Genomic DNA, 113,501 nt, shown 5'->3' with positions numbered 1-113,501 from the left:
TTGTCCAGGTCGTTGTCTCTGAAGTTTCCGTCCATCTTCGGACTCCTCGCTAGATTGGGCATTGGCCGAGCACTGTTCGTCCGTTGCGCATAAAAATTGGGGGGCCGGAAATCCGGCGGTCTCGATAGAGCATCCTCACTGCAATTTTACGCAGGGGAATAGGGCCAGTATCCGCCGCTCGGTATGTCCAGCTGGGGTTGAGATGCAAAATCGTGTAAAAATGAGACCTGTTCGTCTCAGCCGCAAGTAATTCTGATGATCGTGCCTTCGTCATCATGAAAAACGTTCAGCCTTTCGGGGCGATGATCCATTGTCATGGCCGCATGTTCACCCAGAACGCGCACCATTTCCGGGGTGGTGATTCCCTCCAGCGCCTCTTTCGGTTGGCCGATGAGGAACTCAAACGCCGCCGGGTCGCAGGTTTCACTGCCCTTCATCTCTGCACTCTCCTCGGTTTCACTGATACATGCGGTCGCCGTCATCAACGCCGCCAAAGCAATCCATTTCATCGCTAACTCCTTGCGATACCCGGGTCGAATCTGGGGGTCACGTCGCATTGGCGCAAGTTGTCGTCGTAACTTCTATTGAAAACCGGCGTGGTTTCGCCCACCCTCGCCGCAAATCAAATGGGAGGACCCGCGATGATGCGCACGAGAGCCGCCGTAGCCCTTGAGGCCGGCAAACCGCTTGAGATTATGGAAGTGAACCTCGAAGGCCCCAAGGCCGGTGAGGTTCTGATCGAGGTGAAAGCCACCGGCATTTGCCACACCGACGAATTCACCCGCTCGGGCGCCGACCCCGAGGGGCTGTTCCCGTCGATCCTGGGCCACGAGGGCGCAGGCATCGTCATGGAAGTGGGCGAAGGTGTCACCACGCTGAAACCCGGCGACCACGTGATCCCGCTCTACACGCCGGAATGTCGCGAATGTCATTCGTGCCTGTCGGGCAAGACCAACCTCTGCACCGCCATTCGCGGCACCCAGGGCCAGGGCCTGATGCCCGACGGCACCACGCGGTTTTCCATGCTCGATGGCACGCCGATCTTCCACTACATGGGCTGCTCGACCTTTGCCAATCACACGGTCCTGCCCGAGATCGCCCTGGCCAAGGTGCGCGATGACGCGCCGTTTGACAAAATCTGTTACATCGGCTGTGGCGTCACCACCGGCATCGGCGCGGTGATCAACACGGCGGGCGTTGAAATCGGGTCTTCCGCGGCGGTCTTTGGCCTCGGTGGTATTGGCCTCAACGTGATCCAGGGCCTGCGCATGGCGGGGGCGGACACCATCATCGGTGTCGACCTGAACGACGACAAGGCCGAGATGGCCAAAAAGTTTGGCATGACGCATTTCGTGAACCCCTCGAAACTGGGCGATCAATCGGTCACCGAGGCGATTGTCGAGATCACCAAGACTGAAAAAGACCAGTTCGGCGGCGTGGATTATTCGTTTGACGCCACCGGCAACGTGCAGGTCATGCGCGACGCGCTGGAGTGTTCGCACCGGGGCTGGGGTGTCTCGGTCATCATCGGCGTGGCACCCGCCGGGGCCGAGATTTCCACCCGTCCGTTCCAGCTGGTCACCGGCCGCGTCTGGAAAGGCACTGCCTTTGGTGGCGCCAAGGGGCGCACGGATGTGCCCAAGTTTGTTGACTGGTACATGGACGGCAAGATCGAGATCGACCCGATGATCACCCACAAGCTGACGCTGGACCAGATCAACGAAGGTTTTGACCTGATGCACGAAGGCAAATCGATCCGCGCCGTGGTCGAGTTCTGATCGACAACTCGGTTCTGACGATCCGCTTCAAGGGCGTGCCACTGGCGCGCCCTTTTTCTGTGGCGCAAGCCCCCCAATCCACCGCGTCGCTTTCTGCAAACACACTTCGTAATCCAACAAGTTAAAGCTCCCTCAAATCCGGCATCCTACTCCCAGGTTTCAGGAGACAGCGATGACCGATCTATCCCCGCAACGCCGCCGTGGCGGAGGTCGTGCCGCCCGCCGGGCCGAGCGAACCGCCCCCAACTTTGACATGCTTCCCGGGCTGGAAAACACCCTGCCGCTGACCGAGATCATGAATGGGTCTCAGGTCGAACGTATCGACGCCGCCTCGATGGATATTCTTGAGAATGTGGGCGTTCAGTTCCGTGATGACATCGCGCTCGGGGACTGGAAAAGGGCCGGGGCCAAGGTTGTGGGCGAGATGGTGTATCTCGACCGCCATCTGGTGCGCGATCTTATCTCGACCATCCCCGAGACCTTTACCTATCACGCGCGCGACCCGAATAAGAACGTGTCTCTGGGGGGGCGCAACGCGGTGTTCGTGCCGATGACCGGCGCGCCGTTTCTGCGCGATCTCGAAGACAAACGCCGCAATCCGATGCTGGACGATCTGGCGATGTTTCATAAACTCAGCCACATGATGCCGTCCTTGCATTCCTCGGCGCATCACATCGTTGAACCCTATGATCATCCGATCAGCCAGCGCCACCTGCGCATCACCTATTCCTCGATGAAGCACTCCGACAAGATGTTCATGGGCATGACCACCAGCCCCAAGAACGCCGAGGATGTGATGGACATGTGCGCCATTCTCTTTGGCGAGGAGTTTCTCGAAACCCACCCCGTGACGACCGGCAACTGTAACGGTAATTCCCCCTTGGTCTGGGACGAGACGATGCTCGGTGCCATGCGCGCCTTTTGCCGCCGCAACCAGCCGGTGTTGTGCTCGCCGTTCGTGCTGGGCGGCGCCAACACGCCCGCCTCAGTCCCCGCCGCCGTGGCCCAGCTGAACGCCGAGGCGCTCTCGGCGCTGGCCTACACCCAGGTGATCCGCCGTGGCGCGCCCGCGATCTACGGCCACTACCTGTCAACCGTCAGCATGAAGTCCGGCGCGCCCATGGCCGGCACACCCGAGATCAGTCAGATGAACTTCATGATAGGCCAGATGGCGCGGTTCTACGGCGTGCCGTGGCGCACCTCGAACACATTGGGCGGGGCCAAGACCTTTGATGCACAGGCGGGCTACGAAAGCGCCACGACTCTGTCGGCTGTCCTGCACGCCGGGGCCAACTATATCTGGCATTCCGCTGGTTGGAACGAGGCGGGGATGCATTGTTCCGTCGCCAAGTTCATCGTTGATTCTGAGCAATGCGCCATGGGCTATCGCATGGCCCAGGGGCTGAAATGGGACGACTTTGATCAGGCACTTTCGGCTGTCGGCGACATCGGTCCGGGCGGTCATTACCTCGGTCACCCCCATACGCAGGACAACTTTCAAGAGGCCTTTTTCATGCCCGAGTTGTTCGACAACAATTCGATCGAGCAATGGGTTGCCGAAGGCTCGGTTGAGATCACCGAGCGTGCGCTCAATCACGCCAAACACCTGCTGAGCGAATATCAGGAACCCAAACTCGACGAGGCCAAAAACGAAGAGCTTCTGGATTACATCGCCCGCCGCGAACGCGAAATCCCCGCCGCTGACGAGTTGAACCAGACCTACTGACTTCTTTTGGCCAAAAATATCCCGGGGAGTCCCCATTGGCCTGCCAATGGGGGCGGGGCAGCGCCCCAAAAACACGCTGCATTTCACGAAACATCAGGCTCTATTCCAGCCCAACACGCCTTTCTTTCCAGCGCAGCACGGCGTTTGCGCCGATCTGTTGAAACGGCTGGGGCGGCAGGCGTCTGGGCGGGTCCTGTGCCTCGAAAAAAGCGGCAATCTCCGAAGGCACACCCAGACACCGCTCCGCCGCCGCGATCCCGGTCAGCGTGCCGCGCGCGATGCCCAGCCCGTTCTGCACACAGCCCGAAAACACGCCATCTGCCACTTCGCGCGCCACGCTCACACCGTTCAGCGTCAGGCAGAGATGACCGGCCCAGGTGTGGTCCATCCTGATGCCCCTGAGCATGGGGTAACGGGCCTCGAACTTCTTCTGCATCACCCGCGAGGCCCGTGCCATGTCCTGATCCGACGCGCGCATGTTCGGGCGCAACGCGGCGCAACTGCGGGTCACAATCCGGTTGCCGCCCAACGGCCCGTCGATCCGGCGCATGGTGGTGCCCATCGGGTCCGCTGGTGTCACGCCCCAACGCGGGTGCCCTCCAACATCGGCCACGTGTTCCGCACTCAGCTCCGGGGTCATGACGGCAAACAGGAACACCTGCATGAGCCGACCCTGTTCAAAGCCAAAACTCTCCAGATGGCCATTCACCGTCAGGATGATCCGCCCACAGGACACCGTGCCGTGCGCGGTTTCAACCTGCCATCCTGCGCCCTGCTGGACAAAACCGGTCACCGCACTTTCTTCGCAGATCGTCACGCCACTGCGGCGCAATCCGTCTGCCAACCCGCGCACGTAGCCCGCGGGCTGCACCATCACTGTGCCCGGTGTGAACAGGCCAGACCGATAGAACGCCGATCCGGTCACCTCACGCATGGCCTGTGCGTCCAGCATCTCATAGGGCTCACCCAGCGCCTCAAGATGGCGCGCCAGGCTTTGGTTCTGCCCATCCGCCGCTGCGCCACCCGCACCGTTGATCTTGCCGACCTTTTCAAAGAATTCCGGCGTGATGCCATAATCCGCGACCGCCTCAGTCCCAAAAGCCTGCGCTTGCCGGTTCAGCGCCATCATGCGCCGGTCATCCCCTGCGCCTGCGTAATCCTCGCTGGTCAGCTCATGCGGAATGTCGATCATGAACCCCGAGTTGCGCCCCGCCGCGCCCTCTGCGATGCGCCCTGCCTCCAGCACGAAGATATCCAGCCCGGTGTCGATCTGTTTCAATCGACGGGCCGCCGACAGCCCGGCAAAGCCTGCGCCAATCACCACCACATCCGCTGTGTGGTCCCCAGTCAGAGGGGTCGGCACAGGGGCTGGACCAAGGATCGCGTTCCATGCGGCCCGACCCTGATGTTGCGGCAGATGTCGGGCGCGGTGCGTGGTCAATCCACCGCCTCGTCATCATCATCAGCAAGGTCGATCCAGATGGTTTTCAATTGCGTGTACTGGTCATGGGCATGCACCCCATTGTCACGCCCACCAAAACCCGATTGCTTGAAGCCGCCAAAGGGCGTCGAGATGTCCCCTTCACCAAAGCTGTTCACCGTCACGGTGCCCGCGCGCAAGCGGCGCGCGCCACGAATGGCGCGTTTGGCGTTGGCGGTGAAGATCGAGGCACAGAGGCCGTAGTCCGTGTCATTGGCCATGTTGATCGCCTCGTCAAAGCCGCTCACTTCGATCACGCTCAACACCGGGCCAAAGATCTCTTCGCGCGCCAAGGCATGATCATTTCCGGGGACTTCCACGACCGTTGCCTCTACAAAACCATCCTTGGCCTTGCCGCCGATCACTACGTTTCCCGCCTGCTCCAGATAGCCGCAAACCTTGCTGAAATGCGCCTCGGACACCAGCGCCCCCAGCCGGGTTTCCGGGTCCAGCGGGTCGCCGACATTCCATTGCTCCGCATGGTGACGGATACGTTCCAGCAGCTCGGCCTTGACGTCCTTGTGCACGATCAGCCGCGACGAGGCGGAACAGTTTTCGCCCATGTTCCAGAACGCCCCGTTCACCACATGTGCCGCCACCCGGTCGAGGTTTTCGGCGTCATCCATCACAACGGCGGGGTTCTTGCCGCCCATTTCCAACACCACCTCTTTGGCGTTGCTTTCGGCGGCGTAAGACAGGAACCGTTTGCCGGTGACGGTTGATCCGGTGAAGGACACCATGTCGATGTCCATGTGCCGCCCGATGGGTTCCCCCACCTCGGCCCCACCACCGGGCACCACGTTCAACACGCCGCGCGGCAGGCCCGCCTCAACGGCAAGCTCTGCAATGCGCAGTGCCGTCAACGATGTCTCTGCAGCGGGCTTCACCACCACCGAGCAACCCGCCGCCAGCGCCGGTCCAATCTTCCACGCAAGCATCAACAGCGGAAAATTCCACGGCAGGACCAGCCCCACAACGCCAATCGGTTCACGTACCACCAGGGCGATGTGATCGTCCGATGCCGGGGCCACCTGATCGTAGATCTTGTCGATCGCCTCGGCGTGCCATTTCAGGCAATGAATGGTCTCGGGGATGTCCACGGTTTCGCAGTCATAGATGGTCTTGCCACTATCAAGGCTCTCCATCACCGCAAGGTCCCGCGCGTTGCGGGTGATCAGCTTGCACAACCGGATCAGCACGTCCTTGCGCGCGCTCGGGTGCATGCGCGACCAGCGGCCATCGTCAAACGCCTCGCGCGCCTTTTCCACCGCGAAATCCACGTCTGCCGCGCCACAGGCGGCGACCTCGGCCAACTCTTCACCCGTTGCCGGGTTCCTCGTCACGAACGTCTCACCCGAGATCGCAGGCCGATAGGTCCCGTCGATGAAAGCTGACGTGGGGAGGGCCAGATCGGCGGCGATGGCCTCGTATTCCTGTTTGGTCAATAGGTCCATGTCTCAGCCCTCCGCCTCAATACCGGCAATTGTTGTTTTCAGCACCCGCACCACTTGTTCCAGCGCGCGTTTGTCGTCTTTGTTCAGACCTTTCAGCGGCGCGCGCACATCCTCGGCCGGGATGCCGTTCAGCGTGACGCCATACTTGATGGTCTGGATGAACTTGCCGCCCTGTTCCAGCACCCGCATCAGCGGCATCATCGCCGACATGATGCGGCGACCCTTGGCAAAGTTCCCTTCGACCACACAGGCGTTGTAAAGCGCGATATGCTCTTTCGGCAGAAAGTTCGACCCGCCGCAAACCCAGAACGGCGCGCCCCAGGCGAAGAATTCCAGCGCCTGATCGTCCATGCCACAGCCCATCTGGATATGGCTGTAATCCCGCGCCAACAGATGCACGCGGTTGATGTCGCCCGAGCTTTCCTTGATGCCGCAAAAGTTGCGGCTGCGGCCCACGCGGTCGAGGAATTCCTCCCCCATCATGGTGCCGGTGCGGTGGGGATAGTTGTACAGCATGATCGGCAGGCCCGCGGCCTTGTCGATGGCCAGCGCGTTCAACGCGTTCTCACGATCTGTGGGCACTGAATAGGGCGGCGAGGCCAGCAGGATCGCCTCGGCCCCCATGCCGCGCGCGGCCACGGCCAGCGCAATCGATTCCTCGGTCAGCATGGCGCCGGTGCCGACAACCAAAGGCACACGCCCCTTGGTCTGCATCTTGGTGAACTGCGCAATCTCAACCCGTTCAGCGACGGTCTGGGCATAGTTCTCGCCGGTGGAACCGCCCGAGATCAACCCGTGCACGCCAGCACCAATCAGATAGTCGATCACATCCGCCAGCGCGTCCCAATTGACGCTGCCATCCGGCATGTAGGGGGTCACAACGGGCGTATAGATCCCGTCAAATCGAAAGATGGGTGTCATGCGGTCAACTTCTCTGAAAACTGCCCAAGCTGGGCGTCGAGCCCCTCTGGCATTACGAAACTCTCAATCTGGCTGCGCGACAGCTGCCAGTGGTCCATGGCAAGCCGTCCGGCGGTCCCGGCATCCCGCGCCTCGATTGCGGCAATAATGGCGTCGTGATGGTGGCTCGCGGTGCCAAGGTTGTCGCTCATCTCCGGGCTTTGGGGCCGGTAAAAGGTCATCCCGATACGGGCATGATCAATCAGCAGGCGCTGCATCGAAGGCAAGAGATAGAGGTTGCCCGACATCTCGCCGGTGATCTCGTGAAAGCGGTAGTTCGCCAGCGAGCGTTCCGCCACGGTGCCGCCTTTCAAGGCTGCCACAAAGCGCGCCTGAACGTCCTTCAGCGCTTCGATCTGGGACACCGTCGCGTTCAATGCCGCCAATTGCAGCACCGCGCCATAAATCATCGGCGCCGCCTGAAAAAAGGCCCGCAACGTGGTGTGGGACAGGTCCGAAACCCGCACCCCCCGGTTGGCACGATGGCTCAGGTACCCTTCCCCCGCCAGGTCGCGAAACACCTCGCGCAAGGGGGTGCGCGACAGTTCGAACCGTTCGCTCAATCGCACCTCGTCCAGATCAGATCCCGGCATCAGCTCAAGCGTCAGGATCGCCTTGCGCAGATGATCGGCCAGCCGTTCTTTGCGATCTTTTGTGGAATCGGTCATGCGCGCTCCTGTTGGGTCTTGCGCTATGAGGTGCCATGAATACAATGTGTATACAATGAAAAACCCGACCTGAGTCGCACAAAGACCGACATGCCCCAGCACACCTGTTTCCTGCTTGTAGAAGACTTCACGCACATCGCCTTTGGCTGTGCGATTGACCCGCTGCGTATTGCCAATCTGGTGAGTGGCAAAGACCTCTACACCTGGTCGCTGGCGTCCATGGACGGCACCCGCGCCACCTGTTCCAACGGCTCGGTGACGCTGGTCGATCATGCTGTTTCGAACCTGCCTGATTGCGATCAGCTCTTTGTGCTGTCGGGCATCAACATGCGCGATCACATTACGCCCGCGCTGCTCAACGCCCTGCGCAGGGCCAAGCGCCACGGCATGCAGATCGGGGCGCTGTGCTCGGGCGCCTGGGTGCTGGCCGAAGGCGGGCTTTTGGACGGCATGCAGGCGGCGATCCACTGGGACTATCACGACAGCTTTATGGAGGAATTTCCGGGCGTGAACCTCGTGCGCAATGTCTTTGTGGCGGATGAGAAACACATGACGGCTTCGGGGGGGACAGCCACGGCTGACCTCATGCTGCACCTGATCGAACGCGACCACGGTGCGGACCTTGCCATCGCCGTGGCAGATCAGATGGTCTATAACGCCGTGCGCGAGTCGACGGCAGAACAAAAGGTCTCGCTGCAATCGCGCAGCGGCATGCGCAATCCCCATCTGGTCAAGGCGATCACCCGCATGCAGGAAACCATCGAGGCCCCGCTGAGCGGCGGTGAGATTGCCGAAGAAATCGGCATCTCTACCCGGCAATTGGAACGGCTGTTTGGGCGTTACCTCAACACCTCTCCCAAAAAGTACTTCATGGACCTGCGCCTTGAACGGGCGCGGCACCTGCTGGTGCAAACCGATAACGCGGTCATAGACGTGGCGCTGGCCTGCGGCTTCGAAAGCGCCGGACACTTCAGCCGCGTCTATCGGGCGACTTTTGGTGTGACCCCGACGAACCAGCGCCGCACGCTGGGCTGATATCTCTGATGCCACAAAAAACCGCCCCACGCGATCAGGCGTGGGGCGGTTTCTGTCATTCAGGTCTCAGCCTCAGTGCGAGTACTTCTTGTTGATCTCACCGCTTTTGAGCCGCGCGAGATAGCTGGTCATCTCACGTTTGACGATAGGCGCCAGGAAGTAGAGGCCCAGGATGTTCGGCACACAGATCAGGAAGACCAGCGCATCCGAAATGTCCAGAATGGGCCCCAGCTGCACCATGCAGCCCAGTGCAACAAAGGCACAGAACATCAACTTGTAGATGGTCTGTCCCATCTGGCCTTCACCAAACAGATACGTCCAGCCTTTGAGCCCATAGTAGGACCACGAGATCATGGTCGAAAAGGCGAACAGCAGGGCACCAAAGGCCAGCGGAATCGGGAACCATCCAATCTGACGCTCAAACGCCGCCGACGTCATGGCCACGCCTGTTGCATCCCCGGCAAAGTTCGGGTCAGCCACCTGGCTTGTGCCAATCACCAGCGCGGTGATGGTACAGATCACGATGGTATCGATGAACGGTTCCAGCAGCGACACGTAGCCTTCGGTCACAGGTTCCGGGGTCCGAACCGCCGCGTGTGCAATCGACGCCGAGCCAATGCCCGCTTCGTTCGAGAACACAGCGCGTTGGAAGCCGATGATCAATGCGCCGATGACACCACCCTGAACGCCAGCGCCAGTAAAGGCACCGTGGAAGATGTTGCCAATGGCTGCCGGGATCGACGTAAAGTTCATCAGGATCACCACAATGGCGAAGAAACAGTAGAACACGGCCATGAAGGGCACGATCTTTTCCGTCACGCGGGCGATGGATTTGATGCCGCCAACGATGACCATAAAGACCACCGCGGCCAGGATAAGTCCTATCAACCAGCCCAGACCGTCCAGCGCCCCGCCAGCCACGGTGTTAAGCTGCACATAGGCCTGGTTCGACTGGAACATATTGCCGATGCCAAGCGCGCCGACAAAGATGCCAATGGCGTAGAATGTGCCCATGAACTTGCCAAAGCCGCTCATGCCGCGCTCTTCAAAGCCCTTTTTCATATAGTACATTGGGCCGCCCGAGACGGATCCGTCCGGGTTCTCCTGGCGGTACTTCACGCCCAGCGTACATTCGACGAACTTCGTCGACATGCCGAGGAACCCGGCGACGATCAGCCAAAAGGTGGCGCCTGCACCTCCAATGGTCACCGCAACCGCGACACCACCGATATTACCAATACCAACCGTGCCCGACACGGCTGTGGCCAGCGCCTGAAAGTGTGACACCTCGCCGGGGCTGTCCGGGTCAGCATAATCGCCGCGCACCAGTTCGATGGCGTGTTTGAAACCGCGGATGCTGACAAAGCCCATGTAGAACGTGAAGAATACCGCACCGATCACCAGCCACAGCACCACCAATGGCAACTGGGCACCAAAGACCGGGATCTTGAAAAACACAAATGCGCCGACCGCACTGGCTATGGGGGCGGTGGCGGCGTTGATGGTCTCGTCAAAACCCGCATAGGCGGGCAAAGCGAGGAACGTCATGGCAAGGAATGCCGTCATAAATCTGAACATAATTGTCCCCGTTTTATGTTTGTTTTTGGGTTGTGTCGTTCTCAGGGAACAACGACGACCGGAACCGGTGAAGTCTGGATCAGGCTCCCCGCGACGCTGCCGAACAACAGGGCTTTCAAGCCTGATTGCCCCCGGCGACCAATCACGATCTGCGCCACGCCGTGTTTTTCAGCCAGGCGAACCAGCGTTTCGGCGGGCGGCCCATGAGTCACCACGGTTTCACAGTCCACACCTGCTTCGGTCAGCGTATTCGCCGCCGGCTGCACAATGGTTTCCGTCGCGCGCGAGATTTCCTGCTCGCGGCGTTTGTGTCGTTCGGCGTTTTCTTCGGGAGTGTTGAACGAGTATTGCGACCACTCAATCACATAGGCGACGATCAGTTTCGCACCGCCCAGCTTGGCCCGTTCCATGGCGTATTGCAGCGCGCGCTCACCACCGGAGCTGCCGTCAATCGCCAGTAACACGGAATTTGACATGGGTCTTCCTTTCGCAAGTTTCCGCCAGTTTTGGCACCCCAAGCCTAGGGGATTTTTTTTGATTGCGAGAAACTTCCTGACGTGGCGGCAGCCCGATCCGCTGGATTCAAGCGGAAAAGCTCTCACAGGAACATACGAAACCGTACTGAAATCTGATCCGGAGTATTGGAGAAACTGCATAAAAAGCAGGCAAATGATCCGAGTGAGGCAAATTGCCTGACAATTTGCAACCTAAGGTATAGTTTGGTCATAAAAAATGATTTGTTTGGACTTACGGAAAGTCCGTGTTTTCAGCCACATATTCTAAAATTTGACTGTGTTTTGTCGTTTTGCGCTAACTAAATGTCGATTTTGAACTTCTTTTTAGTCCGCCCGAAATCACGAATTGACAAAACGTGCCGATACGCCCTGCCACACCAACGACCCATCTCGGAGGGCTGTGCGTCTTGTGGCCGCCACGACCCGGCCCCCGTTCCACAACGACGCTCCCACCTCGGACGGTCCAATGCGGCTCTGCGCAGTTCGGGCGCGGACACCCCGGATGGCTGACTGCGCACCTGTGACGTCTTGCAGCTATACATTCTCGACCGTTTACTCTAAACGCGGCCTCTACCGCCCATAAATGACACGAACGCCGCTCTGATTGGCATGTCATTTCGCGTTGCCGCGTGGGCAAAACCTCTGAGACGAAAAGACACCGCTGTGAAACAAGCTCTCCGTGACGCCCTGGATGCCCGTGGATATGAAACCCTGACGCCCGTACAAGAGGCTGTGCTGAATCCCGACTATCAGGGTGCAGACCTTCTGGTGTCGGCGCAGACCGGCTCGGGTAAAACCGTCGGCTTTGGCCTGTCGATTGCGCCCACCCTGCTGGGCGAGGACGAGGCCTTTGATGCGGCTGCTGCTCCGCTGGCTCTGGTCATTGCCCCTACCCGCGAGCTGGCGCTTCAGGTGAAACGTGAACTGGCGTGGCTCTATGCCAAGGCTGGCGCGCATCTGGCGTCCTGCGTGGGGGGCATGGATATGCGCGATGAACGTCGTGCGCTGGCCCGCGGCGCCCACATCGTTGTCGCCACACCAGGTCGCCTGCGCGATCACATCACGCGCGGGTCCATCGACCTCACCCAGCTGCGCGCCGTGGTGCTGGACGAAGCCGACGAGATGCTCGACCTTGGCTTTCGCGAAGACCTCGAGTTCATTCTCGGAGAAGCCCCCGAAGAGCGTCAGACGCTTCTGTTCTCGGCCACCGTGCCCAAAAGCATCACCCATCTGGCCAAGAACTATCAACGTGACGCCATCCGTGTCATCACCAAGTCGGAAGAGGGCCAGCACGCCGACATCGAATACCGCGCCATGCTGGTGGCTGATCGCGACGTGGAAAACGCCGTCATCAACACGCTGCGTTTCTACGAGGCCCCGAATGCCATCGTGTTCGGCAACACCCGCGCCACGGTCAATCGCCTGACCACGCGCCTGTCGAACCGTGGCTTTCAGGTGGTGGCGCTGTCGGGCGAGCTGTCTCAGGCAGAACGCACCCACGCCCTGCAAGCCATGCGCGACGGGCGGGCTCAGGTCTGTGTGGCCACCGACGTGGCAGCACGCGGTATCGACCTGCCCAACCTGGATCTCGTTGTGCACGCGGAACTGCCGAACAACCACGAAACCCTGCTGCACCGCTCGGGCCGCACAGGCCGCGCCGGGCGCAAGGGCGTCAGCGCGCTGATCGTGACCCGCAAATCCCGCAGCAAAGCCGAGCGCACCCTGCGCTTTGCCAAGCTCACCGCAGAATGGTCGGGTGCCCCCTCGGCGGATGACGTCAAAGCGCGCGACGAAGAGCGTATGCTGGCCGATCCGGTCTGGACCGATGCAACCCCGGAAACCGACCAGCCCACCGTGCAGAAGCTGACCGAAAGCTTCTCACCCGAGCAGCTTGCCGCGGCCTATCTGCACCTCTACCGCTCGTCACACACCGCCCCCGAAGAGCTTTTGGACACTGAAACTGTCACGCAGCCCAAGCCCCGCAAGGATTTTGGGCCAAGCGTCTGGTTCTCGATCTCTGGTGGACGTGCCGCCAACGCCGAACCCCGCCGCCTGTTGCCGATGCTGTGCAAGGCTGGCGACCTGACCAAGGACGACATCGGCGCGATCCGCATTCAGCAGACCCAGTCATACGTGCAGATTCTTGAGACCAGCGTGGCGCGGTTCCTCGCCAGCGTCGGCGAGAACATGACCGTCGAAGACGGCGCGGTCGTCACGCAATTGGCCGAGGCGCCGGTTCTGGACAGCAAGCCCCAGGGTGGCTTCAAAAAAGGTGGCAAACCCCCGCATCGCGGCAAGGGCCGCGACAGGGATGACACCGGGTACAAGCCAAAGCCCGCCAAGCCCCGCTCGTCCGCGCCGATCGACTGGAACGACGATCCCGCTCCTCGGGTGAAAAAGCCGAAACCATCGGACAGGCCCGCTGGAAAACCCGCAGACAAACCGGGTGACAAGAAGCCGTGGAAAAAACCTGAACCCGACCGCAAAGCCGATGGCGGACATGGCCCGGCCAAGCGGCGCACGGAAACTGGCAAACCTGGCGGCAAACCCAAGGGCCCGCCGCCCCCCAAGGGCAAATCCAACAGTAAAAAGAATAAGGCCCGCGCCGCCGCCAAGGCGCAGACCAAAAAGACCGAGAAACGCGGCGGTCGTAAAGCCTGATCCAAGAAGACATCGCGTGGTGGCTCAGGCGTTCTGCCCGAGCCACCACGTGTCTAGCGCGCCGATGCCCTTGATCTCAATGCTTCCGCGTGGCTCAAATGTGTAACCCTCTTTCAACGCTTTGCGCGCGGCATCCGTGACCTGAATGCGCCCCGCCTGCCCGTGGCTTTCCATCCGGCTGGCGGTGTTCACCGTGTCGCCCCAGACATCGTAGAACAGTTTCTGGTGCCCGATCACACCGGCCACGACGGGGCCGGCGTGGATACCAATGCGGATTTCGACCCTATCCCCGATCTCGTCGGAAAACGCGCGCATCGCGTCAAGCATGTCAAATGCCATCGCGGCGACCCGATGTACCGGCTGGTCCACCGGCTGCGGCAGGCCCGCGGCAACCATGTAAGCGTCGCCAATGGTTTTGATTTTCTCCAACCTGTGTTTCTCGGCCAATGTGTCAAAGGTCGAAAAGATGCGGTTGAGAAACCCAACCAGCTCTTCAGGTGTCATTTTGGCCGAGCGCGGCGTGAACCCGACGATATCAGCAAAAAGAATGGCGGTATGGTCGAGGGAGTCGGCGATGGTCTTGCCAGGGGCGTCCTTGAGGCGGTTTGCGATTTCGGTGGGGAGGAGATTGTAGAGCAGGGTCTCGGAGAGGGCGTGTTCTGCTTCAAGGGCCGTTTCGGCGGTTTCCACCTGCCGAACGGCAAAATACAGCGCAAGAAGCCCGGTGCCGATTACAGCCAGTACGGTCGATTGATAGACATAACGCTGCAATTCGGGCGTAACATCTGACAGGGCAGGTTCTGGAAACAAGATTGGCAGCGCCAATGCAAGACCGAGATAAGGACCAGCGATCACAGCTAGAACTGGCAAGTTGCGTGTGCCCAGAACCATCAGGGCCAATATTGCTCCGTTAAAGCACCCAAGATTCAATCCTGCATCTGCTCCAAACAAATAGCTCATTATGGTGAACGGCACGCCACCAAACAGCAGCATGGCAAAGCAACCAAGAACAACATTGTGCCGGAACAACGCAGGCTGAATCAGGAAGGGAAAGCCGCTCAGAAAACAGACAATGACAGCGGGCCATAAGTTGGGCGCGTCAACGGTGAGATAATAGGCGGCATAGCTCCAAAATGCGACGACGATAATCGGGGAGATAACGGCCATCAACAGAACGGCCCGTTTGTGGCGCGATGACAAGGTCGAGTCTTCCCGATAAGAATACCACCGCCATAGCCGTTTCACCCAATGCGGTTTGCGGTTGGTTTCGTTTTTGGGAGTGACAGGGTCGGGTGGCGCTTTGAAAAGTTCCATCTGACGAAGCGTAGCCGATCCATGGCTGTGCGGGAACTGTCAGATTCCGTAAGTCGCTTTGGGCAATTCAACCAAAGCTATTCAACCAAAGCCAGGGGGGCAAAAACGACAAACCCCCGAGGCAGGGCCACGGGGGTCGTCAATTCTTTTGGTGTCCAAAGCTGGACGGATGCTTATTTGAAGTCCGCGCAGTAGTTCCCGAAAACCGGTTCCCACTTTTCGGACTGCGCTTAGAGCATACCTTCGCGTTGGGCTTTCTTACGTGCCAGTTTACGGGCACGGCGGATCGCTTCAGCTTTCTCGCGCGCTTTTTTCTCGGACGGCTTCTCGAAATGTTGCTTGAGCTTCATTTCACGGAAGACACCTTCACGCTGCAGCTTTTTCTTCAGGGCACGAAGCGCCTGATCGACGTTGTTGTCGCGAACACTAACCTGCATGTGGTTTTCACCACCTTTCTAAGTTGAGTTGCAAGGATTTGCAGGAAGTGGCCCTATAGCAACTCCCTTTGGCTTTGTCTAGTATAGAGGGCAAGCTAAGGAGAGTCCCATGACCACGTCCGATCCCAAGGAAAAACTGCTGGATGCCGCGCTGACCCACGTCGTGTTTGACGGCTGGTCCGAGGCCACGTTCAAGGCGGCGATTGACGATTCGGGTGTCACTGAGGCGCTGGCGCATGCCTTATGTCCGCGTGGGGCCGTGGATCTGGCGGTGGCCTATCACAAGCGCGGGGATGCGGCGATGCTGGCGCGGTTTGCGGCCGAGGATGTGTCAGAGCTGCGCTATTCGCAAAAGGTGGCAGCGCTGGTGCGGTTTCGATTGGAAGCGGTGGACGACAAGGAAACCGTGCGCCGGGGAACGGCCCTGTTTGCCCTGCCGCACCATGCCGGCACCGGCGCCGAGCTGATCTGGGGCACGGTTGATGCGATCTGGAATGCGCTGGGCGACACCTCGGAAGACGTCAACTGGTACACCAAGCGCGCGACACTTTCAGGTGTCTATGGCTCGACCGTTCTGTTTTGGCTGGGCGATGACAGCGAAGGCTATCAGGCCACCTGGGATTTTCTGGACCGCCGGATCGAGAACGTGATGCAGTTCGAAAAGGTCAAGGCACAGGTCAAGGCCAGCCCCTTTGGCAAGCTGATGCAGGGGCCGATGTCGGCGCTGGAGCGGATCAGGAAGCCCGGCGCACGGGGCGATATGCCGGGCACCTGGCGCGGGTAGCTCTCCCGCCTTGGTCGCATCGCTGGCGCGATGGACCTGCGTTGGGCATGGCTCAGCAGAGCTGAGCCTCTTGAGGGGCCTTGCCCCTCTGGGCCGTTGGCCCATTCACCCCAGGATATTTTTGGCCAAAAGAAGACATCCGGTTTGCGCCTGCGGATGCCGGTGCTAAGTGTTGGCCAAGAAAGTTTAAGGAGAGCCCAATGACCCAGACCATGCGCGCGGTGGAAATTACGGAACATGGCGGACCGGATGTGTTGCAGATGACCGAACGCCCCATGCCGCAACCGGGCGCGGGTGAGGTGGTGATCAAGGTGGCTTATGCCGGGGTGAACCGCCCGGATGCCTTGCAGCGCGCCGGTGCCTATGCGCCGCCGCCGACCGCAAGCGATCTGCCGGGTCTGGAAGCGTCGGGGACAATCATTGCCGTGGGCCCCGGTGTCAGCGACTGGGCCGAGGGCGACGAGGTCTGTGCGTTGCTGCCCGGTGGCGGATACGCAGAGTATGTCCTGACCCCTGCCGCCCATTGTCTGCCGGTGCCCCGGGGCATGGGGCTGCAGGAAGCGGCCTGTCTGCCCGAGACGTTTTTCACCGTGTGGTCAAATGTCTTTACCCGCGGCGGTCTTCAGGCGGGCGAGCGGTTTCTTGTGCATGGTGGCTCGAGCGGGATCGGGACAACCGCGATCCAATTGGCCAATGTGTTTGGCGCGCGGGTCTTTGCCACGGCCGGGTCCGATGATAAATGTGCTGCCTGTCTGGAACTCGGGGCCGAGCGCGCGATCAATTATCGTGACGAGGATTTTGTTGAGGTGCTGCGCGCCGAAGGGGGCGCCAACCTGATCCTTGATATGGTCGGCGGCTCTTACATTCCGCGCAACATCAAGACGCTGGCCGATGACGGCCGTTTGGTGCAGATCGCGTTCCTGACCGGCCCCAAGGTCGAGTTGAACTTTGCCCAGATCATGACCCGGCGGCTGACGGTGACCGGATCGACCCTGCGGCCGCAGAGCGATCTGGCCAAGGCACGGATTGCTGCCCAGTTGCACGAAAGGGTCTGGCCGATGTTGGAGGCCGGTCGCGTGGCGCCGGTGATGGACAGCGAGTTCCCGCTGGAGATGGCATCAGCTGCGCACAGCCGGATGGAATCCAGCGGCCATATCGGCAAGATTGTCCTGAAAGTGGCGGGATAACCAATTTGTACAAACTGGTTATTTGGCCCGGAAACTTTGTACAAACTGGTTATTTCGGGTCCTAGCGTCTTTGTTCGTGCTCAAACCGCTGCCGCGCGATGGCTTCATTGCGCTCGGCCTTTTTGTAGTCTGACAGCGCGCGTTCCACATAGTCGAGGTGCTCCGTCACCGCAGCCCGCGCGGCCACTGCATCGCGCGCCTGAAGGCCGTTGTTGATGGCACGGTGTTGCTCCAGCAGATCGCTGCGGGTGGTGCGTTGTTTGAACATGATCGAGCGATTGTAGAACACGCCTTCGCGCAAGAGCTGGTACATCGAGCGCATCATATGCAGCATGACAACGTTATGACTCGCCTCAATGATGGCCAGGTGAAAATCCGCGTCGAGCCGGGCTTCGTCGGTTGGATTGCGCTTGGGGTGGGCCGCTTCCATTTTTTCAAAGACCGTCTGGATCACCTTGAGATCGGTGTCTGACGCAAAACGCGCGGCGCGTTCTGCCGCCAGCCCCTCCATGTCGCGGCGGAAGGAAATATAGTCGAACACTGCCTCGTCATGGCTGGAAAACAGCCGGATCAGGCTGTCGGAAAAGGCGTTACCCAACACATCTGCAACAAAAATCCCTGCGCCGGCTTTCGAGGAAAGCAGCCCGCGTTCCTGGAGTTCCGAGATGGCTTCGCGCAGGCTGGGGCGCGACACGCCCAGTCGATCGGACAGCTCCCGCTCGGAGGGCAGACGCTCACCAGGGCGCAAAATTCCTCGTAAAATCAACAGCTCAATCTGTTTGACGACAGAGGTGGAGAGTTTTTCGGTCTGGACCTTTTGGAAGGGCATTGGGGCCTCGCAAGAATTGGTCAGGTGATATGACCACAGTGGGCGGGCCGGAGCAAGGGGCGGTGCAAGTTCACGATTATTGTTACAATGGGTCAGGATTGTTGACTGATATTGCTTTAAAGGGCAGAAATGGCATATATTCTGACCTAAAGGGGCCAGCCATGAGTCTTGAAAAGATATTTGCCACGCGCACACAGCGCATGAAGGCTTCGGAAATCCGCGAGCTTTTGAAGCTCTTGGACCAGCCCGGTATTCTGTCCTTTGCCGGGGGCATTCCGGATCCGAATCTCTTTCCCTCAGACGACTTTGCCGCCGCGATGGCGGAGATCATGGACGAGGGTGGCGCGACTGCGTTGCAATACTCAGTAAGCGAAGGATATCAACCGTTGCGGGAGTGGATTGCCGGGCAGATGGCAAAGATAGGCGTGCCTTGCGGGCCTGAGAACATCCTGATCACCAGCGGGTCGCAGCAAGCTTTGGACTATCTCGGAAAACTGTTCCTGTCACCGGGGGACACGGCCCTGGTGAACTGGCCGACCTATATGGGGGCGCTGGGGGCGTTCAACCCTTATGAACCGCGGTATGACCAGTTGAGTATCAACGGCAATCGCGCGCCAGAGACCTATGCGACCGACGCGGAATCGGCGGGAGGGCGTGTGAAATTTGCTTATCTTTCCAGCGACTTCTCGAACCCAACCGGGGAGACGGTGGATCAACGGGGGCGCGACGCCTTGCTGGACATGGCGGAAGCGCTGGACTGTGCCGTGATCGAGGATGCAGCCTATCAGGCGCTGCGGTATGACGGTCAGGATGTGTCGCCAATCCTTGCACTGGAACTGGCGCGAAAGGGGAATCTTGAGGCCTGCCGGACGATCTATTGTGGCAGCTTTTCCAAGACGCTGTCACCCGGACTGCGGGTCGGTTGGGTGGTGGCCGCCAAGCCAGTGATCCAGCAATTGGTCTTGATGAAACAGGCCTCGGACCTGCATTCACCGACGTTGAACCAGATGGCGGTGCATCGGGTGGCTGAGCGGTGTTTTGGCGCACATGTGGATATGCTGCGAGCGGTCTATGGAGCGCGGCGCACGGCCATGCTGGAGGCTCTGACGCGGTATATGCCCAAGGGCGTGTCGTGGACCCGGCCCGAAGGGGGCATGTTCGTTTGGGTGACGTTGCCCAAAGGTATGGATGGGGCCGAGCTGCTGGCCTATGCATTGGAGACACACAAGCTGGCCTTTGTGCCGGGGCGCGCGTTTTTTGCCGATGGGTCAGGGGGGAATACGCTGCGCTTGAGCTTTTCCTGCGCCGATGAGGCGGAGATTGAGGACGGGATGCAGCGGTTGGGGGAGGCGATCCGCGCGCAAATGACCTGACCAATTTGGTCAAAGAAAAATCTGTGTCATGTCAGAGTTTTTCAAAAAAACGCCCCGAACGGATCGGGACGTCGGGTAGGTCGGACAAATTTGTCCGACCTACGAGGGGATTGATTTATTCCGCGGGAACTGCGCTGCTCTGACTGGGTTTGCCAAAGTGCTGGCGGTTGAGGCGCAGCACCAACGCGATCATGGCGAACTGTGAGATCAGTGCGATGGCGGTGATCGCCCAAAAGGCGGAGCCGAATTTGTCGATGATCCCCGCGCCAACAAGGCCTTTGTTCACGAAGAAGTGGAGCATAACCGAAAGCGCGACACCGGGGCAGACCAGCGCATAAGAGCCGGGCGAGGTTTTGGTGCTGAACACGAAGTCGGTGAAGTACCCCTGGCGGCGCAGAACCAGAAGCCCCAGCATCAGAAAGACGATCTGGATCGACAGCAGGCGGGCGAGGAAGACCATGGTTTCAGCACCTGATCCATGCACGTCAAAGGTGGTGTGCAACCCGTGGTTCTGGCGTAGGAACATGATGCCCAGCACGGTCATGATCGGGACGACGACCATCAGGGTTGGGCCGGCCTCTTTCGCGGTGCCGTGGTGCAGCATCGAGTTGAAGGCCGTGAAGATCGCGATCAGCGCATAGACGATGGCGGCGGTGCCGATAAAGGTCGAGAGCACAAGCGCAAGGCCAACGGTTGTGGTGTTTTGGCTCATCGCGGCGGGGGCGGAGAAGCCGACTGCAACCATCGAAAGCGCAAAGGCAGGCAGCATCTGTGCGAAAGAGTTGTTGGCGGTGACGTCAAAGATACCGCCCTGGCTGAGGATACGGCCAAGGAATTGCGCGAGGATGCGAAAGGCGAGTACCGCGATCAGGCCAAAGGCGACCAGTGCCAGGGGGAACAGGAATTCGATGATGCTCCAGAGGCCGGGCACAAAGACAAGTCCGACGATGAACATGGCGTTCACGGTCATGGCGAGTGCGAGCGGCATGGCCATGATGGTCGACTCGGCGTTGGAGTTGATAAGCGTCTGATAGCTTGCAGTTTTCTTGAAGGCGGAAAAGGCCGAGAGGTTCCAGATCAACGATTTGACGTTCAGGAAGGCCATGGCGGCAATGCCCAGGACCGCGACGACAATGGCGGCCTGCATCGGCGCTCCTCCGGTTTGGAAGGCGGCAGAGATGTCCTCGAATGTGGGCACGGGTTTTCCGGGATGCGGCACCCAGAACATCAGGTACATGAAGAACGTGACCGCAAGGCCACCGGCGCCAAGTGAGGCGAGGAAGTAAAGCGGCGAATAGCTGTCCGCCGGACGTGCTGCGGTATTGGACATGGTCTCTCTCCCTAAATATTCCAATTTCAATATGTATATAAACATTCGAAACTTGGAATATAAATGCGACATGCGCGCGCAGGGGGCGGAAAGGGTTTGTTAACCAAGGACGGGGCAGGGTTGCGGCATGAAACGGTTTGCCCTGATTGCGCTGGCGGCCCTTGCGGCGTGCAACGCTCCGTCGATGCATTTCGCCGGGATTGAAGCGGTGCGCGTGACCGTCATGGAAAGCACATTCGAACTGCGGCGCCGACAGGATCGCTGGGATCTGGTCGAGGCCATCCGAGTCAACGCAGAATATGCGCCACGTCTTAGCCAACAGTTAGGGCGCCGCGCGGAGATCGCGATTGAACGCACTTATGGCTGTCCGGTGGATGAAATCTGGGGGGATGCCACCAAGATGTTGGCGATTTTGAAGTGCGGTGAACCGGATGATCTGGCTCGGATCGGAACGGGGCCGAAGGTGCGGATTTGAGACTGAGACCGAAGGAATGGGTGCCATAGCGCCACCTCTGGCTGGGCAGAAAGCCCAAGCGCACAATTCTAGATTTGACGGCGTTCTCTCCGAGGGTGAGGCCGTATGTGAAGGTGCCTCGCCTCTTTCGGATTTCTCTGGCACTCTCTTGGCAAGCAAATCAGGCAAAGAAGAGTAGTTTCCATGAATCCGTCGCGTCGCAGCTTTGTTTTCGGGCTTTCGGCTCTGTCTCTTGCAGCCTGCCAAAGCTCGCTTGGTCCCAACTCAACATCGTCTGCAGCCAGCACACAGGGGCTGTCGGCGGATTTGCGCCCGACTCCAAACCGCGACTACGCGGCCTGGGTGGCCAGTTTCAAAGACCGCGCAAGGGCTCAGGGCATCACGGACACAACCCTGAACGCCGCGTTTCGTGACACTGGCTATTTGCCGGGCGTCATCACGCGGGATCGCAACCAGACCGAGTTCACCCGAACGCTGGAAGACTATCTGTCCATTGCCGCCTCGGATGAGCGTGTGTCCAAGGGACGCGCCAGATTTGCCCGGCATGGCAGCACGCTGAGCCGTCTGGAACAGAGCTATGGTGTGGACGCGGAAATCATCTGCGCCATTTGGGGGCTAGAGAGCTTCTACGGAGACCGCAAAGGCGACATTCCGGTGATCTCTGCCACGTCCACGCTGGCCTTTGACGGGCGTCGGGGGAGCTTTTACGAAAAGCAGCTGATCGCGGCGCTCAAGATCATACAAAACGGCGACGTCCCTGCGCAACGCATGACGGGCAGCTGGGCGGGCGCCATGGGGCACACGCAGTTTATCCCCACCAGCTATCTGGCCTTTGCGGTTGATTTCACCGGCGATGGTCGCCGGGATATCTGGTCTGATGACCCAACAGATGCGCTTGCCTCAACGGCTGCGTACTTGCAGAAGAATGGCTGGAGCCGCGGCACCAAATGGGGCAGAGAATTGCGCCCCGGTGAAACAGCATCGCGTGTTATTCAGCCACAGCCCGGCGGCCCGCGCTTTGCGGTGACCGGCAATTTCAACGCGATCAAACGCTACAACAACTCTGACAGCTACGCGATTGGCGTTGGCCATCTGGCGGACCGCATTGGGGGTGCGGGACCATTGCGGACACCGTTCCCCCCTGATCAATACGGGTTGACCAAGGACGACCGCATCGCTTTGCAGTCTCGGCTGACGGCACGTGGGTTTGATACGGGTGGAGCGGATGGCGTGCTGGGCCCCAAATCTCGCGGCGCAATTGCGGACTACCAGCGCAGCATCGGGGCTGAGCCGACCGGGGACCCGTCGCAGGCCTTGCTTGCATCGCTGGCATAAATCACCGGCTCAAGCCGCTTCAAACCAGTGCCCGGTCACCCCCGCCCGTGCGGTTCCATATAGTCCAACACCGGATTGATCGGCACGATGCGGTTGGGGTTCACGCTCTCGTGGCTGTAATGGTAGTGACGCACGATGTGGTCGAGGTTCACGGTGCCTGCGATGCCGGGCATCTGGTAGAGCTCGCGCGTATAGGCCCATAAGGCGGGGTAATCTACGATGCGGCGGCGGTTGCACTTGAAGTGCAGGTGATAGACCGGGTCAAAGCGGATCAGCGTGGTGAAGAGGCGCCAGTCGGCCTCGGTCAGCGTGTCACCCATCAGATAGCGGTTTTGCGAGAGCCGTTCTTCGAGCCAGTCGAGCGTGTCAAAGAGCGGATGCACGGCGGCGTCATAGGCCTCTTGGGTCGAGGCAAAGCCGGATTTGTAAACCCCGTTGTTCAGGGTGTGGTAGATGCGCTCGTTCACCTCTTCGATGTCATCGCGCATGTGGGTGGGCCAATAGTCGGCGGCGTTACCGGTGAGACCGTCAAAGGCCGAGTTGAACATTCGGATGATCTCGGAGCTTTCGTTTGAAACGATGGTCTCTTGCTGCTTGTCCCAGAGGATCGGCACGGTGACACGGCCAGAATAGCCGGGATCGGCGCGGGTATAGACCTGATAGGCGTATTGCAGGTTGTAGAGGGTATCTCCGGTGGCGCCACGGTCATCCGTTTCAAAGGTCCAGCCCTGGTCCAGCATGTCCGGGTGCACGGCTGAGACAGTGATGTGATCCTCCAACCCTTTGATTTCGCGAAAGATCAACGTGCGATGGGCCCAGGGACAGGCGTAGGAGACATAGAGGTGATAACGCCCGCTTTCTGCGGCAAAGCCTGCGCGGCCCGATGGTCCCGCGCTGCCGTCAGCGGTGATCCAGTTGCGGAACGCGGCCGCTGAGCGCACGAATTTGCCGCCCGAAGATTTGGTGTCGATCGGCTGTTCCGTCCATTTTCCGTCAACCAGATGGCCCATGGCGCGTGCTCCTTTGCGTGTCGCTTTGCAATTACCTAGGGCGAAAGTGGTGCGATGAAAACGCAACAGACTGCAAAGGAGTTGCGCGCTGACGCACAAAAAGCCGGGTGTCATGGAAGTGTTGCTTGACCGGATGCGGTGTCAGACCCACCTTTAACGTAAGGATGGAGTGCGACAGATGACAACCTATTTGCCAAAAGAGGTTCAGGCCGGGCTGGAAGCGGCCCAGAAGAAAAGCCTGAGGAAAAGCAACCGCTTGCGGGTGGTGGTCGAAAACCGCTCATTCAAGGTTCTGAAGTTCCGAGAGGATGGGTTCAGCCTGGATATCGAGGATGCGCCGCACCTGCGGGGGCTGGTGGATCTCTACGATGGTGGCAAGCACCTGTCGCAGTGTCTTGTGGTGGCCTCGGAGGAAGAAGGTCATCTGATGCACTATGAGTTCAAGTGGGCGACACCGGTAGCGGACCGGCCTCCGGTCGATTTCTATCGGGGTGGGAATGCGCCCGTAGCCCTGTTGAGCGACGAGCGGTAAGACCCCCGAGACAATGTCTTGTACGTTGCTGGCCCTGCCTTTGGCAGAGTGGTTAAGCGTGTCTGAACGGGACGGGCTCTGTTTGCGGGCCCGTCTTGGGCGAATCGGCCCATGAACACAGTGGTTAATGGCCAAAACCCACATCTGTACTGCGTCGGTATAACGTCGGTATTGCGTCGGTGTCGGTTTGGCAGCTTCGACAGGTTAACGGTGCGTGCGGTCGTGGTCGGGTTGGTAGGTCGGACAAATTTGTCCGACCTACGGGTGCCGCGCCTTAGGGGCGGATTTCCACGGGCGTACCGTTGGGGGTGATCTGCCAAAGCTCTTCGATCTCTGCGTTGGACACGGCCACGCAACCGGCGGTCCAATCGCCGGGCAGGGTGATCGCATCCGGCAGGCTGTTGGGCTGGCCGTGGATAAAGATGTCGCCGCCGGGGGATTTGCCAATGGCGCGTGCGTGGGCGGTGTCTTGGGCCTGCGGATAGTTGATGCCCAGTGACAGGTGATAGGCGCTGTCTGGGTTGCGGCGGTTGATGTTGAAATGGCCTTCGGGCGTCTTGCCGTCGCCTTCGATTTCCTTGTCGCCCATGGGGGTGAAGCCGAGGGCGATGTCGTATGTCCGCAGTGCTTTACCGTTGCGGTAAACGGTCAGGCGGCGGTCGGCTTTTTCGATCAGGATGTGGTCGATGCGTTCGGTCAGCGGGGCGAGGGGCGGCGGTTGGTAGGCCGGACGCAGCAGCAGGATATACACACCTGCGAGGATCACGAAAACTGTGAGAAAACGGCTGAGACGAGACATTTGGATACCAGCACCTTACTGCGCGTGGTTTAGGCGACTGGGTGCGGCTTGCAAAGGTCAGGCCCCACAAGGGCCGGCTATGGGCGGTGTTTTGCCTTTAGGCGGCGGCGATCTGCGCCAGATATGCCTTGATAAGCCGTTCCAGCTTGGCCGCCCCGATGGGCGCGCTGGCCTTGGTGTGTTCGTGGCTGATGTGTTCGTTGCCTAGGCCTGCGGCCATGTTCGTCACAACCGAGACGGCGCAGCATTTCATGTCGAGGAACCGGCCCAGAATGACCTCGGGCACGGTGGACATGCCGACGGCATCTGCTCCGAGGGTCTTCAGCATGCGGATTTCGGCGGGGGTTTCGAAGTTGGGCCCCGAGTACCAGGCGTAGACGCCTTCGCGCAGGGGGATTTGGAGGGTTTGAGCCAAGCCAAGAAGTTGCTTCCGGATGTCCGGATCGTAGGCGTTGGTGAGGTTGACGAAGCGCCGATCCGTGGGCTCTCCGATCAGCGGGCTGAGGCCGGAATAGTTGATGTGATCGTTGAGCAGCATCAGGTTGCCGGGTGGGATTTCTGACAGGAACGACCCGCAGGCGTTGGTGGCAAAGAGCGTGTCGACGCCGAGGGCTGCGAGCGTTTCCAAAGGCACGCGCATCGCGTCCGCGCGGCCGTTTTCGTAGTAGTGCTCGCGCCCGCCGAGGATGGCGACGTTGACGCCCATAAGCTTGCCGATCACCAGTTTGGGATTGTGGCCCGACACACCCGCATGGGGGAACCCCGGAATGTCGCTGTAATCAATCGCTGTGCCATCGACGAGGTCGGCGAGGTGTCCGAGGCCCGAGCCGAGGATAAATCCCACCTTGGCGGTGGGGTTTTCCATACGGTTGCGTATGACGACGAGGGCCTCGGATGTGCTCATGTTACTGCAGGTCTGAAAACGCGTCGGCCAGACGGGCAGCGGCCTTTTCCACCAGTGCGCGCGGCGTGGCGATGTTGAAGCGCAGGAAGCTTTCACCCCCCGTTCCAAAGGTGGGTCCGTGGTTCACCGCGATGCGCGCGCCTTGCTCGACGCGGCGGGTGAACTCCTCGCGGATCATGCCGGTGCCGGAGAAATCGACCCACGAGAGGTAGGTGGCTTCGAGCGGCATGGATTTGAGGCCGGGGATGTTCGCGATGGCGTCGTCCAGAACCTTGCGGTTGCCGTCGAGGTAGTCGACAAGGCTGTCGACCCATGCGGCGCCCTCGGGGCTATAGGCGGCTTCGGCCATGAACAGACCGAAGGAGTTTGGTGACAGGCCGATGGCGGCCATGCGGGCGGCGAATTTGGCGCGCAGGGCCTCATCCGGAATGATGACATTGCCCGAGTGTGACCCGGCGATGTTGAAGGTCTTGGTGGTGGCGGTCATCATCACCAGACGGTCCATGATCGACGGGTCGATATTGGTCATCGGGATGTGGGTGTTGCCGGGGAAAACCAGATCGTGGTGGATTTCGTCCGAGACCAGGATCAGGTCATGACGTTTGGCGAAATCGGCAACGCCCTGCAGTTCGTCACGGCTCCAGACGCGGCCACCGGGGTTATGGGGTGAACACAGGATGACCATTTTCTCATTGCCGGTCATCCGGGCGTCGTAGGCGTCAAAGTCCATTTCGTAGCGGCCATCGTTGTTGACCAGTTGGCATTCGACGACCTGACGGCCTGCGGCCGAGATGACGCGGGCAAAGGCGTGGTAAACGGGCGTGAAGAGGACAACGCCGTCGCCGGGTTGCGTGTAGGCGTCGACGCACATGCCGGTGCCGTTGACCAGCCCATGAGTGGTGAAGATGGCCGAGGGATCGACAGTCCAGCCGTGGCGGTTTTCCATCCACCAGCAGATCGCCTCTTTATAGGGGGTCTCATCGCCGTAATAGCCGTAGATGCCGTGATCATGCATCCTGCCAATCGCATCCGCGACGCATTGCGGTGGGCGGAAGTCCATGTCGGCGACCCACATGGCGATGCCGTCATCCTGGGGCACGCCGTAGATCTTCTCCATCATGTCCCATTTCACAGAATGGGTGCCGTGCCGGTTGATGATCTCGTCAAAGCTCATGATGGGTTCCTTTGGCTCTTAAAACGCGCCGACGCTAACGGATTATACGCCATGTGCAAGGGGGGCGTTGCACTGCGGGCGGGGTTGTCCTAAATCACGGCCATGTTGAAGCCGATCCTGATCCATCCCGACCCCCGCCTTAAGAAAATCTGCGCGCCTGTTGCTGATCTGTCCGATGAGCTGCGCGCATTGGCGGCGGATATGCTGGAAACCATGTATGACGCGCCGGGCATTGGGCTGGCGGCACCTCAGGTGGGTGTGCTGGAGCGGCTGATTGTGATGGATTGCATCAAGGATGGCGAACCAGAGCCAACGATTATGTTCAACCCCGAGGTGTTGGCCTCGTCCGATGACCTGAGCACCTATGAAGAGGGGTGTCTGTCGATCCCCGAGCAGTTTGCCGATGTGACCCGCCCTGCCGAGGTGCGCGTGGGCTGGATCGATGAGAATGGCAATCCGCAGGAAAAAGATTTTGACGGGCTGTGGGCGACCTGTGTGCAGCACGAGATTGACCACCTGAATGGCAAGCTGTTCATTGATTATCTCGGGCCGATGAAGCGCCAGATGATGACCCGCCGCTCGGCCAAGATGAAACGCGAGCGTGCGCGCGGATGAGCGTGCTGCCGATCCTGCGCTGGCCGGATGCGCGATTGGCAACAGTTTGTGATCCGGTGGAGGATCCGGGTGCGGTAAAGACGCTGGCCGAGGCCATGCTGGAAACCATGTACGCGGCACCAGGGCGCGGGCTGGCGGCACCTCAGGTGGGTGTGTTGGCGCGGATGTTCGTGATGGATGTGACCTGGAAAGAGGGGCCTGCGACTCCGGTGGTCTGTATCAATCCCGAGATTGTGGCGGTGTCTGATGAACGCGTGTCGGGCGAAGAGGCCTGTTTGTCGATCCCCGGTGTCAGTGCTGAGGTTGAGCGGCATGCAGCGGTCACCTTGCGGTGGCAGGATGTTGAGGCGGTTTGGCATGAGGCCAAGCTAACGGGTTTCGCGGCGATCTGTTCACAGCATGAATACGACCATCTGGACGGGCTGGTGATCTTCGACCGGCTTGAGGGTGAGGCCCGCGCGACGTTGGAAACGGAATACGAGGCAGTGTCATGACGGTTCGCAAATGTATCCCCTGGCCGGACAAGCGGTTGCGCACGGCGGCAGAAGACGTGGATGAGCTGACCGACGCGGATCGTCAGGTCTGGGAAGATCTGATCGACACGATGGAGGCGATGCCCGGTGTCGGTATGGGGGCCAACCAGATTGGCGTGTTGCGGCGGTTGGTCGTGGTCGACGCCAGCGAGGAACGCGGCAAGGTCGTGCGGATGGCCAATCCCGAAATCCTGCATGCATCGATACAATTGCGAGAGCATGACGAGGCCAGCCCGAACCTGCCCGGCGTGTCGGCGGTGATAGAACGGCCGCGCGCGGTGACAGTGCGCTACATGAATGAGGACGGCATCTACACGCGTAAGGATTTTGTCGGGCTCTGGGCGACCAGCGTTCAACATCAGATCGACCATATCAACGGCAAGATGTACTTTGACCACCTGAGCCGCACCAAGCGCGACATGTTGATCAAGCGGGCGAGGAAACGGACATGAGAGTGATCTTCATGGGCACGCCCGAGTTCTCGGTGCCGGTTCTGGACGCCTTGGTTGAGGCCGGGCATGAGATTGCTGCTGTTTACTGTCAGCCGCCGCGACCTGCGGGGCGGGGCAAAAAGGATCGCCCGACTCCGGTGCATGCAAGGGCCGAGGCACTGGGGTTTGCGGTGCGGCATCCGGTGTCTTTGAAAGGCGCGGACGAACAAGAGGCCTTTGCTGCGTTGGAGGCTGATGTGGCGGTGGTGGTGGCCTATGGGTTGATCCTGCCGCAGGCGGTGCTGGATGCGCCGGCCAAAGGATGCCTGAACATCCACGCGAGCCTGTTGCCGCGCTGGCGTGGGGCGGCGCCGATCCATCGGGCGATCATGGCAGGCGATGCCGAGACAGGCGTTTGCATCATGCAGATGGAGGCCGGGCTGGACACCGGGCCGGTGCTGTTGCGGTCGAAGACGCCCATTCGGGCGGAAGAGACCACGGCGGAATTGCATGACCGTCTGTCGGTGATTGGCTCGGAGGCCATTGTTGAGGCACTGGCGACGCTGGATGATTTGACGCCAGAGGTTCAGGCCGGAGCGGGTGTGACCTATGCCGAGAAGATCGACAAGGCCGAGGCACGGGTGGATTGGTCTGCTCCGGCGGTTGAGGTGGATCGCAAGATCCGCGGGTTGTCACCTTTCCCCGGTGCTTGGTGCGAGATTGAGGGGCAGCGGGTAAAGCTGTTGGCCTCACGTCTGGCCGAGGGGCAGGGCGCACCCGGCGAGGTGCTGGACGATGTGATGACCGTGGCCTGTGGAGAGGGCGCCGTGTCCTTGATCCGCTTGCAACGGGCGGGCAAGGGTGCGCAGGATGTGGACGTGTTCCTGCGCGGGTTTCCCATCTCCAGGGGCGCGCAGCTGTAACAGGGGGCGGTCATGTTCTTTAGCTTTTTTGGAACTGTGATCATTGCCGGGATCGTCGGCTATGCCTCTGAGCGGTCTAAGTTTACCCACAACGGTTATGTTCCGTCGATTATCATCTGCGTGGGTGGCGCGTTTCTGTTCTTTATGGTCAGCCGGATGTTCAACATCAGCTTTGGCAGCCCGGGGCTGAATGCGATTATCTCGTCGATTGGCGCACTGGTGATCGTGCCGACGCATTTTCGCAAGTAACGCCTAGCCTTTGAACGGTGCCATGCCTGCGCGCGCGAGCTCGTCAGCGCGTTCGTTTTCCGGGTGACCTGCGTGGCCCTTGACCCATTCCCATGTGACTTTGTGGCGGGCCTGCGCTGCGTCCAGACGTTGCCACAGCTCGACGTTCTTCAAACCCTTCTTGGTCCAGTTCTTGGCCTTCCAGCCGTGGATCCATTTGGTTATCCCGTCCATGACGTATTTGCTGTCGGTCACAACCGTGATGGTGCTGGGGCGCTCCAGCGTTTCAAGAGCTGTGATCGCCGCCATCAGCTCCATCCTGTTGTTCGTGGTATCGCTTGCGCCGCCGGACAGCTCACGCTCCTTGACGATCTCATCGCCGTTCTTGGCGCGCAACAGAACGCCCCAGCCGCCAGGGCCGGGGTTACCGGAGCAGGCTCCGTCGGTATAGGCGAAGAGGTCAGGCATGGGCGGTCATCAGGATGAAGGGATCAATGGTTCCGGCCAAGCCTTTGCCCTTTCCGGTCTGGCTCTGCAAGCGGTCAAATCCGGCATCTGTCAGGATGTCACGCAGCTCTTCTTCGGAGTAGAAGCTGTAAAAGCGACCCAAGTCGTCGCGCTTTTCTCCGGTGCCAAGTTTCAGGCCGAGAAACAGGCATCCGCCGTCGCGCAGGGCGCGTTTGCAGGCGGCGATGTAGCGGGGAAAGTCGGCGCGGGGCGCGTGCAGCAGTGAGAAGCTGGCCCAGATGCCGTCATAGGCGTTTTCCTCGGTCAGATCGTCAAATGTGCCGAGGTGCGCATCGACGCCCTTGGCGCGGGCAGCTTCGACAAACTCGGGCGTGGCGTCTATGGCGCGGGCGGTGAAGCCACGCTTCATGAGTTCGAGCGTATGGAGACCGGGACCGCTGCCCAGATCAAGGATATGCGCGCCGGGTTTCAGGCCAGCGGTGAACATATCGAGGGCGTCGATCTGTTCCTGTGCGACGGGCAGGTTGGCATAGTCTTTGGCCTTTTTGGCATAGACGCCGACGGTTACGCGGTCGCTCATGCGCGCTCCAATGCCAGCCGACCGGCGAGGGCGACAAAGATGGCGGCAAAGCCTCGGCTCAGCCAGCGCATGAACCGGGCGCTGCCAAGGAGGAGATCGCGGGCTTTGGCCGCGAAGAGGCCGTAGAGGACAAAGACGCCAAAGGTCATGGCCATGAAGATACTGCCGAGCAGGGCCATCTCGAATGTGGCGGTTGTCGGGTTGCCGGAGAGGAAGGGGGGCAAAAGCGCGAGGAAGAACACCGAGAGTTTCGGGTTCAGGATATTGATAAGCGCCGCGCGGCGGGCGATGACGACGCCGGATTGAGTTGTGCGTTCGGCGCTGACGGACAAGGCGCCACCGGATTTCAGGGCCTGCCAGGCGAGGTAGAGAAGGTACGCAACGCCTGCGAATTTCATGACGTTGAACAGGAGGGCCGAGGTGTGCATCACGGCGGCGAGGCCCAGCGTGGCGGCCAATAGTGCGGGCAAGATACCGATCGTGCACCCAAGCGCCGACCAGAGTGCTGCGTTGCGGCCCTGACCAAGCCCCATGGCGAGTGTAAAGATGACGCCCGTTCCGGGCGCGATGACCACCACGAGAGCGGTCAGAAGAAATTGCGCCGAGATCATGTCAGGTCTCCAGTTCAACATCGCGCAGGACGCGCGGGACTTTGAAATTCACGCGCTCGATGGCGGTCTCAACAGTCTCGACCGTGACGTCATAGCGTTCGCGAAAGGCGTCGATCACCTCGGTGACCAGCACTTCGGGGGCCGAAGCGCCTGCGGTAACGGCGAGGCCCCGGATACCTTCCAAGGATCGCCAATCGATGTCGCCTGCACGCTGCACTAGTTGCGCGTAGTCGCAGCCATTGTTGGCGCCGACTTCGACCAACCGGCGCGAGTTCGACGAGTTGGGGGCACCGACCACGAGCAATGCGTCAACGCGCGGCGCAACCTCTTTCACCGCTTCCTGACGATTGGTGGTGGCGTAACAGATGTCTTCCTTGTGCGGGCCGACGATGGCGGGGAAACGAGCCTGAAGCGCTGCGACAATCCCTATGGTGTCATCGACCGAAAGGGTGGTCTGGGTGACAAAGGCCAGCTTTTCCGGATCGCGCACGTTGATGGTGGCGACGTCGGCTTCGGTCTCGACCAGCAAAACTTCGCCTTCGGGCAATTGTCCCATGGTGCCAATGGTTTCCGGGTGACCTGCATGGCCAATCATGATGATCTGGAGACCGGCTGCCGAATGCCGTTCAGCCTCGATGTGCACCTTGGAAACCAAGGGGCAGGTGGCGTCGACATAGATCATCTCGCGGCGCTCGGCCTCGGCGGGGACGGATTTGGCGACACCATGGGCCGAGAAGATCACCGGGCGGTCGTCGGGGCAATCGCTGAGTTCCTCGACAAACACCGCACCCTTAGCCCGTAGGCTGTCGACGACAAACTTGTTATGCACGATTTCATGGCGGACATAGACCGGGGCGCCCCATTTTTGCAGTGCCATCTCGACGATCTTGATGGCTCGGTCAACGCCGGCGCAAAAACCGCGCGGGGCGGCAAGGTAAATGGTCAGGGGCGGCTTGGTCATGGCGGGTCCTCGAAACTTGCTCACAGAGGTAAGGCTTTGTCTGGGGCAGGGCAAGCGGGCATCGCCGATCAGGATTTCGTGAATTGCCTTCCCCCGGCTGGAAGCCGTTAGGTGTGGGGCAAGCAGAAGCGGAGGAGCACGTGAGGACAGTATGGGGGGCAGGCGCAGTGGCGGTCTGCGCAGGGCTTGGAGCTTGGGTGTTGCTACAACCGGCTGCGCCAGAGGGCATTCCCTATCAGGATGCGGCCAGTGTGTCGCGCGGGCAGGTCATCTATGCCGAGAACTGCGCGTCGTGCCATGGGGACAAGCTGCAAGGCGCTGAGAACTGGCGGCAGCCGGATACGGACGGACGTATGCCCGCGCCGCCGCATGATGAGACCGGCCACACATGGCACCACCCTGATGAGCAGTTGTTCCGTCTCACCAAACTGGGGCCAGCAGCGATTGTCGGTGGCGGTTACGAAAGCAACATGCCCGGGTATGCAGAGGTTCTGAGCGACCAGGAGATCTGGGATGTCCTGGCCTATATCAAGAGTAGCTGGCCCAAGCGGATCGTCGAAATTCACAATCAACGCAACGGGTAGCACCCAAAAGAAAACCGGGACGCTTGGCCCCGGTTCGATTTACTTGGCGGTGTATTCCGCTTCGCGGTCACGTTCCGGCATCGGATCGCGCGGTGGGCGACCAATCACGTCGCGCAGCCCGTCGAGCTCGATAAAGTTGTCCGCCTGGCGGCGCAACTCGTCCGAGATCATCGGCGGTTGGCTGCGGATGGTCGAAACCACCGAGACACGCACGCCCTGTCGTTGCAGGCTTTCTACCAGCGGCCGGAAGTCCCCATCTCCCGAAAACAGCACGATATGGTCCACATGTGGTGCCAGCTCCATCGCGTTGACCGCCAGCTCGATATCCATGTTTCCCTTGACCTTGCGGCGGCCCTGGGAGTCTGTGTACTCCTTGGCCGGCTTGGTCACCATGGTAAAGCCGTTGTAGTGCAGCCAGTCCACGAGTGGACGGATTGGAGAATATTCGTCATTCTCCAGAAGCGCCGTGTAGTAAAAAGCTCGCAAAAGCTTGCCGCGGCGCATGAATTCCTGCCGCAGAAGCTTGTAATCGATGTCGAATCCCAGCGACTTGGCCGCGGCGTACAGATTCGAGCCATCGATGAACAGCGCGAGCCGTTCGTCCTTGTAAAACATCAAATGTCCTTTCAGATATCGACGCGCCCTAAAATTCCGTGAGTGTTTTAAATGCGGGCACATCCAAGCATATAAGGTAAGGAATTTGGCTTTTGCCGCAAGGCTTACTGGGGCGTAAATTCACGCCAAAAACAGACATGTGAGAAAATATGAGTAAAATCTGGCACTTGGCACTTGGTGGGAATCTGTCGTCACATGCGGGTGGCCCTGGCCTGACGCTAAAAAGCGCCTTATTGACGCTAAATAGCGACAAAACTTCTGTCAGCAAAGTGAGTCGTTTTTTTCGGACTCCTTGTTTTCCGGCAGGTGCAGGTCCTGACTATGTGAATGCTGCAGCAGAGGTTGAAAGCGATCTGTCCGCCCCGGAACTTTTGGCGCGCCTGCACGAGGTTGAGGCGTCTTTTGGTCGTGAACGGCAGAGTCGCTGGGCCGGGCGCACGCTGGACATCGATCTTATTTCAGGGGGGGCTTTGGTGCTGCCGGATCTGGCAACCTACAGGTCCTGGCGTGACCTGCCGCTGGAGTCTCAGATGCGCCAAGCGCCGGATCAGCTGATTCTGCCGCACCCGCGTCTGCAGGACCGCGCCTTTGTGTTGGTGCCTCTGAACGACATCGCGCCGGACTGGATTCACCCGGTTTCGGGCCTCAGTGTGGCCCAAATGCTTGCGGCACTGCCGGAAAGCGAACGCAAGGCTGTTGTCGAGATGTGATTTCGGCTTGTCTTCAAGGAAAAACACGCCTAAATACGCACTTTCTGAACCCATCCTGACAGAATGGAGTGCCCGATGGCCCGCGTCACAGTTGAAGATTGTGTAGACAAGGTTCCCAACCGCTTTGAGCTGGTGATGCTCGCGTCGCACCGTGCGCGTGAGATTTCGGCAGGTGCTCCGATCACTGTTGAGCGTGACAACGACAAGAACCCCGTTGTCAGCCTGCGCGAGATTGCGGATGAAACCCAGACCGCCGACGAGCTGCGCGAGCGGCTGATCGAGTCGAACCAGACCCAGATCGAAGTCGACGAGCCGGAAGAAGATCGCATGGCGCTGCTCATGGGTGCCGAATCGGACGCCCCAGCAGAAGACGATCTGTCCGAAGAAAAACTGCTGCGCGCCCTGATGGAAGCGCAAGGCCAGGGCTGAGACCCTCGGGGAAAACAGGTGGGCGCAGATGTATCCTGCTGACGATCTTGTCGAGCTGATCCGCGCCTACAATCCCAAATCCAATTCAGATTTGATTCGTCGCGCCTATGACTTTGGGCGCGACATGCATGACGGTCAGTTCCGTCACTCCGGTGAACCCTACTTTACCCACCCGATCGAAGTGTCGCAGATCCTGGCTGAGCAGCATCTGGATGACGCCACGATCATCACGGCCCTGCTGCACGACACGATTGAGGATACCAAGGCTTCGTATTCCGCGGTTGAAGAGATGTTCGGCAACGAGGTCGCGATGCTGGTGGACGGTGTCACCAAGCTGACGAACCTGCAGCTCAGCTCGACCGAAACCAAGCAGGCCGAGAACTTTCGCAAGCTGTTCATGGCGATGTCCAAGGATCTGCGGGTGATTCTGGTAAAGCTGGCCGACCGCCTTCACAACATGCGTACGATCCGCGCCATGCGACCCGAAAAGCAGCAGGTCAAAGCGCGCGAGACCATGGATATCTACGCCCCCCTTGCTGGCCGCATGGGGATGCAGTGGATGCGCGACGAGCTGGAAGATCTGGCCTTTAAGGTGCTGAACCCCGAGGGCCGGGCCAGTATCATGCGGCGGTTCATCACGCTGCAAAAAGAAACCGGCGACGTGATTGGCCGCATCACCGACGACATGCGCTACGAGCTGGAAAAGGCGGAGATCGACGCCAAGGTGGTGGGACGCGCCAAGAAGCCCTATTCGATCTGGCGCAAGATGCAGGAAAAGGAACAGGGCTTTAGCCGCCTCTCTGACATCTACGGATTCCGTATCATCACCGCCAATGAAAACGACTGTTACCGGGTTCTTGGTGCGATCCATCAGCGTTGGCGTGCCGTGCCAGGGCGATTCAAGGACTACATCAGTCAACCAAAGACCAACGGTTATCGCTCGATCCACACCACGGTGTCGGGGCGCGATGGCAAACGGGTTGAGGTGCAGATCCGCACCCAGCAGATGCATGATGTGGCCGAAACCGGCGTGGCCGCGCATTGGTCCTACAAGGATGGTGTGCGCGGGGAAAACCCCTTTGCGGTGGACCCGGTGAAATGGATCAGTTCGCTGACCGAGCAGTTCAACGCCGAGGATGACCACGACGAGTTTCTCGAGGCGGTCAAGCTCGAGATGTATTCGGACCAGGTGTTCTGCTTTACGCCCAAGGGGGACGTCGTGAAGCTGCCGCGCGGGGCGACGCCGCTGGATTTTGCCTATGCCATCCATACGCGCATCGGCAACGCCTGTGTCGGGGCCAAGGTGGACCATCTGCGCGTTCCCCTGTGGACCCGCATCAAGAACGGCCAGTCGGTTGAGATCATCACCGCCGAAGGGCAGATGCCCCAGGCCACATGGCTCGATATTGCGACCACCGGCAAGGCAAAGTCCGCCATTCGCCGCGCCTTGCGCGAGGTGGACCGCGACCGGTTTATCCGTCTGGGACGGGAACTGGCGCGCGCGGGGTTTGAAAACCTGGGGAAAAAGGCCACTGACCGGGTTTTGGACCTTGCCGCGACGCAGTTGCGGCTCAAGGACCGCAATGAGCTTTTGGCGCGCATGGGCAGTGCCGAGTTGACCGCGCATGAGGTTGTCCAGGCGGTCTATCCTGACCTGGCCCCGGACGTGAGCGAGGGCATCGCTTCGGAGCGCGCGGTGATTGGCCTTTCGCCCGAGCAACGCTTTCAACGGGCACCCTGTTGTGAACCCCTGCCAGGTGAGCGCATTATCGGTATCACCTATCGCGGTGAAGGCGTGGTGGTGCACGCCATCGATTGCGATGCACTCAGCAATTACGAAGATCAGCCCGAGCGCTGGATCGATTTGCACTGGCAGGCGGGGCAGCACCAATCTATCTATGGGGTAACGCTGGAGTTAACCATTGGCAACGATGCGGGCGTCCTGGGACGTATTTGCACATTGATTGGCGAGCATAAGGCCAATATCTCGGACCTAGAATTCGTGGACAGGAAACCGGACTTTTACCGGCTGCACATCAATGCCGAACTACGAGACGCCGAGCATCTGCATTCTCTGATGCTGGCGTTGCAGGCTGAGAGTGACGTGGCGCAGGTGGAAAGACTTCGGGATCCGTCAAAAGCCAGGCAATCGGCCAAACCGCAACCGTGAGGACCCGCAGACGTGGTATTCAAACGTCGGGATAAAAAGAGCTTTCTGCAGGCCGTTGCAGATGGAATCTATCCCAAGGGCGGTTGGACCCGGGCGTTTCATTATGTGCGCCATAGGCTGCGGCGCCTGCCGGGCACGCCGGAATTCATCGCGCGTGGTGTCTGGGCGGGTGTTTTCACGACCTTCACTCCGTTTTATGGACTGCATTTTGTCATTGCGGCCATCATTGCCCGCACGATCAACGGCAACCTGCTGGCCGCGCTGCTCAGCACGTTCTTTGGCAATCCCTTGACCTATCTGCCCATCGGGGTGATTGCCCTGAAAACCGGGCATTTCCTTTTGGGGACAGAATTCGAAGAGGGCGCGCATCAATCGCTTGCCAGCAAGTTTGCCAATGCCGGTGCTGATCTTTGGCACAATCTGATCGCGCTTTTTACCGATGCGGATATGGACTGGCACGGGCTTTCAGTTTTCTACGACGAGGTGTTCTTTCCCTATCTTGTCGGGGGGGTGTTGCCGGGCATCGTTGCCGCAACGATTTGCTATTACCTCAGCGTGCCGGTGATCCGCGCCTATCAGAAACGTCGCGCGGCCCATATTCGCAAGAAAGTGGCCAAGGCCCGTGCCAAGGCGCGCAGCTTTGTAGCGCAGCACAAGGAAGACGGCAGGGACGCGTAGTTTCGGGTTTTCTTGGGGGATTTGGCGCTCTAGTGTCCAGCTCAGGATGAACAGGAGATCGTGATGTTGCGTCTTGGTGTGAATATTGACCATGTGGCCACTGTGCGGAATGCACGTGGTGGGGCCTATCCTGACCCGGTGCGTGCCGCGAAGATGGCGGAAGAGGCCGGGGCAGATGGCATTACGGCCCATCTTCGTGAAGATCGCCGTCACATCATGGACGCCGACATCGATGCGTTGATGGACGCGCTGACCGTGCCTTTGAACTTTGAGATGGCCGCAACGGACGAGATGCTAATGATCGCCTTGCGTCACAAGCCGCACGCGGTCTGCATCGTGCCGGAAAAGCGCGAAGAACGCACCACCGAAGGCGGGCTGGAAGTGTCGCGCGAGGAAAACAAGCTGGCGCATTTCATCGCGCCGCTGCGCGATGTGGGATGCCGGGTGTCCATCTTTATCGCCGCGGATCAGCGGCAGATCGAGGCGGCTAACCGGATTGGTGCCGAGGTGATCGAGTTGCACACCGGCGCCTATTGCGATTTCCACGCCGAGGGCCGGTTTGACGAGCGCGACGCCGAGCTTGCGCGCCTGCGTGAGATGGCGAGTTTTGCCCATTCGCTGGGGTTGGAGGTACATGCAGGACACGGACTGACCTATGACACCGTGCAGCCGATTGCGGCCTTGCCCGAGGTGATGGAGCTGAACATTGGTCACTTCCTGATTGGCGAGGCGATCTTTGCCGGTCTCGACCCGGCGATCCGCGAAATGCGCCGCCTGATGGACGAGGCACGGGCGTGATTACGCCAGAGTTCATGGCCATCTGGTTTGCCTGGATGCTGGCGGGCGGCTCGCCTGGTCCGGCCACGATGGGCATAGCCGGTACGGCGATGAGCGCGGGGCGCCCTTCGGCGTTGGCGTTTTCGCTGGGTATTCTGGCCGGGTCGGCCAGTTGGGGCATCGCGGCGGCGCTGGGTCTGTCGGCAATCATGCTGGCCAATGCCTGGGTGTTCGAGACCATTCGCTACGCGGGTGCGGCCTATTTGGGATGGCTGGCGCTCAAGGCGCTGAAACGGGCGCTGTCATCTGACGGAAACGGCACCATGGGTATCCCGCACCGGGGCAGTTATGGGCGGTTGTTTATCAAAGGGGCCTTGATCCACCTGACCAACCCCAAGGCGATCCTGAGCTGGGGCTCGATTTACGCGATCATTGCGCCGCCGACAGCGACCCCGGCCACCTTGTTCACCTACTTTGCGCTGCTCTATGCCGGTTCGATCATGATCTTTATCGGCTATGCGTTCCTGTTTTCATCCGCAAGAATGGTGCGCACCTATCAACGGGCACAGCGCTGGTTTGACTTTGGCTTTGCCGGGTTCTTCGGCTTTGCCAGCTTCAAGATCCTGACCGCGAGGTTGCAATGAAGCGCGTGACATACCCTTTGGTGGCGGGTTTGATGCTGGCGGCGTCGCAAGGTCTGGCGCAGCAGGTGTTGCCCTGTGAATGGCAGGCGCGGGCAGACGCCATTGTGGAACCCTGGGAAGAGAACACGCGCACCTTTGCCAAAGGCGATGTCCGCCTGGCGTTGTTGGACACGATTGAACCTGCGGCTGGTGCCTATCACATCCTTGTTGTGTCTCCGCCTTTCGGAGAGTTGGGCGACCGTCAGTGCCGCACCGTGTCGATCAGTGAAGGCGTTGGATTTTCAGGCGTGGATTTCTCCGGCTTGCAGGCGACCTATGATCCGTCTGTTGGGCTGGTCTTTAGTGTGAATGTCCGCCGGTTCGATCCTGATAGCTCGGATTTCTTCCCGGCGGTTCTGGTGTTCTCTGTGAACCAGGCAACCGGCCATATCGGGGTGATGCTGAAATGATCCTCGGCATCGGCACGGACCTTGCAAACATCGACCGGATCGCGGGCACGCTGGACCGGTTCGGAGATCGCTTTCGCAATCGCGTGTTTACCGAGATCGAACAGGCCAAGGCCGAGCGGCGGCGCGACACCGTTGGCACTTATGCCAAACGCTGGGCTGCGAAAGAGGCGTGCTCCAAGGCGCTGGGCACAGGATTGGCGATGGGCATCAGCTGGAAAGACATGGCCGTCAGCAATCTGCGATCCGGACAGCCGACGATGCAGGTGACGGGCTGGGCGGCGGAACGCCTGCAAGAGATGACACCAGCAGGCCATGAGGCCATCATCCATGTCACTTTGACGGATGACCACCCCTGGGCACAGGCCTTTGTCGTGATCGAAGCGCGGCCTCTTGCCGACGCCGAGTCGTCGCTTGACTCCTGACCGGCACCACCGCATGTAACCCGCATCCAAATAACCCCGAAGAGGCCGAGCACATGGCGACCGAAGCCAAGAAACAAAACGGTTTTGTTGAAACCATCAAAACCATTGTCTACGCGCTGTTGATTGCCGGTGTGTTCCGCACCCTGTTCTTTCAGCCTTTTTGGATCCCGTCTGGGTCGATGAAGGATACGCTGCTGATCGGGGATTTCCTCTTCGTCAACAAGATGACCTATGGCTATTCCTATGCCTCCTGCCCGTCGATCCGCATGCCGCGTTTTGGTATTGATATCGACGCCGAGGATATCTGCGGGTTCCTCAAGGGCGACAATGACCGGATCTGGGGGGGTGAGCCGGACCGCGGCGATGTGGTGGTGTTCCGTCATCCGGTGACGGGGCTGGATTACATCAAGCGGCTTATTGCGCTGCCGGGGGAAACCGTTCAGATGAAGGCGGGCGTGCTGCATATCGACGGCAAGCCGGTAAAGCTGGAGGATGACGGGGTCTTTGAAGAGGTTGCCGGACCGCAGGGACCACAGCGCCTGAGCCCGCGCTGTGAAAACGGCCCTGTCGGCATTGGCGGCTCTTGCGTCAAGTCGCGCCAGATCGAGACACTGCCGGGCGGTGTGAGCCACGGCATCCTGAATATCGGGCCGCAGCGGTCGGACAACACCGGTGTCTTCACCGTGCCGGCGGGGCATTACTTTTTCATGGGTGACAACCGCGACAACTCGGTCGACAGCCGGGTGCCGCGTGCGGCGCGCGGGGTAGGCTTTGTGCCGTACGAAAACCTGATCGGTCGCGCGGATCGCATCATGTTCTCGTCCGCAGGCCGGTCGATGTTCTTTTTCTGGACGTGGCGCGGGGATCGCTTCTTTAAGGCGGTGAATTGAAGGTATCAGCCGAACTGAAGGCGCTGCAGGCGCGGATTGGGCACACGTTCTCCCGGCCCGAGCTGTTGCTGCGCGCGGTGACGCATTCGTCGATGTCGTCGCCCACACGGGACGACAACCAGCGGCTGGAGTTTCTGGGCGACCGTGTTCTCGGGTTGGTCATGGCCGAAGCCCTTTTGGCGCAGGACCGCAAGGCCACCGAGGGCCAGCTGGCGCCGCGCTTCAATGCCCTGGTCCGCAAAGAGGCCTGCGCCGACGTGGCCCGCCAGATTGACCTGGGCGATGCGCTGAAACTGGGGCGCTCCGAGATGATGTCGGGTGGCCGTCGCAAGCAGGCGCTGCTGGGCGATGCCATGGAGGCGGTGATTGCCGCCGTCTATCTCGATGCGGGATTTGACGTGGCCAAAGAGATGGTCGTGCGTCTTTGGGGTGACCGCGTGCATCAGGTCGAGGCCGATGCGCGTGATCCAAAAACCTCGTTGCAGGAATGGGCACAGGCACGGGGGCAAAAGCCGCCGAGCTATGATGTGATGTCTCGCAGTGGCCCGGATCACGCGCCGGTCTTTACCGTGGCGGCCCGGCTTGAAAGCGGCGAGGCGGCTGAAGCCACTGACAATTCCAAACGCAAGGCCGAGCAGGCCGCTGCCAAAGCGCTCTTGGCGCGGCTCGAAGGCTGATCCCCTGATGTCCGACAATCTGCGTGGCAGTCTGGCGATGGTTCTGGCCATGGCGGCCTTTGCGATCGAGGATGCGTTCTTTAAATCCGCAACCGCCGCGATGCCGGTGAGTGTGGCAGTGACACTGTTCGGCGCGATCGGCTTGGCGGTGTTTGTCGCGCTGTCCGTCAAGGCAGGCGAAGCGGTCTTTCACCCGGCGATCCTGACAGGCCCGATGTTTCTGCGATCGGCATTCGAGCTGGGCGGCCGGTTGTTCTTTGCGCTGGCATTGGCGTTCACGCCACTGTCTTCGACCTCGGCCATCCTGCAATCCGCGCCGCTTGTTGTCACGCTTGGCGCTGTTCTGTTCCTTGGCGCACGGGTCGGGCCGCGACGCTGGATCGCCATGTCGGTTGGATTTCTGGGCGTCCTGCTGATCCTGCGCCCAACGCCTGCAAGCTTTGAGGCCACTTCGATCTTTGCCGTCCTGGCCACGCTGGGATTTGCCGGACGTGACCTTGCCACCAGTATCAGCCCCAAGACCATGTCCGGGCGGCAGCTGGGCACGCTGGGGTTCATGGTGTTGGTCCTGGCGGGGCTTGTATTGATGCCCTTTTACGGCACACCCACTCAGTTTCCCGGCTGGCAGCCGATGGGCGCAGTGGCTGTCGCAGCGCTTGTTGGGGTCGTCGCCTACAATGCGCTGACCGTCGCCATGCGCACCGGTGACATTGCTGTTGTCACGCCGTTTCGATACTCGCGCCTGTTGTTCGCGCTGGGATTTGCCGTGGTGTGGTTTGACGAGCGCCCCGACTGGCTGACGCTTGCCGGGGCTGTGCTGATCGTGGCGAGCGGGCTTTATGCCCTGATGCGCTCGGGCGGCAAAATCCCGTCTGGTCCAAAGGCGGAAACTCCTGTAGAGCAAGCGCTTGCAGAGCCAAAGGATACCCAATGACCAGCCGCGCCGGATTTGTTGCCCTGATCGGAGAGCCAAACGCAGGAAAATCGACCCTGACCAATCGCATGGTGGGGGCCAAGGTGTCCATCGTGACACACAAGGTGCAAACCACCCGCGCGCGCATTCGCGGCGTGGCGCTGGAAGGTGACAGTCAGATCGTCTTTGTCGACACGCCGGGCCTGTTCCGACCGCGGCGCCGGCTGGACCGCGCCATGGTGGCGGCGGCCTGGGGCGGGGCAGCGGATGCCGACATCATCGTGTTGCTGGTCGAAGCCCACCGTGGCGTGACCGAGGGCGTTGAGCGTATCCTTGAAGGGCTGGAAGACATCGGCAAGGGCCGCAAGATTGCCCTGGCGATCAACAAGATCGACAAGGTGAAATCCGAAGTGCTCTTGGGCCTGTCGAAAAAACTCAATGACGCCTTTCCGTTTGTGGAAACCTTTATGATTTCGGCGGAAAAGGGGCACGGAGCGGATCACCTCAAGCAGTGGTTGGCGGACGAGCTGCCCGAAGGTCCGTGGCTCTACCCCGAAGACCAGATTGCCGACCTGCCGATGCGCATGATCGCGGCTGAGATGACCCGCGAAAAGCTGACCCTGCGCCTGCATCAGGAGCTGCCTTATCAGCTGACCGTGGAAACCGAAAACTGGGAAGAGCGCAAAGACGGCTCGGCCCGCATCGACCAGCTGGTCTATGTTATGCGCGACGGGCACAAGGGCATCGTTCTGGGCAACAAGGGCGAGACGATCAAGGCCGTGTCCAAGGCGGCGCGTGAGGAACTCGAAGAATTCCTGGGGCGCCGTGTGCACCTGTTTATCCAGATCAAGGTGCGTCCCAACTGGCTGGAAGAAAAAGAGCGCTACTCGGAAATGGGGCTCGACTTTCGCGACGGAAACAAATGATCCGGCTCACGGCAAAGTTCTGGGTGCAGGCCTATATGGCGCGCCTCGAGCTTGCCGGAATTCCGGCCTATGTGGTGGCCCATGGCGACGACACAGCCGGTGCGGTGTTGGTAAAGCTCGCCACGCTGGACGGCCAAGCCATTGCTTTTCAACGCAGTTTTGACCTAATGAGCGGCGAACGCACATGGGTGACACTGGCCGAGGGCGCCGAACCGGACGTTGACGCTGCACTGGCCAAGCAACGCAGCTTTGATCCCGACCTTTGGGTCATCGAAGTCGAGGATCGCCAGGGCCGCCACCTTCTGGATGAACCCGGGCTGTCTGACTGACCCCCGGCTTCGAATTGCCAGAAATACTCCCGCCGGAGGCATCCATGTTTTCCGCAGGTGCAGCCCTTGGCAATGACGAGAAACCCTCTAGTCTCTGCGCCATGGATTGGCGAGATCAGGGCATTGTGCTCAGCACACGAAAACATGGGGAAACCTCTGTGATTCTTGAGGTTTTCACGCCTGAGCACGGCCGTCATGCGGGCGTTGTCCGTGGCGGGATCAGTCGCAAGATGACGCCGATCCTGCAGCCTGGGGGGCAAGTGGACGTGACCTGGCGTGCGCGGCTCGAAGAGCACATTGGCAGCTTTGCCGTTGAACCCGTGCGCAGCCGCGCGCTGGCGCTGTCGGACCGGTTCGCCCTGGCCGGACTCAACGCGGTGACCGCGCTCTTGGGATTTGCCCTGCCAGAAAGAGAAGCCCATCCCGCGCTCTACCAACGTAGCGAGCAACTGCTTGATTTACTTGGGCAAAATGAAATCTGGCCCCTGGCGTACCTGCGCTGGGAACTGGCGTTGTTGGAAGAGTTGGGGTTCGGTCTGGACCTGACGTCCTGTGCCGTGACGGGCGGACAGGACGGGTTGATCTATGTCTCGCCGCGCAGTGGTCGGGCGGTGTCGGAGGCCGGGGCAGGTGACTGGGCGGATCGTCTTTTGCCCTTGCCGCCCTGCCTGAAGGGACAGGGCGAAGCCCCTGATGATGAGGTGTTTTTAGCTTTGAAAACAACGGGATACTTCATGGAAAACCGGCTGGCGCCCGCCTTGGGGAACAGAGCTTTGCCAGAGGCACGGGGGCGGTGGATTGATCTGTTCAGCCGTCGTCTGACCCGGCCTTGAACAGCATCTCGCGCCCGGCGTCGTTGCTCAGCAACATGACATCCCCGGATACCTCGGCCTGGGTCATCTCGATCAGGGCGTTGAAGAACGCTGTCTCTTGTTCAAGATCAGGGCAAGCCATGCGTGTGCTGCCAATCGCCTCAAAGCCGATCCATGGGTAAGGCATTGTTTGTGAATTAAAATACGTGTTGCACGGCGCCTTGCCCGTGACTTTGCCATCCTCGCCAAACGTCAATGTTGCGCGCGCGCCATAGGGGGCGCCGTCCAGCTCGGTCAGGTGCCAGGTTTTGCCGCCGTCGTAGCCTGCCACGGTTTCATCCTTTTTACAGGCCACGAGCGTGAGCGCTGCGATCAGGGAAAATACCAAGAATCTCATGACGTTAAGCATAGAGCGCCAGAACAAGATCGACCAGAGTGCCAAGCGCTTCGTCGTTTTCCTGCCCGTCGTGGCCGGACAATTCGGCCATGCCGAGGTTGGCGGCGTAGATGATGCGGGACAGTTCCGGGTTGGACAGGCCCAGCTCATCCAGCAGGCGATTGAGCTCGTCCATGCGCAGGGAATCGACGCGTTTTACCGCTTCGGAGACCTTGGTGTTGCCACGCGCCCAGGCGCGAATGGCGGGTTCCAGGGCCTGCTTGCTGTCAGAGTCTTCTTCTTTTTCAACAACTTGAGCGACATGGCGCAGGCGTTGCACCGGCGTATTGTCAACCGTCAACGCGTTTTGGAAACGGCTGCGGCTGTCCTCTTCCCAGCGGGTCAGCATGGCCTGGTGAAAGGCGGGGACGTCTTTGAAGTGCCAGTAGAAAGACCCTTTGGTGGTCTTCAGGCCACGCGCCAGCGCCTCGGCCTTCAGGGCCGAAGGTCCTTGCGCGATCAGCGCATCAAAGCCGGCTTCGATCCAGCTGTCAGGAGAGAGGCGAGTCGTGGTCATGCCCAAGAGTTAGGGCCGACATCGATTCCAATCAAGCGCCGCGATGCCGCAGCGCAGCGAAAACCTTAAAAAGTGGTGAATTGACCATGTTGTACAACATTTTTTTGGCAGTTTGCCCAAGTTGTACAACATTTTTGCGGTATCCAGATACCGCGCCGGTTAACGAAGCCTTACCAGTTTGCCGTGCGGGTCACCACGTCGGTTCCGGTAGGCGAGAGGCTATCGCCCGCCATGCCCTTGAGTGCACCGGCGAAGGTTTTGAAATAGTCCTGCGCCTGGACATGGGCGAGGGTTTCGGCGCTGTCCCAACGGCCCCAGTGGATACGGGTGGTGCCATTGTCGGCGACGGCGACCTGATAGGTGAAGGTGCCGGGAATCCCGTCATCGGAATCGAGGGCGGAAATGAACGCGTCGATCACGGCGCGCCATGGCGCGTCCTGACCAGAGTACTCATAGGTGATCGTGATACTGCGCATGGGGGACCTTTCTGTTTAACACACTGTTTAACGTATTGGTTAAATATAGGGGGAGGTTTTGAAAATACAAAAGGGAAACGCGCAGGCCTGCGGGCTAGGTGATCCATGCCGGGCTCTAGAGAGCGGCCTGCCCGGACCTACCCCAAAAAGCGGCGTGATACACATCAAAGACCTGAACCAACAGTTGTGATAGAATCGCCGCTATTACCTTTCGCTTTTTACGTGTGGAGAATTCTGATGAAGACAGTTGTTTCTGGGATAGGCATGTTACTTCTGTGCACTGCTGGGGTCATGGCCCAGGAAAACAGTGCCCTCGGCACCGATTTTGCGGTGTCTTCCGAGAATCTGCCCCCAACTAAAGGCGAGTACTCTCCCTTTGTTGGGCAGGACTTTCCAAACCGGGTGTTTTGGGGCGATAGCCATCTTCACACGTCTTACTCTTGGGATGCGGGGCTTGTTGGAGCCCGGCTAGACCCGTCGGATGCCTACCGCTTTGCACGTGGCGAAGAGGTGACCGCCAGTTTCGGAGTGCGCGCCCGGCTTGTCAGGCCATTGGATTGGCTGGTCGTTGCGGACCATGCCGAAAGTCTTGGGGTCGCACAGATGATTGAACGCGCTGACCCGCGGCTGCTCGGGACCGAGGTTGGGCGCAGAACCTATGAGCTTTTTGAGAAAGGGGACATTTACGGGGCGTTCGAGAACTGGGGGCTCAATGTCATCGTGCTTGGTCAGGATCCTTTGGATGACCCTGAAATCAGCCGCCCAATTTGGGAAGAGATCACGGCCTACGCAGATGCGTACAATGATCCCGGGGCCTTTACTGCTTTTATCGGCTACGAATGGTCCTCTGCGCCTGCAGGGAACAATTTGCACCGGGTTGTCGTCTATCGGGATGGTGCCGAAAAAGCCAACCGGTACCTGCCTTTCCGCGCGTCGGATTCAGCGGATCCAGAGGACCTGTGGTCCTGGATGGAAACCTACGAGACCGAAACCGGCGGGCGCATGTTGGCCATTCCACACAACGGGAACATATCCAATGGCGTGATGTTCTCGGTCGAGACCCTGTCCGGTGAGCCCATGGATGCGGACTATGCCGAGCGCCGATCGCGGTACGAACCGCTTTACGAAGTCACCCAGATGAAGGGCGACGGCGAGGCGCATCCGCTGCTGTCTCCGGACGATGACTTTGCCGATTATGGAACCTGGGATGGTGGCAACTGGAACGGCGAAGCCAAGACCCCCGAGATGCTGCCCAACGAATACGCAAGAAGTGCTTTGAAACTGGGCCTGCAATTGGAACAGGATCTTGGTGTGAACCCGTTTAATTTCGGCCTGGTGGGGGCCACGGACAGTCACACAGGGCTGGCGACCAGTCGGGAAGACAACAACTTTGGCAAAGTGGCGCTGATGGAGCCTTCGGACAACCGCTTTGACGACCAGATCGTTCCTGATCCGCAGGATACGGGCACCGGGACATACGAGTTTGAAACGCTCGCCTCTGGCCTGCAGGGTGTCTGGGCCCGCGAAAACACGCGCAAGGGCATTTTCGACGCCATGCGTCAAAAAGAGACTTACGCGACAACCGGGAGCAGGATCACGGTACGGGTTTTCGCCGGTTGGGATTTTGAGGCTGATGACGTGCTGCGTCCGGATTTTGCGCAGAACGGCTATGCAAGAGGCGTTCCCATGGGGGGCGATATGCGGGCCCATTCCGAGGGTGCAGCGCCGCGTCTGATGATCCGCGCGTTGCGTGATCCGGATGGGGCCAATCTCGACCGTATTCAAGTTGTCAAAGGGTGGCTCGATGCAGCGGGTGAATTGCAGGAGGTTGTTGTCGATGTTGCCTGCTCGGATGACCGGAAAATCGTTGAGCAGCGTTGCGACGGACCTGTTGGGAACACTGTCGACATAGCCAGCGCCAAATACACCAATGACATTGGGGACGTTCAATTTATGGCGCATTGGGAGGATCCCGACTTTGATCCTGCCGAGCGGGCCTTCTACTATGTGCGTGTTCTGGAGATCCCGACACCCCGGTGGACGACATATGACGCCGCATTCTTTGGGGTCGAGCTGCCCGAGGGAGTGCCAGCCACGCAGCAGGATCGCGCGTATACCTCGCCAATCTGGTATTCCCCAAGGGGATAGAGCCGCGGGTTTCGTCCCCAAAAACCACAAACCCCGACACGCGGTGCGCATCGGGGTTTGTGTGTGGGTAGGTCGGACAGATTGTCCGACCTACGAGCGTCGTGTTAGCCCAGCAGGCGGCGTGCGATCACTTGCGCCTGAATTTCGGCGGCGCCTTCAAAGATGTTGAGGATACGCGCGTCACACAGGATACGGCTGATCTGATACTCGAGCGCAAAGCCGTTGCCGCCGTGGATCTGCAGGGCGTTGTCGGCGCTGGCCCAGGCGATGCGGGCGCCGAGCAGCTTGGCCATACCGGCCTCGAGGTCGCAGCGGTGGCCGTTGTCTTTTTCCCATGCGCTGAAATAGGTCAGCTGGCGGGCGACCATGATCTCGACCGCCATCATGGCGAGCTTGCCCGAGACGCGGGGGAAGTTGACGAGGGATTTGCCGAACTGTTTGCGGTCCTCGGCGTATTGCATGCCGACCTCAAGCGCGTTCTGCGCCACGCCGATGGCGCGGGCGGCGGTTTGGATGCGGGCCGCCTCAAAGGTTTTCATCAGCTGTTTGAAGCCCTGACCTTCGACGCCGCCCAAGAGGTTCTCGCCTTTGACCTTGAAGCCGTCAAAGCCCAGTTCGAATTCCTTCATGCCGCGATAGCCAAGCACTTCGATTTCGCCGCCGGTCATGCCCTCGGTGGGGAAGGGGTTTTCATCGTCGCCGGGGGTTTTCTCGGCCAGGAACATCGACAGGCCACGGTGGTCGGTCGAGTCCGGGTTGGTGCGCGCCAGCAGGGTCATCACATGGGTGCGGGCGGCGTGGGTGATCCAGGTCTTGTTGCCGGTCACTTCCCAGTCGCCATCGGCGTTTTTCACCGCGCGAGTGCGCAGAGAGCCGAGGTCGGAACCGGTGTTGGGTTCGGTGAACACGGCGGTCGGCAGGATTTCGGCGCTGGCGATCTTGGGCAGCCAGTGGGCTTTCTGCTCCTCGGTGCCGCCGCCTTCGATCAGTTCGGCGGCGATTTCCGAGCGGGTGCCCAGAGACCCGACGCCGATATAGCCACGCGACAGTTCTTCGGAGACAACGACCATGGAAGCCTTGGACAGGCCAAGCCCGCCGTATTCCTCGGGGATGGTCAGGCCAAAGACGCCCATTTCGCCAAGCTCTTCGAGGATCTCCATCGGGATGTAGTCATCCTTGAGGTGCCATTCATGGGCGTTGGGCACGACACGTTCGTCGGCATAGCGGCGGAACTGCTCGCGGATCATCTCGAGCTCTTCATCCAGACCGGTGGTGCCGAATGTGGCGTGGCCGGCGTTGTCCTGCATCAGTTCCACAAGGCGGGTGCGGGCGGCCTGGGTGTTGCCCGACTGTGAGAGCGTCATGACAGCCGGTTCCATCAGGCCGCGCATGTCGTCCTGTGACAGGCCGAGGTCCTGCAGGCGCATCATTTCGTTCTGGGACATCGGAATGCCGCCGTAGACCTGCCAGAGGTATTCGCCGAACGCGATCTGGTGGATCAGTTGCTCCATCTCGCCGAACTGACCATTGTCATTGAGGCGGGTGGCCCAGTTTTGCATCTGGCGCAGGGCTTCGACGTAGGTGGCGAGCCATGACAGGCCGTGGGCGGCCATCTGGTTCTGTTCCAGCTTGGTGCCGGAGACGCGGCCGTCTTCGCTGACCATGTCGCGCACGGATTGGGTGGCTTTTTCCAAAAGCGTTTCGAGCGGGCCGACGGCTGCGCCGGTCAGCGTCAGCAGGTCGGGGAGAAGAACGGTTTGTGTCATTGTCAGGTCCTGTCCGTCGTGGGCCATGAATCATACCTTGTGTTTGCTGCACTGTGACATAATTCTTTTGCACTTGCAGCGCAACAATAATGCGGGTGCAGAATATGATTTGTTCGTTTGTTGCGCGACGAAGCTTTGCCTCGCCTGCCGGAACCTCCTATCCATGAGGTATGGAGACGGTGTTTCAAATCATGAGTCCGGCGATGTTCGCTGTGGCCCTTTGCGTGGCGGTGCTGGCGGGAATCGTCAAGGGCACCGTGGGGTTCGGCATGCCGATGATCCTGATTTCGGGGCTGACGGCATTCTTGTCGCCAGAGCTGGCGCTGGCGGGGTTGATCGTGCCCACGGTTGTCACAAATGGCATGCAGGCGCTGCGTCAGGGGATTGGTGCGGCCTGGGGGTCGGTCAAACGGTTCCGGCTGTTTCTGGCGGCGGGGTTTTTCACCATGATCGCCTCGGCGCAATTGGTGCGGGTCTTGCCGCCGGATGTGTTCCTGTTGGTGATCGGGGTGCCGGTGGCGGGGTTTGCGTTGATCCAGCTGTTTGGCGTGGTGCTGCATCTGCCAAAGCCGACACCGCGGCTGGAGTTGGGGATCGGGGCCTTTGCCGGGGCGATTGGCGGTTTGTCTGGCATGTGGGGGCCGCCCACGGTGTTGTATCTGACGGCGCTGGGCACGGAAAAGACCGAACAGATGCGGGTGCAGGGGGTGATCTATGGCCTTGGGGCGGTGGCACTGCTGGGCGCGCATGTTGGATCGGGTGTCTTCAACGCTCAGACCGCGCCCTTTTCAGCGTTGCTGGTGGTGCCCGCAATTCTGGGAATGTGGATCGGTGGGCGGATTCAGGACCGGATTGACCAGAAGACCTTTAAACGCGCGACGCTGATTGTGCTGAGCATCGCCGCGCTGAACATCGTGCGCAGGGGGCTAATGGGTTAGCACCGACAGACACCCCTGAAGCGCGGCATCGTCCGCAGTGATCAAGGACACAGGCGGTTCAGTGGCCATATGCGGCAGGGCGGTGCGCAGGCTGTGCTGAAAGGGGGCAATGCCTTCGGGGGTGAGCACGGCGCGGGCAACGCCCCCGGCGAGATAGAGACCACCAAGTGGCAGGAACTGCACCGAGAGCGTGGCACAGAGCTGGCCAAGCCAACCGGCATAGGTGAGATCGGAGATGCCGGCCTCGCGGCACATGGCCAGGCCGCGCCCGCTGAACAGATGCTCGATGACGGTGGCCTCGCGCAAGCGCAAGCCGGTGTCTTCAATCGCTTTGTGTAGCGGTGCCGGCAGCGGTGCATGGCCGTATTCGCAGGCCCAGACAGCGGGTCCGGCATCGCGCTGCGGTTTGACCGCGCAGGCGTTCATGCCGGTGCCGACACCCACGGCAAGCAGTTGGCCGTTGTCGACGCCGTGGCCGGACGACAGGGGCAGCAGGTCACCCGGCGCCAGCGCGGGCAGGGCGCGGCCCATGGCCTCGAGATCGTTGAGCAGGCGCACCGGGGCAGCGAGGGTCTGTTGCAGGTGGTCGGCGTCGATCTGCCAATGCAGGTTGGTCAGGCGCGGGGCACGGCCTTTGACGGGCCCGGCAAAGGCAAAGGCGCAGGCCGCGAATGATCTGTGCCCTTGATCGGTCACATAGGTTTGTACCACGTCGTCAAAGCTGTCGAAATCTGCGTTGCGATAGCTTTGCACGGAATCTCGCAGAATGCCGGAGCCATCGCCAACGGCGATGCGGGTGTTGGTGCCCCCGGTATCTGTCAAAAGGAACATGCGCCTCTCCCTGACTTGTCGCGCAGAATCCCGCCACTTGGGCAGGCTTTAACATCGGATGGTCTTGCGCGTCTACATGTGTCACCTTGGACCATAAAGGTATTTAATGCGAGAGTCGAATTAAATGGTGCTGTGGATGTCCCGGCTAAGTGCTTCGGGTCTGTTGCTGGGGGCCTGCCTGTTTGCTGCCTCGCTGACCCCGTCGCTGGTGCCACGCGATTTCCTGTTTCAGGGGGTTTTGGGCGGTTTTGCCTTTGCGCTGGGCTACTGGATTGGCAAGATCGGACAGCTTCTGTGGCGGTTCCTGGAACTGCCGGTGCTGCCACCGCGCGTCTGGCGGGCGGTGCTGTGGGCGGCGGCAGGGCTGGCTGTTGGCACTGCGCTGGTGGCGCTGAGTCGGGCGGCAGAGTGGCAGAACTCGGTCCGGGTCAAGGTCGGGATGGAGGATGTCGCGACGGCGCATCCGATCTATGTGGCGGTGATCGCGCTGGTGACGGCTGCGGTGGTGCTGGGGCTGGTGCGCATGGTGATCCTGTTCGTGGTAAGCCTGTCGCGGCGGTTCTATGCCCGCGTGCCACGGCGGATTTCGGTGGGGCTGGGCGGATTGGTGGCGATTGCGCTGGTGGCGATGCTGGCGGACGGCTTGGTCACACGGGTCGGCATGGCGGCGCTGGACGACATGTTCCAGCTGCGCGACCTGATGATTGATCCCGAGACCGAGGCCCCGCACGAGGCCCACCGCGCCGGTAGCGCCGAGTCGCTGGTGACCTGGGAGGAACTGGGGGCAGCGGGGCGGGATTTCGTCAATGATGCGCAGACCGTTGAGCATATCGCAGGCTGGACCGGCGCGGGTGCCAAGGCGCCGCTGAGGGTCTATGTCGGGCTGAACTCGGCCCCGACGGTGGCAGACCGGGCGCGGCTGGCGTTGGACGAGTTGATCCGCGTGGGCGGCTTTGAGCGCAGGGTGCTGGTGATTGCCACGCCAACCGGCACCGGCTGGATGGACGAGGCGGCCTTTGACACGCTGGAAGTGTTGCATGGCGGCGATGTGGCGACTGTGGCAATGCAGTATTCCTATCTGTCGAGTTACGTGTCGATGATGGTCGAGCCGGGCATCAGCTCGGAGTCGGCGCGTGCCTTGTTCACGGCGGTCTATGACCATTGGCGCAGCCTGCCGGAACAGACGCGGCCGCGGCTGTATCTGTTTGGCCTGAGTCTCGGGTCTTTTGGGTCAGAACGGGCAACGCGGCTGTATGAGATGCTGACGGATCCGATCCAGGGCGCGCTTTGGGTGGGGCCGCCGTTTCTGAACTCGGTGCACAGCGATATCACGCGGCGGCGCAATCCGGGCAGCCCGGCGTGGCGGCCGGAATATGGGGATGGCGCCTTTGTGCGGTTCAAGAACCAGTACAACGCGGTGGCCGAGGACCCGCGCCCCTGGGGGCCGATCCGGATCGTGTACCTGCAGTACGCCTCGGACCCGGTGGTGTTCTTTGATCCGGCGGCGTTTTTTCGGCGTCCCGACTGGCTGACCCCGCGCGGGCCGGATGTGTCTGAGCAGCTGCACTGGGTGCCGGGGGTGACGTTCCTGCAGCTCTTGGTCGACATGGCCAATTCGCTGGTGACGCCCATGGGGCATGGCCATGAATACGCCCATCGCGACTATATCGACGCCTGGGTGGCGGTGACCGAGCCCGAGGGGTGGGACCCCGAAGATCTGATACGGTTTAAAAAGTCGTTCCCGTTGGTTAGATAGGATCGGACGGTGTGGCAGGGAATGGCCAGGACATCGGGCGAAGGGTCGTGAACATGGACGGGCAAAACTATCTCAGGTCAATCGCGATCAGCATGGCGCTGTTGGCCACCATTTCCATCGGCTGGGTGCTGGCGATTGCCGAGGCGCTGCTGGTGCCGGTGGTGCTGGGGGCGCTGTTGGCGTTCCTGATGGATGGGATCTCGCGCCAGATGGGGCGCTTGCCCTTTAACGGCGCCGTGGTGCCGGTGTGGTTGCGGCTGACGATGACGGGTCTTGTGCTGTTCGTCGTGCTGCTGATCGGGGTGGGGTTCTTTGCCCGCAACCTCGAGGCCGTGGTGCGGGCGCTGCCGCAATATGTCGAGACGTTTTCGGCGATTGTCACGGATGTGGCGCGGCAATTCGACGTCGAGGTCGAGCTGACCTGGTATTCGGTGAACAAGATCCTGTCGGATTCGGTCGATCTGCAGGGGGTCATTCGCTATTCGCTGAATTCGCTGAGTTATTCGGCGGGGTACATGGTGCTGGTCTTTATCTATGCGATCCTGTTCCTGTTCGAAAAGGCAACGGTGGATCGCAAGGTTGCAGCGCTGGTGCCAAACCCCGAAAAGCGGCGCGAAGCCTGGGAGGCGATCAACGAGATCATCGCGCAGATCGGCACCTATTTCACCACCAAGACCATGGTGAACGCGGTGCTGGGGGGCATTTGCTATGCCATCTTCCTGTTTTACGGGTTGGAGTTTGCGGCGTTCTTTGCCGTGCTGACAGCGATTTTCAACTATATCCCCTATGTCGGCAGCTGGGTGGCCATGGCTTTGCCGATGCTGTTTGCGGTTGGCCAGTTCGGCCTCAGCTATGACGTGTTGATGATTGCGCTGTTGCTGGGGGCGGCGCAGATGGGGGTTGGATACTTTTGGGAGCCACGCCTGATGGGGCGCACCCTGAACATCAGCCCGGTGGTCGTCATGTTCTCGTTGGCGGTGTGGACGTCGATCTGGGGTTTGGTTGGCGCCATCCTGTCGGTGGTGCTGACCAGTGGCATCATGACGGTGATGGCGATGTTCCCGGCGACCCGGGCCATCGCAATCTTGCTGACCAACACCGGCGAGGCCCCGGCAACCAGGGTTGACGCGGACTAGTCCGTTTCGGGCGCGTCGTACCAGTCGAGCAGCGCCTTTGGAGTCGGGGCAACGCGGGTGGCGAGGCCGCCGGAGAAGGCCTCGAACCGCTGCGTGTTGAGGCCGTTTGTGCCCGCGATCACGGCTGCCCCCCGCTCGAGCGCGGTGGCGATGAGGTCGCGGAACCCGCCGCCCTCGGCCTCTTGCTTGCCGAATTTGTTCAGGATGAAGATGTCAAAGTCCTGCTCCATCTGGCGCGAGACATCGGCGACGGCCTGGGTCAGCGCCGCAGGGTCAAGGCGGCACCCGGTAGAGTCGCGGCCCAGTTGTTGCGAAATGCGGATGCGGTCTCCGTCGGGCAAGACCTGCACATCCATGTCGCAGCGATAGCCGCTGTCGCAATCGGTGTTGATCTGCACGATGCCACAGGTGCGCACACCCCGCGCGGCCAGCGTTTCGGCAAAGTCGGCAAGCAGGCGGTCGAGCGCGCCTTTGCCTTCGGTCATGGTGTAAGCGATCTTGGTCATGGCGATGGGCGGCGCTCAGCTGTCATGGTGTGATGGTTCGTGGCGGGGCAACAGGCGGCCCAGAAGAGCCACGAGAATGGCCGTGCTGACACCAAGGGTCAGGATGCCGCTGACCCCGGCAAAGGTGCCAAAGATGCGGGTGCCGGGGCCGAGTGTGAGGTCGCCGTAGCCCACGGTGGAATAGGTGACGAGCGCGAAATAGAGCGCGCTGTTGAGGTCGGCAATGACCCCCATGAGCATGAACGCCTTGGCCCAGATCCAGACCTGGACGGTGTGGGAAAAGGTGATCATACCAAAGGCGGCACCAACGATGGCGGAAATGCGCACAAAGCGCCCGCGATGGATGAGCATCTCGGAGAGGCGCGTCAGGTAGCTGGTGAACATCGCGATCGCCAGCACGTGGATGACGGCGCAGATGGTGAGGAATACCGATCCCCAGAACAATTGGCTGAGCAGTGTCACGAGCGGGCCTTAGGTGCTTGAATTGACCGCCAGTATTCTGCGGCACAGGAAGATTTGCAAGCAGGTGGTCGAGGTTGCTGCGTCACACACTTTTGGAAAGTATGAAAATCCAAGTAATTTACACAAAATCAATGGCTTGCAACGAGGTGAGTTTTCTGGCGGCACTTACTGCGGCTCTGGGAAATGGTGCGGCGTATGCTGAGACCGAGCTGACGGTTTACAGCGCCATCGAGGCCGAGGACCTTGCCTGCTATGTGGAGGTCTTTCCGGTGCGTCACCCGGATATCAAGATCAACTGGGTGCGCGGTTCCACCGGCGTTGTCTCGGCCAAGCTGCTGGCGATCCCGTCAGTGGCCAAGCCCGTGCCGCATGTTCCCTGAGGGCTGCAAGAGGCGCTATGACGGGAAATCTGAACCCAAGAGTTGAGGTTGGGCGAGGGGCGCTGCCCCTCTTGGCCCCCTGGGGGCCAATTCACCCCGGAGTACTTTTGGCGAAATGAAGGGGCGGGCGTTGGTCTGCCCCTTTGACGTTCACGCCTTGATGGTGCCGTCGGCGACCCATTGGTCGAAGATCGCCAGCACCGTATCGCAAAACTCGGCGTCGTTAATGTGGCAATCAAGCGGGTGGTGGTCGACGTTGGCGGGCATGGTATTGGCGATTTCGTCGATGAAGGCGGCGAGACCGTCTGCGTCATGCAAGGGCGCGCCGGGGCGATCCCATTCGTTACATCCACCCTTGGGCATGATGAAGGTTGTGGGGCCTTTGGCGGTGCTGAGTTTTTCCGAGTGGGTGCGAGCCACCTCGCGGCGTTCGTCGTTGTCGAGCACGACGGATTTCAGCAGGCGGTTGTGATCGTGGGCGGGTTTGTCGCCCATGCGCTCGGGGAGTGGTTTCCAGCCGACAAAGTCCACGAGATCATAGCAGGCGGGCGCGACGATCTGGGGTGTGGCGGTGGCGCCGGCGTTGGTGAGGCGGTCGGCGCCTGCGCTGAGGCCGCCCATCAGGTGGTTGCCGACCTCTTGCGTGGCGAAATCCATCACACAGGCAAAGGCGCCTTCGGCGGCCAGCGATTCGAAAGCCCGTCCGCCCATGCCGGTGGCGTGGAAGACGGCGACCTCAAAGCCGCGCTCTTCGAGGGCGGGTTTCAGGGTGACCATGTAGTGCAGGATGGTTTTGCCAAAGGAGGTCATGCCGATCAGCGGTTTGTCCTTGGCGGGTTTCTCGACGGCGCGGGCGGCGCCGAGGACAGCACCGGCGGCTTGCGAGAGCGAGGATTTACAGACTGAATTGAGGCCGTAGAGGCCCCCGGCCCAGAGGATCATCTGGATGTCGGCGGCGAGGCGTTCGGGGGGCAGCAGATGCGAGAAGCTGACCGTGGAGACCACGTATTTGGGCACACCCAGCGGCAGCGCCTGGCAGATATCGAGTGCCACATCGGTGCCCATGGTGCCGCCAAGCACGACAACGCCGTCGATCTTGCCCTCGCGGTAGAGGCGCAGGGCGAGCAGGGCGCCGCCGCGGGCCATGATCTGCATGGCGTGGTTTTCATCACCGCTGTCGATGGCTTCCTGGATCGAAGAGCCGCCCTCCTCCGCGACGGCGTGTTTGGAATAATCGGTGGGTTCCGAAGGGTCGCCGAGCACCGAGATATCCATCGACAGGACGTGGCCGCCCTGACCCTGGATGCAGTCGCGCATGTAGTTCAGCTCATCGTCCTTGGTGTCATAAGTGCCGATGACGAGGATGGTCTTGTCCTGGGTCATAGGGGTCTCCGGTTCAGGTAGGATTGGGCAAGTCGGGTGGCCCGTGCAATCATGCGTTTGGATCGGGTGGCGCCGCCGGGTTCGTGTCGGCGGGGGATGATCCAGCCCACGTAGGTCAGTGCGCGCAGCAAGAGGGCGAGGGAGAGTTCATCTTGTTCTATACGTCGGCGTATGGAGTAGCCATCAATGATAGCTGATGACAGCTCGGCAAAGTCCGGGCGCTCGACATAGCGCAAAAGGAAGGTGGCGAGTTCAAAGGCGCGGTAGCCGGTTGCGCTGTCGTCGAAGTCCAAAAGGCAAAGGTGATCCTCGTCCAGCAGCAGGTTCTCGGCAAGTATGTCGGCGTGAATGAGGCCGGTGTCTTCTGACACCAGCGCCATGTCGCGGCGCGCGGCGGTGCGAGCGTCTTGCAGCAGCGCAACCTCGTCGGGCGACAGGTCCGGATGATCCCAGAAAGGACCCCACAGCGGAGTGTCGCCAACCAGCGCCTCGCACGTCCAGTCGGGCCGGGTAAATGTGGGCGGGCGTTGCCATCGGTCCGTGAGGTCATGCAGGCGCGCCATCTCATGCCCCACGCGAAAGGTCATCGCATTTGCGTCTCCGGTGATCTCGGTGCCTTCGCCAATTGGCGTGCCGGACAACCACGGCAGAAGGCTGACATAGGTGTCACCGATCTTGGGCAGAGGATTGGCGGCGCAATCAGGTTCGGGGCGGGGGACATGCAGGTCGTGTCCTGCAAGATAATGGCACCAGTCCAGCTCCGAGAGCAGTTCGGCCTCGGTGCGATAGCCGGGACGGTGGAAACGCAGGGCGTAGGATTGCGGGCCATGGTTCACGCGGTAGACGTGGTTTTCCCGCTGGGCTGCGAGGGTGGCCGATGCACCCTCCATGCCCCAAAGGGACAGTGCTTGTTTGACGCGCTGTTCCATCACGGCTCCAGCGGGGTTTCGGTGAGGGCTTCGTCGAGCCGTTCCAGCATGTAATCGGCGTTTTCTTTCGAGAAAGGCAATGGTGGGCGGATTTTCAGGGCGTTGTAGTGGATGCCGAGGAAGTTCAGCAGAACACCCTTTTGGCGCATGGCATTGGCGATCTTCTTGGTAAAGGCGGTGGCGGGGGTTTTGGCGTCGTGGTCCAACACCATTTCGGCGCCAAAGAACAGGCCCGAGCCGCGCACATCACCGATGCAGGCGTGGGTTTGGGCCAGTTGGCGCAGGCCCTCGCGGGCATAGTCACCGACGTGCCGTGCGTTTTCCATCAGGCCTTCGTCTTGCACCACTTTGAGGGTCGCCAGGGCTGCAGCAGCTGACACAGGGTTGCCGCCGAAGGTGTTGAAATAGCGGAAATCCTTGCGAAAGGCGGTCATGGTGTCGAGGCTGGTGACCACGCCGCCGACCGGGTGGCCGTTGGCCATGGGTTTTCCCATGGTGATGACGTCTGGCAGAAAGCCCGCCTTTTGGTGGCCCCAGAAATTGGTGCCGAGGCGGCCGAAACCGGGTTGCACCTCGTCGGCGATGATAATGCCACCAGCCTTGCGCACGGCGTCGATGGCGGACTGCAGGAAGCCCTTTTCCAGCGTGGGAAAGCCTTCGTTGGCGAAATAGGGGCAGATGATGAGGGCTGAGAGGCCATGACCGCGCGAGGCGAGGTCTGCGATGGCCTGTTCCACGGCGGCGGCAAAGGCCTGCGCGTGGGCCACGCCGCTTTCTCCTCCCAAGGGGCGATAGCTGTCGGGGGCGGGGACATAGGCGACGTTATCCCAGCGGTTGGGCGGCGGGTTGGTGCAGCTGAGTTGTGACACGGCCATGGTGTTGCCGTGGTAGGTGTGATCGGTCGCGATGACGCCGGTGTTGCCGCTCACGGCTTGGGCCATGCGCAGGGCGATGTCGTTGGCTTCGGACCCCGTGCAGGTCATGATCGCGGTGTTGAGCGGCTCGGCAAAGGTGTCGGTCAGCGCTTCGACATAGTTCAGGATACCCTCATGCAAATAACGCGTGTGGGTGTTGAGTGTTCCGGCTTGTTGGCAGATCGCCTCGACCACTTTGGGGTGGCAGTGGCCGACGTGCGGCACGTTGTTGTAGCAGTCGAGATACTTGCGCCCGTCCGCGTCCCAGACCCAGACGCCGTCACCCTTTACCATATGGATCGGGTCCTCGTAGAAGGTCGAGACATTGGGGCCGAGCAGTTGTGCACGGCGGTCGATCAGGGTTTGCGTATCGGTCACAGCTTGATCCAGGCGGTTTTGAGATCGACGTATTTTTCCAGCGCGTGCAGGGATTTATCGTGGCCGTTGCCGGACTGTTTGACGCCGCCCAAGGGCACGGTGTTGTCCGGGCCGCCGTAGGTGTTGACGTGGATGACGCCTGAGCGGATGCCGCGGATCATCTTATGCGCGCGAGAGAGGTTCGAGGTCCAGACACCGCCCGCGAGGCCGTAGATCGAGTTGTTGGCCAGCGTGATGGCTTCTTCGTCGGACTTGAACGGCAAGACGCCAAGGACGGGGCCGAACACCTCGTCCTGCGCCAGACGGTCGGTGGGTTTCACGTCGGTGACGATGGTGGGTTCCATGTAGAAACCGCCGGTGTCTTCGAGGATGCGATTGCCACCGAGGTAGATGGTGTTGCCGTCGGCGCGGGCCGAGTCGACGAAGCCGAGGTTGCCCTGAAGTTGGGTGAGCGAGTTCACTGCGCCGACGTCATTGCCGAGGTCGAGCGGGTCGCCAACCTTGAGCGCGGCGGCGTATTTGGCGACTTGTGCGACGAAATCGTCGTGGATGGATTCCTCGACCAGAAGGCGCGAACCGGAGACGCAGACTTGGCCTGAGTTGCGGAAGATGCCCATGGCCGAGACTTTAGCCGCTTCGTCTAGGTTCGGCGCGTCAGCAAAGACAAGGTTGGGGGATTTACCGCCAAGCTCGAGGTAGCAGCGTTTCATGTTCGAGCGCGCGGAGTATTCCAAAAGGCGACGACCAACGCCGCCGGAGCCGGTAAAGACCAGTACGTCGACATCCATCGAGAGCGCGATGGCTTCCCCGACGACGGACCCCTGTCCCGTGACCACGTTCAGCACACCGTCGGGCAGGCCGGCCTCGGACGCCAATTCGGCCAGTTTCAGCAGGGAGAGAGACGCAGTTTCTGCGGGTTTCAGCACCACGGAGTTGCCCATGGCGAGGGCTGGCGCGAGTTTCCACGACCCGATCATCAGCGGGAAGTTCCACGGCACAATCGCGCCGACCACGCCGACGGGTTCCTTGTGGATCAACCCGAGGAAACCGGGGTCAGTTGGGGCAACCTCGCCATACACCTTGTCCAGCGCCTCGGCGTAGTAGCGGAAGGTGCCCGCGGCTGAGCCGCTTTCGGCCTTGATTGCCATGTTCAGCTCGGTGCCGTTGTCGCGCACACCAAGAACGGCGAGTTCAAGCGCGTGTTTCTCGATCAGGTCGGCGAGCTTGTGCAGCACTTTTTTGCGGCCCGCGGGCGCCATGCGGCTCCAGCGGCCATCGTCGAAGGCGGCGCGGGCCGAGGCAATGGCGCGCGTCGCATCCGCAGGGGTGGCACGCGGGATCGTGGTTAGCGTTTGCCCGTCGATCGGGGATTGTACTTCAAGTGTTTCTCCCGAACCTTGCGACCACGCTCCCTCAATAAATAATCCTTGCGGCGGGACAGGTGCATTCCGAAGTTCGTTGACGCGTGTTTGGTCGACCATTTGGCCTCCTTGAGTTCTTTGCGATCCAGCCAGACGCGGCGGAAGTGAATGATGAGCACACCGATGATCATGATAAACAGGATCACGGCGATGGGGCGCAGCGAGGTGTCGTCGCCGCGACCATCTTTGAAAAAATCGGGGAAGGTTTTGACGCGGGCCATACCAGCGCGCAGTTTGACTTCCATGATGCCGCCGAGGACCATGCCAAGGATGATCGGCACGGCGGGGATCGACAGGCGTTTCAGCACGAAGCCGAAGATGCCGAAGCAGGCGGCAATCAGGCAGTCGGTGAACGAGTTGCGTAAGCTGTAGACGCCGACAAAGGACAGGACGAGGATCGCCGCACCTAGGAACCGGTTGGGGATCTTGACCACTTTGATGAGCTGGTTGGTGGCGAACAGGAGAAAGACCAGCACCAAAATGTTCAGCAACAAAAGTGCAAGGTAAAGCGCGACGACAAAGTCCATGTCGTTCTGGAACAGCTGCGGACCGGGCACGACGTTGTGCACATAAAAGACCGAGAGCATCATGGCAGTCAGTGCCTCGCCCGGAATGCCGAGCGCCAGCAAGGGCACCATGGCGGCGGCGGGCACGGCGTTGTTGGCGGTTTCCGCCGCGATCAGGCCCTCGGAGGAGCCGTGGCCGAAATCCTGCGGACGTTTCGAGGTTTTCTGCGCGTAGGTGTAGCTGAGGAACTGGGCGGTGAATTCGCCGACGCCGGGGATCATGCCCATCAGGACGCCAAAGGTACCGGAGACCCCGGCCACACGCGGGTGGCGGGCCAGTTCGCGCAGACCCTGGAACAGGCCACCGCGCAGTTTGGTCATGCGGACTTTTTCGTCTTCGCCGGTGAGCAGGTAAAAGGCCTGTGAGAGGGCGAAGAGGCCAAGCACCACGACGATCAGGTTGACGCCGCCTGACAGCCAGCTTTGGTCAAAGGTGAAACGCTTGGTGTATTTCACTGGCTCAAGGCCGACAGTGTTGAGGAAGATGCCGAAACAGGCCAAGGCTGCTGCGATGAGTGCCTGACCCCGGTGGGCAACGACCACGAGCAACAGGCCCAGAAGAGCGGCGAGGAAAATTTCGCGACTGCCGAACATCGGGGCGATTTTGGCGAGGATGGGCGCGAACAGGATCAGGCAGATGACCGAGAAGATGCCGCCGAAAAACGACGCGGAATAGGCCAGTGACAGGGCGCGGCGGGCCTCGCCCCGGGTGGTCATCGGGTAGCCGTCATATGTGGTCAGCGCGTTGACGGCGGTGCCCGGCGTGTTGATCAGGATCGCGGGGATCGAGCCGCCGTACATGGATGAGCCGTAGATGCCCAAGAGAACGGTGAGGCCGACGATGGGGTCCATCGAAAAGGTGGCAGGCAACAGGATGGCGATGGCCACTGCGGGGCCGACGCCGGGAATGGCGCCGATCAGTACGCCGCCGACCGAGCCAGCCAAGAGCGCGAGAAGCACGTCCCAACGGGCGAGAATCTCGATGGATGAGAGGATCAGGTCCATTTCGGCGCCCTTCAGAAATTCAGGATAAAGAAACTGCGGAGCGCGCCCGGCAAGTATTCATAAAGCGCACCGCCGGGGATCTTCACGTCAAGGAAGGCCTTGAAAAACAGCACGACAGCGACGCCAAAGCCTACGGAAACCCACATCATGCGTTTGTTGTGGTAGCCCATGCGCCAGACCAGAAGGGGCATAAAGACCATGGTGACCGGCAGGTAGCCGATGATCGGCACGAGGATCACATAAAGAAGGAACCACAACACCCATTCGATGGCAAAGAACCACACCCGCCACTCGACCACATCGGCGCGCACAAATCTGCGCCGGGGGAGTTTCCAAAGGTGCAGGCCGCCGAAGATGACCATGCCGGTGATCGAGATCATCGGCCAAAAGCGGGGCTGGGCAAAGAACTTGGTGCGTTTCATCCACTTGGTCTGATCGCCGAGTTGCGAGAGCAAAAGCACGGCAGCCACAAGAAAGACGATGGCAAAAAGGATCTGGCCGCGTAGCGGGCCGGGGAAGCGTTTTTCTTCAAGCGAGCTCATGAGGGCCAGACTCCGGATACAGAACGGGCCGGGGGTATATGCACCTCCGGCCCGGATTTTGGGGTGCTGATTACTCGAGGATACCCGAGATCACTTCGCCGGTCGCCTTGTCTTTGGCGATGATCTCGGCCGAGGCCGCGGCATCCGCCCAGTAGACCTGAGCACCGGTTTCCTTGGCAATCGCCTGAGCACGGTCGCTCATCACGGTTTTCATGGCCACGGCGGCGATTTTCTCGCGAACGTCTGCCGGGGTGTCCTTGTGCACAAACAGACCGTTCCACAGCGCAATGTCGAGCGACGGGTCCAGCTCGCCAATCGTCGGGGCGTCCGGAGTCAGTGAAATGCGGTCACCGGTGATCGAGGCGAGAACCTTGACGCTGTCGAGGCAGGGCAGGATCAGCTGCAGGGTCGTGTTGATCACGTCCGCGTCACCCGAAGCCAGCGTGTTGCAGTCGAGCGCGTCAAACGCCGCGTCCGAGCCCCACTCGAAGCCGGCGTTCGCAGCATAGGCCAGCGTCACCTTGGTCGGGGTCAGAACCTGACCAAAGTGGCCCAGAGCAACGTCATTGGACTTGGCGTGCTCGGCCAGTTCCGCCATCGACGAATAGGGGGCGTCGCCCGAGGTGGCGATGACGAAAGGATATGTGAGGAAAATGCCGATGGGCTCGAACACTTCGTCAGCCAGCTCGTCAATGCCGATCTGGTGACCGATCACCGGCACTGCGGGCACGAAGGAACCGATGGTGTAGCCGTCCGCCGGTGCGGTGGCCACGTCAATGGCGCCAGGGAAGGGGCCACCGCCGCCACCGGGCTTGTTCACCACGGCTGCGGATACGCCATAAGCCGCCTGAAAGTCTTCGGCGATCATGCGGGTCAGAACGTCTTCGAGATCGCCCGGAGGCCACGGCACGATAAAGCTGACAGGTTTTTCCGGATACTCGGCCAGTGCGGCGCCGGACATCGCGGCCAAAGACAGGGCGAGCGTACTGCCCAGGATCATTTTCGATTTCATAATTTCTTTCTCCCTTAGAAACGGTCGGTTCATTAAATAAACCGAAGGTTCGAAAATAGATTGACAGGTTAAGTATATTTCTGTCAACACTTTTAACAGATGAGCGGTGAACCGATTGTCTGTTACGTCCAAATTTTTGATATCCAACCTGTGTAGGACCAATGGGAACCGTTACCAAAGCACTGTCATTGCTCAGTTATTTCTCGCGCTCGGCCCCTGAGATCGGGCTGAGTGAAATGACGCGGCTGTCAGGTCTGAACAAGGCGACGGTGTATCGCTTGATGACGGAATTGGCCGAGCAGGGATTCGTTGAACAGGTCGGAACCGGGCGGCAGTATCGGCTGGGTCCGATCTATCTGCGTCTTGCGGCGCTGCGCGAAGCGGCCGTTCCGACCCGTGAGGTGGCACAGAAAGTGCTGAAAGATCTGAGCGAGGCAACCGGCGAGACCGCCCATATGTCGGTATTGCAGGGGCAGGTTCTGTCGACCCTGGCCTATGTCTACAGCGTTCAGCATGGCACCCGTGTGACCATGGAAGATGCCCAGCAGATCAACTTTCACTCGACCAGTTCGGGGCAGGTGGTGCTGGCGTTTAACGGTGCGGACCTTGCTGATCGGGTGCTGTCAGAGCCGCTGGAAAAACGCACGCCACAAACCGAAACCAATCCCGACGTCATCCGACAGCAGGTGGCACAGGCGCGCCAACTTGGGCTTGCCGAGGTGGTCAGCGGGTTCGAGGAAGACGTGCATTCCCACGCTTGCCCGGTCTTTGACGCGCGCCAGTCCTGTTACGGCGCGGTGGCCGTGGCGGCGCCCGTGGCCCGCATGACGCCCGAGCTGCGCGGGATCATTCAACGCGAGGTCGCAGTGGCTTCGCTCCGCATGACGCGATTGCTCGGGGGGTTTGTCCCCGATGAATTCAAACAGAAATCCGAAGCTCTGCTGGCGACCCCGGCCGGAGCACAAAGTTGAAAGGCCCAAGACGATGAAAGACAGCAACTTCCTGAAAGAAAAAAACGCAAAATCCCTGTGGCATCCGATGGCGCATCCTGCGGATCATCTGGCCAACCCGCCGGTGATTGTAACCGGGGCGCAGGGCGTGCGGATTTCGGATGTGGACGGGCACGAGGTGGTCGACGGCGTCGGGGGTCTGTGGAACGTGAACCTTGGGTTTTCGTGTCAGCCGGTAAAGGATGCCATCGCCAAGCAGTTGGACGTGTTGCCCTACTACTCAATCTTCCGGGGCACCACCAATGACGCGATCATCGAGCTTTCGGAGGTGCTGCGGGAGTTCTATGCACCCGACGGGTTGAGCCGGGCGTTCTACACCTCGGGTGGATCGGATTCGGTGGAGTCCGCGCTGCGGCTGGCGCGGCAGTATCACAAGATCCGCGGCGAAGAAGGGCGGACCAAGTACCTGAGCCTGAAAAAGGGCTATCACGGCACGCACACGGGTGGCGCGTCGGTCAACGGCAATGCCAATTTCCGCACCATGTACGAGCCGCTGTTGCCGGGCTGTTTCCACATCCCCGCACCCTATACCTATCGCAACCCGTTCAATGAAACCGATCCGGAAAAGCTGGCGGGTCTGTGCCTTGAGGCGCTGGAGGCCGAGATCGCCTTTCAGGGGGCGAACACCATCGCGGCGATGATCATGGAGCCGATCCTTGGGGCCGGAGGTGTGATTCCGCCGCATGAGAGCTTTATGCCCGGCGTGCGGGAAATCTGTAGCAAAAACGGTATCTTGCTGATTGCTGACGAAGTTATCACGGCGTTCGGGCGCACCGGCAGCTGGACCGGATCGCGCCACTGGGGTGTGCAGCCCGACATGATGGCGACCGCCAAGGCGATCACCAATGGCTACTTCCCCTTTGGGGCCGTGATGATTGCCGACCACATGACCGAGACCTTTGAAAAGGATACCTCGGGCAAGGCGGCGATTGGTCATGGCTATACCTATTCCGGCCACCCGGTTGGCGCGGCAGCGGCGCTGGCCTGTGTCGCAGAAACCCTGCGGCTGAACGTCAAGGACAACGCCGCCGCGCGGGGTGCCGAGATGATGGCCGGGTTGCTGGCCTTGCAGGACAAGTACGAGCTGATTGGTGATGTGCGCGGCGGGCACGGGCTGATGAATGCCATTGAGCTGGTCAGTGATCGCGCGACCAAGGCGCCGATCGACAAGCAATCCATCGGCACCATTCATGAGGTCACCTATCAATCCGGCGCGATGGTGCGGGTCTCGGGCAATACCATCATCCTGTCTCCGCCGCTGGTTCTGACGAGTGACGATGTGCAGGTGATCCTGTCGTCGCTGGACGCCGGGTTTGCTGCGGTTTCGTAAAGGCAGCGTGCGGTGTGATTTGGCCGGTTCCGCGCGAATCGTGGGTTAAGGGCCAATAAAACAAGGCCGACCCGCGTTCGGTATAACGTCGGTATTACATCGGTATTGCGTCGGTGTCGTGCTGTCTGTTCAACACGCCCGCCCCGAGGTTAACGGGGCGGGCGTTGGTGTGTCTGGGGGTCGGTAAACAGGGCCTGAGCGGAACTTTGCCGTCGGGCCAGACCAGTCCGAGTGCCTGATCGGCGGCCAGAAAGGCCCGGACCGCCCTAAAAAACAAGGCCGTGCCGGGACGCGGGCCAGCCCATTAAAAGCATTGCGATTCCGGGCCCTTACGTCACCTTAATTGTTCTGGACCAAACATCTAAATACAATACATATTCAGGAATAAGAAACTTCCCAACTGTACCAGTTGGGTAAAAGGAAAGGACACACTTTGAAGAACAGTTTATTATTGGCAATGGGGCTGAGCCTTGTGGTTTCGGCGGCCGTGGCACAAGATATGGAACGACCAAACATCCTGGTCATCATGGCGGATGACGTGGGTTGGGCAAGCCTCGGGAGCTACCATGGCGGTGTCAAAAGCATTGAAACACCAAACCTGGATGCGCTGGCTGCGCAGGGCGCGCGGCTGACGGATTATTATGCCGAGCCCAGCTGCACCGCGGGCCGGTCCGCCTTTATGACCGGGCAGATGCCGATCCGGACCGGGATGCACACCGTTGGGCTGCCCGGCGATCCGGTTGGCCTGCACCCGGATGATCCGACGCTTCCGATGCTTTTGAAGTCCATGGGCTATACGACCGGCCAGTTTGGCAAGAACCACCTGGGGGACCTGAACCAGTTTCTGCCCACCGCAAAAGGTTTTGACGAGTATTGGGGCTGGCTTTATCACCTGAACGCCATGGAATACACGTCGGACCCGGATTGGCCCGATGATCCCGAGTTCGAGGCTGCCTTTGGTCCGCGCAACATCATCCACGCGTTTGCGACCGAAGAAGAGGACGAGACCGTCGATCCCCGTTGGGGCAAAGTGGGCAAGCAGCGCATTGTCGACGATGGTCCGGCCCCCCCGGAACGGCAGAAGACGCTCGACAATGAGGTCACAGCACACACCACGGATTTCATGTCGCGGGCCGTCGAGTCCGAGACGCCGTTCTTCGTTTGGATGGCACCGGCGCGGGCGCATGTGTGGACTCACCTCAGCCCTGAATACGAAGCGATGCTGGGCAATGGGCGCGGTCTTCAGGACGTGATCATGAAAGAGCTGGACGACAATGTCGGTAAGGTGCTGGCGCATCTTGATGCGCTGGGGGTGGCGGACAACACGATCGTTATGTTCACCTCGGACAATGGTCCCGAAACCATGACATGGCCTGACGGTGGCACCACGCCGTTTCACGGTGAAAAGGGCACGACCTGGGAGGGTGGCTTTCGGGTTCCCGCAATCATCCGCTGGCCGGGAAAGGTTGCCGAGGGGCAGGTGCTGAACGGTATTTTCAGCGGCATGGACTGGATGCCGACCTTTGTGGCAGCTGCGGGTGGCCCCGAGGATCTGCCAGCACAGCTGTTGGCAGGCTACGAAGGGTTCAAGGTGCACCTGGATGGGTACAACCAGTTGCCCTATCTGACCGGCGCGGCTGACAAGAGCAGCCGGAAAGAGCTGATCTATTACCAGGGCACGGACCTTCAGGCTGTGCGTTACAACGACTGGAAAGCGCATTTTGTTGTTCAGAACCACGGCTGGTCCGGCCCGAAAGAAGAGCTGACTGCGCCGCTTCTGTATAACCTGCGTCGCGATCCCTATGAGAAAGCGGCAGATGAAAGCGGCATGTATGTCCGTTGGATGGGCACCAAGATGTGGGCGTTTGGTCCTGCCGCGCGCCTAGTCCAGGGGCATCTGGCGACGTTCCAGGAGTTCCCGCCACGCGGCAAGGCGCTGACCAATCAGGCCCACGTGGAAGAGCAGGTGGCCTCGGAAGGCGGCGTGTCGCAATAGGGCGGATCGGGTAAGCTGGCGAGACGCCTTGCCCGTCGATAAAAAGACCAACGCCCGCCCCGGAGATCGGGCGGGCGTTGACGATTGGGGCACTCCGGGTAGGTCGGACAGATTGTCCGACCTACGGTGCCGGGGGCTGCCGCACGGAACAGAGCGGGCTGGGGTCGGGGGCAATTTGTCGCCGCTTTTTTGGTTGGAGCCGGGGCCCCTGATGCAGTAACCATCGCCGGGTGGCTCCTGTTGGGGCACACCAAGCAACAAGCGACTGGAGACAGGGCAGAATGACGATGTGTTTCAGACGCAGTTTTTTGGTGTTGGCAACGGTGGCCCTGGTCGCGGCATGCACCAATGTGACCACCTTATCGCGTGCAGACACGAACCCCCGCCAGCTCAAGCTGAACGATGTCAACGTGGACGCCAGTGGACTGGAGCTGGTGGCCGAGGGGCGCACCATCACAAAAACCCGCGCTGAGCTGGAACAGGACCTGGCTGACGCGATCAGGCGTATAGCCTCGGAGCGATCCGATCCGGACGGCGCCCCAGCAGATATCAACGTGACCGTCGACAAACTGTACCTCGTGCCGTTGGTTGAGCGGGCGGTGGCTGGAAACAGTTATGTGGAAAGCACGATCTCGGTCACCGATGCGGCAAGCGGCGCCATCATCGTCGCGCCGACAACCGTCAAAGGCAACGCGGACACGCTGCGGGCAATTGGCGCGTTGGGCGCTGTTGGCGCATTGCTGAATGCGGACGTTGAAACGGATTATCAGAATGCGATCAAGGGCTACGCGAAGTCTCTGATCGCGTCGTTGCAGGCTTCGGCGGCGAATTAGGCCACATTCGGTCGTCTGCCTGTCGCGGCTTCCACAACACAAAAAGCACACCCCAGTAGCCCGCGATGAGGGCGGTTTGCAGCCAATAGGGGGGTGGTGGATTGATCTTCGCTGTGGAGGTTGGTCAGGGTTGGCGACATGTTGACCGAGGACGGGCCAAGAACGGTCAGGGCAAGCACGATCAGCACCACTGGCACGGCGTCGCGTGATTTGGACTCGACATACCAGAGGCCGATATAGGCTATGGCGGCGAAAGAGATGATCTTGTCCTGATAGTCATGGAGCGGGGTGTTGTAGTAGACGAACAAAATCGGCCATTTGAGGCCAAAGAAATGGGCCAGGGCCATACAAGTGAAAAAGGCGCAACCTGCGAGAAGGGCGAGCCGGGTCAACAAAGAGCTCAAGCGCTTTTCCTATGAGTTGGGGTTGAGGAATGATGTGGACGAGGCCGTTTGGCACGCCGCTGGATTTTCGCTCAATGTTTTGGCTGGAACCGATTGCTCGACCTATGAAACTTTGTTTGGGCGGTTTTAGGTTTCTTGAACTTGTACCACACATTGTCATATTGGGCGAATGATAAAGGTACTCAGTAAAGCCCTATTCTTGGTATTGTTCTCGCTACCTCTATGGTCGCGGCTATTGCCAGAAGAGATGGTGAGCTCCCATGCGCCATGGCCAATGTTGATGATCTTCTACGGCCTTTTTGGATTTGCCGGATTGATCGCCTATGGCCGCAGAAAAAGTTTGGAGCGCAACAATGAGCCGGAGAAATAAACACAGGTTGTGGCAATGACTTCGCTTGGAGGTCAGGGCTGAGGGACGATCAGCACCAATCCGTCCAATGCATCGCTGGCTTCGATTTGGCAGGACAGGCGCGAGGCGTCGGTGCGCTCGGCTTCGGCAACATCCAGCATGGCGTCTTCGAAATCATCCGCGGTGCCGGTTTTGCCAACCCAGGGCGCATCGACATAGACGTGGCAGGTGGCGCAGCTGAGGCAGCCGCCGCATTCACCGATCACGCCGGGGACATTGTTGTCGACGGCGGCCTGCATCATGTTGGTACCATTGGCGATGTCCGCGGTGATTTCGCTGCCGTCGGCAAGTTTCCAGGTGGCTTTCATGGGGGGCTCCTTGGGTGTGAGGGGGCGGGCAAAACCTTCTAGAAGGTTTTGCTGGGTGCAGGATTTTCTAGAAAATCCTGTCTGCCGGTTTGGGAGGGATCAGACGAAGTAGACGTAGAAGTCGCGCAGGGCGTCGCCTTCGAGGTCCTTGGTTTTCTTGACCTCTTTTTCCTTCATGAAGATATGGTTGTCGACGAGCAGACGCCCGATGGAGTCGCCCAGAACCGTGTCGGCCTTGAGGTCGGCCACGGCGCCTTTGAGGTCCATGGCGCAGCTTTCCTTGGCGTCGTTCTTGTCAAACCCGTCACCGGTTTCAATCGGTTGCAGCGGGTAGTTGTTTTCGACACCAAGCAGCGAGGCGTTCAGGACAGCGGCGACGGCGGTGTAGGGGTTGGCGGTACCGTCGGCCATGCGATGTTCAAGCCGCGATTTTGGCCCGCCTTCGGAGCTGATACGGGTGGTCACGTTGCGGTGGTCGCCGCCCCAGTTTTTCCAGAACCCGCTCAAGGACCCCGGTTGCAGACGTTGGTAGCTGTTGGCGGTTGGCGCGATCAGACCAGCGAGACCCTTGTGGTGGTGCAGAAGGCCCGCGAGGCACCCTTTGGACAGGTCATTGATCGTGTCCGGGTGATTGCGTTCGCCGGAAGAGAGCGCGTTGCCGCCGGAGACATCCGAGAAGGAAAAGTTGATGTGCATGCCCGAGCCGCCGGCTTCGGCGATGGGTTTGGGCATGAAGGACAGAACAATGCCGTGTTCCAGCGCGATTTCCTTGGCCATCAGTCGGAACAGCACGATGTCATCAACGGCCTGCACGGCATTGTCAAAGGTCAGGGTGTATTCGAACTGGGGCGCGTCAAACTCGGCGGTGATCATGTCGAGGCGGAAACCCAGCTCGTCCGCTTTTTCCCAGATCGCATCGTTGAACCGCATGGGGTCGGTCATGGGGCCGGTGCCGTAGACCACCGCGCCCGGCGTGTCGTAGGGGCGCAGGTTGCCGTCGCTGTCCGCCTGCAGAGCAAAGGCTTCGAGTTCGATGCCAACCTTGGGCGTCAGGCCCTTGGCCTCCCACTTGGCCACGGCGCGTTTCAGGGTGCCACGGGGGCAGAGTTCCAGCGGGACACTTGCGTCGTCATAGAGGTCGCCCAGCACGATCTTGGTGTGGGGATCCCAGCTGTCGCGGATGTCGTCGTGTTTCCAGCGCAGCTCCATATCCGGCAGGCCCTGCATCATCATCGCACCGGGGGCGGGCAAGAGGTCTTTGTCGTAATGCACGCCAAAGGTGGAACGGCAAAAGCGGGTCTCACTGTCGGCCAGTTTTGAGCCGGGCAGGTATTTGCCCCGCATGATCGACAGGTGGTCACAGAATACGGCGCGCAGGCGGTCTCTCATCTCTGGTCTCCGTTATTGCAGTTGGACGCGGACGGGGAGTTCCTTGATCCCGCCGACAAAGTTGGAGCGCAGGAATTTGTGCTCACCGTTAGGTTCTATCTTTTTGAGCCGTTTGCATAGCTCCTGGAACAGGACACGCACTTCGAGGCGCGCGAGCCACATGCCAAGGCAGACGTGCGGCCCGGACTGGCCAAAGGACATGTGTTTGTTTGGAGACCGCATCAGATCGACCCGGAAGGGGTCGTCAAAAACGGCGTCGTCGCGGTTGGCTGAGGACCACCAGAACAGCGCCTTGTCGCCCTCTTTCATCTGACGCCCATGGGCTTCGAAATCTTGCGTGAGTGTGCGACGGAAGTAGAGTGCGGGCGTGGCCCAGCGGATGATTTCATCCGGCGCCAGTTCCCAAAGATCATCGCCGCCTTGCTGCATCTGGGTCAGGAGTTCCGGCTGATGCGCCATGGCCTGAATACCCGCTGCGATGGAATAGCGGGTGGTGTCGTTACCGGCGGCGACCAAAAGGCAGAAGAAGTTGCGGAACTCTTCTTCGGAGATCACGTTGTCCTCTTTGTCGGGTTGCAGGATCAGGTGCAGCACGCCGTCGGTGTCGCCGGTGGCGTTTTTGTGAGCCATCAGTTCCTTGGCATATTGGAACAGCTCGGCGCCTGCGGGCGAGTTGAAGGGCATCATGCGGAATTCATCGGTGGTCATCTTGTCGAGGACATGGTCGGTGAAATCCGGATCGGTGTTGGCAATCAGCGCGTCGCCTTTTTCGACCAGCCAGGGCAGGTCTTTTTCCGGGGTGCCGAGGATACGGCCCAGCATCAGCATGGGCAACTGGCGGGCGATGACTTTGGTGGCGTCAAACTCGGTTTCCGACAGCGCCACGTCGAGGATCTGGTTCGAGAGGTCGCGAAGGTCCTGTTCAAAGCCTGCCACCACGGGTTTCGAGAAGGCCTTGGCCACCTTGATACGGGTCAGCATATGCTCGGGCGGGTCGATTTCCTGAAAGGTGCGCCGCGCGAGGTATTCCTCGTAAGACTGATCTTCCATGCGGATGCCGCGAGCGGAGGAGAAGACCGCAAAGTTGCGGTTCATCTCGGTGATGTCCTGATGGCGGGTGATGGACCAGAAGCCTTCGCCCTGATCCCAGTCGGTCCAGCTGACCGGGTCTTCGTCGCGCAGGCGTTTGAAGGTGTTGTGCGGTGCTCCGGTCGCGAAAGTGTCGTGGCTGGTCAGATCGGCGTGGCCGTCGTCGGTGGGTGTCCAGACAGTCATTTGAGGCCGCCTCCCTTGCTGGCTTGTTTACTTGCTTTGTTATGTATATATATGGAAGTTATAAATATGCAAAACGAAAAATGCGCGGACGACTGTAATGAAACTTGCGATCCTGATGACCAACACGGATGAGAGCGATTTTGCCAATGCCCGGCCCAAGGACGGGGAGAAGTTCACGGTACTGGTGCAGGAGCAGCGGCCCGATTGGAACTGTGCGGTGTTTTCTGTGAAGGATGGGGAATTTCCCGTGGATGTTCAGGCCTTTGATGGCGTGATAATCACCGGCAGCCCGGCGTCGGTGCATGATGATGAGGCTTGGGTGAGTCGGCTGTTTGAGCTGATCCGCGAGATGGATGCGGCGGAGGTGCCGGTGTTTGGGGCCTGTTTCGGGCATCAGGCGATTGCCATGGCGCTGGGCGGGTCTGTCGGGCGCAACCCCGAAGGTTGGGTGCATGGGTTTGCCATGACCGATTCGGTCGGGGAGCTGCCGTTTGGAGATCGGCCCGCGCAGGTGGGGCTCTATGCCAGCCACATTGAGCAGGTGGCGGAGGTGCCCGAGGGGGCAGAGGTTGTGGCCTCGGGGCCGGGCTGTCCGGTCGGGGGTTATATGAAGGGGCGGCATATCTTTACGACGCAGTATCATCCGGAGATGACGGATGGGTTTATCGCGGACCTTGTGGAGTTTACGGCGGAATATGTGGGCGATGAAGTCACGGCAGAAGCACGGGAGTCGTTGAAGCACAGGGCTGACCGGGACGCGTTTGGGCGGCAGATTGTTGAGTTTTTTGAGTGGGCGCGGGAAGGCAAATCTTTCTAGAAAGATTTGCAGAGGGGAGAATTTTCTAGAAAATTCTCTTAACTGGGCTTGGGGAGGGGCTCTGCCCCTCTGGGCCGTTGGCCCATTCACCCCGGAGTGTTTTTGGCAAGATGAAGCAGGGGGACGCTTGCTTAGTCGTCGTACCCTGTCTCTAAGACGTGCGAGATAACTTCGGCCAGAAGCGCCCAGTCATTGTCCTTCATAATCAAGTGCGGCATGCCGAGGCCCCGTCTTACCGTTCTGAGCTGCCCGTTTTCCTTCCAGATTCTGATCCTATCGCCTGGCAGAAGTTCGTTTTCGGCATTTTTAGGATCAAAGAAGTCCACAATGCGTTGAGCGGTTTCCAGCTGCAGTCCAATGATGTGACTTTCGGCACCCCCAATCGCGAGGAGCAATGAGGTGTTCTGGCTGCGGCAACGGAAGATGGATAGTTTCGAATTCACTTGGTAGACAGTGGCGGGTTGATACCGCCACCAGACGAGTTTCGTGAACCAACCAACAGGCTTGGAATTTCCAGGCGCTGTTTCGTCAGATATCGTGAGTATGGGTTTTCCGGCAAGCGTGCGGGTGCCTTCAACTCAACACCGCCAGCAAATCCATTGCTGTTACTTGGTCGAACTGCACGTGGCGGGCCATGCGGTGTTCGGCGGCCTCGGCGTTGCGGGCGGTGATCAGCGTGGCGATCTCGCGGTGGTCTTTGGCGCTGTCGGCGATGGCACCGACGTATTGATAGCGGGCGCGGTAGTAGGCCATGAGTTTGCGGGCGTTGGTCTTGATCATCTCCAGGAGGAACGGGTTGCCTGCGGCGATGGCGATGATGCGGTGAAAGTCGAGGTTCAACTGGTAGTAGCCGTCGGGGTCGGCGTCGCCTTTGGTGGCGGCGTGGTGCTCGCAGGCCTGTACGATGCGTTCCAGTTCCTTGGCGTGATCGGCTGAAAGGCGGCGGGCGGCGAGGCCGGCGGCCTGACCTTCGAGTTTGGCGTGGACTTCGAGGATTGCCAGGAACTCTTCGAGCGTGGGTTTGAAGACCACGGCGCCCTTGCGTGGCTGGCGGGTAATGAGGCCTGCGGTTTCCAGTTGGATCATGGCTTCGCGCAGAGGTGTACGCGACACGCCGAGGCGCTGGGCCAGCGCGGTTTCGTCAATCCCGTCGCCGGGATTGAGCGTGCCGTTTTCGATGTCGCCGAGGATGGCGTCGATGATGGTATCGGTTTGGCCTGCCATGCGCTCTTTATCCGCCGCGGGGCGGGTTAGAGCAAGCCCTTGGCGTCGGTGGCAAGTTTGCGGATCGCCTTGGCGAAGATCACCGTGTCGATGCCGACGGCCACGAATGTTGCGCCCATGTTGAGGTATTTCTGCGCCGAGCCGAGGTCCTGCACGAGGATGCCTGCGGCCTTGTCGCTGGCGGCGATCTTTTTGATCGTGGCGGCGATGGCCTCTTGCACTTCGGGCGCGCCTGCGTTGCCGGGATAGCCCATGTCGGCAGAAAGGTCGGCGGGGCCGATGAAGACACCGTCAACACCATCGACGGTGAGGATATCGTCGAGATTTTCGAGGGCGGCGCGGCTTTCGGCCTGGACCAGCAGGCAGACCTGATCATTGGCGGTGGCGACATAGTCGGCGATCTTGCCGAAGTGCGAGGCGCGGCCACCGCTGGCGCCCATGCCGCGGATGCCTTGAGGCGGATAGCGCATGGCGCTGGCCATTTCGGTTGCGTGTTCGGCGGTGTCGACCATGGGCACCAGAATGGTTTGCGCGCCTGCATCCAGCACTTGTTTGAGGATCCAAGCCTCGCCAAAGGGGACGCGCACGACGGCATGGGACGGGGTGGGCTCCACCACCATCAAATGATCCCGCAAAGAGCGCAGATCGTTCGGGGCGTGTTCGCTGTCGATCACCAGCCAGTCGAAGCCGGCCGTGGTGATCAGCTCGGTCATTGAGGCCTCGGCCGAGGTGACCCAGAGGCCGATCTGGGGTTGTTTTTCGGCGAGGGCGGCCTTGAACGGGTTGTGTGGTGCGGGCATGGCTGTGTCTTTCCTATGGTGTCCGGCGCATGAAATCGCCGGACCATGCGTTTGCCAGAGGGTCAGGGGGCGATGATCGGCTGCGCCTTGAGGTCGCTGTCGCGGGTTTCGGCGCCTTCGAAGGTGGAGCCATGCTCGAACCAGCTGCGCGGGGCGGCGGCGCCCCAGAGGGTTTGGCGCTGCGGGTCCTTGAGGTTCCATTTGATCGGCTCAAGGTCGGGATCGACGGTTTGGTAATCCGAGCAGTAGATTTCGATCCGGTGGCCGTCGGGGTCGAGAACATAAAGGAAGAAGGCGTTAGAGATGCCGTGGCGGCCGGGGCCGCGTTCGATGTTGTCGACCCAGCCGGTGGTGGCCATCAGGTCGAGGAGGTCGATGATGTTCAAAGGCGTCGGCACCCAGAAGGCCGTGTGGTGCAGGCGGGGGCCGTGGCCATTGGTAAAGGCCACGTCATGCACGCCGCCCTTGCGGTGCATCCACGCCGCCCAGACGCGACCGGTCTCGGCGTCTTCGGTGTATTCGGTCGTGCGGAAGCCCATGTCGTTGTAAAAGGCGACGCTGGCGTCGACGTCTGCCGAGAACATGTTGAAATGGTCGATGCGCAGGGGTTTGACGCCGTTGTAGAGCCTGTATTCCTGATGAATCGGAGCGAGGCGGTCCATTTTTACGTAGAATTCCAGCGGTATGCCCCAGGGATCACGGGTGCGCAGGGTACGGCCCATATGGGGTTTCTCGACCCATTCAACGGGCAGGTCACGGGCGGCAAACCAGTCTGCGGCTTTGTCCAGATCAGGCTCGTCATAGAGTTTGAACCCAAGGACACCGACGTCGGCTTTGTCCGCTTTGACCAATGAAATGCAGTGGTGGCCGCGTTCTTCCATGGCGCGCAGGTAGATGTGGGTATCGTCTTCGTAAGTGACCTGAAGACCCAGCGTGTCGACGTAGAAAGCCCGGCTGCGGGCGAGGTCAGTCACGCGGTATTCCACATGGCTAAGCCGCACGATGTTGAAGTCAGGATACAGGTTCGGGGCAGGGACTGGCATGGTCGGCACTCCTCTGGTTCGCGCTGAATTTAGATAACATGTTAATCAAAATTTGTAACTAGTGCAAGGGGAATTGAAGACATTGGCCCGCCTGAACACGCGGTAGCGTTGGGACCTCGGTCTCGGTTGCTTTGGAGAATGTGCTTGCCGGAGGGGTCTTGGCAAAAACGTTTGGGAGCTTTGGCCTTCGCTAGGAGGCAGAGTCTGCCAAGAGGGACAAAACTGCCATAGGTCGATTGCAAATCTCTTTCCGATATGGCCTCAATGAAATCAGTAGCACTAGGTAAAATTTGTTCCCTTCCACCAACCGCAAAGGACGCGATGTACCTTTCGTCAATCAAAGACATGTACGCGAAACGCTACGCTTCAGAATTTGGCGAACCCAGAGGATGTTCGGAGCGTGATGTAAAGGCGTTGGAACAGGATTTAGGGCAGCGTCTTCCAGAAGCGTACCGCGAATACTTGCTTTGGATGGGCAATGATATGCATGGCCGATTGAAAGGAAGTGATTGGTTTATTAGCGATGTTCGGGAAAATACGGTAGCACTTCCTGAACTGCTCTCCGAAAATGATGTAACTACTGATAAACTCGACGACCTGTTTTGCTTTTTTATGCATCAAGGATACATGGCGGCGTGGTTTAACTTGTCCCAGACTGCTGACGACCCCGAATGCTTCTTTTTCTCTGAAGGAAATGATGCGGAGGAAATTGACGGGCCAAAGGTGTTTTCGGAGTTTCTGAAAGTAGAGCTAGGCCTGTAAGTTCCCAAGTTTCGTATCAGGCTTTGAAGTAGCTATTTTGGGCTCAAACCGGTCCTTGGGCGGTTCGTTTTCGTTTCGGCACGGGGCGATGCCTTGCGTCCCAAACCAAAAAAGGGCGGCCTCATCGAGACCGCCCTGTTCTTTTTGCTGTGTTCCGACCTTAGCCCAAGAGCTTCGCCTCGTGTGCTTTCAGCGTCAGGCGGGCTGCGGTGAAGCTGTCGAGGCCCTCGCGCTTTTGCAGCTCGGGGAACAGTTCGTAGATCTCTGCGCGCTGTTCGTCACCCATGCTACCCATCGAGTATTCGCCGGGCTGGAAGCTTTCGCTCCAGGTGCCGTTAGCCAGAACCACCTCGTGATTGTCACAGAGGAAGTGGACATACTCGACACCGCCGGTTTCGACCTGATGCACACCGGCCATATGGGTCAGGTGCTTGGCCGCCACCAGAACTTCGCTTTCCTCAAAGAGAAGTTGCGATTGCTGGCTGACCATCAGCATACGGTGGTTGGGCGAGACCATCATGTCGCGATCCGGCAGGTTCGGGCCCAGTGAGTCCTTGCGGATCATGACCGGACGCAGGTTCGGACGCTGCAGCAGGTTGCGGCCCGAGATCGGTTTGCTGCCCACCCAGCAGATGGTTTGCAGGCCGTTGTCACGGGTCACCACGCGGTCGCCCACTTTCAGCGATTCCACTGGCACTTCGCCCGATGGGGTCAGGATGCCTGTCCCCGGGGTGAAGCAGATGACGTTCTCGATCTGGGCAAAGGTGATCGTGCCGGACGGGTTGTTGAACTCGTCCAACAGCGTGATCGTGCCGCTTTCACTGGTGGTGCCGTTCCAGGTCGGGTCGGTTTCATCGTAGTCGACCGAGAACCAGCCACCCGGCGGGATCGAACTTTGCAGGTCGATGGTGTCATTGTCGACGCCACCTTCGCCACCGATGACGGTGTCGCCATCGCCGAGGCCCTGGAAGGTATCCTGATCGTCGCCACCAAAGGCCAGGTCGATGTCGCCGTCATCGCCACCAAGCTGGATGGTGTCGTCGCCGGTCCCACCAACAACCAGATCGCTGCCGTCGCCGCCATCAAGGAAGTCGCTGCCGGTGTCGCCGTAGAGACCGTCATTGCCGGTGCCGCCGGTGATCGAGTCATCCCCGTCGCCGCCGTCCAAAACATCCGAGTCGGCGCCGCCGTCGATGGTGTCGTTGTCGTCACCACCCGAGATCTGGTCGAAGCCGTCACCGCCTTGGAGGCTGTCGTTGCCGCCTTCGCCGCGGATGATGTCATTGTCTGCGCCGCCATCGACCTCATCGTCGCCTTCGCCGGCGATGATTTCGTCGTCGCCGCCCAGTCCGAGGATGGTGTCGTTGCCGTCAAGCGCGATCACCGTGTCGTCGCCCGCACCAACCGAGTCACCGTCACCGTCGACGTAGCTGCCGTCGATCAGCTCAGGACCATTGGTGCCGTCAACAACGCCCGGGCCGCTTGTGGGCTCAAAGACATCCGAACCGGAGGTTGCAACAACCGTTGGAACATCGTCACCAGAGCTCAGAGACTGCAGGAACTCTTCCGGGTTCGGCAGGTCTTCGACGTAGATGACGTTCTCGACATTCTCAAAGGTCGAGGTGCCGATGGGTGTCAGCGTGTTCAGATCGTAGTAGGTGATCGTGCCCGCTTCGGGATCCAGCGGATCATACTCGATGACGGCATTACCGTTGATGACCAGCGTGTCAAAGTCGTCGCCGCCTTCACCGCCGTCCACGTGGTCGCCCACGCCTACTTCGATGAACACGTCGCGATCGTCGCCACCGCTCATGTCATCAGCGCCGTCGCCACCAATGAGGCTGTCGCCACCGGAGCCGCCAACAAGGGTGTCTTCGCCTTCGCCACCAAAGAGGAGGTCAGCCGCACCGCCAGCGGTGTTGCCTTCGCCAGTGGTGCCGTCGCCGTAGATCTCGTCGTCACCTTCGCCGCCAGCTACAACGTCACTGCCGTCGCCGCCGATAACGCTGTCCGCGCCGTCGCCGCCGTAGACAAAGTCGGTGTCCGCGCCGCCGTCGACAGTGTCGCTTCCGTCGCCACCGCCGAGGATGTCACGACCCGCGTCACCGCTGATGTCATCTTCGCCTTCGCCACCAAGGATCAGGTCGGTGTCATCGCCACCGGACAGGGTATCGTCGCCGTGGTCACCAGAGATGATGTCCACGCCAGCGCCGCCATCGACGCTGTCGTCGTCGATGCCCGCATCGATCCAGTCGTCGCCGGTGCCACCCATAATGGTGTCATCGTCATCCTGGCCATAGATGGTGTCGTTACCGGCACCGCCGTCGATCAGGTCGCGCCCATTCTCGGGCTCGGGATCGGGGCCAAAGGTGTCGTTATCATCGCGTATGTTCAACGCGTCCGGGAAGATCGGATCGAGACCACCATAGATAAGGTCGTCGTCGTCGCCACCGTCGATGGTATCCGAGCCTTCGCCGCCCACGATGACGTCGGCACCTGCGCCGCCGTCGATGTCGTCGGCATCAACACCGCCGTCAATCACGTCGTCTCCGGTGCCACCAAGGATGGTGTCCGCATCATCGCCGGTCGAGATGGTGTCATTGCCCGCGCCGCCGTCGACAAAGTCGCGGTCGTCGTCGGGATCGCCGTCAGGCGCAACCGGCGGAACGGGGCCGTAGCCCGGGAAGCCGAGGTCGGGCAGCTGATCAGCGATATCGCCGGTGCCGGCTTCGATGATGTCATCGCCATCGCCACCTTCGATCGAGTCGGAGCCTTCACCGCCTTCGATGGTGTCGTCACCGCCCTGACCATAGATGTCGTCGTCACCGAGGCCGCCGATCAGCTCGTCACCTTCGGGATCATCCGGTACAGTTGTTGACAGGGTATCAAAGAACACATCGGTGATGTTGACGTGGCTGGTGTCACCGCCGTCATTGCTGTGAATGATCTGGATACTCGACACCGGGCCGGGAATTTCGACCAGGATCGAGTTTTCATCGGCGCTGTTTGACCCGGAATTGCCGGTTGCAGCTGCTGTGTCGTCCCCTGCCACACCGTCTTCGTCCGTAAGGATCAGGTCGGTGGGGTTGCTCGAGGTCAGTTCGACCTCGATGGGGTTGCCATCAACGTCAAATGCCAGGATCTGCACAACCGAGTCATGGTCGATGTCGTTCACACGGAAATCGACGTTGGCGACCGGGTCAGAGAATTCGAGCTGATAGGTGATGCTCTCACCGTCGTTGTTCAGCTGCGATTCCGCCGAGCTGTTCTCGTTGACGGTTTCACTGCCGCCATCGATGTCATCGACGTTCTGCGTGTCGGTCTCAAACTCGGTCTCAGCACCATTGTTCGAGATTTCCGAGTAGGTTACGACAACCGACCCTGTATCTTGCGAATAGAGTGGATCAATCGATTCACCGTCGGCGATACCGGTGCCGGTGGCAGTTCCGGTACCCGTACCTGTACCTGTACCCGTGCCGGTTCCCTTGGTGCCTTTAGTGCCTTTTGTCCCCTTGGTGCCTTTGGAGCCCTTGCTGCCGGACCCTGACGCCTTGCTGCCGGTACCAGTGCCTGTACCGGTCGCGGTGGCGCCAATTTCGCTCCAGTTGAAGCTTTCGCGACCTACGACGATGCCTTCTTCACCAAAGCCACCGTAGATCGTGTCGTCGCCTTCGCCGCCGTCGATCGTGTCGCTGCCGCCTTCACCAAAGATCAGGTCGTCGCCGTCATCGCCGAAGATGGAGTCATCGCCGCCGAGGGCATCTGTGCCCGACGGGGTCACATCAAAGGCGATATCGGTCACGTTGATGCCGGTATTATAGCCGCCTTCCTGTTCGTGCACGATTTCCCAGCTCGAAACCGGGCCGGGGATAGTGACCAGCAGCGAATGCTCGTCAGCCGAGTCGACTGTGTAGTTGTTGTCGATGCTGGTCGCGGTTTCATTGCCCGCAACGCCATCATTGTCCGACAGCGACACGCCAGAGCCGGGATCCGAGAGGACAACCTCGATCGGGTCTCCGTTTTCATCATAGGCGCGTACGACAACTTGACCATCGCCATCGAGGTCGTTGATGCGGAATTCGACGTTTTCAAGAGGGGTGTCAGATTCCCACTGGTAGGTGGCTGAGTTTGAATCGCCATTCAAGACGGACGAGAGAGAGGCGTTCTCGTCGACATCTGAATCCAGATCATCAGTGTTTTGGGTCGAGGTTTCGTACTCCGTGTCCACGCCTGCGCTTTCCGCCACAGTTGTGAAAGTAATGGAGGCGCTACCCGTGTTCTGAGTAAAGTTGCCCGCGTCATTGCCGTCGCCAAAGCCGGGACCGTCCGCCCATTGGAAGATCTCGCGCGTCGAAACGTCGACACCGCTGTCACCGTGAATGGTGTCATTGCCTTCGTCGCCGTGGATGGTGTCACCACCGCCCAGACCGTAGACCAGATCATCGCCTGTTGTAATGGAATCGCCGTCGCCGTCGGTATAACCGCTATCGATGGTATCGTCGTTCTCGGTGCCCTCGACAACACCAGGACCAGTAGGATCAGCCATAGTAACCTCTTCTCAAACACGCGTCGCCGCAAGCTGGAGGCACACATCAAACGGACCACTCCATTCGCTGCTCGCACTCCTGCCGGTTGCATCGCGTAGATGCATATAAATTTTTGGTTGGCCGCCCCGAGCCACATTTCGCCCCCCAGTCGGACGTGTCTCAAATATGCAAGATTCGGGCCGTTAACGAAACCAAAACATGCCGCAAATCGTGATATTTGGCAGTTTTTGATTAATTTTTATCAAGAGCAGCCCATGTTTTTGCGGGTGGGAAATGTGACATTGTTTCCGATATTGAACAAAACAAGAGCTCTAACATATTGGACTCACTGCATGAATCGGGGCGTCTTTGATGGTCTTGGGCAAAAATGCAGGCAAAAGTCGCTTTCAACCTGGCTTTGTGTTTCCGAATGAGAACCAATTGAAACTGCCCCAGCGTCACGCAACCGTGACACGCCTAACACAGGTCACCCATGGGGCGATCGGCGCGTTTTGGAAACAGTTCAGAGGGGAATCGGCGATTGTCCACCGCGGGTCGACAAAGTTGATTCGGACTCGCAGCGCGTGTGACTCACCTTGGCGTCGATTCTCTCACCGGGGCGTCATAAGTAAGGAGCAGGCGATCCCGGACCACCTCGGTCTCAAGGGTTTGGCCGTCCATCTGGAAGCGCTTCAGCATCGAGCGCCCGATGTTCACGAAATGCTCGTGCTCGAACAGGTCATCGGGGAAGGGTATGTCGCAATAGGTATTGCCGGACTTTTTGGTGCCGTCGATGCTGAGAGCAACATGGACGCCTCGGGACTTGGCGTCGGCAATGGCCTGCATGAGGTCTTCGAGCCGAAATCTCTGGGCGCCATAGAGGATGCTTTGGGAATGCGCATAAGGCGGGTCACAATAGATCAGATCGCCCGCGCCTGCGCGCGCGAAGGCCTCGAGATAGTCGAGGCGTTCAAAGCGGGTGCCCGCGATGCGCGGTTTCCACATCTCGACGCGGCGCGCGAATTTCTCGGGTTTGATCACCGGGTGACTGCCCATGGGCGTCGACATCAGCCCGTCTTTCTTGCGGAAGCGCACGACGCCGCCATAACAGGCGCGGCTGAGGAACAGGAGGTCGGCGCCGTTGGGCGCGGCATTGTAATCCGCCTTGATCTTCTCATAGCGCTCCAGGTGATCTCCGGCCTGAAACCAGTGCCAGCGGTCGCTGTACCATGATTTGAGCGTCTCCGGGTCTTCGGCGAGGCACAGCCAGATCTCCATCAGCGGCGCAAAAACATCCGAGGCCACCCCGCGCGATGGCGCCAGATTGGCAAGCACGCCGGCAGACCCGAGAAAGGGTTCAAAGTAAGTGCCGTAGCTCTTCGGGAAATGCGTGATGATCTGGTCGGCATAGCGCTGCTTGTTGCCCACCCACTTGATAAGTTGCGTCTTGAACGGGGTGATGGTGCCGGTTTCGCTGTCGCGCAGATCGTTCAGGTCTGAAAACAGCGAAGGTTGCATGGGTGTCTCGTTTTCCGGCAGGTCGGAACAACATCGCTGTCGATTGCCGGGGCTGCAAGGAAAAAGACTTGTTTGAAAGCGGGGGCTGGGCAAACTGAATAGGGAACAGGAAGGGAGACAGGAGATGCGCGAACGAATTGCGGGCCTTGCGGCGGCAGTGATGATGATGGTGGCTTCCGAAGGTCAGGCGTTGACCTTCAAGGAAGGTGGCGATGAGTCGATGAACTGCATGGCGACTTTCGAAGGCCAGTTCCAACCGGGAGATGCCGAAAGGATGAAAACCTTTCTCGGGGACTGGTGGGCGCGCAACAAAGAGACCTATCAATACAACATGCCACGCCTGAGCATCTGCCTGAACAGCCCCGGCGGTTCCTTGTCCGAGGCGGTCAAGATGGCGGATGCATTGGTAAAGACCTACTACTCCATGTCCAATCTTGGCACGGCCGTCCCCGCAGGCGCAGTGTGTGAAAGTGCCTGTGCGGTGTTCTTCATGGCGGGTGGCCGGGAAACCGAAAGCGACGTTGGCCGTTTGCCCGACCGCAAGCTTCATGTGAACGGGACGCTGGGATTCCACGCGCCTGCGATCGGATTGTCAGACCGGTCCTACAACAAGGACGAGGTCGACCGCGCCTTTAAGATCGCCATTCTGTCGATTGGCGAGGTTGCAAAGCGGATGGACATGCTACGTCTGCGCCACTCGATCCTGCGCACCATGCTCGAGACCCCGCCGGACAGTATGTATCGTGTAGAAACCATCGCGGATGCGGCCCATTGGAATATCGAAATCGTTGGCCTGCCGCTGATGCGGGACTTTGGCCCGGGCAATATCGAACAGGCCTGCAATCTCATGCACCGCAGTTATGAACCGGAGGATGGGATCACCGCCACGAACTTTTCCAGCCAATCTGGCCCGGAGCAGAGCAATGAGCACGACACGAGTTACTTTGGCCGCGAGGGTCAGTATTCGGCCTATGGGGCGACGCGAGAGTCATTCTTAAAGTACGAAACCGTGGACGGGCAGATCGACTTTACCACCGACAATGGCGAAGATCTGACCGAGATCGGTTGCTCGGGTTACGTGGAGATCAACTCTTTGGACATGGCCGCGGAAACCCTCAACTCGAACAATTGGTTCATGAGTATGCCCAATTACTGGATGTACCCGGGCGAAGCGAGTTTCAAGCAGCTGATGGCGGCGGCCGGAGGCGAGAGTGAGATGCCCGCACAGGCTGTCCTGCGCAGCGTGAATTGGTCCTATAGCGGGCGCTGTCGTGTGTTCAAAGGTGACACGAGGATTGACGATGAACCCTGCCTGATCGAAGGCAACAAGGTGCTGAACGCTAAGTTGCAGACCAAAGCGATCCTCAAATTCAACTGGCCTTCGGGGGGCGTGACGGTTTTGGAGGCAGGCGAAGAGGGGCAGTTGTTGAACGGAGCCAAAACCGGCAGCGTTTACCCCAATCCCGGAAATCTGGATTATGGCGAAAATGAATGCCTGAAGAGCAAGAAAACCGGCAATACGTTTTGCTATACTAAAGAGAAGTGAGGTGAAACTGGACGCTGTGCGCGTTGGTGCTATGTGCAAGCAGGGCTAAAAAACAGCGTTGCAAAGAAAGCCAACTTGGCAAGGGTGTAGAACCCGGACTGGTGACAGGGGGTAAACCTTTGGTAGTCTTGGATTGATTCGAAGGAGCGGACATGTCGATAAAAGGGATCATAGCCATTGCCTTGATAGGGGTTGCGACATCGGTGTCGGCGCAGTCGACGTTGTCTTTGGATGACTTCGATCTGAGCCCGACTGCCACGTCGCCAGGCACTTCGGCCAATACCAGCCTGGACCTTAACCCCGAAACCACGCCTGCCTCGGAAATGGAGGCGTGTCTGTTGGATCAGTCCAGTTGTGCAAACGCCGAATACAAAACCACCGACAGTATTTCACTGGATGACGTGGTGAACCTGGGAATCGTGGATCATGAGGAGGTCCAGCCGGAACCGGTCCTAAGCTCTTCGACGACGACCGGCAATGCAAACTCTAGCAGCGTCGCGGTCAGTCAACCAAAGCCACAGACGCAATCGCTGCCGACCATCGACATCGAAATCCTGTTTGATTCCGGCAAGGACGATGTGCGCTATGATCAAGAGACCAAACTGCGTGAGCTCGCGGGTATTCTGGCGTCAGACCAATTCAGTGATTATCGTTTCCTGTTCCTTGGGCACACGGACGCAAAGGGGAATGAGGATTTCAATTGGACGCTGTCGCAGCGTCGCGCTGAAAGCGTGGCACGGGTGGTCCGCATCTATACCGGCCTGCCATCTGAGCGGGTGCTGGCCTCGGGCATGGGGGAAAGCCGGTTGAAAGACCCGAACTTCCCGCTGGCAGGTATCAACCGACGTGTACAGCTGGTCCTGTTGCCGCGCTGAATATTACCATCTGGGATGGTTGGGTGCTGTTGACCCAAGGCCTCGGGGGGTAGCGGGCCACGAACAGTGTCTCTGTGCCTAGAAGATCCTCTCAGCTCACCGTTTCGATTGCGGCAGAGAAACCTACGCCTGTTCTGGACGAAGAGAATTTTCTAGAAAATTCTCGCTGGGGCAAATCCTTCTAGAAGGATTTGCGACGGGTGGTCAAAGAGGATGCGGTTCACTGTTTCCGGTAAGCATCAAACGGGTTGCGAACGGCCTGATCTGGCCCCAAGCCTCTCAGGGGCCAGCGGTGTTGCGGTGCGTGGGGTGCCGCTAATTGATCTCAAAAGAATTGAAGCGAAACTCTGCGGGCGAAAAATTGCGGGTCTCGTGCAGGCCGGAAAGGGTCCCCGCATTCACCTGCCCAAGAACCGCGCGCAGCGACGCGACAACATCTGCCTCTTCGGTCATGCCCTCGGGTTCACACATGAACCCCAGCTTGTTTTCACCCAAGGGGTCTTTTTCCTCGACCACCAGCCCATAGCGCGAGCCGGGTGAAATCTCGTAGCGCATCTGCCCATTGCTGAGGCTGGTAACCCGGAAAAAGTTGCGTGGGATTTGCGTAACCTTGCCTGTTGGGCCGAGGTTTACAAACAGCGGCTGGCAGGACGGCGGGACATCCGCCACGACCGAGATTTCCTCGCCCGCGGTGGCACGCGCGGGATAGACGGTCAGCAGCGTCGCCAGAAGTTCTTTTTCCTTGGTGCCGCCTTCGGTTTGACGGAAATAAAACTCGCGCTTCATCTGCGAAAGCTGTTGCGGACGTTGTTCGCCATAGGTCTCTTCCAACACATCCTTGGTGACGCGCTTCATCAACACCGAAACCTCGGTATTGGGTGTTTTGATGTGGCGGGCCAGGGCGCGGGCAAAGGGCGAATTGCTGCCAGCCCCGTCCGAGGCCACCGAGTTTGGCAGTGTGGCATAGGTGATCATCATGTCGCCTTCGGGGCGCACCACGGCGAAGCCGCGTTTCACCGACACGCTACGGCTGGCGCTCATCGAGCGTTTGATCATGCGTTCTGCCCAGGGGTTATTGCGACAGGCATCCAGAAAGATCAGGCTGATCGGGACCGGTTTCAGGATGTCGATAATAGTATTGAGCGAAATGGTTTCGCGTTCGATCGAGGCCTCGGATTGCAGCACGGCGTCGGTGGGCACGAGGTAGTTGATACCATCTTTTTGCAGCCCGTGTCCGGCAAAGTAGAGCGCAACCACGTCGGTGTCGTCATGCTGAGTTGCCAGCTTGTCCAGCGCCGCGCCAAGCTCGTCTTCGCCGGCATCAATCAGTATCTCGGTCTCGAACCCCATGGCACGGAAGGATTGCTCCATCAGCACCGCGTCGTTGTCGGCATTCGGCAGGACGCCCGCGGTGTCATACGCGGAATTGCCGATAATCAGGGCGAAACGTTTTTCAGCAAGCGCTGCGGTGGTCGACAACACAAGCGACAGAAACAACAGGGTCATTCGGGCAAGCATGGCGGTCCTCTGTTCAAGCGGCCCGTCTAGGTTCGCCAATGTGGCGGCGAAAATCAACCGCGACCATGACTGCACCGCTGAGTTTTCGCGAGGTCTGCAAAGATTTGCGGAGCGATCACATATCCGGGGAATGGCGCGGAGAATGGGAGATTGCCCTTTTGTACAGGGGGCGGGGGCTGAACGGCGATGGTGTCTTTTGGGGATCGCTGACGGGTCGGAGATTTGTCAAATACGACATCAAAACGCCGCGCATGGGTCAGACCCCGGGAAAGCGGACACGCAAATGTGGCCGGACAACAAAACGGAAAGCGTGTGTCATGAGCAACAAGGTCATTTTGGTCATCATGGATGGTAGCGGCTATGAGGCCGCGCTGTCGCAGTGTGGATATCTTGAGGGCGCGGTCGAGCTGGGTCAGGCGCGGCGGTGGAAGATGATTACGGCAACCCCGAGCCTGTCCGGTCCGATGTATGAGACCATTCACACCGGGCTATGGCCACATGAGCACGGCATTGTCTCGAACGAGGGCATGCGCGCCTCGTCCAGTGACAACATCTTTTCGGTGGCACGGGCCGCGGGCAAGACGACGGGGGCTGTGGCGCAGGAGTATTTCCACAAGCTTTATGTGGAACACCCCTGGGACCGGCTGCGCTCGGTTGAGCATAACGACCTGGGCAGCAACATCCAGCACGCGCGGTTCTATTCGATGGAGGGGTACGGGCCGATCAACGCCGTGGCGCCCGCCGAGATTGATCTGTGTGCACAGGTGACCCTCCTCGCCGAGGCGCACGCGCCGGACTATCTTTTGCTGCACAGCTGCTCGGCGGACACGCTGGGTCATACCTTTGGCGGCGACAGTGCTGAGTATCGCTATCAGGTCTGGATGATCGACAACGCGCTGTCGCGGGCGATCCCGACGTGGCGCGATCTGGGCTATGAGGTGATTGTGACGGCAGACCACGGGATGAATGCGGAAAAGCACCACGGCGGTATGGAGAAGATCATGCGCGAGGTGCCGTTCTACTACTTTGGTGAGGCCGAAGGTCTTCCGGAAGAGGGCGCAGAACTCAGCCAGCTTGGCATTGCGGCGACCGTGTTGAACCGGCTTGGGGTTGCTCCGGCACAAGGCATGCGGCCCGCATTGTTCTGAGGCTTGTTCGGACAGCCAGATGTGTCTGACTCGCTTGCCAACGGTTGCAAGCCGTTTCGAAACGGCTTGGGCAAGCGATTTCGAAATCGCTTGTCACGCAAATTCGTATTTGCGTTGTCCAAAGGGTTTCGAAACCCTTTTCCCCTAACTTTACGGGCGGGCTCAGTCCACGGTCAGGGAATAGCGATGAGGTGAAGTGCCGAACCGGTCGCGGAACCTTTTGGAAAAATGCGAAGTCGAGATAAATCCGCAGGCCGCGGCGACCTCGGTCACGGACATATTGGTTTCCGACATCAGTGCCCGGGCGCGATGCAGGCGCATTGTCATCAGGTGTTTGCGTGGGGAGGTAGACAGATACCGTTTGAACAACCGCTCCATCTGACGGCGCGAGATGTCAAAGCCATAGGCCACCTCGTCCAGGTTGAAGTCTTCGGCGATGTGCTCTTCGAGATAGTCGATGATCTGCACCAGTTTGGCGTTGCGCACACCGATGGCGGCGGCGGCGCTGGCCTTTTGCGGCTCTTCTTCGCTGCGCGGCGTGCGGTAGAGGCACATGTTGGCTACAGTGCCGGCAAGCTCGCGGCCAAAGCGTTCGTGGATATGCGTGACCATCATATCGGTGCCTGCAAAGCCCCCGGCACAAGTCCAGATGCGCTTGTCAAAGACAAAGACTTGTTCGGCGGGCTCAAGTTCCGGGTAAAGCTCACCAAAAGCGGGGATGTTTTCCCAGTGCAGCGTAAATGTTGATCCCCGCAGGATGCCCGCGCGGGCAAGTGTATAGGCCCCGGTGCAGACTCCCCCTACGGTTTGCCCTTTGCGCCAGAGCTGGCGGATAAGGTTGGAGATCCTGGACGACAGAGTTTGTTCAGGCAGCACCCCAGAGCAGACCAGCACCGTATCGTCGGACGGAATGTCGTCTAGGGTGCCATCCACGCCCAGCGGAACTCCGTTCGAACAGGTTACGGGCTGGCCGTCTTCTGAGACGCATTGCCAGCGGAACAGCTCTTTTCCGCTGACCTGATTGGCGACACGCAGAGGTTCGATGGCTGAGCTGAAGGCATTCATCGAGAGGTTTGGAAGCAGGATAAATGTAAAGCCCTGGGTCGCGTGGTCGCCTTTGACTTCGCAAAAGGCGACCCCACGCGGAACCCAGGAGCGGCTCATAATCCCAGAGCTTTGCGTTGCTCTTCGGCAAAGCCCTGTACGATGCGGTCTGCAACCAGGGCGAGGATTGCCATGGCAAAGCCCGCAGCAAGCCCGAGGCCGACATCCGCTGACCCGAGCGCGATGTAAATCGACTGCCCGAGTCCCGTGGTGCCGATCAGCGCGGCGATAACCAACATCGAGAAGGCGTAGAGGATCGTCTGGTTCACACCCAAGAGGATCGTGGGCACCGCATAGGGAATGCGCACCTCACGCATGATCTGGCTCCCGGTGGCGCCCGATGAAATCGCCGCTTCAATCATGTCGTCCGGCGTGTTGATCAGCCCGTGATGGGTGTAACGGATCATAGGCACGATGGCGTAGGCGCAGATCGCGAGAAAGGCCGAAAACTCACCAATCTGGAAGAACATCAGCACCGGGATCAGGAAGACGAACAGCGGGATCGTCTGCAGCATGTCGCAGATCGGGCGTACGACGCGCCAGGCCAGTGGGCTGACAGCGCACAAGAGGCCGACGGCGCCGCCAAGGATGGCACAAGCCAGCACCGAGACACCGGAGAGGTAGAGCGACAGGAGGGCGCGCTCCCACAGGCCCGAGATCAGGATGATTCCCATCAGCGAAGTGACCAGAACCGACAGGCGGATGCCACCCGAGACCCATCCCAAAAGGGCCGTGCCGATCATCACGAAAGGCCACGGCAGTTCGGCAATCCCGGTTTCCAGCGTGATCGCCAGCAGCAGCACGACCGCCCCGGCCACACCGCGCCCGCGCAGGGTCAGCAAAACAGCCAACACGGTCGCGCCACCCAGCAGGGCAAAGCTCATGTTCTGGGTCCAGGCAAAACCCCAGGTGAATGGCAGGACTGCGTTGTCAAAGCCAATGCGCAACGGCAGCATGATGTAGAACAGCACAGTGTTCTTGAACGTGTCCAACGTCGCGCCATTGGCGGCTGTGAACGCACCCAGACCGGCATCTACGCGGTCGGCCACACCGTCAAACCAGGCAAAGGCTGATGGCTCGGGCAGGTTGCCCCACATCAGCAAGGTAAAGGCGACCGCAATCGCCATGAGAATGCCGATGACCCGTACGTCATAGCGTTTGCGTTCCATTGCCAGTGCGCCACTCATACGGTCGATGACCATGGCGAAGACAACAATCACGAGACCGGCGAGAAAGGACTGACCAAACTGGGCCTTGCGCATGGTCAGCAGCACTTCCCAGCCGATGTCGTTGAAGCCGCCGATCACCGCCGCGATGATAACCATCGACAGCGCAGCCATCAGGCTTTGGTTGACGCCAACCATGATCTGCGTAGCGGCCGAGGGGATCTCGACAAGGAACAGCTGATGCATGCGGTTGCCGCCAGACATGACGGCGGCGTCCTTGATGTCGTCCTCGACGCGGTCCAGCCCCAAGAGCACGTTGCGCGCCATGGGCGGTGCGGCATAGATCGCCGAGGCGATCAGCCCTACCACGGGGCCAAAGCCAAACAGCACCAGAAGCGGTGTCAGATAGGCGAATGTCGGCACGGTCTGCATGATGTCCAGCAAGGCCTGTACCGGATGGCGAAACTTGGGCAGCTCGTAGGCGAGAATACCGATGGCCAGACCTGCAGCGAGGGCCAAAGGCACTGACACCGCCACCAGCGCGAGGGTGTTCATGCTTTCCACCCAATAACCCGAGGCCAACACGAAACTGAGACCAAACAGGCCAAGCGCGGCCATTCGGGTGCCGCCGAGATACCAGCCAATCGCGGTAACCACGGCAATCACAATGGGCCATGGGGTGGCGATCAACAACACGTTGGCCCATGTCATGGGATAGGCAAGCATCTCGGAAAACAGGCGGGCCGAGGGTTTCAGCCAGCTAAGGACCACGTCCATAAAGGCGCCTATCCACTCCGCGGCAGGAATGGTGAGGGCGGCAGGCCATTTCACCAGCCACGGCATGCTGGCGGCAAGCAGGATACAGACAAGCCCAACCAAGGCGCTGATCCAGCCCGCGCGCGCGCCGGGGCTGAGGGATAGTCCGGCCCCGTGACGGGGTTTGGTGTGGGATGAGGCTGCCAGGGTCATTGGTCAGTCTCGGCCTGAAGCGCAGCGGCCAGCTCATGCGGATGCACAAAGCCGACAACCTTGCCGTCATCGTCCTTGACCGGGACCGGTTCGTAGAGCGACATGCATTTTGCCAACGCCGTATCGATGGTCATGCCGGTCTTGAGGCCGGGATCATCGGGCATGTTCTCTGGCAGCGGGCTTTCGGTGTCCGTGACCGAGGCGACCTTGGCGTGGCGGCCCTTGGCGACGTCCTTGGAAAACTCGGCCACATAATCGTTCACCGGATGCAGCACGATCTCGGTCGGGGTGCCGATCTGCACGATCTCCCCGTCCTTCATGATCGCGATGCGATCCGCGAGTTTCAGTGCTTCGGTAATATCGTGGGTGATAAAGACGATGGATTTGCGCAGCGTCGCCTGAATGTTCAGGAATTCATCCTGCAACTGGCGGCGGATCAACGGGTCGAGCGCTGAGAAGGGTTCGTCGAGGAACCAGATGTCGGGGTTCACGGCCAGCGAGCGGGCGATGCCGACGCGCTGTTTCTGACCACCGGAGAGTTCACGCGGAAAGGCGCCTTCGCGGCCCTCAAGACCGACCAGTTTGATAACTTCGAGCGCGCGGGCAATGCGCGAGGCCTTGTCCTGGCCTTGCATCTTGAGCGGAAAGGCCACGTTCTCGGCGACGGTCATATGCGGGAACAGACCAAAGTGCTGGAATACCATGCCAAGCTTGTGGCGGCGCAGCTCGATCATGCGTTTCTTGGAGACTTTGAGGATGTCTTCGCCTTCGAGACTGATTTCGCCACCCGTGGCGTCAATCAGGCAGGAAATGGCGCGGATCATGGTGGATTTGCCCGAGCCGGACAGGCCCATAATGACAAAAAGCTCACCTTCGTGGACTTCAAAGTTGGCGTTCTGCACAGCCGGGATCAGGCCCCGGCTGCGCAATTCTTTAGCGGCTTCGCGGGAGTCGCCGCCGGATTTCTCCAACGCCTCTTTCAGGTTCTGTTCGGGGTTCTGGCCAAAGACTTGCCACACACCCTTACAGGTGATCGCTGCAGGAGCGTCAGAGAAATTCGACATGGGGACCCCTTAGTTTACCGCCGCGTCTACGACAGGTTTCCAGGCGCCTTCATTGGCGGCCATCCACTCGGACACGACGTCTTCGATGGCTTTGCCATCAACGTCGATGGCACCCATCATCGGTTGCTGCGCGTCGGTCGACAGCTGGTAGTTCACGAGGATTTCGTGAGCGGCGGGCCACTTGTCCTTGATGCCCGGCCAGCCGGCCTTGAAGATGCGGGCAGGCAGGAAATCACAGTCGCTGGTCGCGTTGGGGTTCGGCCCCCAGGATGCGTCCTCGTAGCAGGCGGCTTCACCGGCGGGCAGCTCCACGAACTTCATGTCATAGGCCGACATCGCCCAGTGGGGCTGCCAGAAGGTGATCAGAAGCGGCGATTTCTTCTCGGTCGAGGCGCGGATTTCGGTGATCAGAGCCCCTTCGGAGCCTGCAGGAACCGCTTTGTAAGGCAATTCAAGTGCGCCAAGACGGTCTGCGCCGGGAGTACCCCAGTCAGCCGGGTAATCGACCAGACGGCCCTGGGGAATGGTTTCAGCGGTGGCGAAGTTCATCGCACAATCGCGCAATGCTTCCCATGCGGGCAGGCCGGGGCAGAGTTCGGCGACGTGTGCGGGATAAGCGATGCCTTCTTTGGCGTCGAGGCCGAGATCGGACAGTTCTTCAACCTGGCCGGCGTCTTTCAACTGGTGGTACTGGTCCGAAACGTTGGATTCCCAGATCTCCATCGCGCCGTGGATTTCACCATCCGCGATGGCCTGCCACATGTTCATGTAGCCCGCGGTGACGTACTCCACCTTGTAGCCCGCAGCTACGAGCATTTCACCTGCGATTTGCGTGGCGACGTGCTGGCCGGTCCATTCGTTGACGGCGAGCTTGATGGGTTCGTCTACGGCACCAAGGTCGGCGGCCTGAACTGCAGAGGCGAGGGCCAGAACACTGACCCCGGTTGCTAGAAACTTCATTTTGTTCTCCCTGATTTTATTCGACGTTTAATTTATTGTACGGCGATTCAAATTATAGCAAGTTAAGATTTTTTGTTTTGCATGTTTTGGCCTGCATATTAACATTTCTCGCCATGGCCAGCTATTTGAACCCGTCCTTACACTTGCGTCTCATCGTGACGCCCAATTTCAACATGGCGGCAACGATGGGATTCGTCGATCCTTTTCGGGCGGCAAACTACCTTGAAGGGATCACGCTTTTCACGTGGGAGTTCGTGTCGGAAACCGGTGGCGAATGCCTGTCGAGCAATGGGGTTGGTATCGGGACCAAGTCGCTTTTGAGTGTGCGAGATGTGCCTGCGGATTTTCTGATCCTGTCTTCTAGCTGGACGCCAGAAGACTACGGGTCAGATGTTATCCAAACGGCCTTGCGTCATGCTGCGCGCAGGGGGGGCACGATCGGGGCCATTGATACCGGCGCCTTCGTGATGGCCAAGGCGGGTCTCTTGGCCGGACGCCGGGCCACCGTGCACTACGAACACATCGACGCCTTTCAGGAGCTGTATCCGGATGTTGAGGTCAGTGAGAACCTTTATGTGTTTGATGGCAACCGCATCAGCTGTTGTGGTGGCGCGGCCTCGGTTGATTTTGCGCTGCATATCATTCAAGGCATCCATGGCAGTGGGCTGGCCAATGCAGCCGCGCGCTACGTGTTTCATCCGAACCTGCGCGAGCGGGGCACGCCGCAGAACCCTCAGACACATGAGCCGCTGGGCAGTACAGTTCCCGAAGCGGTGCGTCGGGCGATCAAGGTGATGGAAGACAACCTTGAAGAGCCGATGCTCATCCCAGAGATCTGTCGTCTGGCCGAGGTTTCCCATCGCCAGTTGGACAGATTGTTTTCACAATATCTCAAGAAAACCCCAGCGCTCTACTATCGCGATATCCGACTGGACAGGGCGCGGGGACTGGTGACGCAGACCACGTTGTCGATGGGCGAGATCGCTGTTGCGTCGGGGTTCGCCAGTCAGGTTCATTTCAGCCGCGCCTACAAGGACCGTTTCGGATTGCCACCGATCAAGGACAGAATCGAAGGGCGTATCCCGTTCGAATTTCGCGCCTGGCCGATGCATAGAAAGCGCTCGAGTGACAGTTTTGGCGATTCAGGTTAAATCCAAGGCGCGTGGCGCTAAGACAGGCGGACGCTGGGGGCGCAATTCTGGGATTAGGGAGAAGGTCGATGACCACGCCCTTTCGGACAATCAGACGAGGACTGTTATGACTGAACTGCCTTCGGCCCAAGAATTTGAAGCTATCCACGCGGGCTATCACAAGAATGCCTCGCGCTCACTGTCCCTGCGCAAAGAGGCCTATGTCGAACAGAGCTGGCACAATGTCGATTTGAGCGCAATCATTGCCAGGACATGGCAGTGGGTCTGTCACATTGAAAAGGTACGTGACCCCGGATCGTACATGACCGTCGAGATTGCCGGCCATCCCATAGCGGTGGTGCGCGACAAAGAGGGAGACCTGCGCGCATTCTACAACGTGTGCAAACACCGCGCGCACGAGTTGCTGTCAGGTGAAGGCAACGCTACGCGCATCATGTGCCCCTATCACGCCTGGGTCTACAAGCTGGACGGCCATCTGGTACGGGCACCGCATACGGGGAACCTGGAGGGGTTCGAGCCGAAAGAGATATGTCTGGACCAGGTGCAAGTCGAAGAGTTCTGCGGTTTTGTCTATGTGAACCTCGACCCTGACGCACCGTCTCTGAGCGCGCAGACCGGCGATCTGGAAACCGAAATCCGCCATTGGGCACCGGACATTGAAAAGCTGACATTTGGCCATCGGCTGACCTATGACATCCGCTCAAACTGGAAAAACGTCGTAGACAATTTCCTCGAGTGTTACCATTGCCCGACAGCGCACAAGGATTTTTGCGACCTGGTCGACATGGACACCTACAAGGTGACCACCCATGGCATCTATTCCAGCCACATGGCGGATGCGGGCAATGCGCCGAACAGTGCCTATGACGTGTCTAATGCAACGGTGAAAACCCACGCGGTCTGGTGGCTGTGGCCCAATACCTGCCTGATGCGTTACCCGGGTCGGTCTTCGATGATCGTGCTGAACATCATTCCCGCCGGACCGGACCGGACGTTTGAAACTTATGACTTTTTTCTTGAGACACCCGAAGCCAACGAGGCCGAGCTGGACGCGATGCGCTATCTCGACGAGGTGTTGCAGGTTGAGGATATCAACATTTGCGAGAGCGTGCAGAAGGGTATGAACACCCCGGCGTTCCAACAGGGGCGCATTGTGAATGACCCGGATGGCTCTGGCATGAGCGAACATGCGGTGCATCATTTCCACGGGTTGGTGTTGGATGCTTACGAGACTGCGCGCCGGTGACAGGGCGCTTTATCATGAGGAACGCGACGAGATGACAGGAATGTTGCAGGGAAAGACCGCTTTGATCACCGGAGGTCGTGGAGGTATCGGCCGCGCGATAGCGGCGCGTTTCCTGCGCGAAGGCGCTGTGGTCTACGCCACGGACCTTTCCGAGAACGGATCCCTCGCCGAACATGACGATGATGGCAGCCGGTTCGTGAGGATGAATGTTGCTGACGAGGCCGAAGTGCGGTCCGCAATGGCCCGGGTTGAGGCCGAACGGGGCAAGCTGGACATTCTGGTCAACGCGGCGGGCATCGAGATCGAGAAGACCATCGAGGACACGACGCTGGAAGACTGGAACCAGAGTTTCGCGGTCAATGTCACGGGGACTTTTCTGACTTCGAAGTACGCTTTGCCGTTGCTGCGCAAGGCCGCAGCGGGCGGCAGTTCGGCGAGCCTCATCAACTTTGGCTCTTACGATGGGTTCATCGCGGACCCTGGTCTTGCCGCCTATTGTGCCACCAAGGGGGCTGTGCATGCGCTGACCCGTGCAATGGCCTGTGACCACGGACCAGAGGGCATTCGGGTGAACGCGATTTGCCCCGGCTACATCGACACACCGATGTTGCAGAGTTTTTTCTCCGGGGATGGCTCGGGCGCAGGTGGCAAGAGCATCGACCAGTTGCAACAGGCCGTGCGCGATGTGCACCCGATGCGCACCTACGGCACGCCCGAAGACATCGCCAATCTGGTGAACTGGCTTGCCTCTGACGAGGCACGCTATGCCAGTGGGCAGCTTTGGGTGCTGGATGGCGGGCTGTCGGCACAAGTGCAGCAGATGAAACTCTGAAGGAGGCGCGCCATGTCAAAACAGAAATCCGTCATTATCACTTGCGCGCCCACGGGCGGCATTCACACGCCGACAATGTCCGAGCACCTGCCCATTACCCCAAGTGAGATTGCCACTGCCAGTATCGAGGCGGCAGAGGCCGGGGCCTCGGTCATTCACCTGCATGCGCGCGATCCGGATACCGGCAAACCTGATCCGGACCCCGATCTGTTCATGGAGTTTCTGCCGCGCATCAAACAAGCCACCGATGCGGTGATGAATGTCTCGACGGGCGGGGGGCTTGGGATGAGCCGCGAAGAGCGCCTGCGCGCGGCGCTGCGGGCCAGTCCGGAAATGGCCAGCATGAACATGGGGTCGATGAACTTTGGCATCTTCCCGATGTTGGACAAGTATTCGAACTGGAAACATGACTGGGAGCCGGAGTTCCTGGGCATGACCCGCGACTTCATCTTTCGGAATACGTTTGCCGACATCGAATACGCATTGAAGGAGCTGGGTGAGGGGCACGGCACAAGGTTCGAATTTGAATGCTACGACCTTGGGCATCTCTACAATCTCGCCTGGATTCGCGATCAGGGATGGGTCACGGGCCCGATCTTTGTGCAGATGGTGTTCGGCATTCTGGGGGGCGTAGGGGCCGATCTCGACAACCTCATGCATATGCACACGATTGCGAACAAGCTGTTTGGCGATGAGTATGAATGGTCGGTGTTGGCAGCGGGACGCCACCAGATACCCTTTACGACGCAGAGTGCGCTGTTGGGGGGCAATGTTCGCGTAGGGCTGGAGGATAGCCTCTATATCGGGCCGGGTGAAAAAGCGGTGTCCAGTGCCCAGCAGGTCACCAAGATCCGCAACATCGTCGAGAACCTGGGCCTGAAAGTGGCCACCCCGGCCGAGGCGCGCGCGCGGCTTGGGTTAAAGGGTGGCGATCAGGTTGCATTCTGAGCGCATGGGAGCAAGCAGCATGGGCAAAGCTACAGCCATAGTGACCGGAGGCAGCCGGGGGATAGGGCGGGCCATCGTCGATCGGTTGCTCGATGAGGGGTTCAACGTTGTGACCTGCGGGCGCGGAATACGTCCCGCTGATCTGAATGCCGCGGTGCATTGGGTTCAGGCCGATGTTTCCCTGACCGGAGATGCCGCAACCCTCATCAAAGATGCCAATACAGTTTTTGGGCGTGTGTCGCTGTTGGTGAACAATGCTGGTGTGCAGGTCGAGAAATCCGTCGCAGACAGTGATGATGACGATTGGGATCTGGTGATGAACGTCAACTGCAAGGGCGTGTTCAACATGTGTCGCGTGGCGCTGGTGGACATGGCCGAGCATGGCGGCAACATCATCAACATCGGCTCGATATCGGGTATGGTGTCTGACCCGTCCATGGCGCTTTACAATGCGTCCAAGGCCTGGGTGCATGGGTTGACGCGGTCTATTGCGGTGGATCATGGCCCCAAGGTGCGCTGCAACGCGATCCGACCCGGTTGGATCATGACCGAGATGGCCGAAGAGGCCTTTGCACTGGCGCAGAACCCCAATGCCGCGATGGCAGATGCGTTGGCCCGCCATCCGATTGGGCGGTTTGGTGTTCCCGAAGATATTGCCAATGTGGTGGCGTGGTTGGCCTCAGATCAGTCGGCCTATGTAACGGGCGAGTGTTTCACTGTGGACGGCGGCATGACGGCAGCCTCTCCCCTCAATCCAGGATTGTTCTGATGGAATTTGCACACACGGCCTGTCTGGGTGGCGGGGTGATCGGGGCCAGTTGGGCCGCCTTGTTTCTGGCGTCCGGGCGTTCAGTGGCCCTGTTTGATCCGGCATCGGACATCGAGGTATCGGTGCGCAACTACATCGAAACCGCATGGCCAACGCTCACAGACTTGGGGCTGACCGAAAACGGCAACCCGGATGCGATCTGTTTTCTCAAGACTGCCGCCGAAGCGGTGGCAGGGGCCGCGTTCATTCAGGAAAATGTGCCGGAACGCCTGCCGATCAAACACGCGACCTTTGCCGAGATAGAACCGGTGCTGGACAGGGGCGCTATTGTCGCCAGCTCGGCCTCTGGCCTGATGTTGAGCCAGATGCAGGGGGGCTGGCAAGATCCGGCGCGTTTTGTGTTGGGCCATCCGTTCAATCCGCCGCACCTGATCCCGCTGGTCGAGGTGCTGGGCAATGACCAGACCGCTGAGGGTGTGGTTGATGAGGCGCAGCGATTCTATGAAGCAGTGGGCAAGGTCACAATCCGTCTTAACAAGGAAAAGAACGGGCACGTGGCCAATCGTTTGCAAGCGGCCATCTGGCGCGAGGCGATCAGTCTTGTGATCGAGGGCGTGGCGAGCGTGGAAGACGTCGACAAGGCGATCTGGGCCGGACCGGGTCTGCGCTGGGCGGCGATGGGGCCGACGATGTTGTTTCATCTTGGGGCGGGTGAAGGTGGCTTGCAGGCCTTTTGTGATCACTTCTCGGACACTTTCAACGGTTGGTGGGATGATCTGGGGCAGGTCTATCTGACCGAGGACGTGGCCAAGACGCTGATCCGAGGTGTGGAAGATGCCGCAGATGGGCAAAGCCCTGCAGAGCTGTCCGCGCGCAGAGATGCCCTGATCCTGGCGATGCAAAAGGCAACATCGAGCCTGCGAAAGACAGATTAGGGGTTTTCGCACAATTTGCTTGGATCACGCGCCTGCTGCGGTAAGTTGGGGGCAATCAGTTTATCGGAGCATTTTCCATGAAGACCTCGGCCATTTTCGTTTTTGTTGCCTTGACGCTTGCCGCTTGTGGCATTTCCGACCCGAAGCAGCCTAACGCGCAGCTGCAGGGGCTTCAGGATCAGTGCACGGCCGGTGACATGAACGCCTGCTCTGATCTCGCGCATGCGGTCAAAAGCCAGTAACCAAGGTCTCTACCCGCTGTCATTGAGGGCCAGTGCAGCAATCTGCATGGCGGAATGCACGCCCAGCTTGGCGTAGGCCCGTTTGCGCAAGGTGCGCACGGAGTTGTCAGAGATGCCCAGTGCCACGGATGTACCCGAGACGCTTACACCGGTAAGCAAGAGGTCACAGACTTCGGCCTCGCGGGGTGACAAACGCCCAAAGAGTCCCACGTCGCGCGCCCGCAGCGCCGTGACACGCGCATCGGCAGCAAAGTGAAACGCCTCGGATCCGACGATCCGGTGACGCAGACCAACCAGCTCGTGCACCAGTGGCAGAACCTTGATCAACCGCGACACCTCGTCTTCGCTGAACCAGCCGGATTTCTTGCCGCGTAGGTAAAACGACTGAAACCCGGCGTTTTCGGTGCGGGAAGACACGGTAATGCGTTCTATCACCTCGTCGCGTTCGTAGATTGGCGAAATGGCATCTGTTGGTCCGGGGCGCCAGCGTTCAATGGCCAGCTCGTTGATCGGGGCCTTGCGGATGCGGGTGATGATGTCCTGTTTCAGAGCCTCGTCCGCCAAGATCGTGCGGGCATTTCGGTTGAACCAATAGCCACTCATCTCGCCCCCCCAGAGCGACAGAACCGGCGCAGGGCGTGACATGTCCGGGACAAGGAAGGCGCCGAAATTGGCGATTGCGGCGGCGTCGCGGATGTAACGCAGAAGCATGTCACCAAATCCGGGCCGACCAACAGATGCAACCAGTGTTGCAACCGGATCGCGCGGCAGGGGGCGGAGGGGAAATGTGTCACTCATTAGGGTGACAGAATGCGGCAAGCCCTGTGCGATAGTCAAGGAGAGCAAAGCCAATCAAGATGAGCCACTCCATGTCCCGCATTTTCTCGACCAAGAACCGTCCCGTGCATCTGGGACCCTATCCGCTGGAGCGGTTGATGCGGGCAGGTAAGATGCCGGATCTGGCGCAGGTTCCGGTGTTTGAGCCGTTGAGCTTTCAGCGGCCAGAAGACCCAGAGAGCCTGGTGAACGCCATGGGCGAGTTTCAGGCGATGATGGACGCCATTCGCGACGGCTTTGTGAACAAGGCGATGGCAGTAATTCCCGCGGACCCGATGGAGCGGGCCAACCATTTGAAGGCGTTTGGTTACTTCAACGATGCTTCGATGGTCGGGACGGGCCCTCTGCCAGACTCTGCGCTGCTGGAAACCCCGGCGCGCAATCCCGATATCGACCGGCTGGCCCACGCGCTGAAGACGCGTCAGACCAAAACGTTGGCCAGCGGCATTGATGTCATCATGGCGGACCTCAAAGAAAGCATGGAGGCCCCGCCAACAACCATTGACGGCCACAAGCACGCGATTGTCTTTCTTTACGAGTTCACGCGCGATCCCAAACAGGATGAGCCGGGCAGCGACTGGATCATGGATGCGCAGGATCACCGGGCCTGCGTTCGCGCCACCGAGACCGCAGTGGTCATTGCCAACTATATCCGCCTTTTGGGCTTTGACGCGCGCGCGCATACGGCGACCTCGACCGATGTGGACCTGGGAAAACTGGCGGTGGCCTCGGGGCTGGCGGCGATAGAAGGCGGCCAGTTGGTCGCGCCCTGGCTTGGAACGCGTTTTGGGGTGGCGGCGATTACCACCGAAATGGATATCGCGCATGATGGGCCGCTGATGCCCCTGTCCACACAACCGCAGAACGCCATGGGTGGGCTAAGTTGGAAGTTGGGCATTGGCCACGTGAAGTCAGCGATGAACCGCGACCCCTATGCCAAACGCAACTATGTCGACGGCGCGCATCCCTTCGAACGGCTGAAACGGGTCGAAACACCCACCACCTACATCGACGAGGCCAACGTGGCCCGTGTGCCCAAGCGCGCAGACATGTTTGCTAGGGCGCAATTTGGTGACATGGGCAAGGCGCTGCAGGATGGAGCCAAGGGCGGCTACTATGCCCGCAAGGCGGCGCCAAGTTTTGCCCAGCGGCGCGCATTGGGGGCCTTTGTGCTGTTGCAGGATGGCGAGAGCGCAGAGGTGGACAAACCCTGCGACGCCGAGCGCAACGCGGCGAACATCAAGGCGGCGACCTATTTCCTTGGCGTGGATGCGGTGGGCCTCAGCCGGTGTCCTTCGTGGACATGGTACAGCCACGACGCCACGGGTGATCCCATTGATCCACCCCACGATCAGGCCGTGAGCATGATTGTCGATCAGGGCTATGAGACCATGGAGGGTGCCTCGGGCGACGACTGGATCAGCGTGGCACAGTCGATGCGCGCCTATCTGCGCTTCTCGCTGCTGGGCGGTATCATTGCACAGCAAATCCGTAACCTCGGCTACAAGGCCAAGGCGCATTCCGTGATGGATGGTGAAGTGTTGCAGCCGCCGTTGCTGTTGCTGTCCGGATTGGGCGAAGTCAGCCGGATTGGCGAAGTAATCCTGAACCCCTACCTGGGGCCGCGGTTGAAATCCGGCGTTGTTACCACGGACATGCCGATGGCGCATGACAAGCCGATCGATTTTGGTCTGCAGAACTTTTGCGAAAACTGCAACAAATGCGCGCGGGAATGTCCGTCGGGGGCGATCACAGCCGGACCAAAGCTGATGTTCAACGGCTATGAAATCTGGAAATCCGACAGCCAGAAATGCGCGACCTACCGGATCACCACCCAAGGCGGCGCCATGTGCGGGCGGTGCATGAAGACCTGTCCGTGGAATTTGGAAGGGCTGTTCAAAGAGGCACCGTTTCGGTGGGCCGCTTCGAACATTCCAGCCGCTGCCCCTGCACTGGCCAAGCTGGACGACATGGTTGGCAATGGCGGGCTAAATGACATCAAGAAATGGTGGTGGGATATCGAGTTGAACGAAGACGGAGCTTATCGCCCGTCCCAGCACGAATTGAACCGGCGTGACCTGCAAAAAGATCTGGACCTGAAGTACGAAGATCAGACGCTGGCGGTCTATCCGGCCCCCTTGGCGCCGCACCCATGGCCTTATCCCTTCCCGATGGATCGCGAGGCGGGCATTCAGGCTTATGAAGCTTTGATCACTGCGGATGAATACAAGAAGCGTGTGGCCCAGGGTGATCTGGGCGCGGTGCATCGCTACACGGTTCCGGATGCCGCGGACTCACCTGTGATCCGGGTGACGCTGAGCAAGGTCGAAGCGATGGCTGCCGATGTGACCAAGTACGAATTCACGACGATGGATGGCAGTGACCTGCCCGAATGGACCGCTGGCGCGCATCTGGATGTGCTGGTGTCGCCGGAATACCTGCGGCAGTATTCGATGTCGGGTGATCCTGCGGATCGCTCGAAATACCAGATCGGTGTATTGCGAGAGGATCAAGGGCGGGGTGGCTCGCTCCAGATGCACCGGATTTTTGATGAAGGCCGCAAGGTTTTCATCTCAAAGCCGATCAACCACTTTGAACTGGTCGAAGAGGCTACCAAGACCTTTCTGATGGGAGGCGGGATTGGCATCACCCCGATGATCGCCTTTGCCCATCGCTTGCATGCGCTGGGTGCGGATTTTGAGCTGCACTATTCGGCCAGCCGCAAGGACGGCGCCGGGTACCTAGATGATCTCGCCACGGTGCCCTGGGCCGACAAGCTTCACCTGCATTTTTCGGATCAGGGAACGCGGGCTGATCTCGACGTTGTTCTGGGCGGCTATCAGAAAGGCTGGCATGTCTATACCTGCGGACCGGATCGCTTCATGGAAGGTGTCATGGAGGCGGCTGAGCGGCAGGGTTTCCCGGAAGAGGCGCGGCATCTGGAGTATTTCAGCGTGCCGGAACAGCCAGAGTATGAGAATTTCGATTTCACCGTAAAGCTGGCAAAATCCGGCAAGGAATTCACCGTACCGGCAGACAAAGACCTATCAGAAGTGTTGACCGAGAATGGTTACCACATTGACGTGAAGTGCTCGGATGGGATTTGCGGCGTCTGCAAATGCGGTTTGCTCTCAGGTGAGGTCGAGCATCGTGATTTTGTGCTATCCAACAAGCAGCGCGAGACGGCGATTATCACATGTCAGAGCCGCGCCGCGGAAGAGGGCGGCCTGATCGAGATCGACTTGTAACCTCGCAACGTCACAAAAACCGGGACTGTGCGGGGGCCGGTTTTCCTGATTAGCTGTGGCGCAAGGAGGACCATCCATGTCGCATGTCGCGTACGAAAAAGACGGTCGCATCGGCCGCATCACACTCAACCGTCCCGAGGTGATGAACGCCATCTCACTGGAAATGCCGGGCCAGATTGCCGCCGCCGTAGCCGAGGCCGAGGCAGACCCCGATGTGCACGTCATGATCCTGTCAGGTGCGGGCAAGGCCTTTTGCTCGGGCTATGACCTGATGGCCTTTGCCGAGGCCGAAGGCGGCAATCCCGGCGTGCAGGAAATGCCCTGGGACCCCATGAAAGACTATCAGTTCATGTGGAAGAACACGCAGGATTTCATGTCGCTCTTTCGTGCGATGAAGCCGGTGGTTTGCAAGGTGCATGGCTTTGCCGTGGCGGGCGGGTCTGACATCGCGCTTTGTGCCGATCTGACGGTGATGGCTGAGGATGCTCAGATCGGCTATATGCCCGCCCGCGTCTGGGGGTCGCCGACCACGCAGATGTGGGTCTACCGGTTGGGCATGGAAAAAGCCAAACGTATGCTGTTGACCGGTGACAAGGTCTCAGGACGCGAAGCTGCGGACATGGGGTTGGTGCTTAAGGCCGTGCCGTCAGACGAGCTGGATGATGAGGTGGAGCGTCTCGCGTCTCGCATGGCGTCGGTCCCGATCAACCAGCTGGCGATGCAGAAGATGGTTATCAATCAAGCGGTTGAGGCTATGGGCCTGAATGAAACCCAGCGGCTGGCGACGATCTTTGACGGCATCACCCGGCATTCGCCTGAAGGCATGAACTTTAAGGATCGCTCCGAGGCCAAGGGCTGGAAACAGGCAGTGCAAGAGCGCGACGAAGGTACCTTTGACTGGACCCGGAACGAGGAAATTCCCAAGTCCAACCGCTAGACGTTCCGAGAACCGCGCTCTACCTTGTCGAGACGAGGAGAGAGGACAGCACATGCATATGAGCGATCAGCGCGAGATTGCCGCGCCTGTTACCGAAGTTTGGAATGCCCTTCTAAGCGCCGAGGTGCTGGGGCAATGTGTGCCGGGCGCCAAAGAGCTGACCGGCACGGTCGAAGACGGGTTCGATGCGGTGGTTGTGCAAAAGGTTGGCCCGGTCAAGGCGACGTTCAAGGGCCATGTAAACCTTTCCGACCTCGTCGAGCATCAAAGCCTAACGCTCTCGGGCGAAGGCAAAGGGGGTGCTGCAGGGTTTGCCAAGGGTGGCGCAGACGTCAAGTTGACTGCGACCGAAGGCGGCACCCTGCTGGAATATGAAGTGGATGCTAAAGTTGGCGGTAAACTTGCACAACTGGGCAGCCGCCTGATCGATGGGTTCGCCAAGAAGATGGCCGACCAGTTTTTTTCGAACCTGCAAGAGGCTCTGGAAGGCCCTGCAGAGGCCGAGGAGTCTTCGCCAGAAGACGAAGAGGCACCTGACGGAGAGAAGAAAGGTTGGATCAAGAAGCTGACCGGTGGTTGATCCTGCGTTGGCGCACACATACCTCTGTCCAAAAGCCGGTTTAATCCGGAGCGCCGACTGGTAATCTGAGGCGCGAACAGGAGGGGTAGAATGGCGGCAATCGTCGACATCCGTGATTTGCGGAAAACGTATGATGGCGGGTTCGAAGCGCTCAAGGGCGTGAACCTGTCTATTGAAGAAGGCGAGATCATCGCGCTTCTGGGGCCGAACGGTGCCGGCAAGACGACCTTGATTTCTACGATCTGCGGCATCACCAATGTCGGCACAGGGTCGATCACGGTTGGTGGGTTTGATGCGGTGCGCGACTATCGTCAGGCGCGGAACCTGATTGGGCTGGTGCCGCAAGAGATCAACCTGGAACCTTTTACCAAGGTGATCGATACGGTGAGGTTTTCGCGTGGATTGTTCGGCAAGCCCCGTGATGAGGCCTACGTTGAAAAGGTCCTGCGGCAATTGTCCCTCTGGGACAAACGCAATGCCCGCGCGATGGAATTGTCCGGCGGCATGAAGCGCCGTGTGCTGATCGCCAAGGCCCTGGTCCATGAACCGCGGATCCTGTTCCTGGACGAGCCGACTGCAGGTGTCGACGTAGAACTGCGCAAGGATATGTGGGACATCGTTTCCGAGCTGCAGGCGCAGGGCGTGACGATCATCCTGACCACTCACTACATCGAAGAAGCCGAGGCCATTGCCGACCGTGTCGGTGTCATCAACAAAGGTGAACTGCTGTTGGTTGAGGACAAGGCAACTCTGATGGCGCGGCTGGGGCAAAAGCACCTGCAGATCGAGCTGCAGGAACGTATCGAAGCTATCCCCGAGGCACTGAACCCGCATGGGTTAGAGCTGGCAACGGATGGCCAAAGCCTGCACTACAGTTATGACACGCGCGGCGAACGCACAGGTATCACGCAACTGTTGAACGACATTGCGGCCGCGGGCCTTGTCCTGCGTGACATTCGGACCCAAGAAAGCAGTCTGGAAGAAATCTTTGTCTCACTGGTCCGGGAGGATGCCGCATGAACTGGGCTGCCATCAGCGCCATCTACGTCACGGAAATGCATCGGTTTTTCCGCACGCTCGCACAAAGCTTCATCTCGCCGGTGATCTCCACATCGCTGTACTTCGTTGTCTTCGGCGCCGCAATTGGCAGCCGCATCCAAGAGGTCGAGGGCGTCAGCTATGGCGCGTTTATCGTGCCGGGGCTGGTCATGCTCTCGGTGATCACACAAGCAATCTCGAACGCCTCTTTCGGCATCTACTTTCCAAAGTTCCTCGGTACGACTTACGAGTTGTTGTCCGCCCCGCTGAGCTTTCTCGAGATCGTGCTGGGCTATGTCGGGGCAGCGGCCACCAAGGCCTTGTTTATCGGGGTGGTGATCCTGGCGACGGCATCGCTGTTTGTGGATCTGCAAATTCAGCACCCGGTGGCCATGGTGGCCTTTCTGGTGCTGACCTGTGTCAGCTTTGCGCTGATGGGGTTCATTATCGGCATCTGGGCAGGGAACTTTGAGCAGCTGCAATTGGTACCGCTCCTGATCATCACGCCCCTGATCTTTCTGGGCGGGTCGTTTTATTCGATCTCGATGCTGCCGCCGATCTGGCAGACAATCACCCTGTTCAATCCGGTGGTCTACCTGATCTCGGGGTTCCGCTGGGCCTTCTTTGGACTGGCGGATGTTCCGATTGGGATGAGCTTGGTTGCGATTGCTGGCTTTACCGCCCTGTGTTTGGCGGCAATCTGGTGGATTTTCCGCTCTGGCTGGCGCATTCGCAGCTGATGCGGCACTGGAAAATCACATGGGGCGAGGCTGGGTATTTCTGCCACGCCCCATCTTTCCTGAGGCTCTGACCTTGTCTGCACCCGTTCGCGATTTTAAATGCCATTCCATGAAACGCTGGATCCCTTTTCTGAAATCCACCCCAACTGTTGCCGTAGTGCGCCTCTCGGGTGCCATAGGTGCCAGTGGCCGTGGGGCGCTGAATGATCAGTCGCTTGCGCCGCTGATCGAAAAAGCCTTTGCCAAGGGCAAACCCGCCGCCGTCGCGTTGCAGATCAATTCTCCGGGTGGATCGCCGGTGCAATCTTCGCTGATCGGCGCGCGCATTCGCCGGCTGGCCGAGGAGAAAGAGGTTCCCGTCATCGCCTTTGTCGAGGATGTTGCAGCCTCTGGCGGCTATTGGCTGGCGACGGCAGCGGATGAAATCTATGCTGACCGCAATTCGATCCTGGGCTCTATCGGGGTGATTTATGCCAGCTTCGGCGCGCATGAGCTATTGTCAAGGCACGGTGTCGAGCGTCGCGTGCATACGGCGGGCAAGTCAAAGTCGATGCTGGACCCATTTCGTCCGGAAAAGACCGAGGACATTGATCGCCTGAAAGATTTGCTTGAGCAGACCCACGAGAATTTCATCGCCCATGTGAAAGAGCGTCGTGGTGCCAAGCTGGATGACTCGATTGATCTGTTCACCGGAGACATCTGGGTGGGCGAAAAGGCCGTCGAGCGGGGGCTGATTGATGGGATCGGCCATCTGGTGCCGGTCCTGAAGGAGAGATTTGGCAAAGACGTCAAGTTCCGCCGCTACGAAGCCCGTCGCCCGATCTGGCAACGCTTCGGGTCTTCCGTGGCCACCGACGCCCTGACCGCAATCGAGGAGCGTGCCGAGTTTGCACGTTTTGGCCTCTGACGTGATTTTCAAGATTGTCGCCCTTTTCCTCGCTTTCATGGCCGTGCTGGCTATGTTCGGCAAATTGACCTATCCGGGGAAAAAGCGGCTGCAATCTGCCAAGTGCCGAAAGTGTGGACGCTTCAAGATCGGCAAAGGGCCTTGTCCCTGCGAAAAGGGAAGAGGGTAACCTATGGAATGGCTTCTCGCGGGTTTAGGGCTGTTGATCCTGCTTCTGGCAGGCGACGCGCTGGTGCGTGGCGCGGTGAACCTGGCGCTGCGGCTGGGTATTCCGGCGTTGATCGTCAGCCTGACCATCGTCGCCTTTGGCACCTCGGCACCCGAGTTGTTGATCTCGATTCAAGCTGTTCTGAAGAATGTGCCGGGCATCGCCATCGGGAACGTGGTTGGCTCCAATACCGCTAACATCCTGTTGGTTCTGGGGTTTCCTGCCATGCTCGCGGTGCTGCACACCTCGGCCTGTGACTCGCGCAAATCCTATCGGCAGATGATCGTCGCCTCGGTGATCTTCATCGCCCTGGCGTTCCGTGGGGTTTTCGATTGGATCAGTGGTGTGATCCTCCTGACAATTCTTTTCTATATCTTAAGCCACGCGGTGCTGGACGCCAAAGCCCATCGCAAGAACGGTTGTAAAACCACAGACGACGAAGAACCAGAAGGCGCCGACCCGGACATGCCCTGGTGGAAGATCGTGATCTTTCTGGCGCTTGGTCTGATCGGGTTGCCGCTGGGGGCTGATCTCTTGATCGACAGCGCCGAGATTATTGCCCGCCGCTATGGGGTCAGTGAGTCCGTGATCGGATTGACGCTGGTGGCGCTGGGCACATCGCTGCCGGAGCTGGCCACCACCACTATGGCCGCCCTGCGCCGTCAGGCCGATGTCGCGATCGGCAATGTCATCGGGTCAAACATGTTTAACCTGTTGGCGATCATTGGCATTGCGTCGCTGGTGGGGCCTTTGCCCGTCGATCCCGAGTTCCTGGAGTTTGATCTGTGGGTGATGCTCGGTGCGTCGATCCTGCTCGTGCCATTTGTCTATTTCCGCAAGGATATCAACCGTGTCTGGGGCATCGCACTGACGGTTCTCTATGTCACTTACATCGTCTGCGTGCTCAGTTCCTGACCCGCTTATGAACACCAGCTCCTGCCAGATTTCGGCAGGAAAAGCTGACCCTGCGCTGCAAGTTTTGCACTCCTCTCGATTGCGTTACAAATACGTTACAAATTTCTTAATGATTTCAGTCGTTTGGATGTTCCCCATTATTATATCTTTTATTTTCAGTAACTTAAAGTTGTGCCTATTTTTTAGGCAAACCGGCGAAATGGCTTAAAAGTAACGAAAATTCCCAAGCGGCGGAAAGATATCTCCAGACTTATCCACAGGAATCGTGGACATGTTTTCTCTTGCGCCAGCGTCGTGAAGATTGCAGCGGAGGAGAAAGAATCATATCTCGTTAAAGGATGAATGAGTCTCCCGAAACAACGCCCGACGCACCCAGCGGTTTTGCCTGCATTCAGAGCTATCTGAAATCGCTGGACAGCTCGCCGGGTGTCTACCGGATGCTGGATGCCCAGGCGCGGGTGCTCTACGTCGGCAAGGCGCGGAATCTGAAGGCGCGCGTGTCGAACTATGCCCGCCCTGCGGGCCATTCCGGGCGCATCGCGCGCATGATCTCGGAAACCGCGTCGATGATGTTCCTCACGACAAAGACCGAGACCGAGGCGCTGTTGCTGGAGCAGAACCTCATCAAGCAGCTGAAGCCCAAGTACAATGTGCTTCTGCGCGACGATAAGAGTTTTCCAAATATCCTGGTCAGCGCCGAGCATACCTTTCCCCAGATCAAGAAACATCGGGGCGCCAAGAAAGAAAAGGGCAAGTATTATGGCCCCTTTGCCAGCGCCGGGGCCGTGAACCGGACACTGAGCCAATTGCAAAAAGTGTTCCTGCTGCGGAACTGTTCAGATGCGCAGCTGGAAAGCCGGACGCGGCCCTGCCTGCTCTATCAGATCAAGCGCTGTTCAGGTCCGTGTGTGGGTATGATCTCCGAAGGGGACTACGCCGAGAGCGTGCGCGACGCCGAGCGCTTTCTATCCGGTCGCTCTACGCAGATCCAAGAGACACTGGCCAAGCAGATGCAGGCGGCCTCGGACGCGATGGAGTTTGAGCGCGCCGCCTCGCTGCGCGACCGTATCCGCGCGTTGACACAGGTGCAGGCATCGCAGGGTATCAACCCACAGGGCGTAGCCGAGGCGGATGTGATCGCGTTGCATCTGGAGAACGGGCAGGCCTGTGTGCAGGTGTTCTTTATCCGCGCCAACCAGAACTGGGGCAACCGCGACTACTACCCACGCGTTGGCAACGAGATCGATGAAGCCGAGGTGCTCGAGGCCTTTATCGGTCAGTTCTACGACACCAAGGAGCCACCCCGGCAGCTGATCCTGTCGCACCCGATCGACAATGCCGATCTGATGTCCGAGGCACTGACCCAAAAACTGGGCCGCAAGGTCGAGATCGTCGTACCGCAACGGGGCGAAAAGGCCGAGCTGATCGCCGGGGCCGCCCGCAATGCCCGAGAGAGCCTTGCGCGCAAGATGAGTGAGACCGCAACACAGGCTAAGCTGCTCAAGGGACTGGCCGAGGCCTTTGAACTTGAGGCCCCCCCTCAACGGATCGAGGTCTATGACAACAGCCACATCCAGGGCGCGCATGCGGTGGGCGCGATGATTGTCGCCGGGCCCGAGGGTTTCCTGAAAAACAGCTATCGCAAGTTCAACATCAAAGGTGAGAGCCTGACACCGGGCGATGACTTTGGCATGATGAAAGAGGTGCTGACACGGCGTTTCAAGCGGCTCCTGAAAGAGGATCCCGACCGCGATCACGGGATGTGGCCGGACCTGCTTTTGATTGACGGGGGGGCCGGTCAGGTCTCGGCCGTGGCAGAGATCATGCGAGAACTGGGCGTTGAGGACATCGCCATGGTGGGTGTGGCCAAAGGCGTTGATCGCGACCACGGCAAGGAAGAGTTTCACCGCATCGGTGCGCGCCCCTTCGCGTTGCGGCGCAATGATCCGGTGCTCTATTTCGTGCAACGCATGCGGGACGAGGCGCACAGGTTTGCCATCGGAACCCACCGTGCGAAACGTTCCAAGGCCGTGGGCGCGACACCGCTGGATGATGTGCCGGGCGTCGGCGCCACGCGCAAGCGCGCGCTTCTGGCGCATTTCGGCTCAGCCAAGGCCGTGAGCCGAGCAAACCTCGCGGATCTCAAGGCCGTGGACGGAATATCGGGTGCGCTGGCTGAATCGATCTACGACTACTTCCACGAAAAGGGATAGGGGCACCTCGGCCAGCGATCTGCATGGTTTAGGCACCTGTTATCAGCCTCGGTCACGCGTGGACGAAGTGCAGCTTGTCAAAGGTCCGTCGCCACTCCGATACTTCCGGGGCAAGGGTGCCTGGGTCGTTGGCCCGCAACGCCGCCGCGATCAGCCGGGCCAGCTCTGGGGCGTGATCCTTGGTCATGCCCCAACGTACCATTTCCGGCGTCCCGATCCGCAGACCGTTCAGATCCCCCTCGACCTCAGCGATGGGCAGCCCAATGCCGCAGGCCAGGAACCCGGCTTTCCTAAGGGTTTTTGACGCGGCCTGACCGCCGCCATAGGCCGCGGCTTCGACCGCAAACTGGTGCGACTGGGTTGCGCCGTGGCGGGTTTGGAATACTGGGATGCCCTGGTCCATCAACGCCTCGGCCATGGCGCGCGACATCTCGATCATCTCTTTCGCGTAAGCCCTGCCAAAGTCGCGCCAATCCAGCATGGTCACCGCAAGGGCTGCGGATTTGGCCGCGTCAAAGTTGGCCGTCATGCCCGGAAAGGCAATTTTGTCGAGCCGTTCGGCGATCTCGTCGTCATTTGTGACGATCAGGCCTGATGGCGGTCCTCCAAGGCTTTTGTAGGTGCTCATCGTCATCAGATGTGCCCCTTCGTCCAGCGGGTTTTTCCAGGCCTTGCCCGCGATGATCCCGCATTGATGCGCGGCGTCAAACAGCACCTTTGCACCCACGCCATCGGCAATCTCGCGGATCTCGCGCACCGGGTGTTCGCATAGGTTCAGCGAGCCGCCTATGGTGATCATCTTTGGACGCACACGCTCTGCCAGGTCAGCCAGCGCAGCGAGATCGACAGAATAGCCGCCTTCATCCACCGGTGCAGGGTGGCTTGCCAACCCATATAACCCGGCGCAGCCATCTGCGTGGTGGGTCACATGCCCGCCCACCGTAGCGGGCGGCACGATGATCGCATTGCCGGGTGTCGTCAGGGCCATGAATGCATAAAGATTGCCGATTGCCCCGGAGGGGACCCGGATTTCCGCGTGGCGCGCGTTAAAGACTTCGGCTGAGAGTTCCGCAGCGATCACCTCGATCTCTTCAATCGCTTCCAACCCCATCTCGTATTTGTCGCCGGGATAGCCCAGCGAGGGGCGGCTGCCGAGACCACTGGACAGCATCGCCTCGGCGCGCGGGTTCATCACGTTGGTGGCGGGGTTCAGGTTGAAACAATCCCGTTCATGGATCTGACGGTTTTGGGCGACCAATTCGTCAAGCCGCGCATTCAGCGTTTTGCTATCCCGCGATGCAGTGTCCTGTGCGATGGCTTGGATGCGGTTTTCACAGTGGTCTGGCACCCAGTCACGTCTGGCAAGATTGGTCATGTTGGTCTCCATCAAATCGATGCGACCAATCAATCGAAATCGTCGCTTTTGCGCAAACCAGATTTCATGATATCTAGGCATAGAATTTCTGGGCCTTGCTCTATGTCAGTGAAACCTCCCCGTCCGCCATCCCCCCCGCTCACCGCCTTGCGCGCCTTTGAGGCTGCGGCG

113 protein-coding genes (2 of these 113 cut by a window edge) are annotated in these 113,501 nt (G+C 59.8%); 61 read left to right on the top strand and 52 right to left on the bottom strand.

The genetic code is table 11. The annotated features are described in order from the left end of the window. Both EK369_RS06455 and EK369_RS06450 read right to left on the bottom strand, forming a co-directional pair. Positions 1-35 carry the beginning of an aminotransferase family protein gene (locus tag EK369_RS06455; protein WP_127112876.1) on the bottom strand. The gene continues 1,369 nt to the left of window position 1, outside the view, so only the first 35 of its 1,404 coding nucleotides appear in the window; the start codon lies at positions 33-35; its stop codon lies off the left edge, out of view. Between the two features lie 201 nt (positions 36-236). Then, complete coding sequence (locus EK369_RS06450; RefSeq protein WP_206198046.1) at positions 237-509, bottom strand: I78 family peptidase inhibitor; 273 nt, start codon at positions 507-509, stop codon at positions 237-239. A gap of 135 nt (positions 510-644) precedes the next feature. Here EK369_RS06450 and EK369_RS06445 point away from each other — a divergent pair, with 135 nt between their 5' ends. Together EK369_RS06445 and EK369_RS06440 are read left to right on the top strand one after the other, a co-directional pair. Continuing rightward, on the top strand, positions 645-1,778 hold the full coding sequence (locus EK369_RS06445) for an S-(hydroxymethyl)glutathione dehydrogenase/class III alcohol dehydrogenase (RefSeq protein WP_127113275.1): 1,134 nt from the start codon (positions 645-647) through the stop codon (positions 1,776-1,778). A gap of 172 nt (positions 1,779-1,950) precedes the next feature. Continuing rightward, positions 1,951-3,504 (top strand): trimethylamine methyltransferase family protein, encoded by a 1,554-nt coding sequence (locus EK369_RS06440; protein ID WP_127112875.1) that lies wholly within the window; start codon positions 1,951-1,953, stop codon positions 3,502-3,504. 100 nt (positions 3,505-3,604) lie between these two features. On the opposite strand, the gene EK369_RS06435 is transcribed toward EK369_RS06440, so the two are convergent. Genes EK369_RS06435 through EK369_RS06420 form a run of 4 tightly spaced genes read right to left on the bottom strand, consistent with a single transcriptional unit; the run spans position 3,605 to position 8,066 of the window. After that, positions 3,605-4,945: an NAD(P)/FAD-dependent oxidoreductase gene (locus tag EK369_RS06435; RefSeq protein WP_127112874.1), complete on the bottom strand. Its 1,341-nt coding sequence runs from the start codon at positions 4,943-4,945 to the stop codon at positions 3,605-3,607. Continuing rightward, positions 4,942-6,438, bottom strand: a complete 1,497-nt coding sequence (locus EK369_RS06430) for an aldehyde dehydrogenase (protein WP_127112873.1) — start codon at positions 6,436-6,438, stop codon at positions 4,942-4,944. Before EK369_RS06430 ends, EK369_RS06435 begins: the two co-directional genes overlap by 4 nt. 3 nt (positions 6,439-6,441) lie before the next feature. Then, positions 6,442-7,359 carry a dihydrodipicolinate synthase family protein gene (locus EK369_RS06425; RefSeq protein ID WP_127112872.1) on the bottom strand — a complete coding sequence of 306 codons (918 nt, stop codon included), beginning with the start codon at positions 7,357-7,359 and terminating at the stop codon, positions 6,442-6,444. Further along, positions 7,356-8,066 carry a GntR family transcriptional regulator gene (locus EK369_RS06420; RefSeq protein WP_127112871.1) on the bottom strand — a complete coding sequence of 237 codons (711 nt, stop codon included), beginning with the start codon at positions 8,064-8,066 and terminating at the stop codon, positions 7,356-7,358. The genes EK369_RS06425 and EK369_RS06420 overlap by 4 nt, the downstream gene beginning before the upstream one ends. 90 nt (positions 8,067-8,156) lie before the next feature. On the opposite strand from EK369_RS06420, the gene EK369_RS06415 reads away from it, so the two are divergent. Continuing rightward, entirely contained in the window at positions 8,157-9,101 is a 945-nt protein-coding gene (locus EK369_RS06415) for a GlxA family transcriptional regulator (protein ID WP_127112870.1), read from the top strand. 72 nt (positions 9,102-9,173) lie between these two features. Here EK369_RS06415 and EK369_RS06410 read toward each other — a convergent pair whose 3' ends face one another. Continuing rightward, positions 9,174-10,679 carry an alanine/glycine:cation symporter family protein gene (locus tag EK369_RS06410; RefSeq protein ID WP_127112869.1) on the bottom strand — a complete coding sequence of 502 codons (1,506 nt, stop codon included), beginning with the start codon at positions 10,677-10,679 and terminating at the stop codon, positions 9,174-9,176. A 41-nt stretch (positions 10,680-10,720) separates the two neighbouring features. Then, positions 10,721-11,155, bottom strand: a complete 435-nt coding sequence (locus EK369_RS06405) for a universal stress protein (RefSeq protein WP_127112868.1) — start codon at positions 11,153-11,155, stop codon at positions 10,721-10,723. A 702-nt stretch (positions 11,156-11,857) separates the two neighbouring features. Here EK369_RS06405 and EK369_RS06400 point away from each other — a divergent pair. After that, entirely contained in the window at positions 11,858-13,855 is a 1,998-nt protein-coding gene (locus EK369_RS06400) for a DEAD/DEAH box helicase (protein WP_127112867.1), read from the top strand. Between the two features lie 24 nt (positions 13,856-13,879). Here the strand turns inward: EK369_RS06400 and EK369_RS06395 are convergent, their stop codons facing one another. Beyond that, positions 13,880-15,169 carry an adenylate/guanylate cyclase domain-containing protein gene (locus EK369_RS06395; protein ID WP_127112866.1) on the bottom strand — a complete coding sequence of 430 codons (1,290 nt, stop codon included), beginning with the start codon at positions 15,167-15,169 and terminating at the stop codon, positions 13,880-13,882. Positions 15,170-15,399: 230 nt separating this feature from the next. Continuing rightward, entirely contained in the window at positions 15,400-15,606 is a 207-nt protein-coding gene (gene rpsU, locus EK369_RS06390; protein ID WP_008207378.1) for a 30S ribosomal protein S21, read from the bottom strand. Positions 15,607-15,715: 109 nt separating this feature from the next. On the opposite strand from rpsU, the gene EK369_RS06385 reads away from it, so the two are divergent. Together EK369_RS06385 and EK369_RS06380 are read left to right on the top strand one after the other, a co-directional pair. Beyond that, a complete protein-coding gene (locus tag EK369_RS06385; RefSeq protein ID WP_127112865.1) occupies positions 15,716-16,390 on the top strand; it encodes a COQ9 family protein in 675 nt (224 codons plus the stop codon). 200 nt (positions 16,391-16,590) lie between these two features. Beyond that, positions 16,591-17,577 carry an NAD(P)H-quinone oxidoreductase gene (locus EK369_RS06380; RefSeq protein WP_127112864.1) on the top strand — a complete coding sequence of 329 codons (987 nt, stop codon included), beginning with the start codon at positions 16,591-16,593 and terminating at the stop codon, positions 17,575-17,577. A gap of 61 nt (positions 17,578-17,638) precedes the next feature. On the opposite strand, the gene EK369_RS06375 is transcribed toward EK369_RS06380, so the two are convergent. After that, complete coding sequence (locus EK369_RS06375) at positions 17,639-18,406, bottom strand: FadR/GntR family transcriptional regulator (protein WP_127112863.1); 768 nt, start codon at positions 18,404-18,406, stop codon at positions 17,639-17,641. A 161-nt stretch (positions 18,407-18,567) separates the two neighbouring features. Between EK369_RS06375 and EK369_RS06370 the strand changes: the two genes are divergently transcribed. Continuing rightward, entirely contained in the window at positions 18,568-19,779 is a 1,212-nt protein-coding gene (locus EK369_RS06370; protein WP_127112862.1) for an aminotransferase-like domain-containing protein, read from the top strand. A gap of 115 nt (positions 19,780-19,894) precedes the next feature. Here the strand turns inward: EK369_RS06370 and EK369_RS06365 are convergent, their stop codons facing one another. After that, complete coding sequence (locus EK369_RS06365; protein ID WP_127112861.1) at positions 19,895-21,109, bottom strand: TsoY family (seleno)protein; 1,215 nt, start codon at positions 21,107-21,109, stop codon at positions 19,895-19,897. Between the two features lie 127 nt (positions 21,110-21,236). Between EK369_RS06365 and EK369_RS06360 the strand changes: the two genes are divergently transcribed. Next, positions 21,237-21,584 carry a hypothetical protein gene (locus EK369_RS06360; protein WP_127112860.1) on the top strand — a complete coding sequence of 116 codons (348 nt, stop codon included), beginning with the start codon at positions 21,237-21,239 and terminating at the stop codon, positions 21,582-21,584. A gap of 183 nt (positions 21,585-21,767) precedes the next feature. Next, entirely contained in the window at positions 21,768-22,919 is a 1,152-nt protein-coding gene (locus tag EK369_RS06355; protein ID WP_127112859.1) for a lytic murein transglycosylase, read from the top strand. Positions 22,920-22,954: 35 nt separating this feature from the next. Here the strand turns inward: EK369_RS06355 and EK369_RS06350 are convergent, their stop codons facing one another. Then, entirely contained in the window at positions 22,955-23,929 is a 975-nt protein-coding gene (locus tag EK369_RS06350; RefSeq protein WP_127112858.1) for a glutathione S-transferase family protein, read from the bottom strand. A 178-nt stretch (positions 23,930-24,107) separates the two neighbouring features. On the opposite strand from EK369_RS06350, the gene EK369_RS06345 reads away from it, so the two are divergent. Then, entirely contained in the window at positions 24,108-24,461 is a 354-nt protein-coding gene (locus EK369_RS06345) for a hypothetical protein (RefSeq protein ID WP_127112857.1), read from the top strand. 274 nt (positions 24,462-24,735) lie between these two features. Here the strand turns inward: EK369_RS06345 and EK369_RS06340 are convergent, their stop codons facing one another. The 3 genes from EK369_RS06340 to EK369_RS06330 form a co-directional block, all read right to left on the bottom strand. Continuing rightward, a complete protein-coding gene (locus EK369_RS06340) occupies positions 24,736-25,260 on the bottom strand; it encodes a L,D-transpeptidase family protein (protein ID WP_127112856.1) in 525 nt (174 codons plus the stop codon). Between the two features lie 97 nt (positions 25,261-25,357). Next, a complete protein-coding gene (locus tag EK369_RS06335; RefSeq protein WP_127112855.1) occupies positions 25,358-26,164 on the bottom strand; it encodes a purine-nucleoside phosphorylase in 807 nt (268 codons plus the stop codon). A gap of 1 nt (position 26,165) precedes the next feature. Beyond that, positions 26,166-27,338: a MalY/PatB family protein gene (locus EK369_RS06330; RefSeq protein ID WP_127112854.1), complete on the bottom strand. Its 1,173-nt coding sequence runs from the start codon at positions 27,336-27,338 to the stop codon at positions 26,166-26,168. Positions 27,339-27,440: 102 nt separating this feature from the next. On the opposite strand from EK369_RS06330, the gene def (EK369_RS06325) reads away from it, so the two are divergent. The 5 genes from def (EK369_RS06325) to EK369_RS06305 are packed head-to-tail and all read left to right on the top strand — an operon-like array spanning position 27,441 to position 30,089. Further along, on the top strand, positions 27,441-27,953 hold the full coding sequence (gene def, locus EK369_RS06325) for a peptide deformylase (protein ID WP_127112853.1): 513 nt from the start codon (positions 27,441-27,443) through the stop codon (positions 27,951-27,953). Beyond that, positions 27,950-28,447 (top strand): peptide deformylase, encoded by a 498-nt coding sequence (def, locus tag EK369_RS06320; protein WP_127112852.1) that lies wholly within the window; start codon positions 27,950-27,952, stop codon positions 28,445-28,447. Before def (EK369_RS06325) ends, def (EK369_RS06320) begins: the two co-directional genes overlap by 4 nt. After that, entirely contained in the window at positions 28,444-28,938 is a 495-nt protein-coding gene (gene def, locus EK369_RS06315) for a peptide deformylase (RefSeq protein ID WP_127112851.1), read from the top strand. Before def (EK369_RS06320) ends, def (EK369_RS06315) begins: the two co-directional genes overlap by 4 nt. Next, on the top strand, positions 28,935-29,840 hold the full coding sequence (gene fmt, locus EK369_RS06310; RefSeq protein WP_127112850.1) for a methionyl-tRNA formyltransferase: 906 nt from the start codon (positions 28,935-28,937) through the stop codon (positions 29,838-29,840). Before def (EK369_RS06315) ends, fmt begins: the two co-directional genes overlap by 4 nt. Before the next feature lie 12 nt (positions 29,841-29,852). Beyond that, entirely contained in the window at positions 29,853-30,089 is a 237-nt protein-coding gene (locus EK369_RS06305) for a hypothetical protein (RefSeq protein ID WP_127112849.1), read from the top strand. Positions 30,090-30,092: 3 nt separating this feature from the next. Here EK369_RS06305 and rnhA read toward each other — a convergent pair whose 3' ends face one another. The 4 genes from rnhA to ispH are packed head-to-tail and all read right to left on the bottom strand — an operon-like array spanning position 30,093 to position 32,688. Then, positions 30,093-30,536, bottom strand: a complete 444-nt coding sequence (gene rnhA / locus EK369_RS06300; protein ID WP_127112848.1) for a ribonuclease HI — start codon at positions 30,534-30,536, stop codon at positions 30,093-30,095. Further along, a complete protein-coding gene (locus tag EK369_RS06295) occupies positions 30,529-31,116 on the bottom strand; it encodes a class I SAM-dependent DNA methyltransferase (RefSeq protein WP_127112847.1) in 588 nt (195 codons plus the stop codon). The genes rnhA and EK369_RS06295 overlap by 8 nt, the downstream gene beginning before the upstream one ends. Further along, complete coding sequence (locus EK369_RS06290) at positions 31,113-31,727, bottom strand: LysE family translocator (RefSeq protein ID WP_127112846.1); 615 nt, start codon at positions 31,725-31,727, stop codon at positions 31,113-31,115. Before EK369_RS06290 ends, EK369_RS06295 begins: the two co-directional genes overlap by 4 nt. Before the next feature lies 1 nt (position 31,728). Then, on the bottom strand, positions 31,729-32,688 hold the full coding sequence (gene ispH, locus EK369_RS06285; protein WP_127112845.1) for a 4-hydroxy-3-methylbut-2-enyl diphosphate reductase: 960 nt from the start codon (positions 32,686-32,688) through the stop codon (positions 31,729-31,731). A gap of 140 nt (positions 32,689-32,828) precedes the next feature. On the opposite strand from ispH, the gene EK369_RS06280 reads away from it, so the two are divergent. After that, entirely contained in the window at positions 32,829-33,272 is a 444-nt protein-coding gene (locus tag EK369_RS06280; protein ID WP_127112844.1) for a c-type cytochrome, read from the top strand. Between the two features lie 39 nt (positions 33,273-33,311). Here EK369_RS06280 and EK369_RS06275 read toward each other — a convergent pair whose 3' ends face one another. Further along, positions 33,312-33,887 (bottom strand): LabA-like NYN domain-containing protein, encoded by a 576-nt coding sequence (locus tag EK369_RS06275; RefSeq protein ID WP_127112843.1) that lies wholly within the window; start codon positions 33,885-33,887, stop codon positions 33,312-33,314. Between the two features lie 149 nt (positions 33,888-34,036). Between EK369_RS06275 and folK the strand changes: the two genes are divergently transcribed. The 14 genes from folK (at position 34,037) to recO (ending at position 44,734) form a co-directional block, all read left to right on the top strand. Continuing rightward, positions 34,037-34,597: a 2-amino-4-hydroxy-6-hydroxymethyldihydropteridine diphosphokinase gene (folK, locus tag EK369_RS06270; RefSeq protein WP_127112842.1), complete on the top strand. Its 561-nt coding sequence runs from the start codon at positions 34,037-34,039 to the stop codon at positions 34,595-34,597. Between the two features lie 75 nt (positions 34,598-34,672). Next, positions 34,673-35,026 carry a DNA-directed RNA polymerase subunit omega gene (gene rpoZ / locus EK369_RS06265; RefSeq protein ID WP_127112841.1) on the top strand — a complete coding sequence of 118 codons (354 nt, stop codon included), beginning with the start codon at positions 34,673-34,675 and terminating at the stop codon, positions 35,024-35,026. A gap of 28 nt (positions 35,027-35,054) precedes the next feature. Continuing rightward, positions 35,055-37,196, top strand: coding sequence for a RelA/SpoT family protein (locus EK369_RS06260; protein WP_127112840.1), 2,142 nt, complete (start codon positions 35,055-35,057; stop codon positions 37,194-37,196). A 12-nt stretch (positions 37,197-37,208) separates the two neighbouring features. Then, positions 37,209-37,874, top strand: a complete 666-nt coding sequence (locus tag EK369_RS06255) for a DUF2062 domain-containing protein (RefSeq protein WP_127112839.1) — start codon at positions 37,209-37,211, stop codon at positions 37,872-37,874. A 63-nt stretch (positions 37,875-37,937) separates the two neighbouring features. Continuing rightward, on the top strand, positions 37,938-38,672 hold the full coding sequence (locus EK369_RS06250; RefSeq protein WP_127112838.1) for a pyridoxine 5'-phosphate synthase: 735 nt from the start codon (positions 37,938-37,940) through the stop codon (positions 38,670-38,672). 14 nt (positions 38,673-38,686) lie between these two features. Continuing rightward, on the top strand, positions 38,687-39,295 hold the full coding sequence (locus EK369_RS06245; protein WP_306461206.1) for a LysE family translocator: 609 nt from the start codon (positions 38,687-38,689) through the stop codon (positions 39,293-39,295). Further along, a complete protein-coding gene (locus EK369_RS06240; RefSeq protein ID WP_127112836.1) occupies positions 39,292-39,744 on the top strand; it encodes a hypothetical protein in 453 nt (150 codons plus the stop codon). Before EK369_RS06245 ends, EK369_RS06240 begins: the two co-directional genes overlap by 4 nt. Further along, positions 39,741-40,166, top strand: coding sequence for a holo-ACP synthase (acpS, locus tag EK369_RS06235; protein WP_127112835.1), 426 nt, complete (start codon positions 39,741-39,743; stop codon positions 40,164-40,166). Before EK369_RS06240 ends, acpS begins: the two co-directional genes overlap by 4 nt. Positions 40,167-40,219: 53 nt before the next feature. Further along, the gene (gene lepB / locus EK369_RS06230) at positions 40,220-41,056 is read left to right on the top strand and encodes a signal peptidase I (RefSeq protein ID WP_127112834.1); all 837 of its coding nucleotides are present in this window, start codon (positions 40,220-40,222) and stop codon (positions 41,054-41,056) included. Continuing rightward, positions 41,053-41,733 carry a ribonuclease III gene (gene rnc / locus EK369_RS06225; protein ID WP_127112833.1) on the top strand — a complete coding sequence of 227 codons (681 nt, stop codon included), beginning with the start codon at positions 41,053-41,055 and terminating at the stop codon, positions 41,731-41,733. Before lepB ends, rnc begins: the two co-directional genes overlap by 4 nt. Before the next feature lie 7 nt (positions 41,734-41,740). Then, the gene (locus tag EK369_RS06220) at positions 41,741-42,667 is read left to right on the top strand and encodes a DMT family transporter (protein WP_127112832.1); all 927 of its coding nucleotides are present in this window, start codon (positions 41,741-41,743) and stop codon (positions 42,665-42,667) included. Further along, on the top strand, positions 42,664-43,572 hold the full coding sequence (gene era / locus EK369_RS06215) for a GTPase Era (RefSeq protein ID WP_127112831.1): 909 nt from the start codon (positions 42,664-42,666) through the stop codon (positions 43,570-43,572). The genes EK369_RS06220 and era overlap by 4 nt, the downstream gene beginning before the upstream one ends. Next, positions 43,569-43,901: a DUF1491 family protein gene (locus EK369_RS06210; RefSeq protein WP_127112830.1), complete on the top strand. Its 333-nt coding sequence runs from the start codon at positions 43,569-43,571 to the stop codon at positions 43,899-43,901. The genes era and EK369_RS06210 overlap by 4 nt, the downstream gene beginning before the upstream one ends. Before the next feature lie 101 nt (positions 43,902-44,002). After that, a complete protein-coding gene (gene recO / locus EK369_RS06205) occupies positions 44,003-44,734 on the top strand; it encodes a DNA repair protein RecO (RefSeq protein WP_127113273.1) in 732 nt (243 codons plus the stop codon). On the opposite strand, the gene EK369_RS06200 is transcribed toward recO, so the two are convergent. From EK369_RS06200 to EK369_RS06190, 3 genes are all read right to left on the bottom strand, one after another. Next, positions 44,709-45,110 (bottom strand): META domain-containing protein, encoded by a 402-nt coding sequence (locus tag EK369_RS06200; RefSeq protein ID WP_127112829.1) that lies wholly within the window; start codon positions 45,108-45,110, stop codon positions 44,709-44,711. The genes recO and EK369_RS06200 overlap by 26 nt on opposite strands. Before the next feature lie 4 nt (positions 45,111-45,114). After that, positions 45,115-45,666 carry a TetR/AcrR family transcriptional regulator gene (locus tag EK369_RS06195; protein WP_127112828.1) on the bottom strand — a complete coding sequence of 184 codons (552 nt, stop codon included), beginning with the start codon at positions 45,664-45,666 and terminating at the stop codon, positions 45,115-45,117. Between the two features lie 170 nt (positions 45,667-45,836). Beyond that, positions 45,837-46,142: a hypothetical protein gene (locus EK369_RS06190; RefSeq protein ID WP_127112827.1), complete on the bottom strand. Its 306-nt coding sequence runs from the start codon at positions 46,140-46,142 to the stop codon at positions 45,837-45,839. A 237-nt stretch (positions 46,143-46,379) separates the two neighbouring features. Between EK369_RS06190 and EK369_RS06185 the strand changes: the two genes are divergently transcribed. Further along, positions 46,380-48,290, top strand: coding sequence for a DUF3604 domain-containing protein (locus tag EK369_RS06185; RefSeq protein ID WP_235871352.1), 1,911 nt, complete (start codon positions 46,380-46,382; stop codon positions 48,288-48,290). Between the two features lie 104 nt (positions 48,291-48,394). On the opposite strand, the gene EK369_RS06180 is transcribed toward EK369_RS06185, so the two are convergent. Further along, on the bottom strand, positions 48,395-50,083 hold the full coding sequence (locus tag EK369_RS06180; protein ID WP_127112826.1) for an acyl-CoA dehydrogenase family protein: 1,689 nt from the start codon (positions 50,081-50,083) through the stop codon (positions 48,395-48,397). Positions 50,084-50,226: 143 nt separating this feature from the next. Here EK369_RS06180 and EK369_RS06175 point away from each other — a divergent pair, with 143 nt between their 5' ends. Continuing rightward, positions 50,227-50,994, top strand: coding sequence for a sulfite exporter TauE/SafE family protein (locus EK369_RS06175; protein ID WP_127112825.1), 768 nt, complete (start codon positions 50,227-50,229; stop codon positions 50,992-50,994). On the opposite strand, the gene EK369_RS06170 is transcribed toward EK369_RS06175, so the two are convergent. Then, positions 50,983-51,825, bottom strand: coding sequence for a glucokinase (locus EK369_RS06170; protein ID WP_127112824.1), 843 nt, complete (start codon positions 51,823-51,825; stop codon positions 50,983-50,985). The genes EK369_RS06175 and EK369_RS06170 overlap by 12 nt on opposite strands. A gap of 136 nt (positions 51,826-51,961) precedes the next feature. Here EK369_RS06170 and EK369_RS06165 point away from each other — a divergent pair, with 136 nt between their 5' ends. Both EK369_RS06165 and EK369_RS06160 read left to right on the top strand, forming a co-directional pair. Further along, complete coding sequence (locus EK369_RS06165; RefSeq protein WP_206198045.1) at positions 51,962-53,581, top strand: alpha/beta hydrolase; 1,620 nt, start codon at positions 51,962-51,964, stop codon at positions 53,579-53,581. An 11-nt stretch (positions 53,582-53,592) separates the two neighbouring features. Then, on the top strand, positions 53,593-54,717 hold the full coding sequence (locus EK369_RS06160) for an AI-2E family transporter (protein ID WP_127112822.1): 1,125 nt from the start codon (positions 53,593-53,595) through the stop codon (positions 54,715-54,717). Here EK369_RS06160 and EK369_RS06155 read toward each other — a convergent pair. Then, positions 54,714-55,223, bottom strand: a complete 510-nt coding sequence (locus EK369_RS06155) for a DUF2478 domain-containing protein (RefSeq protein WP_127112821.1) — start codon at positions 55,221-55,223, stop codon at positions 54,714-54,716. The genes EK369_RS06160 and EK369_RS06155 overlap by 4 nt on opposite strands. Positions 55,224-55,238: 15 nt before the next feature. Beyond that, positions 55,239-55,685 (bottom strand): ion channel, encoded by a 447-nt coding sequence (locus tag EK369_RS06150; protein ID WP_127112820.1) that lies wholly within the window; start codon positions 55,683-55,685, stop codon positions 55,239-55,241. Between the two features lie 131 nt (positions 55,686-55,816). Between EK369_RS06150 and EK369_RS06145 the strand changes: the two genes are divergently transcribed. After that, a complete protein-coding gene (locus EK369_RS06145) occupies positions 55,817-56,065 on the top strand; it encodes a hypothetical protein (protein WP_206198043.1) in 249 nt (82 codons plus the stop codon). A 150-nt stretch (positions 56,066-56,215) separates the two neighbouring features. Here the strand turns inward: EK369_RS06145 and EK369_RS06140 are convergent, their stop codons facing one another. The 7 genes from EK369_RS06140 to EK369_RS06110 form a co-directional block, all read right to left on the bottom strand. After that, on the bottom strand, positions 56,216-57,448 hold the full coding sequence (locus tag EK369_RS06140; RefSeq protein ID WP_127112819.1) for a Tm-1-like ATP-binding domain-containing protein: 1,233 nt from the start codon (positions 57,446-57,448) through the stop codon (positions 56,216-56,218). Beyond that, positions 57,445-58,377 carry a phosphotransferase enzyme family protein gene (locus EK369_RS06135; RefSeq protein WP_127112818.1) on the bottom strand — a complete coding sequence of 311 codons (933 nt, stop codon included), beginning with the start codon at positions 58,375-58,377 and terminating at the stop codon, positions 57,445-57,447. Before EK369_RS06135 ends, EK369_RS06140 begins: the two co-directional genes overlap by 4 nt. Further along, entirely contained in the window at positions 58,377-59,669 is a 1,293-nt protein-coding gene (locus EK369_RS06130; RefSeq protein ID WP_127112817.1) for an aspartate aminotransferase family protein, read from the bottom strand. The genes EK369_RS06135 and EK369_RS06130 overlap by 1 nt, the downstream gene beginning before the upstream one ends. Beyond that, a complete protein-coding gene (locus EK369_RS06125; RefSeq protein ID WP_235871371.1) occupies positions 59,666-61,033 on the bottom strand; it encodes an aldehyde dehydrogenase in 1,368 nt (455 codons plus the stop codon). The genes EK369_RS06130 and EK369_RS06125 overlap by 4 nt, the downstream gene beginning before the upstream one ends. Next, positions 61,015-62,661, bottom strand: a complete 1,647-nt coding sequence (locus EK369_RS06120) for a tripartite tricarboxylate transporter permease (protein ID WP_127112816.1) — start codon at positions 62,659-62,661, stop codon at positions 61,015-61,017. The genes EK369_RS06125 and EK369_RS06120 overlap by 19 nt, the downstream gene beginning before the upstream one ends. A gap of 11 nt (positions 62,662-62,672) precedes the next feature. Continuing rightward, the gene (locus EK369_RS06115) at positions 62,673-63,203 is read right to left on the bottom strand and encodes a tripartite tricarboxylate transporter TctB family protein (RefSeq protein WP_127112815.1); all 531 of its coding nucleotides are present in this window, start codon (positions 63,201-63,203) and stop codon (positions 62,673-62,675) included. Between the two features lie 70 nt (positions 63,204-63,273). Then, entirely contained in the window at positions 63,274-64,215 is a 942-nt protein-coding gene (locus EK369_RS06110) for a tripartite tricarboxylate transporter substrate-binding protein (RefSeq protein WP_127112814.1), read from the bottom strand. Positions 64,216-64,376: 161 nt separating this feature from the next. Here EK369_RS06110 and EK369_RS06105 point away from each other — a divergent pair, with 161 nt between their 5' ends. The 4 genes from EK369_RS06105 (at position 64,377) to EK369_RS06090 (ending at position 69,384) form a co-directional block, all read left to right on the top strand. Continuing rightward, entirely contained in the window at positions 64,377-65,186 is an 810-nt protein-coding gene (locus EK369_RS06105) for an IclR family transcriptional regulator (protein ID WP_127112813.1), read from the top strand. A gap of 13 nt (positions 65,187-65,199) precedes the next feature. Further along, entirely contained in the window at positions 65,200-66,555 is a 1,356-nt protein-coding gene (locus EK369_RS06100) for an aminotransferase class III-fold pyridoxal phosphate-dependent enzyme (protein ID WP_127112812.1), read from the top strand. A gap of 457 nt (positions 66,556-67,012) precedes the next feature. After that, on the top strand, positions 67,013-68,551 hold the full coding sequence (locus EK369_RS06095; RefSeq protein ID WP_127112811.1) for an arylsulfatase: 1,539 nt from the start codon (positions 67,013-67,015) through the stop codon (positions 68,549-68,551). Positions 68,552-68,901: 350 nt separating this feature from the next. Beyond that, the gene (locus EK369_RS06090; protein ID WP_127112810.1) at positions 68,902-69,384 is read left to right on the top strand and encodes a hypothetical protein; all 483 of its coding nucleotides are present in this window, start codon (positions 68,902-68,904) and stop codon (positions 69,382-69,384) included. Here EK369_RS06090 and EK369_RS06085 read toward each other — a convergent pair. Further along, the gene (locus tag EK369_RS06085) at positions 69,381-69,788 is read right to left on the bottom strand and encodes a hypothetical protein (RefSeq protein ID WP_127112809.1); all 408 of its coding nucleotides are present in this window, start codon (positions 69,786-69,788) and stop codon (positions 69,381-69,383) included. The two genes, EK369_RS06090 and EK369_RS06085, sit on opposite strands and share 4 nt — an antisense overlap. Positions 69,789-69,957: 169 nt before the next feature. On the opposite strand from EK369_RS06085, the gene EK369_RS21975 reads away from it, so the two are divergent. Further along, complete coding sequence (locus EK369_RS21975) at positions 69,958-70,158, top strand: hypothetical protein (RefSeq protein WP_206198041.1); 201 nt, start codon at positions 69,958-69,960, stop codon at positions 70,156-70,158. A 32-nt stretch (positions 70,159-70,190) separates the two neighbouring features. On the opposite strand, the gene EK369_RS06080 is transcribed toward EK369_RS21975, so the two are convergent. The 3 genes from EK369_RS06080 to EK369_RS06070 all read right to left on the bottom strand — a co-directional run bounded on the left by EK369_RS06080 (position 70,191) and on the right by EK369_RS06070 (position 73,169). Then, on the bottom strand, positions 70,191-70,505 hold the full coding sequence (locus EK369_RS06080) for a 2Fe-2S iron-sulfur cluster-binding protein (protein WP_127112808.1): 315 nt from the start codon (positions 70,503-70,505) through the stop codon (positions 70,191-70,193). A 99-nt stretch (positions 70,506-70,604) separates the two neighbouring features. Beyond that, a complete protein-coding gene (locus EK369_RS06075) occupies positions 70,605-71,894 on the bottom strand; it encodes a type I glutamate--ammonia ligase (RefSeq protein ID WP_127112807.1) in 1,290 nt (429 codons plus the stop codon). A gap of 12 nt (positions 71,895-71,906) precedes the next feature. After that, positions 71,907-73,169 (bottom strand): cytochrome P450, encoded by a 1,263-nt coding sequence (locus EK369_RS06070; RefSeq protein ID WP_127112806.1) that lies wholly within the window; start codon positions 73,167-73,169, stop codon positions 71,907-71,909. A 97-nt stretch (positions 73,170-73,266) separates the two neighbouring features. Between EK369_RS06070 and EK369_RS06065 the strand changes: the two genes are divergently transcribed. Together EK369_RS06065 and EK369_RS06060 are read left to right on the top strand one after the other, a co-directional pair. Next, positions 73,267-73,986 (top strand): type 1 glutamine amidotransferase, encoded by a 720-nt coding sequence (locus EK369_RS06065; protein ID WP_127112805.1) that lies wholly within the window; start codon positions 73,267-73,269, stop codon positions 73,984-73,986. 158 nt (positions 73,987-74,144) lie between these two features. Next, positions 74,145-74,384, top strand: coding sequence for a hypothetical protein (locus tag EK369_RS06060; RefSeq protein ID WP_127112804.1), 240 nt, complete (start codon positions 74,145-74,147; stop codon positions 74,382-74,384). Between the two features lie 175 nt (positions 74,385-74,559). Here EK369_RS06060 and EK369_RS06055 read toward each other — a convergent pair whose 3' ends face one another. The 3 genes from EK369_RS06055 to hpaD all read right to left on the bottom strand — a co-directional run bounded on the left by EK369_RS06055 (position 74,560) and on the right by hpaD (position 77,053). Next, complete coding sequence (locus EK369_RS06055) at positions 74,560-75,210, bottom strand: GntR family transcriptional regulator (protein ID WP_127112803.1); 651 nt, start codon at positions 75,208-75,210, stop codon at positions 74,560-74,562. A gap of 26 nt (positions 75,211-75,236) precedes the next feature. After that, entirely contained in the window at positions 75,237-76,010 is a 774-nt protein-coding gene (locus tag EK369_RS06050) for an HpcH/HpaI aldolase family protein (RefSeq protein ID WP_127112802.1), read from the bottom strand. 62 nt (positions 76,011-76,072) lie between these two features. Then, positions 76,073-77,053 (bottom strand): 3,4-dihydroxyphenylacetate 2,3-dioxygenase, encoded by a 981-nt coding sequence (gene hpaD / locus EK369_RS06045; RefSeq protein ID WP_127112801.1) that lies wholly within the window; start codon positions 77,051-77,053, stop codon positions 76,073-76,075. A 264-nt stretch (positions 77,054-77,317) separates the two neighbouring features. Here hpaD and EK369_RS06040 point away from each other — a divergent pair, with 264 nt between their 5' ends. Further along, on the top strand, positions 77,318-77,815 hold the full coding sequence (locus tag EK369_RS06040; RefSeq protein WP_164726900.1) for an SMI1/KNR4 family protein: 498 nt from the start codon (positions 77,318-77,320) through the stop codon (positions 77,813-77,815). A 160-nt stretch (positions 77,816-77,975) separates the two neighbouring features. Here the strand turns inward: EK369_RS06040 and EK369_RS06035 are convergent, their stop codons facing one another. Continuing rightward, positions 77,976-82,361 carry a Hint domain-containing protein gene (locus EK369_RS06035; RefSeq protein ID WP_127112799.1) on the bottom strand — a complete coding sequence of 1,462 codons (4,386 nt, stop codon included), beginning with the start codon at positions 82,359-82,361 and terminating at the stop codon, positions 77,976-77,978. A 571-nt stretch (positions 82,362-82,932) separates the two neighbouring features. Further along, positions 82,933-83,859: a DNA adenine methylase gene (locus tag EK369_RS06030; RefSeq protein WP_127112798.1), complete on the bottom strand. Its 927-nt coding sequence runs from the start codon at positions 83,857-83,859 to the stop codon at positions 82,933-82,935. 124 nt (positions 83,860-83,983) lie between these two features. On the opposite strand from EK369_RS06030, the gene EK369_RS06025 reads away from it, so the two are divergent. Continuing rightward, entirely contained in the window at positions 83,984-85,405 is a 1,422-nt protein-coding gene (locus EK369_RS06025; RefSeq protein ID WP_127112797.1) for a COG3904 family protein, read from the top strand. A 152-nt stretch (positions 85,406-85,557) separates the two neighbouring features. Next, the gene (locus tag EK369_RS06020; RefSeq protein ID WP_127112796.1) at positions 85,558-86,280 is read left to right on the top strand and encodes an OmpA family protein; all 723 of its coding nucleotides are present in this window, start codon (positions 85,558-85,560) and stop codon (positions 86,278-86,280) included. A gap of 315 nt (positions 86,281-86,595) precedes the next feature. Here the strand turns inward: EK369_RS06020 and EK369_RS06015 are convergent, their stop codons facing one another. Then, positions 86,596-87,786: a caspase family protein gene (locus EK369_RS06015; RefSeq protein ID WP_164726898.1), complete on the bottom strand. Its 1,191-nt coding sequence runs from the start codon at positions 87,784-87,786 to the stop codon at positions 86,596-86,598. A 329-nt stretch (positions 87,787-88,115) separates the two neighbouring features. On the opposite strand from EK369_RS06015, the gene EK369_RS06010 reads away from it, so the two are divergent. Further along, entirely contained in the window at positions 88,116-88,946 is an 831-nt protein-coding gene (locus EK369_RS06010) for an alkaline phosphatase family protein (protein WP_164726896.1), read from the top strand. A 162-nt stretch (positions 88,947-89,108) separates the two neighbouring features. On the opposite strand, the gene EK369_RS06005 is transcribed toward EK369_RS06010, so the two are convergent. Genes EK369_RS06005 through EK369_RS05990 form a run of 4 tightly spaced genes read right to left on the bottom strand, consistent with a single transcriptional unit; the run spans position 89,109 to position 94,209 of the window. Then, positions 89,109-90,110 (bottom strand): GlxA family transcriptional regulator, encoded by a 1,002-nt coding sequence (locus EK369_RS06005; protein ID WP_127112793.1) that lies wholly within the window; start codon positions 90,108-90,110, stop codon positions 89,109-89,111. Further along, entirely contained in the window at positions 90,107-92,185 is a 2,079-nt protein-coding gene (locus EK369_RS06000; RefSeq protein WP_127112792.1) for an ABC transporter permease, read from the bottom strand. Before EK369_RS06000 ends, EK369_RS06005 begins: the two co-directional genes overlap by 4 nt. Then, a complete protein-coding gene (locus EK369_RS05995) occupies positions 92,182-93,249 on the bottom strand; it encodes a quaternary amine ABC transporter ATP-binding protein (RefSeq protein ID WP_127112791.1) in 1,068 nt (355 codons plus the stop codon). The genes EK369_RS06000 and EK369_RS05995 overlap by 4 nt, the downstream gene beginning before the upstream one ends. 9 nt (positions 93,250-93,258) lie before the next feature. Further along, positions 93,259-94,209, bottom strand: coding sequence for an ABC transporter substrate-binding protein (locus EK369_RS05990; RefSeq protein ID WP_127112790.1), 951 nt, complete (start codon positions 94,207-94,209; stop codon positions 93,259-93,261). A gap of 113 nt (positions 94,210-94,322) precedes the next feature. On the opposite strand from EK369_RS05990, the gene EK369_RS05985 reads away from it, so the two are divergent. The 6 genes from EK369_RS05985 (at position 94,323) to EK369_RS05960 (ending at position 100,090) form a co-directional block, all read left to right on the top strand. Beyond that, positions 94,323-95,360, top strand: coding sequence for a GlxA family transcriptional regulator (locus EK369_RS05985; protein WP_127112789.1), 1,038 nt, complete (start codon positions 94,323-94,325; stop codon positions 95,358-95,360). 106 nt (positions 95,361-95,466) lie between these two features. Next, positions 95,467-96,606 (top strand): aromatic ring-hydroxylating oxygenase subunit alpha, encoded by a 1,140-nt coding sequence (locus EK369_RS05980; protein ID WP_127112788.1) that lies wholly within the window; start codon positions 95,467-95,469, stop codon positions 96,604-96,606. Continuing rightward, the gene (locus EK369_RS05975; RefSeq protein WP_235871350.1) at positions 96,581-97,438 is read left to right on the top strand and encodes an SDR family NAD(P)-dependent oxidoreductase; all 858 of its coding nucleotides are present in this window, start codon (positions 96,581-96,583) and stop codon (positions 97,436-97,438) included. Before EK369_RS05980 ends, EK369_RS05975 begins: the two co-directional genes overlap by 26 nt. 12 nt (positions 97,439-97,450) lie before the next feature. Further along, positions 97,451-98,386, top strand: a complete 936-nt coding sequence (gene kce, locus EK369_RS05970) for a 3,5-dioxohexanoate:acetyl-CoA acetone transferase (protein ID WP_127112787.1) — start codon at positions 97,451-97,453, stop codon at positions 98,384-98,386. Positions 98,387-98,405: 19 nt separating this feature from the next. Beyond that, complete coding sequence (locus EK369_RS05965; protein WP_127112786.1) at positions 98,406-99,155, top strand: SDR family NAD(P)-dependent oxidoreductase; 750 nt, start codon at positions 98,406-98,408, stop codon at positions 99,153-99,155. After that, positions 99,155-100,090: a 3-hydroxyacyl-CoA dehydrogenase NAD-binding domain-containing protein gene (locus EK369_RS05960; RefSeq protein ID WP_127112785.1), complete on the top strand. Its 936-nt coding sequence runs from the start codon at positions 99,155-99,157 to the stop codon at positions 100,088-100,090. Before EK369_RS05965 ends, EK369_RS05960 begins: the two co-directional genes overlap by 1 nt. Here EK369_RS05960 and EK369_RS21970 read toward each other — a convergent pair. Both EK369_RS21970 and EK369_RS05950 read right to left on the bottom strand, forming a co-directional pair. Next, positions 100,087-100,314, bottom strand: a complete 228-nt coding sequence (locus EK369_RS21970) for a hypothetical protein (protein ID WP_127112784.1) — start codon at positions 100,312-100,314, stop codon at positions 100,087-100,089. The two genes, EK369_RS05960 and EK369_RS21970, sit on opposite strands and share 4 nt — an antisense overlap. Positions 100,315-100,341: 27 nt before the next feature. Continuing rightward, positions 100,342-101,130 carry a helix-turn-helix domain-containing protein gene (locus EK369_RS05950; protein ID WP_127112783.1) on the bottom strand — a complete coding sequence of 263 codons (789 nt, stop codon included), beginning with the start codon at positions 101,128-101,130 and terminating at the stop codon, positions 100,342-100,344. 71 nt (positions 101,131-101,201) lie between these two features. Here EK369_RS05950 and EK369_RS05945 point away from each other — a divergent pair, with 71 nt between their 5' ends. The 8 genes from EK369_RS05945 to uvrC all read left to right on the top strand — a co-directional run bounded on the left by EK369_RS05945 (position 101,202) and on the right by uvrC (position 111,955). Then, a complete protein-coding gene (locus EK369_RS05945) occupies positions 101,202-104,417 on the top strand; it encodes a reductive dehalogenase (protein ID WP_127112782.1) in 3,216 nt (1,071 codons plus the stop codon). 76 nt (positions 104,418-104,493) lie between these two features. Next, the gene (locus tag EK369_RS05940; protein ID WP_127112781.1) at positions 104,494-105,354 is read left to right on the top strand and encodes a crotonase/enoyl-CoA hydratase family protein; all 861 of its coding nucleotides are present in this window, start codon (positions 104,494-104,496) and stop codon (positions 105,352-105,354) included. 52 nt (positions 105,355-105,406) lie between these two features. Continuing rightward, the gene (locus EK369_RS05935) at positions 105,407-105,934 is read left to right on the top strand and encodes an SRPBCC family protein (RefSeq protein ID WP_127112780.1); all 528 of its coding nucleotides are present in this window, start codon (positions 105,407-105,409) and stop codon (positions 105,932-105,934) included. 90 nt (positions 105,935-106,024) lie between these two features. Next, a complete protein-coding gene (locus tag EK369_RS05930) occupies positions 106,025-106,954 on the top strand; it encodes an ABC transporter ATP-binding protein (RefSeq protein WP_127112779.1) in 930 nt (309 codons plus the stop codon). Further along, positions 106,951-107,712, top strand: coding sequence for an ABC transporter permease (locus EK369_RS05925; RefSeq protein WP_127112778.1), 762 nt, complete (start codon positions 106,951-106,953; stop codon positions 107,710-107,712). The genes EK369_RS05930 and EK369_RS05925 overlap by 4 nt, the downstream gene beginning before the upstream one ends. Before the next feature lie 109 nt (positions 107,713-107,821). Further along, positions 107,822-108,619, top strand: coding sequence for a S49 family peptidase (locus EK369_RS05920; RefSeq protein ID WP_127112777.1), 798 nt, complete (start codon positions 107,822-107,824; stop codon positions 108,617-108,619). Positions 108,620-108,791: 172 nt separating this feature from the next. Continuing rightward, positions 108,792-109,742: a calcium/sodium antiporter gene (locus tag EK369_RS05915; RefSeq protein WP_127112776.1), complete on the top strand. Its 951-nt coding sequence runs from the start codon at positions 108,792-108,794 to the stop codon at positions 109,740-109,742. 338 nt (positions 109,743-110,080) lie between these two features. Beyond that, the gene (gene uvrC / locus EK369_RS05910; RefSeq protein ID WP_127112775.1) at positions 110,081-111,955 is read left to right on the top strand and encodes an excinuclease ABC subunit UvrC; all 1,875 of its coding nucleotides are present in this window, start codon (positions 110,081-110,083) and stop codon (positions 111,953-111,955) included. A 52-nt stretch (positions 111,956-112,007) separates the two neighbouring features. Here the strand turns inward: uvrC and glyA are convergent, their stop codons facing one another. Further along, entirely contained in the window at positions 112,008-113,330 is a 1,323-nt protein-coding gene (gene glyA / locus EK369_RS05905) for a serine hydroxymethyltransferase (protein WP_127112774.1), read from the bottom strand. 102 nt (positions 113,331-113,432) lie between these two features. On the opposite strand from glyA, the gene EK369_RS05900 reads away from it, so the two are divergent. Beyond that, positions 113,433-113,501: the start of a LysR family transcriptional regulator gene (locus tag EK369_RS05900; protein WP_127112773.1), read on the top strand. The gene runs 804 nt beyond the window's last position; 69 of the gene's 873 nt are visible here — the first part of the coding sequence; it begins with the start codon at positions 113,433-113,435; the stop codon falls past the right edge of the window.

Source organism: Shimia sediminis (genome assembly GCF_003990645.1).
Lineage (GTDB): Bacteria > Pseudomonadota > Alphaproteobacteria > Rhodobacterales > Rhodobacteraceae > Shimia > Shimia sediminis.
This window is presented reverse-complemented; position numbering and strand designations above follow the sequence as displayed.

Coding starts and splice junctions, on each gene's coding strand:
- EK369_RS06450 (WP_206198046.1), bottom strand. CDS start 509: ATGAAATGGATTGCTTTGGCGGCGTTGATGACGGCGACCGCATGTATC.
- EK369_RS06445 (WP_127113275.1), top strand. CDS start 645: ATGCGCACGAGAGCCGCCGTAGCCCTTGAGGCCGGCAAACCGCTTGAG.
- EK369_RS06440 (WP_127112875.1), top strand. CDS start 1,951: ATGACCGATCTATCCCCGCAACGCCGCCGTGGCGGAGGTCGTGCCGCC.
- EK369_RS06430 (WP_127112873.1), bottom strand. CDS start 6,438: ATGGACCTATTGACCAAACAGGAATACGAGGCCATCGCCGCCGATCTG.
- EK369_RS06425 (WP_127112872.1), bottom strand. CDS start 7,359: ATGACACCCATCTTTCGATTTGACGGGATCTATACGCCCGTTGTGACC.
- EK369_RS06420 (WP_127112871.1), bottom strand. CDS start 8,066: ATGACCGATTCCACAAAAGATCGCAAAGAACGGCTGGCCGATCATCTG.
- EK369_RS06415 (WP_127112870.1), top strand. CDS start 8,157: ATGCCCCAGCACACCTGTTTCCTGCTTGTAGAAGACTTCACGCACATC.
- EK369_RS06410 (WP_127112869.1), bottom strand. CDS start 10,679: ATGTTCAGATTTATGACGGCATTCCTTGCCATGACGTTCCTCGCTTTG.
- EK369_RS06405 (WP_127112868.1), bottom strand. CDS start 11,155: ATGTCAAATTCCGTGTTACTGGCGATTGACGGCAGCTCCGGTGGTGAG.
- EK369_RS06395 (WP_127112866.1), bottom strand. CDS start 15,169: ATGGAACTTTTCAAAGCGCCACCCGACCCTGTCACTCCCAAAAACGAA.
- rpsU (WP_008207378.1), bottom strand. CDS start 15,606: ATGCAGGTTAGTGTTCGCGACAACAACGTCGATCAGGCGCTTCGTGCC.
- EK369_RS06385 (WP_127112865.1), top strand. CDS start 15,716: ATGACCACGTCCGATCCCAAGGAAAAACTGCTGGATGCCGCGCTGACC.
- EK369_RS06380 (WP_127112864.1), top strand. CDS start 16,591: ATGACCCAGACCATGCGCGCGGTGGAAATTACGGAACATGGCGGACCG.
- EK369_RS06375 (WP_127112863.1), bottom strand. CDS start 18,406: ATGCCCTTCCAAAAGGTCCAGACCGAAAAACTCTCCACCTCTGTCGTC.
- EK369_RS06370 (WP_127112862.1), top strand. CDS start 18,568: ATGAGTCTTGAAAAGATATTTGCCACGCGCACACAGCGCATGAAGGCT.
- EK369_RS06365 (WP_127112861.1), bottom strand. CDS start 21,109: ATGTCCAATACCGCAGCACGTCCGGCGGACAGCTATTCGCCGCTTTAC.
- EK369_RS06360 (WP_127112860.1), top strand. CDS start 21,237: ATGAAACGGTTTGCCCTGATTGCGCTGGCGGCCCTTGCGGCGTGCAAC.
- EK369_RS06355 (WP_127112859.1), top strand. CDS start 21,768: ATGAATCCGTCGCGTCGCAGCTTTGTTTTCGGGCTTTCGGCTCTGTCT.
- EK369_RS06350 (WP_127112858.1), bottom strand. CDS start 23,929: ATGGGCCATCTGGTTGACGGAAAATGGACGGAACAGCCGATCGACACC.
- EK369_RS06345 (WP_127112857.1), top strand. CDS start 24,108: ATGACAACCTATTTGCCAAAAGAGGTTCAGGCCGGGCTGGAAGCGGCC.
- EK369_RS06340 (WP_127112856.1), bottom strand. CDS start 25,260: ATGTCTCGTCTCAGCCGTTTTCTCACAGTTTTCGTGATCCTCGCAGGT.
- EK369_RS06335 (WP_127112855.1), bottom strand. CDS start 26,164: ATGAGCACATCCGAGGCCCTCGTCGTCATACGCAACCGTATGGAAAAC.
- EK369_RS06330 (WP_127112854.1), bottom strand. CDS start 27,338: ATGAGCTTTGACGAGATCATCAACCGGCACGGCACCCATTCTGTGAAA.
- def (WP_127112853.1), top strand. CDS start 27,441: ATGTTGAAGCCGATCCTGATCCATCCCGACCCCCGCCTTAAGAAAATC.
- def (WP_127112852.1), top strand. CDS start 27,950: ATGAGCGTGCTGCCGATCCTGCGCTGGCCGGATGCGCGATTGGCAACA.
- def (WP_127112851.1), top strand. CDS start 28,444: ATGACGGTTCGCAAATGTATCCCCTGGCCGGACAAGCGGTTGCGCACG.
- fmt (WP_127112850.1), top strand. CDS start 28,935: ATGAGAGTGATCTTCATGGGCACGCCCGAGTTCTCGGTGCCGGTTCTG.
- EK369_RS06305 (WP_127112849.1), top strand. CDS start 29,853: ATGTTCTTTAGCTTTTTTGGAACTGTGATCATTGCCGGGATCGTCGGC.
- rnhA (WP_127112848.1), bottom strand. CDS start 30,536: ATGCCTGACCTCTTCGCCTATACCGACGGAGCCTGCTCCGGTAACCCC.
- EK369_RS06295 (WP_127112847.1), bottom strand. CDS start 31,116: ATGAGCGACCGCGTAACCGTCGGCGTCTATGCCAAAAAGGCCAAAGAC.
- EK369_RS06290 (WP_127112846.1), bottom strand. CDS start 31,727: ATGATCTCGGCGCAATTTCTTCTGACCGCTCTCGTGGTGGTCATCGCG.
- ispH (WP_127112845.1), bottom strand. CDS start 32,688: ATGACCAAGCCGCCCCTGACCATTTACCTTGCCGCCCCGCGCGGTTTT.
- EK369_RS06275 (WP_127112843.1), bottom strand. CDS start 33,887: ATGTTTTACAAGGACGAACGGCTCGCGCTGTTCATCGATGGCTCGAAT.
- folK (WP_127112842.1), top strand. CDS start 34,037: ATGAGTAAAATCTGGCACTTGGCACTTGGTGGGAATCTGTCGTCACAT.
- rpoZ (WP_127112841.1), top strand. CDS start 34,673: ATGGCCCGCGTCACAGTTGAAGATTGTGTAGACAAGGTTCCCAACCGC.
- EK369_RS06260 (WP_127112840.1), top strand. CDS start 35,055: ATGTATCCTGCTGACGATCTTGTCGAGCTGATCCGCGCCTACAATCCC.
- EK369_RS06250 (WP_127112838.1), top strand. CDS start 37,938: ATGTTGCGTCTTGGTGTGAATATTGACCATGTGGCCACTGTGCGGAAT.
- EK369_RS06245 (WP_306461206.1), top strand. CDS start 38,687: ATGGCCATCTGGTTTGCCTGGATGCTGGCGGGCGGCTCGCCTGGTCCG.
- EK369_RS06240 (WP_127112836.1), top strand. CDS start 39,292: ATGAAGCGCGTGACATACCCTTTGGTGGCGGGTTTGATGCTGGCGGCG.
- acpS (WP_127112835.1), top strand. CDS start 39,741: ATGATCCTCGGCATCGGCACGGACCTTGCAAACATCGACCGGATCGCG.
- lepB (WP_127112834.1), top strand. CDS start 40,220: ATGGCGACCGAAGCCAAGAAACAAAACGGTTTTGTTGAAACCATCAAA.
- EK369_RS06220 (WP_127112832.1), top strand. CDS start 41,741: ATGTCCGACAATCTGCGTGGCAGTCTGGCGATGGTTCTGGCCATGGCG.
- era (WP_127112831.1), top strand. CDS start 42,664: ATGACCAGCCGCGCCGGATTTGTTGCCCTGATCGGAGAGCCAAACGCA.
- EK369_RS06210 (WP_127112830.1), top strand. CDS start 43,569: ATGATCCGGCTCACGGCAAAGTTCTGGGTGCAGGCCTATATGGCGCGC.
- recO (WP_127113273.1), top strand. CDS start 44,003: ATGGATTGGCGAGATCAGGGCATTGTGCTCAGCACACGAAAACATGGG.
- EK369_RS06200 (WP_127112829.1), bottom strand. CDS start 45,110: ATGAGATTCTTGGTATTTTCCCTGATCGCAGCGCTCACGCTCGTGGCC.
- EK369_RS06195 (WP_127112828.1), bottom strand. CDS start 45,666: ATGACCACGACTCGCCTCTCTCCTGACAGCTGGATCGAAGCCGGCTTT.
- EK369_RS06190 (WP_127112827.1), bottom strand. CDS start 46,142: ATGCGCAGTATCACGATCACCTATGAGTACTCTGGTCAGGACGCGCCA.
- EK369_RS06185 (WP_235871352.1), top strand. CDS start 46,380: ATGAAGACAGTTGTTTCTGGGATAGGCATGTTACTTCTGTGCACTGCT.
- EK369_RS06180 (WP_127112826.1), bottom strand. CDS start 50,083: ATGGCCCACGACGGACAGGACCTGACAATGACACAAACCGTTCTTCTC.
- EK369_RS06175 (WP_127112825.1), top strand. CDS start 50,227: ATGGAGACGGTGTTTCAAATCATGAGTCCGGCGATGTTCGCTGTGGCC.
- EK369_RS06170 (WP_127112824.1), bottom strand. CDS start 51,825: ATGTTCCTTTTGACAGATACCGGGGGCACCAACACCCGCATCGCCGTT.
- EK369_RS06165 (WP_206198045.1), top strand. CDS start 51,962: ATGTCCCGGCTAAGTGCTTCGGGTCTGTTGCTGGGGGCCTGCCTGTTT.
- EK369_RS06155 (WP_127112821.1), bottom strand. CDS start 55,223: ATGACCAAGATCGCTTACACCATGACCGAAGGCAAAGGCGCGCTCGAC.
- EK369_RS06145 (WP_206198043.1), top strand. CDS start 55,817: ATGGCTTGCAACGAGGTGAGTTTTCTGGCGGCACTTACTGCGGCTCTG.
- EK369_RS06140 (WP_127112819.1), bottom strand. CDS start 57,448: ATGACCCAGGACAAGACCATCCTCGTCATCGGCACTTATGACACCAAG.
- EK369_RS06135 (WP_127112818.1), bottom strand. CDS start 58,377: ATGGAACAGCGCGTCAAACAAGCACTGTCCCTTTGGGGCATGGAGGGT.
- EK369_RS06120 (WP_127112816.1), bottom strand. CDS start 62,661: ATGGACCTGATCCTCTCATCCATCGAGATTCTCGCCCGTTGGGACGTG.
- EK369_RS06115 (WP_127112815.1), bottom strand. CDS start 63,203: ATGAGCTCGCTTGAAGAAAAACGCTTCCCCGGCCCGCTACGCGGCCAG.
- EK369_RS06110 (WP_127112814.1), bottom strand. CDS start 64,215: ATGAAATCGAAAATGATCCTGGGCAGTACGCTCGCCCTGTCTTTGGCC.
- EK369_RS06105 (WP_127112813.1), top strand. CDS start 64,377: ATGGGAACCGTTACCAAAGCACTGTCATTGCTCAGTTATTTCTCGCGC.
- EK369_RS06100 (WP_127112812.1), top strand. CDS start 65,200: ATGAAAGACAGCAACTTCCTGAAAGAAAAAAACGCAAAATCCCTGTGG.
- EK369_RS06095 (WP_127112811.1), top strand. CDS start 67,013: ATGGGGCTGAGCCTTGTGGTTTCGGCGGCCGTGGCACAAGATATGGAA.
- EK369_RS21975 (WP_206198041.1), top strand. CDS start 69,958: ATGATAAAGGTACTCAGTAAAGCCCTATTCTTGGTATTGTTCTCGCTA.
- EK369_RS06080 (WP_127112808.1), bottom strand. CDS start 70,505: ATGAAAGCCACCTGGAAACTTGCCGACGGCAGCGAAATCACCGCGGAC.
- EK369_RS06075 (WP_127112807.1), bottom strand. CDS start 71,894: ATGAGAGACCGCCTGCGCGCCGTATTCTGTGACCACCTGTCGATCATG.
- EK369_RS06070 (WP_127112806.1), bottom strand. CDS start 73,169: ATGACTGTCTGGACACCCACCGACGACGGCCACGCCGATCTGACCAGC.
- EK369_RS06065 (WP_127112805.1), top strand. CDS start 73,267: ATGAAACTTGCGATCCTGATGACCAACACGGATGAGAGCGATTTTGCC.
- EK369_RS06055 (WP_127112803.1), bottom strand. CDS start 75,210: ATGGCAGGCCAAACCGATACCATCATCGACGCCATCCTCGGCGACATC.
- EK369_RS06050 (WP_127112802.1), bottom strand. CDS start 76,010: ATGCCCGCACCACACAACCCGTTCAAGGCCGCCCTCGCCGAAAAACAA.
- hpaD (WP_127112801.1), bottom strand. CDS start 77,053: ATGCCAGTCCCTGCCCCGAACCTGTATCCTGACTTCAACATCGTGCGG.
- EK369_RS06040 (WP_164726900.1), top strand. CDS start 77,318: ATGAAATCAGTAGCACTAGGTAAAATTTGTTCCCTTCCACCAACCGCA.
- EK369_RS06035 (WP_127112799.1), bottom strand. CDS start 82,361: ATGGCTGATCCTACTGGTCCTGGTGTTGTCGAGGGCACCGAGAACGAC.
- EK369_RS06030 (WP_127112798.1), bottom strand. CDS start 83,859: ATGCAACCTTCGCTGTTTTCAGACCTGAACGATCTGCGCGACAGCGAA.
- EK369_RS06025 (WP_127112797.1), top strand. CDS start 83,984: ATGCGCGAACGAATTGCGGGCCTTGCGGCGGCAGTGATGATGATGGTG.
- EK369_RS06020 (WP_127112796.1), top strand. CDS start 85,558: ATGTCGATAAAAGGGATCATAGCCATTGCCTTGATAGGGGTTGCGACA.
- EK369_RS06015 (WP_164726898.1), bottom strand. CDS start 87,786: ATGACCCTGTTGTTTCTGTCGCTTGTGTTGTCGACCACCGCAGCGCTT.
- EK369_RS06010 (WP_164726896.1), top strand. CDS start 88,116: ATGAGCAACAAGGTCATTTTGGTCATCATGGATGGTAGCGGCTATGAG.
- EK369_RS06005 (WP_127112793.1), bottom strand. CDS start 90,110: ATGAGCCGCTCCTGGGTTCCGCGTGGGGTCGCCTTTTGCGAAGTCAAA.
- EK369_RS06000 (WP_127112792.1), bottom strand. CDS start 92,185: ATGACCCTGGCAGCCTCATCCCACACCAAACCCCGTCACGGGGCCGGA.
- EK369_RS05995 (WP_127112791.1), bottom strand. CDS start 93,249: ATGTCGAATTTCTCTGACGCTCCTGCAGCGATCACCTGTAAGGGTGTG.
- EK369_RS05990 (WP_127112790.1), bottom strand. CDS start 94,209: ATGAAGTTTCTAGCAACCGGGGTCAGTGTTCTGGCCCTCGCCTCTGCA.
- EK369_RS05985 (WP_127112789.1), top strand. CDS start 94,323: ATGGCCAGCTATTTGAACCCGTCCTTACACTTGCGTCTCATCGTGACG.
- EK369_RS05980 (WP_127112788.1), top strand. CDS start 95,467: ATGACTGAACTGCCTTCGGCCCAAGAATTTGAAGCTATCCACGCGGGC.
- EK369_RS05975 (WP_235871350.1), top strand. CDS start 96,581: ATGCTTACGAGACTGCGCGCCGGTGACAGGGCGCTTTATCATGAGGAA.
- kce (WP_127112787.1), top strand. CDS start 97,451: ATGTCAAAACAGAAATCCGTCATTATCACTTGCGCGCCCACGGGCGGC.
- EK369_RS05965 (WP_127112786.1), top strand. CDS start 98,406: ATGGGCAAAGCTACAGCCATAGTGACCGGAGGCAGCCGGGGGATAGGG.
- EK369_RS05960 (WP_127112785.1), top strand. CDS start 99,155: ATGGAATTTGCACACACGGCCTGTCTGGGTGGCGGGGTGATCGGGGCC.
- EK369_RS21970 (WP_127112784.1), bottom strand. CDS start 100,314: ATGCGCGAGATCAGAGCAGGCGTTCATGTCACCGGCCGTGCACTGATC.
- EK369_RS05950 (WP_127112783.1), bottom strand. CDS start 101,130: ATGAGTGACACATTTCCCCTCCGCCCCCTGCCGCGCGATCCGGTTGCA.
- EK369_RS05945 (WP_127112782.1), top strand. CDS start 101,202: ATGTCCCGCATTTTCTCGACCAAGAACCGTCCCGTGCATCTGGGACCC.
- EK369_RS05940 (WP_127112781.1), top strand. CDS start 104,494: ATGTCGCATGTCGCGTACGAAAAAGACGGTCGCATCGGCCGCATCACA.
- EK369_RS05935 (WP_127112780.1), top strand. CDS start 105,407: ATGCATATGAGCGATCAGCGCGAGATTGCCGCGCCTGTTACCGAAGTT.
- EK369_RS05930 (WP_127112779.1), top strand. CDS start 106,025: ATGGCGGCAATCGTCGACATCCGTGATTTGCGGAAAACGTATGATGGC.
- EK369_RS05925 (WP_127112778.1), top strand. CDS start 106,951: ATGAACTGGGCTGCCATCAGCGCCATCTACGTCACGGAAATGCATCGG.
- EK369_RS05920 (WP_127112777.1), top strand. CDS start 107,822: ATGAAACGCTGGATCCCTTTTCTGAAATCCACCCCAACTGTTGCCGTA.
- EK369_RS05915 (WP_127112776.1), top strand. CDS start 108,792: ATGGAATGGCTTCTCGCGGGTTTAGGGCTGTTGATCCTGCTTCTGGCA.
- uvrC (WP_127112775.1), top strand. CDS start 110,081: ATGAATGAGTCTCCCGAAACAACGCCCGACGCACCCAGCGGTTTTGCC.
- glyA (WP_127112774.1), bottom strand. CDS start 113,330: ATGACCAATCTTGCCAGACGTGACTGGGTGCCAGACCACTGTGAAAAC.